The sequence below is a fragment of the Hymenobacter baengnokdamensis genome, assembly GCF_008728635.1.
In the GTDB taxonomy this organism is placed as follows: Bacteria; Bacteroidota; Bacteroidia; order Cytophagales; family Hymenobacteraceae; genus Hymenobacter; species Hymenobacter baengnokdamensis.
Genome location: NZ_CP044285.1, coordinates 4,126,842 through 4,242,184, shown reverse-complemented (window position 1 = coordinate 4,242,184; position 115,343 = coordinate 4,126,842). Strand labels below are relative to the sequence as shown.

Sequence of the window (115,343 nt, the reverse complement as noted above, 5' to 3'; positions counted from 1 at the left end):
GCACGAAGGCTAAAAAAAGAAAATCGTTATCCGGTAATTGTTAGCCATTAAGTTTCTGATGCTCAAGAAGAAGCCGGTCGGCTGCATCGCGCATGTGTAGCAGGCGAGTTCTCTCGCTACGCGGCCCTTTCATACACTAGCTGCAAGTCAGGTTCAATTTCTTGTTTAAAACGCGATGAACGCTTGCTGGGAGCAATGACATCGACTTTCTTGCGAAGCAGCTCGGCTAAGTCTTCGTGCCAGATGAAGAAGTCCCAGCCAATGGAGATAGAATTATCCACATTTACCAGCAAGTCCACGTCGCTTGTCTCATCTGCTTCTCCCCGCGCATACGAGCCAAACAGCCACGCTTTCAGCACCGGCTTGGTGCGGAAGTAAGCGCGAATGATGTTCAGCTCTTGCTCCGTGAGATACATAGCAGTCAAGGGATTAAGCGTCCAGCTCGCCGGCAATCACGTTCATCGACGACAAAATCACGATGGCATCCGAGAGGCTCGTGCCCACTACCATCTCCGAATAGGCCTGGTAGTAGATAAAGCACGGCCGGCGAAAGTGCAGGCGGTAGGGCGTGCGCCCGCCGTCCGAAATCAGGTAAAAGCCCAGCTCGCCGTTGCCGCCCTCTACCGAGTGGTACACTTCGCCCACGGGCGCGTCGATTTCGCCCATGATGATTTTGAAGTGGTAAATCAGGGCCTCCATGTTCTTGTACACGGCCTGCTTGGGGGGCAGGTAGTAGTGCGGCGCATCGGCGTGGAACGGGCCGTCGGGCAGCTTGTCGAGCGCCTGATTGATGATGCGCAGGCTCTGCCAGATTTCCTCGTTGCGTACCAGAAAGCGGTCGTAGGTGTCGCCGTTGGTACCCACCGGAATATCAAACTCGAAATCCTCATACGAAGAGTACGGATTCATTACCCGCACGTCGTAATCGACGCCGGCGGCCCGCAGGTTGGGGCCGGTGAAGCCGTAGTTCAACGCCTTCTCTGCCGTAATCGGGCCCACGTTCACCACGCGGTCCATGAAGATGCGGTTGCGGTTGAACATGGCCTCAAACTCCTTCATTACGGCCGGAAACTCCTTCAGCCACTTGCGCAGCTTGTCGAGGGCTACCGGGGAGAAGTCGCGCTCCATACCGCCCACGCGGCCCATGTTGGTGGTGAGGCGCGAGCCGCAGACTTCCTCGTAAATCTCGTAAATCTTCTCGCGCTCCTGGAACACGTAGAGGAAGCCGGTAAAAGCCCCCGTATCCACGCCCAGGATAGAGTTGCAGATAAGGTGGTCGGCAATGCGCGCCAGCTCCATCATAATCACGCGCATGTACTGGGCGCGCTTGGGGACCGTAACGCCGAGCAGCTTCTCTACCGTCATGTGCCAGCCCATGTTGTTGATGGGCGACGAGCAGTAGTTCATGCGGTCGGTGAGCGGCGTAATCTGGTAGAATGGCCGGCGCTCGGCAATCTTCTCAAACGCCCGGTGGATGTAGCCGATGGTCGGCACGCCCGAGATGATGCGCTCGCCATCCATTTGCAGGATGTTCTGGAAAATGCCGTGCGTAGCCGGGTGCGTCGGCCCCAGGTTGAGGGTCGTCAGCTCCTGCGAGAAGTCGTTTAGGGTGGGCACGAGCTGGCCGCCCTGCTGCTCCTTCGCTTCCTCAATAATCTTGTGGGTGCCTGCCAGGGCGTCGTTTACTGCCATTTCGATTTTATGTCATCCTGAGCGCAGCGAAGGACCTTATCACGTCCGCGCCGCTGGGGTTACTAACTCTGCCGAGGGAGAACGTGATAAGATGCTTCCTTCGTCAGCATGACAGATAGGAGAGTTTAGCGACCAAAGAAGAGGTCGGTTTTGTCTTCGCGCGTACCGTCTTCGAGCGGATACTGCCGGCGCATGGGGTGGTAGTCCATGTCTTCCACATTCAGGATGCGGCGCAGGTTGGGGTGGCCGGTGAAGATAATGCCGAAAAAATCGTAGGCCTCGCGCTCCATCCAGTTGGCGGTGGCGTAGAGGTCAGTCAGCGTGGGCACCACGGGGTCGGCCAGCGGAAAGAAAATCTTGATGCGCAGCCGGATGTTGTGCACCAGGCTGTGCAGGTGGTAAATCATCCCCAGCTCCTGGTTCAGGTTTTCCGGGTAGTTGATGCCGCACATCGTGGTGAGGAAGTGAAACTTGAGGGTTTCATCCTGCTGCAAGCCGGCCACAATGTGGTGAATATGCTCGCGCTTGGTCGTCACCGTGAGCAGGCCGTAGGGCTCGTGCACGTCGGTGAAGGTGGCCTCGCCAAACAGGCTGTGCAGCAGCGCCAGCACCTGCGCGTTTTGCTTTGCGGCAGGGTCCTGGGCGACGGCGGTATCCTGCGCGGCAGTAGATTCTTCTTTGGTCGGGTCAGCCATTTCTGGACCTTATATAAGAACGCCATGCTGAGGTTGCCGGAGCAGCTCTACTATGCCGTTTGTGAATCGTTCAGCAAGCAGGGGAGCCTGCTAAGCTTGTTGAAGCAGGCTCCCCTGCTTTGAATTATTTAATGTTATAAGAAGCGAGCAGGGCCTGGTATTCGGGCGAATTGCGGCGGCGCAGGCTTTCGTTCTTGGCCAGGTCCTGCACGCGCATCAGGCCATCGAGCACCTGCTCGGGGCGGGGCGGGCAGCCGGGGATATATACATCGACCGGGATGATGCGGTCGATGCCCTGCAGCACCGAGTAGCTGTCAAAAATGCCGCCCGAGCAGGCGCAGGCACCCATGGCCAGCACCCAGCGGGGCTCGGCCATCTGCTCGTACACCTGCTTCACGATGGGCGCCATCTTCTTGGCAATGGTGCCCATTACCATCAGCAGGTCGGCCTGCCGGGGCGAGAAGCTGGGGCGCTCGGAGCCAAAGCGCGAGATGTCGTAGTGCGCGCCCATGGTAGCCATAAACTCGATGCCGCAGCATGAAGTAGCAAAGGGTAGGGGCCACAGGGAGTTGGCACGGGCAATGCCCACCACTTTTTCGAGGGAAGTAGCAAAGAAACCAGCGCCTTCAATACCCTCGGGGGCCGGCACGGTTTTGATTTCAGGAACGCGGGTATCCATGATAGAAAGGTCGGGTTAGGCAGCCTGCGCGGCTTCGGCGGGCTGCTTTACCAACACCGGTTTTGCAACGAAAGTTTGGCTCGGAACAGCCTCGTTCCAGCGCAGAATCCCCTTTTTAATAACGTAGCCGAAGCCGGCCATGAGCAGCGTCATGAAGATAATCATCTCCACAAAGCCAGCCGTGCCGAGCTGACGGAAATTCACGGCCCAGGGGTACATGAAAATCACTTCGACGTCGAACAGGACGAACAATATAGCCGTAAGAAAATATTTGACTGAGATGGGCGTGCGGGCGTTGCCCACGCTCTCAATGCCGCACTCAAAGGCGGCATCCTTCACACGGCTGTGGCGATTGGGCCCCACGAGGTGCGACACCACCATGGCGAAGGTTACGAAAGCCACAGCCAGCCCAAACTGCACGAGTATGGGTAGGTAGTCGCTGGGCTGATAAGAAGAATTTAGGGCAAGAAGCATACAGGTCAGCTAGTTAGGTAGCGGGCGCACTGGTGCGGACAAGCAAAGGTACACTTGCGCCGGGTTGGGCGAAAGCGAAAAGTGGCCCGCTACTACTTAGCGTGGGGTTTCAGTGGGCTGCGCAGGCGCAGGAGCGGACCCCGACCCGTCGAATGACTGGCCGTTCATAGCCCCGTCGAGGTTGCCGCCGTTGAAGTAATTCTCGGTAAAAATGCGATACCGGTCGAAGATGGAGCGCACCGAGCGCACCAGCACGTACTCGCCCCGCAGACCCTCGGGCACGGTCACGCCCGAGGCGTAGCCATTCCAGATGGCGTTGTCCGTCTTGGTATCAATTAGGGTTACCATGAGCGTACCATCGAGCATGAGCAGGCGGGTGCGCTGGTAGCCGTGGCGCTGCTCTTCGGGAGTTTGCTCGTCTTCCGCATCGTTGTTTTTTACCCAGCGGGTGATGTCTTCCTGCACAAAGCCGGGAAAGTGCATATCGCCCTCAAATAATTTGTAGCTCACCATCAAATCGGGGTTGCGCTTCGAAAAGCGGTAGCCTTGCAGACGCATGCGCTGCCGAATGGCATCGCGCAATGACTCGCTGAGACGGGTGCTGTCGGCGGCGAGGCCATTGCCGCTCAAAAAACCATAGGTGCGGTAGTGGCGAAAGCGCCCCCGGTAGCTGTAGCTCGATTCGATGCGGGCATCACGGGAGGTAAGGCAGCTGGCAAGCAAGCCCAGGCTTAACAGGCAGATAAGCTGGAGAGTAGCAGTAAATCTCATGGCAATAGGGTAAGGAATTCGTTGAATTCTCTAAGCTACGTAGGGAAATTTACTTTCCGGCTAGTGTTCAGCTTATTAACGGCCAGGAGTTGTTGCGGCAGGCGCGAATTACTCGAAAATTCATTGTCCGGCTCCGCAGCAGCTTGCCGGAAGGTCAGCTTTAGCAGTAGCCCGCCGTTTGGAGCTGAAATAGCTCCGCGTACTGGCCGTTCTTGGCCCGCAGCTCTTCGTGCGAGCCAATTTCCTGAGCGCGGCCGTGCTCAGCTACCAGGATGCGGCTTGGGTCGGGCCTCGCGCATGTAGGCGCGGTTCAGGGTGATTTTCGCCACTCGCCGCCGTTAGTATCTTTGGCTATTATGGGACACGCCGAAACGCAGCGCCGCTATACAGCCGAGGAGTATTTTGCTTTAGAAGAAGCCAGCGACGTGCGTCACGAGTTTTTCGAGGGCGAAGTTTTTGCGATGGCGGGCGAAAGCAAAGTGCACAACCTTATCACTGGTAACCTTTACCTGGGTCTGCGCCTGGCGCTACGCGGGCGAGGCTGCCAGGTATTTATGGAAAACGTGCAGCTGACCGTCCGGCAGGAGCAGCAGTACGTGTACCCCGACGTGCAGGTAACGTGCAGCCCGCAGGATGCGCAACAAACGCGCCGGGTAGAATCGCCGGTGCTGCTAGCAGAGGTGCTGTCTCCCTCTACCGCGTACTATGACCGGGGACACAAATTCAAAAAATACAAAACCCTACCTTCTTTGCAGCACTATCTGCTCGTGGCCCAAAACCGCTGGCTGGTAGAGTGGTACCGGCGCACTGCCAGCAACGAATGGACGCATACCGTGCTCACCGAGCCCGCGGAGGAGATTGTAGTACCGGAGCTGAATTTTCGCCTGACTCTGGCGCAAGTGTACGAAGACACGGAGGTGGCCCCGTTGCGCCCCCATTTTCCCGACCCGGCCGACGATGTGGAGTAGCTATACGTGCTCGGCGCATGTGGCTTACGGGCTGGCCGAAGCCGACAATTGAGAGCAAGGGGGCAGCTATTAGAATAACGGTCTCGGGCTTTGCGTTCGGGCCAGTTTCGGAGCACAATGCTTCAAATTATTGCTAAAGTTTAATAGAAGCACAATGCTTAAAATTTGCACATCGGCCCGCCTGACGCAAAATCCGTGTTAGCAGCTGCCTTTATTGTCTTGTCCATTTAACGTTTCTGTCGTCCACAAATCCCGTGACACCAAGTCTTGTATTAAAAGTAAAATTCCTAATTCCTTTTTCAACATTCAGTCCTGAGTAGTCAGCCTTGTCACTATCAAAGTAATAAGGAAGCTGTTTAGGAAGTCTTAAAATTTAACATTGACCTTCATGCTGAGCTTGTCGAAGCATCTCCACCGCTTCAACCAAACTGCTCAACGAAGCGGTAGAGATGCTTCGACAAGCTCAGCAGGACGCTCTGACGACTTTCTAAACAGCTTCTTTGCTAATCCACCGCTACCGGTACCCTGCGGCCTGTAAGGCAAACAGTTCGGCGTAGCATCCATCCTTCGCCAGCAATTCTTCGTGTGAGCCGATTTCCTGCACGCGGCCGTGCTCGATAACCAGGATGCGGTCGGCCATGCGCACGGTGCTGAAGCGGTGGGAGATGAGCACGGCGGTTTTGCCCTTAGTCAACTCAGCAAAGCGCAGAAATACCTCGTGCTCGGCGCGGGCGTCGAGGGCGGCGGTGGGCTCGTCGAGGATGAGCAGCTGGGCGTCGCGCATGTAGGCGCGGCCCAGCGCGATTTTCTGCCACTCGCCGCCACTTAGGTCCACGCCGCCGTTGAAGCGGCGGCCAATCATCTGGTCGTAGCCCTGCGGCAGCTTGGCAATAACCGTGTCGGCCAGGCTCTGCTGGGCCGCCTGCTCAATGCGCGGCTGGTTCTGGCGCTCGTCGATGCGGCCCACGGCCAGGTTCTGGCCGGCGGGCAGCTGGAAGCGCACAAAATCCTGGAAGATGACGCCGATTTCCTGGCGCAGCTCGGCGGGGTCATACTCGCGCAGGTCGTGGCCGTCGAGCAGAATGCGCCCTTCGCTGGGGTCGTAGAGGCGGGCCAGCAGCTTGACGAGCGTGGTTTTGCCGGCCCCGTTTTCGCCCACGAGCGCCAGCTTTTCGCCGGCCCGCAGCTCGAAGCTAAGGTGGCGCAGGGCCCATTTTTCGGCGTTTTTATACCTAAAGCCGACATCCTCAAACGTAAATCCCTGCCGGATGGGGCGCGGGAAGGCCCGCACTGCCTGCCCCAGCCGGGGCCGCACGATGCGCGGCTCGATTTGAAAAAAGTCGAAGAAGTCCTGTAAGTATAGGGCGCCGTCGGCCACCTGGCTGAAGCGGCTCAGAATGCCTTCGAGCAGGCTGCGCAGCCGGGCAAACGAGCCCGCCAGAAACGTAAGCTGGCCGATGGAAATCGCGCCGCTCACGGTTTGCCTGATAATGTAGAGGTAAGCGCCATAATAGCCGGCTGCCCCGATAGCCGCGAACACCGTGCCCCAGCCGGCGCGGCGCAGGGCCAGGGTTTTGTTTTCGCGGTAAAACTGGTCGGAAAGGGTGGAGAAGCGGTTTATAAGGAAATCGGACAAGCCGAATATCTTCACTTCCTTGGCCGTTTCGTCGCTGGCGCCGGTCTGGCGCAGGTAGTCGAGCTCGCGGCGCTCGGGCGTCCAGGAGTGCGAAAGCGAGTAGCTGCGCTCGTTGAAGTGGCTTTCGCCCAAAAAGGCGGGCACCACGGCCAGCAGCAGCAGGCCCAGCAGCCAGGGCTGAAACGCCACGAGGCCACCGGCCAGCAGCACCAGGGTCACAGCATCCTGGCCCTGGGCCAGCACCTGGCTCATGAGCACCGAGCGCGAGAGCGTCTGGCGGCGGGCGCGCTCCAGCTTGTCGTAAAAATTGCTGTCTTCGAACTGGTCGAGGTCCAGCTCGGCGGCGTGGCGCATGAGGCGCACCGAGCTGGCATTGGCAAACAAGTCACCGAGCAGCGAGTCGAGCAGCGCCACGGCGCGGCCCAGCGCATCGGTGAGCAGCACCAGCCCGAATTCCAGGGCTACCAGGCCAAAGACCGGCGACACTACCCGGCTGGCCGCTGGAAGCTTGGTCAGCTGCACGATATCATCGAGAATAAGCCGGCCGATGTACAGCATGGCCAGCGGCAAGGCGGCTCTACATAGTCTTAACGCTATGTTTCCCAGGGTCAGGCCTGCCGAGGTTTGCCAGATGAGCTGAAGAAAAGCCGGCAGGTGGCGCAGCGCCGATACCCGCTCGCGCACGCTCACGGCCGGCTTCTCGGGGCCGCGCCCGGAGCCGGGGTTTTTAGCAGAAATAGTTTTGAAAAAGGACGTTAGCCAGCTCATAGACCGCTATCCTGACACATTTGGGGCCGCAGTGGGCGAGTGGCCGTTTTGGCAGGGGATAACAGGTAATGAGTAATGGGTAATCAGTAATGAGTAATGCTGGCCAAAGCCAGAACGATAGTAGCCACTACCCATTACCCATTATTCATTACCCAATCGCCCCGACCTTTGCTGCACTTATGCTTGGTTCGTATTCGCGGGGCTTCTGGCTGATGTGCCTGTCGTCGTTTCTGTTTTTTCTGTCTTTCAACCTGCTATTGCCCGAACTGCCCGAGCACCTCAGCCAGCTGGGCGGCGGCGAGTACAAAGGGTTTATCATTGCGCTGTTTACGCTGACGGCCGCTATTTCGCGGCCGTTTTCGGGCAAACTGGCTGATACCGTGGGGCGGATTCCGGTGATGGTATTCGGCTCGCTGGTGTGCTTTCTGTGCGGCTTTGCCTACCCGTGGGCGCTCACGGTGAGCAGCTTTTTGCTGCTGCGGCTGCTGCACGGCTTCAGCACCGGCTTCAAGCCCACGGGCACGGCCGCGTTTGTGGCCGACATTGTGCCCACCGAAAAGCGCGGCGAGGCCATGGGCCTGCTCGGCGTAACGGGCAGCCTGGGCATGGCCGCCGGGCCGGCCTTTGGCTCGTGGGTGGCCGAGACGTTCTCCCTCAACACCATGTTTTACTGCTCCAGCGCGGCGGCGCTGCTCTCCGTATTGGTGCAGGGCACCCTCACCGAAACGCTGCCGAAGGCCCAGCGGCAGCGTTTCAACTTTTCCTTATTAAAGCTGAAGCTCGATGAGATTCTGGAGCCCCGCGTGCTGGCCCCGGCGCTCACCACGCTGCTGTGCTTGTTTCCATATGGCGCGGTGCTCACCGTGATACCCGACCAGAGCCGGCTGCTGGGCTTGCAAGGACCAACAAAGGGTTTGTTCTATATATTCTATACCATTGCGTCGCTTGCCGTGCGCCTGGTGGCGGGCAAGGCCAGCGATACCCACGGGCGGGTACCGGTGCTGCGCTGGTCGGCCGCCATCCTGGCGTTGGGGCTGGCGGTACTGGTGTGGTCGCCGTCGGTACCGGTATTTTTGCTCGGAGCCGTCATATTTGGAGTGGGTACGGGGCTGAACTCGCCCACGCTCTACGCCTGGACGATAGACCTGAGCCACCCCGAGCGGCGCGGCCGGGGCGTGGCGACCATGTACATTGCCCTCGAAGTCGGCATTGGCCTCGGGGCCCTGGCCGCCGGCTGGATTTTCGACAACCAGCCCGGCCGCCTGCCCTGGGTGCATGGCCTGAGCCTGGCGTGCGTGCTCGTCGCTATTGCCTACCTGCTGCTGGGCGTGCAGGCCACGCAAGCCGGCCCGGCCGGCCACCAGGTACTCGCCGATGAAGCTATGGCCGTAGCCGGGCCCGAAGAGATTGTGTGATTTTTGTGAGGGAGAGTTGGTAAATAAGTAGTAAGTACTTACATTTATCCGGTAGAGGCAGGCTATATAATATTCTTGCCAACTAGCTGCATCTCTTCTTTCTATGATAAAAAGACTACTCGCCTCATTTCCACTAGCGGTCAGCGCTTTGGCACTCCTAACTGCTGCCAGCGCGCAGGCGCAAAAGGCGCCCGTGAAAGTGGTAGAAATAAAATTCGGCAAACCCGAGCCGGCCGATTTCGATGCCAAAAGCTTTGTGGCCGATAGCGCCGCGCCCGCCGTGGTGCTCTACGACTACGGGGCTACCCGGTTCCGGCTGAACGGCAGCAGCTTTCAGCTGGAGTCGGACCGGGTTACCCGCATCAAGATTTTGAAGAAGTCGGGCTACAACGTGGCCACGGTAGAGGTGCCCTTGTACCACCGCGACCGCTCCGAAGAAAAGCTAGTGGGCCTGCGCGGGTTTACGTACAACGAGGTCGGCGGCAAGGTGGAAAAGGTGAAGCTCGAAATTGCCAAAGCTTTTACCGAGGAGCGCACCAAAAACATCCGGGTACGCAAGTTTACGCTCCCCAACGTGCGCGAAGGGGCGATTATCGAATATGCTTATACTGTAACGTCGGACTTCCTGTTCAACTTTCAGGACTGGTCTTTTCAGCGCGAGATACCTACCCGCTGGAGCGAGTTTCAGGCGGTAATTCCGGAGTATTTCGACTATAAAATGCTCATGCAGGGCTACGAGCCGCTGGTGCTACAAACGCGGGAAGATTCGCAGATGCAGTATAACCTGCATACCGAGGCGAGCCTTGACCCAGGTGCGGCGGGCGGCCGCGTTGCCTCTGACAATGAGCTGATTGTTGCCAAAGGTACTTCGTACCATTGGGCCATGCAGAACGTGCCCGCCCTGCGCGATGAGCCTTACATGACTACCATGCGCGATTACGTGGCCCGCATCAACTTCGAGCTGGCCGGCGAGCGCATGCCTGGCCAGGGCTATCATAACGTGGCCGGCAACTGGGAGAAAATTAATATGGACCTGCTCAGCAACGACGAGTTTGGTGGGCAGCTCGGGCACGTGGGCTTCCTGGAAGCGGCGCTGAAACCCCTCGCAGCCCAGTACCCCGACCCGGCGGCCCGCGCTGCGGCCGTGCGTGAGCTGGTGCTCAAAAGCGTGAAGTATGATGGCACCAACGGCTACTCGGCCAGTGGCCCGCTCAAGCGCAGCTACGAGCTGCACCGGGGCACCGCCGCCGATGTAAATCTGCTGCTGATTGCCGCGCTGCGTCAGGCGGGGCTGGCCGTCGAGCCCGTCATCCTGAGTACCCGCGGGCATGGTCGGGTTAATCAAAACTTCCCCTTGCTCGAGCAATTCAACTACGTAGTGGGCCTGTTGCCGCTGGCTGATAACCAGGAGCTGCTGCTGGATGCTACTGAGCCGCTGCTGCCCTGCGGCGTGCTCCCCACGCGCTGCCTCAACCAGACCGGCCGGCTGGTGACCAAAGGGGTTGCTGGCCGCTGGGTAAACCTGGCTCCGGCGCAGCGCCATAGTCATTATCAGGATATTAAGCTTACCCTCGACGAGCAGGGCAACCTCACCGGCAAGGTGCATGAAGAGCACGGGGGCTACTCAGGAGCCGCCGCCCGCGAAAAGCTTCAGCAGCTGGGTGAGAAAAAATATGTGAGCGAGCTGGCCAGTCAGCATCCGAGCTGGGAATTTCCAACCTACGCTTTCGGTGAGGTAGGAGAAGTGACTAAGCCGCTGGCGCTCAACTACGAGCTGCGCCAGCCCGCCAGCTCCAGCGGTAAAGCCAGTGAGCTTTATATCAGTCCGCTGGCTTCGTTTGGGGAAGGCCGCAACCCATTCAGCCACGCGGAGCGCACCTACCCGGTTGATTTTGGTGCTTCCAGCCTCGACGTTATTACCCTGACCCTGACCTTACCGCCGGGCTACACGGCCGAGCTGCCCAAGCCCGCTACTATTGCCCTGCCCGCTCAGGGCGGCCGTTACGTGTACATGGCCAGCAGCCCCACACCGGGCACGGTGCAGCTTACCAGCCGGCTCACGCTCGATAAGCCTATTTATGGGGCCGAGGAGTACGCCTCGCTACGCGAGTTCTACCGGCTGGCGCTGGCCAAGCAGGCCGAAGCGCTGGTTATTAAAAAAGGCAGCTAGCATAATAGGCTGCCGCATGGTAGTTCTCAGCCAGTAGTAGAGCGGAGTGACATTCCGCTCTACTACTGATAGTGCTATGCACGGACTATGGGTTAATGTTGATTAGTTTTTATTTTCGATGTAACTATATATTCCTCAGAGCTAGCCAGCCGCCAGTACTTTCTCTCGGGGTAAACAACTACTGCCAAGCCTTCTTTAACATATGGTACTACCTGTTTTCGCCTCGTTGGTTCTGCTCAGCACCCCGGTACCTAAGTACCCGGTAGCGGCTATTGCGCCGGCCCTGCGCGCGAATGCGCACGCCGTAGTCCGGTCCTACGACAAAGTAGTGGTCGTAAAGTCGGCTAGTCAGCTCGTAGAAACGGTGCATAAAGTGGTGACGGTATTAACCGAGGCCGGTAGCGACGACTATGGCCGGCTGGTAGTAGGCTATGATGCGCTCAACCACATTGGCTATCTGCGCGGGGCAGTATATGATGCACAGGGAGTATTACTGCATCAGCTGCGTGCGTCCGAAGTACACGACCAGGGTGAGGGCAGTGCCGATGGCAGCTTCATGACCGATTTGCGCGTGCGCTACGCCGACCTGCGCCAGCCTGCCACGCCTTACACAGTAGAGTTTGAGTACGAAGTGGTTTCGGAAAACACGCTGTTTTATCCCAGCTGGCAGCCTCAGGACGATGAAAACGTGGCGCTGGAAGGAGCCACTTTGCAGGTAACCACGCCTACCGCGCTGCCATTGCGATTTGAGGAGCAGCTGCTGCCCGCCGGTGCCGCTACGGCCCCCGTAGTGACGGGCGCCCAGACTACCTACCACTGGCAGCTGCCTGCGGCCGCCGCAATGGAAGCCGAGCCGCTTTCGCCCCCCCTTGCCGAGCAGCTGCCCGCCGTACGCCTGGCCCCGGCCACCTTCGAGGTGCAGGGCCACGCCGGCTCGCTGGCCTCCTGGCAAAGCCTGGGGTTGTGGACCTATCAGCTGGGCCAGGGCCGCGATGTGCTGCCGCCGGCCCTTACTGCCAAAATGGCTCAGCTGCTAGTTACCCAGCCCGACCCGCGCGAGCGGGCCCGTAAAGTCTACGAGTTTTTGCAGGGCTCTACCCGCTATATCTCCGTGCAGCTGGGGCTGGGCGGCTGGCAGACTGCCCCGGCCAGCAGCGTAGCCTCGGGGGGCTACGGCGATTGTAAAGCGTTGAGTAACTATACCTGCGCCCTGCTAAAAGCGGCGGGCCTGCCTGCCTACGTGGCGCTGGTAGGCGCTGGTAGCGACCACGCCGATGTGCGGGCCAGCTTCCCGAGCAGCCAGTTCAACCACGTGATTTTGTGTATGCCGCTGCCGGCTCGCGGCAGCACGCCCGCCGATACGGTTTGGCTGGAGTGCACCAGCCAGACAAAGGAGTTTGGCTACATGGGCTCTTTTACGGGCAACCGGCACGCGCTCCTGCTCACGCCCGAAGGCGGCCGGCTGGTGGCTACGCCGCGCTACGGTGCCCAGGCGAATCGCCAGCAGCGCCGTACCGACCTCTGGCTTGATGCCAACGGTGATGCGAAGGCAACCGTGCATACTAGGCGGGTTGGGCTGGCGCAGGATATTTATGCGCAGCTGCTGCACGAGGCCGACCCCGATGAGCAAAAGAAGTACGTGTCAGGTAGGTTGAATTTAAGCCATTTTTCCATTACCAGTCTGCGGCTGGCCGCCGCCCCCCTGGCCACGCCCCAGGCCCTGCCCAGCGTGGTAGAAACGCTTGGTCTCGACCTGCCCGGTGCGGGCACCGCTGCCGGCCGCCGCCTGCTGCTGGCTCCCAATCTGCTGGGCCGGCTGGCCGCACTGCCCCCGCAGGTGGGGCCGCGGCAGTCGCCGCTGGCCTTGCCGCTCGCCAGCCTCCACCAGGATACCGTGCGGCTACACCTGCCGACAGGTTTCCGGGCCGAGAATCTGCCCGCGCCTACGCAGCTATCTTCTGCCTACGGCACCTATTCGAGCTCGTGCACGGCTCTGCCCGATGGCACTCTGCAATACGTGCGGCAGTTTGAAACCCGTCGGCCCAGCGGGGCCACGCTGCCGCCGGATAAGTATTCCGACTATCAGGATTTTCGCCGCAAAATCAGCCAGGCCGATAAGGCCCAGGTAGTTCTGGTTAAAACCGATGCCTGATAGCGTATAGCAAATTCGCAATGGGTCTTGTGCCGAGCCGCTTCCACTTAAAAGCGGTAACGTAGCTGGCCCGTTACCTCGGAGCGCACGGTCCCCTTTATTTCTTCCAGCCCCGAGCCGATGGTAGCTTGGTGGCGGTAGCGGGTTTCGGCATATCGCAGCCATAAGCTAACATGCTTGTTGAAGGCAACCTGGCCGAGTAGATAGGCGCGCGTACCCTGCCCGTAAAGCGCCGGTACCGATACGGCATACAGCACATCCTGCTCAAAGGCGTACTGCCGCGTATCGTAGTCATCGGTATCAAACACGGCGTAGCGGGCGGCCAGCGATACCCGGTGCGGCAGCTGCAGCGAGGCATCCTGGCTTAGTACGTAGCCACGCCGCCAGGGCAAGCCCGCATCGGCTTGCAGGTAGCTGGCTTGCAGGCGGGTGCGCAGGCCCAGCCGGGCCGTGGGCTGCACCTCGCAATACAGCAGCAGCGCGTGGCGCAGCTGCTCGCCGGGCAGCGGCACCGGCCGCCCCATGAGGCTGGCCGACAGGTCGAGCGGCTTTAGCCGACCGCGGTACTGGGCGTAAAGCAGGCTGGTTTTGGAAGGGGTGAAGGCTACCCGCAGCAGCGCATCCTGGCCCTGGCTGGGTGCAGCTACCCGGTAGCGCAGCCACGGAAACCGAAACTGGTCGAAATAAGCCGAGATTTCCCAGCGCGCCCAGGGCCGCAGCTTCAACCCCACATACAGGCCCGTTTCGTTGCTGTTGCGGGTGCTTTCGCTCAGGGCGTTGCCATAAAAAGTATGAAAATCGACCCCGTACTGCCGAACCAGCACCGCCGCATCCACCGCCGGACCAAGGCTGGCGAGCACGCCATTTACCGAGCCGAGCCCGCCCCCGGCGCTGCATCCGCTTTCGCCAAACAGCAGCAGGTTGCGCCAGCCATAGCTGTAATGTAGCCCAAATACTATATTCCGCTGGCCGCTGAACTCATAGCGATTGTAGGGCTGCGGGCGCTTTAGCAGCGCGGTACCGTAGTGGGTGCCAACGGCGGTAAAGCCCAGCGCCAGGTTACCATCGGTACTCAAGTAGCCGAGGTGCCCGCCGGCTATGGTTTCACGCTGCCGCTGGCGGTTGGCCAGCTCGGTAGCCGTGCGGTGCAGCCCCGTTAAGAGCAGACTACTGCTGAACTCGTCGAATTGCGCCAGCGAATCGGCGCTCTGCCCGGCCGTAGCGTCAATATTCTTGTGGGAGGCAAATGCCGTCGCTTCCCAGCGCGGAGCCAGCTGGTAAGTAGCCGCGGCGCCCCGAAAAAACGTGTTTTCGAGCAGCGCGGCGTAGGGCCGCACCCCCAGCGAGGGCCGGCGCAGCGAGGTTATCGTTTCGGCACCTTTGCCCGCCGCCAGCCCCGACGACAGCAGAAGCCCCTGGCCAAATTGCAGCTGATAATCGCCCAGCGCCAGCGTTTTGAGTCGGCCCTGGTCGTAGAGCACAAAGTGGGCCGATAGGAAATCGGGCCCGTACTGGCGCTGGGCTGGCTGCCAGGTCAGGCGCTCGCCCGCATCTTTCTTGGCGGCAAAGCCCAGGCTGAAATCATGGGCATGGCTCACGCGGTAGCGCAGCACCAGCGCATCGGGCGAGCCAAGGTAGCGCTGGGTCGGCCGCCCCTGAAAGCTGTCGGCCGGCGAGTAGCCTTTGCGCTGCTGCAGCACGCGCTCGTAGCGCAGCAGCGCAGCATTATTCTCTTCATTTTTAATGCGTTGCCACAATGGTCCGCGGGCCGAGTTGGCGCTGGAGCCCTGCACGGTTACGAAGGGTGCGACGCGCTCAATGCTAGCCAGGTTCCATTCCGGCACGGCCTGCAGCTCATACACGCTCAGCAGCGGGCCGGTAAGCTGGCGGTGTTTTAAGAGTGCCGCCACCTGCTTTTCGCTCAGCAATGGCAGTGCCCGCAGCTCTTCGGGGCTGGCGGTGTTGAGGTTGAGCGGCGACTGGTAGTAGAGCAGCAGCGTGCCGTACAGGTCTTCGTACGGAATCTGGTCCGATTGAATTTCCGCAAAAAGCTCCTGGGCAAGTCGGTCGAAGTCGGGGGACAGGCGCGGAAAATCCTGTGCAGCAGTCCGTTGGGGCAGCAGCCCGGCAAAAAGCAGGCTTGAGAAAGCATAAATCAGAAATCGGAAAACCGACGCTTCGCCCCGCCTCATCGCCTTATGGTTTTTCATTTCCGGGTTCACCCGGCCCCCAGTGCCAGCTCAGGCTGAAATAATGGCTCAGGCCCAGGGCTGCCTGCCAGCCCGCCGCGTAGTCAAACCAGAAGCTGCCGGCCCGGATGCCCACGCCGGCCATGGTTTGCTGGCTGCCGCTGGTGTAGCCCAGGCGCACGGCTACGGCTTCAGCGGGCAGGTATTCGAGGCCGGCCTTCATGCCGGCCGGGCGCTCCACATCTTTTTCGGCTTCGGCCAGTAGCAGCACCTGCTTGCTGGGGCGGTAGGCCAGGCCGGCCCGCAGCACGGTCGGCACGCGCTCGTCCTGGTAGTCGGCCAGCCGGGCCTGCGTCAGGTTATACAGATAAACACCCAGCGTGAGGCGCCGGGGCAGTAGCTCGGCCTGCCCGCCCAGCGAAGCAGCCAGCGTGCGGCGGCTGCCCAGGTCCTGAAAGCTCACTTGCAGCGCGTCGAGCCGCCCTCCCACGCTTACCGTGCCCAGCCGGTAGCCATACGCTATGCCTACTTTGATTTCATTATATAGAATTCCGCCAAAGCGTTGCGCTTCGAAGCCCAGCACGCCGCGCCCGGCGCGGGCGGGTAGGGCAGCGGTGGCCGGCTCAATTTCGCCCAGCGGCAGGGCCAGCGCTACGGCCGTGGCGTTAAGGCTCGGCAGGAGGTAGCGGTTTTCCAGGTATACGCCCACGACAGGCTTGGTAAGGCCAGCCAGACCAGCCGCGTTGTTGGCCGCCGCCCATACCTCGCCGCTAAGCGGGGAGGACGCATTGCCCAGCGCCTGCACACGGGCTCCGTGGCCGGCCGGGCCATTACCCTGGCCGAATAGCACAAAAGGAAGCAAAAAAAAGCTGAGCAGTAATGCGGGTAAAGCGTGTTTCAAAGGGTTAGCTGTAAGATATAAGCATATCCGTTAATTGGGAGTCAAATTTATGAAATATAAATGAATTTTCTTCTGCAGCCCGGTATTTTCCGGCTTGCTAACCGATAGCTGCTGAACTTTGCGCAGCTATCTGGGTTTCTATCGACTATGCTTCGCCGTGTGCTGCTGCTGCTTGTGCGCTTTTACCAGCTGTTTATCTCGCCGCTTACGCCACCGAGCTGCCGCTACACGCCTACCTGCTCGGCCTATGCAGTCGAGGCCATTGGCCGATACGGGGCCTGGCGGGGGGGCGGCTGGCGCTGCGTCGCATTGGCCGCTGCCATCCGTGGGGCGGAGCGGGCTATGACCCGGTGCCCTAGCATGAAGAGGTAATGCGGGCTCAGCCTTGCGGGCGGGTTTTCCGTACAAGCGGGCCATATGCTGTATATCCCACTACTTATTCGCCCGCTGCTGGCGGTTGTGCTGCTGACCTCAGCCTGCTCGGGGGCTACGACCGACCAGCCAGCCAGCGGCCAGCCGCAGCGCATTACTCAGGCTGCCCCGCAGGGTAAAAAAGGCAAAAAAGGCTCGCACAAAAAATACAAGCCCGACCAGCCGCTGCCGGCTGGCCTGCGCCACGTGGGCCGCCTCACCGACGATATTCTGGAAAGCTCGGGCCTGTGCCCGGCGCCGGAGGCCGGTACGTATTACACGTTCGGCGACGACGGGGAGCCGCCCGTTTTGTTTCGGGTCGATGCCCAGGGCCAGCAGCTGGATAAGCTCACTATTGCTGCCCCCAACAACGACTGGGAAAGCCTGAGCCGTGACCCCAGCGGCAACTACTACATCGGCGACTGTGGCAACAACAACTCCGACCGCCAGAACCTGGTTATTCTGCGCTTTCGGCCCAACAGCCCCAGCCAGGTCGGTAAAATCAACTTCAAGTACCCCGACCAGACGGCTTTTCCTCCCAGCAAGCCGGAGCGCAACTTCGACTGCGAAGCTAGCCTCTGGCACGACGGCCAGGTGTATTTATTTACCAAAGACCGGGGCCAGCAAAGCACCTGTAAAGTATATACCGTGCCCGAAACGCCCGGTACCTACACCGCCAAGCTCATCACCAAGCTCGCCATTCCGGGCGAAGTAACCGACGCCACGCTCAGCCCCAACGGCCACCGGCTGGTGCTGCTGGCCCGCCAGGAGCTGTTTATTCTGGATGGCAACTCGTGGGACGAAATCCTGAAAGCTACTCCCCGGCACATCAGCCTGCAAGGGGCCGGCCAAACCGAAGGAGCTGCCTTTAAGGATGCGAATACCCTGCTTATCACCACTGAGCAGGGCGACGTGTATGAGCTGAGCTTATAATATAGTTAATTATTAATATTCACTAAAGAAGGAATCCTTTAAGTTTTCGACTGTTAGGCGAGGAAGCGGGCACAACCGCCTAAAAAAGGCCGCCGCACAAGTGTGCAGCGGCCTTTTTTGCTAACTAGAAATACGGCTGCGCGCTTATAGCTTGGCGGCAGTGGCCTGGGCGGCAGCTTCTTCCGCGGCCAGGTCGCGGGGGGCGTAGCCGTAGGGATTTTTCGGGTCTTTGCCGGCGCGCAGCAGCACCCATAAGCCAATCAGGATAAACGGGATGCTCAGCAGCTGCCCGATGTTGAGGTGGTAGTGCGCGATAATGTCGCCTTCCTGTGCTACCTGGTTTTCCTTCAGGTATTCGACCAGCAGGCGGAACGTGAAGAGCAGCACCACAAACAGCCCAAAGAGCAGGCCACGCGGCGTGCGCTCTTTATACTTGTTCCACAGCCCATAAAGCAGCACCAGCAGCACGATGCAAAACAGCGACTCGTAAATTTGGGTGGGGTGGCGCGGCACGGCCATTTCCATCGTGGGGGTAGGCGTGGTGCCGGCCGGCAGCATCTCGGTGTGTTCCTCGCCATCGGGCTGGCGGCTGCGCTGCACCAGCACGGCCCCGGCGGGCAGCGGCGTTACGGGCGCCTGCAGGTGCTCGGTATCGCGTGGGAATACAAAGGCCCAGGGCGCATCGGTCGGCTTGCCCACAATCTCCGAGTTCATGAGGTTGCCCAGGCGGATGCACGCTCCGCCGATTGCTACCACAATCACGATGCGGTCGAGCACCCAGAGGTAATCAAATTTATTGCGAATACTGAATATAAAGACGGCCAGCAGAATGCCAATGGTGGCGCCGTGCGAAGCCAGCCCGCCGTGCCAGATTTTGAGAATCTCCCACGGATGCTCGCGGTACGAAGGCCAGTCGTAGAAGAAAACGTGGCCCAGTCGTGCGCCTAACACGGTGCCCACCACCATATAAAACGTGATGACATCGACCCAGTACGGCCGGACGCCCTCTTCTTTGTAGATGTGCGTAAGCACAAACGAGCCAATAATGAAGCCAGTGGCAAACAGCACCCCGTACCAGCGCAGCAGCAGCGGGCCTAAGTGGGCAATAATCGGGTCGGCGTTCCAGGTAATGTAGGCGAGCAAGCTAGTCATGCCGGCAAAGGTAGGGTGCGAAGTAGCGTGGACTCTGCGAGTCCGCGCGTGAGCATGTTAGTCAATGCTACCACGCACGGACTCGCAGAGTCCACGCTACAGCCCTGCCAGCTCTTCGCCAAAGCCGCCGCTCAAAATCGGGAAGCGCAGCCAGGAGCGCGGGTCTACGTTGTAGTCGTCGAGGTGAAAGCTGGGCGCGTAGCGCTCGCGCTTCCACTGGTTGCGGCTCCAGAGCTGGTAGAAGCGCTTCACGTAGGTGCGCAATTGCTCGGGCTCGTAGCTGGGCTCTTCGGCCACGAGCTGGGCCAGCACGGCGGCCGGCGACAGCCGGTCGTAGAAGGCCAGCCGCTCGATGCGGTTGAGCAGCACGTAGGGCATCAGGTCGCGCTCGTCGGTTTGCTTGTCGGCCAACGGGCGCAACTCGGCGGTGGGTTGCAGGGCGTTGACGTGGTGCAGGGCCTCGTAGCCGAGCGCGGTTTGGGCCCAGCGCAGCCATTTTTTTACAAAATCCTTATCGACGCCCGCGATGGGGGAGATGCTGCCGGCCGTGTCGCCGTCCATGGTGCAGTAGCCCACGCTGGCCTCCGAGCGGTTGGAGGTCGTGATAAGCAGGCAGTTCTGCACATTGGCCAGCAGCCAGATGCCGGGGGCCCGCACCCGCGCCTGAATATTTTGCAGGGCCAGGTCGTCGGTTTGCCAGGTCAGCTCGCGGCCCAGCGCGTGCTCAATCTTGCCCACGTAGCCGCTTACCTCATCGTCGATGGTCCAGTCGAAAAAGCGGGCCCCGATACTGTCAGCCAGCTCGCGGGCCGAGTTCAGGGTGTCGTCGGAGGAGTTAACCGTGCCCTGATACGCGCAGGTGAGCAAGTGGTTGACGAGCTGCTGGTTGGTCGTGGCTGGTTTTTGGTTTTGCGCGGCGGCTTCGTTGTCCACGTCGGTGGCCTGCTGCGTTGCCTTGCCGCCCGCGCCTGCCTGCGTCACCTCCTTTTTGGCGGCATCGAAAGCACCGCTACGCCGCTTAAACTCTTCCACGCCCAGCTCTTCCACGCCCAGGCGCACCATCTCGGCCACGCCCACGGCGCAAAAGCACGAGTCGGCCCCACCGCTGAGGCTCAGCACAAACCCCTTGCTGCGCGCCTTGCGCAGGTAGTCGAACAGCGCCAGGCTCATGGCCTGGTTGAGCTCGCGGTACTCGTCGGGCTCGGGCAGCGGCACAATGGTGTCGGCCACTGCGAGCGGCTCCGCGAAATCGACCTCTACCCATTCCAAATCCACTTCCTTAAAGCTCAGCAGCTGGTTGCGCCTGAGCAGGTGGCCGTTTTGGGCAATCAATATCTCGCCATCATAGATAGTTCTTCCGGCTTCGTTGCCCAGCAGGTTGGCATACAGATAGGTGCAGCGAAACTTGCGCGAGGCATTGAGCACCAGCTTGTAGCGCACATCGGTCTTGCTCATCGCAAAGTGGCTGGCCGAGGGGTTGATAATCAACTCAACCTTACCCATGAGCCGGCAGGCGGGCCGCACGTCGTCGGGCCGCCAGGCATCCTCGCATATCTCAAAGCCAAAGCGCACGCCTTGGTGCTCAAACGTAAGGTCGCCCAGCGGCCAGCTTTCGCCTTCATGCTCCACCGTTGTGGTTTCGCCAGCCAGCCACGGCACAAAAAAGCGCGTTTCGTAGTGCACGCCATCGTTGGCCAGAAACTGCTTGGCCGCGAAGCCCAGAATCTGGCCGTCGCGCAGCACGGCGGCCGTGTTGTAGGTGCGGTGGTGCAGCCGCACCGGCAAGCCCACCACCACGCAAATACCCTCCGTAAGCGGCCTGATTTTTTGCAAATGCGCCAGCGCCGCCGCCGGCAGCCAGTCGCTCAAAAACAGGTCTTCGCAGTTGTAGCCCGTCAGGCACAGCTCGGGCAGGCACAGTAGCTCTACGCCCTCAGCTTTGGCCTGGGCAATGGCGGCGCTGATATTCTGAATGTTATGAGCCCAGTTGAAGGGAATCTGGTTGAGGGCGGCTCCGGCAATGCGCATAGGTTAGTCCTGAAAGGTTTGACGCTGGATTATCCCTTCCGCATAAGTAACAGGCTTCAAATTCAGTGCTTTTAATTCGAAAACTATTTTTTCTATTTCATGTAGCATAACCTGACTATTCATATAAGTTCCAGTATATCCAGATGTGCCTTCATAATCTGCGTGTGTCAGAGTCAATGTTGCATTTCCCCACCGGAAGTAGCTACTAAGGCTTAGGTTATTTTTGCATCTTAATTGAAGTAGCTCTTTATTTAAACCATCAGCATTGAAATACACCCTTATCAAATAAAAAGGGAATACAAAAAGCCCCGTCTGAAAGTTGGTAGAAATTTCCACTGCAAACCCATCAACTTCACCAATTAAGCCTACAATAGTACCAGGCTTATCCATTGCAGGTAAGCCATCAGTTGCTATCGCCCGCGTCAATCCGCAGAATAAAAGCGGGCTAACATTTTGTTTAAGCCAAATCTTTTGCTGCTGGCGGGGGGCAATAATTTTGTTTTGGAGCCATACTAACGATTGAAAAAAAACTACTAGTACGCCAATAGCAAAAGCAAGTGATGGCCAGTTAATCATACTCCTGAGTCATTCAATTACACCCCCAATGCCGCCAACGCCCGCTCGGCGGCCAGCTGCTCGGCCTGCTTCTTATTGAGGCCCATGCCGGTGGCTATTACCTCGTCGCTCAGCAGCACAGTGGCCGTGAATTCCATCACGCCGCCCGGCCGGGGCTCACCGCTCAGCTCGTAGCGCACGTCTTTGCCATTACGTTGCGCCCATTCGATGAGCTTGCTCTTATAATTGGACGTAGTGGTGGTCAGCTTGTTAACATCGACAAACGGCTTTATTAAGCCTTTGAGCACAAACTTGCGGGCCGACTTGTAGCCCAAATCGAGGTACACCGCCCCGACCAGCGCTTCCAGGGCATTGCCGTTTACCGAGCGCGAGCGGGCTACCCGGCTCTGGGTCGAGTCGAGCTGCACCAGCTTGTCGAGGCCCATTTTGAGGGCAATGGCGTTGAGGCTTTCGCGGTTGACGATGCGCGAGCGGGTTTCGGTCAGGAAGCCTTCCTGCTCGTACGGAAACTTGCGAAATAGGTACTCGGCCACTACGGTGCCCAGCACCGCGTCGCCCAGAAACTCCAGCCGTTCGTTGCTTTGGTGGCGGCCCGCGCCGGGGTCCTGCTTCACCACCGACGAGTGGGTAAACGCCAGCCGGTAGAGCTGCGCATTATCCGGGTCCTGGCCGATAACGGTGGCGACGGCCTGCCGAAACTGCTTATCGCTGCCCAGCAGCCGCCGAAACAGACCAAAGAGAGGTAGAGGCATCGCAGATTAAACGGATTTAACGGATTTCGCAGATACGCCCACCTGCGGTGGGCTGGCTAAGCCCGGGTATGAAAGGAGGAGAACAGTGCTGAATTTCAAGCAGCACTCAGCGCAGTTTATAAGTCTGTGTACAGATTGCCTGGGGCGGGCTGCCGGGGTTGAGCCGGCTGTCCGCTCTTGGTTCGCGCCGCTGGTTCTTTCGACGAGCGGACAGCCGGCTCAATCCCGGCAGCCCGCCTTATACACCGATTTGAAAACTGCTCTAGCGGTGGGCTGACCAAGCCCGCGTACGGGCCGAGCAAGTCAGACAAGCATGCTACTAACACAGCATAAACACGCGCATAAGTTTTGACAGGTCGCAGCCAACCAAGCCAGCTAGCCCACCGCAGGTGGGCGTATCTGCGAAATCCGTTAAATCCGTTTAATCTGCGGTCAGCTTGCGGAAAACCACGCTGGTATTATGGCCGCCGAAGCCAAACGTGTTGCTGAGGGCCACGTTCACCTCGCGCTTCTGCGCCACGTTGGGCGTAAAATTCAGCGCCTGGTTGATTTCCGGGTCGGGCGTGTGCAGGTTAATGGTGGGCGGTATCATGCCGTGCTGGATTGCCAGGATGGAAGCCACTGCCTCAATGCCGCCCGCCCCGCCCAGCAGGTGGCCGGTCATGCTCTTGGTCGAAGAGATGTTGAGCTTGGCCGCGTGCTCGCCGAATACGGTTTCAATGGCCTTGATTTCGGCCCCGTCGCCGAGCGGCGTGCTCGTGCCGTGCGTGTTGATATAGTCAACCTCGCTGGCGTCGATGCCCGCATCGCGCAGGGCGTTGCGCATTACCAGCACCACGCCCGAGCCACTGGGGTCGGGAGCCGTAATGTGGTAGGCATCCGACGACATACCGCCGCCGATAATCTCGCAGTAGATTTTGGCCCCGCGCGCCCGGGCGTGCTCATACTCTTCGAGCACCAGCGCACCCGCGCCTTCACCCAGTACAAAGCCGTCGCGGTCTTTATCATAGGGCCGCGAAGCCGAAGCCGGGTCGTCGTTGCGCTCGCTCATGGCCTTGAGGGCATTGAATCCTCCCACGCCCGACTCGGTAATGGCGGCTTCAGAGCCGCCGGTCACTACGGCATCGGCCAGACCGAGGCGGATATTGTTGAAGGCTGCAATCAGCGCATCGTTCGACGAGGCGCAGGCCGAGGTCGTAACGAAGTTGGGGCCGCGAAAGCCATTCTTAATGGAAATATTGCCCGATGAGGAGTCCGCAATCATGCGCGGAATAAAGAACGGCGAATACCGGGGGGTGCCGTCGCCGCGCTCAAACTGAAAGCATTCCTCCTGCAGCGACTTGAGGCCGCCGATGCCCGAGCCCCAGATTACGCCCACGCGGTCCTTATCGACGCCACCCGTCAGCAGGCCGGCATCGGCAATGGCTTCGTCGGAGGCGATAACGGCAAACTGCGTGAACAAGTCCATCTTCCGACCTTCCTTGCGGTCGAAGTAAGCATCAGGATTGTAGTCTTTTACCTCGCAGGCAAAGCGGGTTTTAAATTTAGAGGCATCGAAGCGGGTAATGGCAGCGGCCCCGCTCACCCCATTCTTGAGCCCCTCCCAGTAAGCGGGAGCGGTGCTGCCCAGGGGTGTGATGGCCCCGATACCGGTTACGACAACGCGGCGAATTGACGACATAGAGCGGACGCCGGTCAGGCGGCGTGATTTTTTAGATGTGCTAATATGCTGAGTGCGTAACGTACTCCTGAATCGATAGGGTAGCAGCCGGCGAGACTAGCAGCCCAGCATCGATAAGAAAAGCTCATTAGGTAGAAACAGCAAAACCGGCCGGCGGCGAGCCGGCCGGTATAGGCAATTTTTGATTGTTGGGCCAGCTGTGCAATTAAGCTAGCTGGCTCTTCAATAACTACTTGGCGTGCTCTTCGAGGTAGCTTACTGCCTGGCCCACGGTCTGGATGTTCTCAGCCTGGTCATCGGGAATGCTCACGTTGAATTCTTTCTCGAATTCCATAATCAGCTCCACGGTGTCGAGCGAGTCGGCACCCAGGTCGTTGGTGAAGCTGGCTTCCGGAGTTACTTCCGAGGCTTCAACGCCCAGCTTGTCGATAATGATGGCTTTTACTTTTTCGGCGATTTCAGACATTGCAGTCGTGGTTAAGGGGGAAACTTGTCTGCAAAGTAACGCTACTTTTCGCAACTACCCCGCGCTACCCCCCGGAGAGTACGTACAATATTTTGGCTTACCCCCTAAAAAGGGCGTCCTATGGCCCCGCGAAAGCTGTAGCTTTGCACTTCGCCGCTGACCGATGAAAATGCTAACCCTGGAGGCTGAGTACGACTGTGACTTCGCGCTGTTTGGCCTGGTTTCCAGCACCCGTGACTACACGCTGGCCTGGAGCCTGAACCGGCAGCTGCGTCTGCGCCTGGTGCGGCAGCCCGATTTCATTCTCAACCTGGTACAGCAGGGCGCTCTGGCATTCAGCTACTATCTCTACGCTACGGAGGTGCTTACCTTGCGGCTGTTGCGCAACCGCGCCGCCCAGCCGTCCACGCTGCAAAAGCCCTTTCTGGCCCCCGATATCCGGGAGTACGACTATCTGCTGCAGGTGCAGGGCGGGGTGGATGAGTGGGCCGGCACTGAGCTGCTCGACCGGCTGACGGCCGTGCCCGCCGTGCAGTACGCCAGCGAGTTTGCGCCTGCTGAATTGAAGTACAAAGAAAATCTGATTTTTTAACTACTTGCCCTCTTCTTCGGAACAAAGCTCTTTGCCAGGGCGGCAGTCACTTACTCTCTACCTTTTTCTACCCGCTGTGGCGCGAACGTACAAAGGCGCTTTGCCGACGCAGCACGACCCGCAAAAAACACATGGAACCTTCCACCGTTTCCTTTAATAAAACCAAGATTGTGGCCACCGTGGGCCCGGCATCCAATACCTACGAGCGCCTGGGTATGCTTATCCGCGAGGGCGTTGATGTGTTTCGGCTCAACTTCTCGCACGGTGCCCACGAAGAGCACCTGTCGGTTATCAATACCGTGCGGCGCCTCAACAAAGACCTGCGTACCAACGTGGGCCTGCTGCAAGACCTGCAAGGGCCGAAAATCCGGCTGGGTGAGGTAGAAGGGGGCGGGGTAGAAATCAAGCGCGGCGATAAGATAAAGCTGGTGTGCGGCGAAAAAGAAATCAGCACGGCCACGCGCCTGAGCACCATTTACCTGGGCCTGGCCCGCGACGTGAAGCCGGGCGATATGATTCTTATCGATGATGGCAAGATTGAGCTGAAAGTGCTCGCCACCGACCGCGACCACGAGGTAGATGTGGAAGTGGTGTACGGCGGCCTGGTAAAGCCCCGCAAGGGTATCAACCTGCCCGACTCGGAGGTTTCGGCCCCGAGCATGACAGAGAAAGATATTGAGGACCTGAAATTTGGCCTTGATAACGACGTAGACTGGATTGCCCTGAGCTTTGCCCGCAAAGCTGATGATATTCGCTTTATCAAAAAGCTGATTGCTGAAGCCGGTAAAACTACCCGCGTAGTTGCCAAAATCGAGACGCCCGACGGCCTGCGCAATATTGATGAGATTATTGCCCTGACCGACGCCGTAATGGTAGCCCGCGGCGACCTCGGCGTGGAGGTGAAGATGGAGGAGGTGCCGATGGCTCAGAAGATGATTATCGAGAAGTGCAACCGGGCCGGCAAGCCCGTTATCGTCGCCACCCAGATGATGGAGAGCATGATAACTGCCCCGCGCCCCACCCGCGCCGAAACCAGCGACGTCGCCAACGCCGTGATGGACGGGGCCGATGCCGTAATGCTCTCGGCCGAAACGGCCGTGGGGGCATACCCCGCCGAGGTTATCCGCTCGATGGTAGCTACTATTCTGAGCGTGGAAACGCGTAGCCCCAAGCTTTTCCATAAGTGGTGGCCCGTCGATTCGGCCGCTTCCACCTTTATGGTCGATAGTATTCTGTCGGCTTCCTGCCACCTGGCGAAGAATACCAGTGCTAAAGCCATTACTGGTATGACGCACCAGGGCTACACCGCCTTCCAACTGGCCAAGTATCGCCCCAAAGCCGATATTTTCATCTTCACCGACAACCGGCCGCTGCTGACTGCGCTGAGCCTGGTGTGGGGCGTGCGCTGCTTCTATTACGACCGCTTTAACAGCACCGACAGCACTATCGCCGACATTCGCTACGTGCTTACTACTACCGGCCACCTGAAGGCCGGCGATGTATTCATCAATACCGGCACCATGCCCATCACCGAGCGGGGCCGCGCCAACATGGTAAAGGTGAGCGTCGCGTAGGCTGTCTGAACCAAGGATTTTGTGAATGCAAAAAAGGCTGCCTGGTTGGGCAGCCTTTTTATTTGCCAGGGCGGGGAAGGTGTCAACTGCTAATCGTCTACAAAATCCGATAAATCCGTGGTTCAGACCTGCTCCTTAACCAGCTTCCAGGTCATCAGCGTGCCAGCGGCCGGTGACTGCAGCTGTATTACATAGACGCCCGTAGGCTGGCAGGCTAGCGGTATAGCCAAGCTCCGCTGGCTGCTGCTAATGGCGTGCGCCACATGGTGCGTCCTAGTGCGTCGGCAAGCACCAGTATGGTGCCTGGTTGGCAAGGGGCCGCCAGCGCAAGGGTAGCCTGCGAGGTATAGCCGGGTTGGGCGACAGGGTAGCAGCCGCTAGTGCCTGGCAAGCCCGCGCCGTCAGCAGTTCTGTAAAATATAGCGGCTGTCCGTAGCCAAACCTGCCCTGGCGGTAGTAGGCCAGTTGGTTTTCGTAATAATCGGTAGAATGGCTAACTCCCACTCCCAGAGTAGGAACCAGCCTTTGGTTGAGCACCAGTCGATACCCGGCAGGTGCGGCTGGGTACTGCCCAACCCGTATATACAGTAGCGCGGGCTTTGTAGTCGGCGCGGGCTAACGCTTGGTAGCCGCGAAGATAGCCGGCAAAATTAATCGGCTCAGCCAACACAAAAAGCCCTGCCGGCAAAGGCAGGGCTTTTTGGTATGAAGCGCGGGACCGAACGGTGGGGCGGCAGAGTTCGGTCCCGCTAAACTCGTCTCGCGCTAAAGCGCGTTGACGAGCTTTGTCAGCTTGCTCTTGTTGTTAGCAGCTTTATTCTTGTGAATGATGTTCTTCTTGGCCAGGCGGTCCAGCATCGACGATACTTTCTTCAGCAGCTCCTGAGCGGCCGTTTTATCGGTGAGGTCGCGCAGCTTTTTGATAGCCGTACGAGTAGACTTGTGCTGGTAGCGGTTTAGTACACGCTTCGCCTCGTTGCTGCGGATGCGCTTAATAGCCGACTTGTGGTTTGCCATGACAAAAAAGGAATTCTATAAAAAACAGCCGGGGCTGCGGTTTTCGCGTTTGGGAGGGCAAAGGTAGAAATTAAAACCGATAAATCCCAGCGTCAGCGTAAGAAAATTAGCGGGCAGCAAACCGATAGCTGGGTGAGCCTCAACTACCATTTGTGCCCACATTTGCCCAAAAATACGCTGCCAACAGCCAAAAACCACCAAACTGGCGTTGCTTTTGCTGCGAAAGAAGCTGTTTCGCCGGCTACCGCCGGCCCGTTTTATGCCGTTGCTTACTACTTCTGACTATCGCCCGGCTATGTTTCTGGCCAATGGGCACCTGCAAACTATTGCGGCCAGCACCCTGCGCCGGGTGCCGGAGGTGCGCTACCAGCGCGAGCGACTGGAACTGCCCGACGGAGATTTTGTGGACCTCGACTGGTCGCTGGCGGGCTCCGTGCCGGCTGGCCGGCTGGGTATCATCTCGCACGGGCTGGAAGGCGATAGCAACCGGCCCTACGTGCGCGGCATGGCCCGCGCCCTCAACCAGGTGGGCTTTGATGCGCTGGCCTGGAACTACCGCGGCTGCGGCGGCGAAACCAACCGCCTGCTGCGGGCCTACCACCTGGGCGATACCGACGACCTGGCCGAGGTTATCCGGCATGCAAGTGAACAAAAGCATTACGCTGAAATATTTCTGACCGGGTTTTCGGCTGGTGGCAACGTTACTCTTAAGTACTTGGGCGAGAACGCCGCGCGGGTGCCGGCTCAGGTGCGTCGGGCGGCCGTATTCTCAGTGCCTACCGACCTGAAGGCCAGCTCGGTGCATATCAGCCGCTGGCAAAACCAGGTGTACCTGCGGCGATTTATGAACTCGCTGCGTGAGAAGATTCGGGCAAAGGATGCCCGGCTACCGGGCCAGCTCGACTTGTCGGAGCTAAATAAGCTGCGCGATTTTCCGCAGTTCGACGAGCGCTTTACAGCCCCGCTGCACGGGTTTGCCTCGGCCGATGACTATTACGAGCAAGCAGCCTCGGGGCGCTATTTGAGTGGCATTCGCGTGCCTACTCTTTTGGTTAACGCGCTGAATGACCCGTTTTTACCCTCCAGCTGCTTCCCGCGGGAGGCGGCCGCTGCCAGCCAGTTTCTCTACCTCGAAACGCCAACCGTGGGCGGACATGTAGGCTTTAACGAAGGCGGCCCGGCCGGCACTTATTATTCGGAGCGCCGGGCAGTAGATTTTTTTACCCGCGCTGAGCCCGGATAGTATAGTATTTATATAATATTTCTGAGCATTAAGCCAGCAACAGGCAGAGGCTACCTTCTCGAAAGCGGCCAGTCCTGGCTGCTGAATAAGCAAACCAAAAACAAGCGTAAGAGCAGCGGCGGGCCTGCCCGGTCCCTAGTACGCGCTGCTCGTTTGCCGCAAATCAGGCTCCGGGTGGGTGCTACGCTCCACCCGGAGCCCGCCGGCTTACCTGGCAGGAGGCGACGTAGCTTCCAGCGCCGAGAATGTTTCCAGAATTTTGTAGGTGTGCGACGCACCCTGGGGCACGAGGTAGGAGGAGCCGGCTTCCAGAGTAGTTACCTGGCCTTCGAGGTGCAGCTCGGCGCGGCCTTTCAGCACGTAGCCTACCGTTTCGTAGGGCTTGCTGCTAAGCGGCTTGGGCGCGCCGGGCTCTTCGTTTTCCCACAGGCGCAGGGCCACGTGCTGGCCGGCGGCCAGGTGCTGGGAGCCATCGGGAGCGGTTGTTGAGGAAGTGGGGTGGTTGGTAGTAGACATGAGGAAAAGCTGGAAAATGAGGAAGATACCCGTTGGTAGCTGCTAACGGCCGTTCCGGCCGGGTGGTTGTGCCGCTGCCAGCTTAAAACCTTCGGCGTGGGCGCCCGGTTAAGAAGCCCAGGCCCGGCCGATATTCTGGCTTGCTGGCTGTTAGTGGACTTTACTCATACTACTCCCGTGTCTGCCGCTGCCCTCGAAACGTTTGCTGAGCAATTGGCACGGGCACACGCGGCCGTGCCCACGGCCCTGCCAGGGCCGGCCTTTTGTGCATTAGCCGAGCAGGTGCTGGCGGTGCTTTTTCCGGAGCGGGCCGCCCGGCCCCTGGCCGGCCCCGATGCCGTTGCGGCTACGCTCTACCACTTGCGGGCCGCGCTGGCCGAGCTGCTGGCGCAGGTGCCCGGCCTGCCGGCTGCCCCCGGCACGCTTGCCAGTGCCTGCTTTGAGGGGCTGCCAGCCCTGCGGGAGGCCCTGTTGCGCGATGCCGAAGCTACCCTCGCCGCCGACCCCGCCGCCCAGAGTATTGCCGAGATTCTGACTACCTACCCTGGCTTTTATGCTACCGCCCTGCACCGGCTGGCGCACGCGCTGCACCAGCGCGGCGTGCCGCGCCTGCCGCGCCTGCTGAGCGAGTATGCGCACCAGCGCACGGGCATCGACATCCATCCGGGGGCGCGCATTGGGGGCGCATTCTGCATCGACCACGGTACGGGCATCGTAATTGGCGAAACAGCCGAGATTGGCGCGCACGTGCAGATTTATCAGGGCGTTACGCTAGGAGCACTCAGCGTAGCCAAGACTCTGCAGGGCCTCAAGCGGCACCCGACCATTGAAGACCATGTGGTGATATATGCGAACGCCACGATATTAGGGGGCAATACCGTTATTGGTCCGCACAGTATTATTGGCGGCAACGTGTGGCTGACCGAGAGTGTGCCCTCGCACTCGCGGGTGTACCACCGGGCGCAGCTCCACATGGCCCGGCAAGACGACCCGGCCGGCGAGCTGATATTTTCGATTTAAGCTTACTATCAGTTACTCGTTGCCAGTTGTCAGGCTGATTACGAGTTGGTTTCATCCAAAACTGTTCGCTAGCTTCTTAAAAAAACCTGACAATTGTCAACAAACAACTGACAACCAACTCAATCAAAAATGAAAGCTAATTCCATCCTCGACGTCATCGGCAACACGCCGCTGGTCAAACTCAACAAGCTATTCGCCGCCGAGCGCCCCGATGTGGAGGTGTGGGTGAAGCTGGAACGCCAGAACCCCGGCGGCTCCATCAAAGACCGCATCGCGCTGAGCATGATTGAGCAGGCCGAAAAAGACGGTATCCTCACCAAAGACAGCCTTATCGTGGAGCCCACCTCCGGCAATACGGGCGTGGGCCTGGCCATGGTTGCTGCCGTGAAAGGCTACAAGCTTACCCTGGTAATGCCCGAAAGCATGAGCATCGAGCGGCGCCGCCTGATGTCGGCCTACGGCGCGCAGCTGGAGCTGACCCCGCGCGAAGGCGGCATGAAGGCCGCCATTGCCAAGGCCCAGGAAATAGTAGCCGGCACGCCCGGCGCCTGGATGCCGATGCAGTTCTCGAACCCGGCCAACATCCGGATTCATGCCGAAACCACGGCCCAGGAAATTTTGCGCGACATGCCCGGCGGTTTCGACTTCCACATCACCGGCGTGGGTACCGGCGGCCACATCACGGGCGTAACCGAGGCGCTTAAGCCGCTGTTCCCCAACATGAAAACCTTTGCGGTTGAGCCCGAGCTGTCGGCCGTTATCAGCGGCGGCGCGCCGGGGCCGCACCCCATTCAGGGCCTGGCAGCGGGCTTTATTCCCGAAAACCTGCACACGGCCATTCTCGACGGTACCATTCAGATAAGCCGCGACGAAGCGTTTGAGATGACGCGCCGGGCCGCGAAGGAGGAGGGCATTCTGTGCGGCATCTCGTCGGGGGCGTCGCTGGCGGCGGTGGCCAAAAAGCTGAGCGAAGTGCCCCAGGGCGGCAAGGTGCTTACCTTCTGCTACGACACCGGCGAGCGGTACTTGTCGGTCGAAGGGTTGTTTGTGTAGTAAATATAGTAAAAAAACTATTTTGTAAAGAGCGTCGGGCCCGGTTTGCCGTGGCCCGGCGCTCTCGTTGTTTTTACCGTATTTCAGCCCATGAATAATGATGTTCCGCAAGTCGGGGCCGGCCGCCTGTGGCGCTGGCTGTTGCCGGCCGCCGTAGTGGCCTGCCTCTACGTCAACTACTTATATAATGCCCACCCGCCGGCCGGGGCGCTCAGCAATGGCGCCATGTCGGCGCGGCATCCTACGCTGCTGACACCGGCGGGCTATGCGTTTAGCATCTGGGGCATCATTTTCTCGGGGCTGGTAGGGTATACGGTCTGGCAGCTGCTACCCCGGCAGCGCGAGGCGCTGCTGCCGCTGGAAATCAATACGCTGCTGACGTGGGCGGTGCTGGCTACTACGGGCTGGACGCTGGTATTCAGCTATGAGCTTATCAGCGCCAGCCTTACCCTGATGCTGCTCATTCTGCTGCTGCTGGCGCAGGCGTATGGCCGCGCCCGGGCATCGGTGCTGGCCGGCCAGGCGCCAGGCTGGCCGGTGTGGTTCCTGAGCTTATATCTGGGCTGGATACTGCTGGCTACGGTGCTCAACGTCATCTTCGCCCTGCGCGACGGGTTTGGGTGGCAGTGGTCGGCCGAGGCGAGCCGGGTGGGTTGCTACGCGCTGCTGGCAGTAGCGGCCGGCCTGGGAGTCGGGCTGGCCTGGCGCCACCGTGATGCGCTGCTGCCGCTGCCCGTTGCCTGGGGCCTGGTAGGCACCTGGCAAGCCCAGCACACCGCTGAGGCGGGCCTGGCTATGGCAGCTTTGGCCGCGGCCGTCGCGCTGCTGGCAGGTGCCGCTGTGGTAGCCCGGCAATCGCGGTCGGCGTAGCGCTGGCCGGGCCGCCCCCACGCCGTTACTTTTGTGGCAGCCCAGCGTGGGCAGCCCTTATCTATTTAGCATCTACTTAGCTTTCTTCTAATGCGCCAGAACTTCGTTGCCGGCAACTGGAAAATGAACCTCACCCTGCCCGAAGCGCAGGCTCTGACTTCCGAAATCGTACAAATGCTGCACGATGAGCCGACCAGCGTGCCGGCCCCCCAGGTGGTGCTCTGCCCGCCGTTTCCGCTGCTACTGGCCGTGGGCCGCCTGCTGGGCGAAAGCGGCAACCCCGCGCTGGGGGCCCAGAACTTTCACGAGAAGGAGAGCGGTGCTTATACCGGAGAGGTGTCGGCCCGGCAGCTGCACTCGGTGGGCTGCCAGTACGTTATCCTGGGTCACTCAGAGCGCCGCCAGCATTTTCGCGAAGATGATGCCCTGCTGGCCCAGAAGCTGAAAACTGCCCTGGCGGCCGGCCTCAAGCCCATTTTTTGCGTGGGCGAAAGCCTCGAAACCCGGGAGGCCAACGAAACTTTCGACTTTATCGGCCAGCAGCTGGCGGCCGGCCTGTTTCATAGCAGCAAAGAGGAGCTGAGCCAGGTAGTAATTGCCTACGAGCCCATCTGGGCCATTGGCACGGGCCGCACGGCCAGCAGCCAGCAGGCCCAGGAGGTGCACGCTTTCATCCGGGGGCAGGTAGCGGCCGCCTACGATGCCCAGGTGGCAGCCGATACCACTATTTTATACGGCGGCTCGTGCAACGCTCAGAACGCCCGCGAGCTCTTCAGTCAGCCCGACGTCGATGGCGGCCTCATCGGCGGCGCCTCGCTCAAGTCGCGCGACTTCGTCGAGATTATCAAATCGTTCTAGCCAGCGGCACTGCGCCGGATAAATTGTATTTTAGGCCGAATCTTTGCCTGGTAGCCGGCCTCGGGCCGGGCCGGTGCTGGCCGCCTCATTTTTCTCTTACTCCCTGCCGCTGTGTTGTCGCTGCTCCTTTCTTTTCTGCTGTGGATACTGCCGGCCGGCCGGGTTGCGCCGCACCCGCTTGGCTCGGTTGACCCCTGTAAAATCTACGGCTCGGTGTACCTCGAAACCGACCCGAACCGCGCCAACAACTGCTTTGCCGTGGTGTACATCGAGCCCGAGCAGGCTTTTGCCGACCTGCTGGTTTTCAACGAGACCAACAAGCTTTTTGCTGACAAAGCCGGCCTGTGGTGCCCATCCGAAAACCGCGAGTTTGCCGATTACACCCTGTTTGTGACGGCCGACCGCAGCCGCGCCGACTTCGCCATTCACTACACCAAAGTACGCTCATTTGCAGGCTGTAAACAGTAAATATAGTAAATTTTTAATAGAACAAAGCCGCTGGCACCTGCCGGCGGCTTTTGCAGGTTGGGCCGGTGGGCCGAAAAGCTAGGTGAAGTCTAACCGCTGATTTTCTGCGAACTTTGCAGCCGGTACTATTTATACCGATTGCTAAAAATGGATTTTATTGAACTGACCGTGCAGGCTCCCCGCGAGCTGGCCGATATGCTGGTAGCCGAGCTGGGCGAAGTAGGCTTCGACACGTTTGAGGATAACGACGCCGGCTTTTGTGCCTACACTACCGAAGAAGCATTTGACCGCGACGCCGTAGCCGAGATTATGAGCCGCTACGAAGGCATTGGTGAGCTGGCTTATTCCGACCGCGTGATTACCCGCCAGAACTGGAATGCCGAATGGGAAAAGAATTTTCAGCCGCTCATCATTGCTGAGCGGGTATCGGTGCGGGCGCCGTTTCATGCCAAGCCCGAGGGGCTGGCCTACGATATTGAGATAATGCCGCGCATGTCGTTTGGCACCGGCCACCACGAAACCACGGCGCTGATGATTGAGAATCAGCTTGATATAGACCACCAGGGCAAGCGCGTGCTGGATATGGGCTGCGGCACCGGCATACTGGCCATTATGGCCGAGAAGCTGGGCGCGCGCCAGGTGCTGGCCGTAGATGTAGAGCCCTGGACCGTGGAAAACGCCCGCGACAATGCCGCCGAAAACCAGTGCCATACCATCGAGTGCCGCCTGGGCGGCGTCGAAACCCTGGCCGATGAAGCGCCTTTCGACCTCATTCTGGCCAATATCAACCGCAACGTATTGCTGGAGGATATGCACGAGTATGCGCGCTTACTGCCGGTTGGGAAACCAATTTTGTTCAGCGGGTTTTACGAGGAAGATTTACCTAAAATAACGGCCGAGGCTACCCGCCAGGGGCTGCGCTACGAGCGGCACCGCACGCTACGTAGCTGGGTATCGGCTATTTTCACCAAATTGTAAGCTGCTCCGGTACTTGCCGGGGACGACCTGCCGGCCGCCCGCGGCCTTTGCCCGACCTTATGAAGCGACTGCTCGCCGCCTTTTTCTGCCTCGCTTTCCCGCTGCTGCCCGCCCGGGCGCAGACTGCCAAGCCGGCCGCACCGCCCGCGGCCAAGACCGTTGCACCGCCGGCTGCGCCGCCCACCGATGGCCGCGTAGCCGGCGAAGTGCGCCCCGGCCAAGTGGCAGTGCAGCGGTACACGGGCCACCTTTCCGCCGACCCGGCCCAGTTTATCATCGATGTGCGCACGATGATGCTGGCTACCAACAATGCGGGAGCGCGGGCGCTGGGTGACCAGCTGCGCCAGCTTTGGGGCAGCAACACGCTTACGGCCAGCCAGCAGTCGGCCATCGCGGCCCTGTCGCAGAAGATACTCGATAAAAAGATGCGGCCTATCCCGCACCTGACGGCCTTTTACAGCGCTATCATCGGCGGCAAAGCCAAAGCCGGCCTCAACGATACGCAGCTCGACCAGTACCTGGATGCGGTAAGCCAGTCGGTAGAGAAAGACCCCGTTCCCGAAGCGGAAAAATACCTGATGATGACGGCCCGCGTGCTGAACGGCGGCTACCTGTATCGCTCGGGTTTTAACGCCCTGCGCGCCGTGGGCGGCCAGCTGTCGTTTGCCTACAAAGCGCCCGCCGCCGTTGACCCCAACGCCTCGTTTGGCAGCGCTCCGGCCCCGAAGCCTGCTGAGCTGCCCGCTGCCAAGCCGGCTGCCGTAGCCAAGCCTAAGGCGAAGCCCAAGCCCGCAGTAAAGAAAAAGCGGGCCAGCGATGGCTGGGACACTGCCGATATGTGGAATACCTCCGGCAGCAGCAAGGCCAGCAAGAATGACGGCTGGAGCAGCGCCAACGACGGCTGGGGGGCACCCATTGTCAGTTCTAAAAAGAAAGCAGCCAACGATGGCTGGGGCGCACCTGCTGACGACGGCTGGGGCACGCCCAGAAAAAAAGCGCCCGCCAAGGCGACGGCCAAGACTGCTGCCAAACCCGCTGCCAAGCCCGTAGCCAAAACCAGCACGCCTGCCCCCAGCGCGGCCGACTTCGAGCAGGCCAGCCAGCCGTTTGTGCCATCGGCCAGTGCGGCCTACGATGCGTATTACCCACCCGCCATCAGTGGGCCGGTACTGGAGCTGAAAGACGCTGACCTGGTAATGCGCACCTCCAGCGACTCTATCGTGATACACAAGGTGAGCGGCACGGCAGCCACGCTGGGCAGCCACTTTGTAGGCACCGGCGGGCAGGTAGCCTGGACGATAAAAGGCAACCCCGTAACGGCCGACCTGGCTGGCTTCGACTTCGACCTGAGCAAGCCCGAGTTTACGGCGCAGCCCGTTACGCTTACCTACGCCGCCCGGCTCGAAGCCCCAGTAAAAGGTGCCCTCAGCTACAAGAGCGTGCGCCGTAAGCCCGGCGCTACCGAGAGCAGCTACCCGCGCTTTATCTCGCTCACCAACGACGTTCGGGTAAAGGATATCGGGCCCGGCATTACCTACCAGGGCGGGCTGTCGCTGGCGGGCAGTAGCATGCTGTCGGCCTCGCTCGACGGCTCGGTTTCGCACTTGCTGGTGCGTCAGGACAATAAGCTGCGCTTCCGCTCCGACTCGCGCAACTTTGTGCTCGGCGACTCGGTCATCACGGCCGGTCAGGCCGCAGTTTCCCTTTACCAAAGCACCGGCGACTCCATCACCCATCCGGGAGTGGAGCTGAAATATCTGAAAAACAAGGAGCAGCTGAAGCTGCTCTACGGGCAGGGCCTCTACCGTAATGCGCCGTATTCCGACTCGTACCACCAGGTTGATATCCGGGCGCAGATGCTGACCTGGAACCTGCGCGAGCCGAAGATGGACTTTAGCATCGTGACTTCTCCCACCCAGGTTTCGGCCGATTTTGAGAGCAAGGACTTCTTTTCCAATACCCGCTACCAGCAGCTTAAGAGCATCAACCACCTGCACCCCCTGCAAATGCTGCTGGGCTACAGCATCGCCCACGGCCACGGCGACGTGCTTAATGTGCACGATGTAGCCGTGGCCACCAATACCTCCGAAGCCAACCTGCGCTCAGCCATCGGCGGCCTCGCCCGCGATGGCTACGTAGATGTGCGGCCCCAGACCGGCGAAGTAGTACTGCTGCGCAAAGCCCGGCACTACGTGGGGGCCGCCCGCGAAAAGAAGGATTATGACCATATCGATATAAAGTCATTGAGTGGCTCGGGGCGAAGCGCTACCCTCAACATGACGTCCAACCAGCTGGTGCTGCGGGGAGTAAAGCAGTTCAGCTTCTCCGACGACTCAGCGGCCGTGTTCGTGCAGCCCGATAGCGGCACGGTACGCATGGAGCGCAACCGCAACATGAAATTTGGCGGCCGGGTAAAAACCTCGGTTTATGGCTTTAAAGGACGCGATTATCAGTTCGACTACGACGGCTATTACATCGATATGCCCCGTATCGACTCGCTGACTATCCGCAACAAGCGCAAAAAGGCAACCGGCAAAAACACCGCAGCTGAAGAAGCGCCACCCGGCGACTTCGTACTCACTAATAAAGGCAACTACCAGAGTGGCCGGCTATACCTCAACGACCCCAAAAACCGCTCGGGGCGTAAGAAGCTGCCAAAGTACCCGTCGTTCAGCTCCACCTCGGGGGCCTACGTCTACTTCAATAAGCCCGACGTGCTGGGCGGGGCCTACGATACGACTACTTACTTTGACGTGCCTCCCTTCAGCTTCGACTCGATGGGCACCGGCAAATCGCGGGGCAACTTCGTGGGCGTGTTTCACAGCCGGGCGCTGCCGCCCATCAAAACGGCGCTCACGCCGCAGGAAGATGGCTCCATGGGCTTTGTGCATACCGTGCCGGCCGCCGGCTACCCTATGTACGGGGGTAAGGGCCACCTGGCGGGCGGGGCCAAAGTGAGGCTGAATACTCAAGGGCTGCAATCGAATGGCACGGTTACCTACCTGGGTGCCACCATGCAGAGCGACCGCTTCGTGATGTACGGCGACTCGCTGACCGGTGAGGGCAAAGCCGGCTCGATTGCGGCCGGCCCCAATACCCCCAAAGTGGTGCTTCCACCGGGCTACCTTATTAATTGGGGTGCCCGTACTGACAGCCTGCACCTGCAAACGCCACCGGGCGGGGCCGCCGCCAAGGTCTACGCCGACCATACCTTTAAAGGCTCCTTGCTGCTCACTCCCAAGACGGTGGGCGGGTCGGGCCGCCTGGATGGCCCGCAGAGCTACGTGCGCTCCGAAAACCTGGTGTTTAAAAACGATTCCTATTCAGGACAAAAAGCGCTGCTGAGTGTAAAGTCGGCCCAGGCGGGCAAAGCGGCCCTGGCCGCCAGCGATGTGAGCTTTACCTATGACCTTAAAAAGGGCTTCGCCGACTTTAAGCGGGAGGAGGGCAGCAAGGCATCTATCGACCTGCCCTACACGGGCTTCCGCACTTCGCTCAGCGGGGGGCACTGGGACTTTAAGAAAAAGCAGGTGTTGCTGCGGGCCGCCGGGGCTGACTCGGTGCGGTCGTATTTTACCTCAACAGTGCCCGAGCAAAATGGCCTGAAGTTCAGGGCTAGTGCGGCCAGCTATGACCTCACCAAGTATCAGCTTCAAACCAAGGGCGTGCCGTACATAGCCACGGCCGATGCCTGGGTAATTCCAGACTCGGGGCGGGTGGCCATTGCGGGGGGCGGCAAAATGCAGGTGCTGCACAATGCCAAGGTGCTCCTCGATTCGCTGGGCAGGTTTCATAAGCTGGTGGGCGGTAACATTCGGGTCGACTCGCGCGATGGCTTCAGCGGCGATGCCAAGTATATGTCGCGCACCGCCACCGGCGACTCCGTTGCGCTGAAGTTTGTGGATTTTAAGTCCGACTCGGCCTCATTGCTGACCTCGACCACCAGCCGTAAGCGGTTTGGCATACGTCGCAAAGCCACTGCTACTGAGGCTGCTACTGCCCCAACGCTGGCTACCACCGCCACGGCCAATGTAGAAACCAACCAGAAGTTTCAGGTGGCTCCGCGCGTGGGCTTCCGGGGTGGCATCAGCCTGAACTCGCGCAAGCGCGGCCTCCTGTTCGATGGCCAGGTGCAGCTGCAGTTTGGCAAGCTGCGCGACGCGGCTACGGCCGACTGGTTTGCCGTGAAAGACAGTATCGACCCCAAAAACCTGGACCTCAGCCTGCGCGACCTCAAATCGGAAGATGGCACTGCCCTCACCACCGGCCTCTTTGTGTCGGACACCGATAATCGTATCTATCCGCTCTATGCCGGTCCGCTGGGCAGCTCCAGCGATATCGCGCTCATTGAAGTGGCCGGGCGGCTGCACTACGACAATAAGCTAGGTACATATACCATCACCGACCATGACCTGAGCGACCCCAACCAGTACCAGGGCACGGTACTCAGCTTCCGCGACTCAACCAATCAAATGACGTTTCGGGGGCCGATGAATTTTATCGCCAACAACAAAAACTATAGCATTGCGGCCAGCGGCGTAGGGCAGGCCAACCCCGATAGTGCCCACTACCGGGTACGAGCCCTACTGGGTATCGATGCGGCCATGCCCCCCAAAGCCGTGGAACTGATGGCCAGCACCCTGGCGAAAGTAACTAAAAACGCGCCCGAGGCGCTCGATGGCTCTACCGATGAGCTATACAACATTGCGCAGTTTGCCGGCAACAAAGGCGCAGAGGCGTTTAGCAATCGCCGCCCCGGTGTGGTGCCGCCCGCGCTGGCAGCCATTTCGCCTAAGCTGCTCCATACGCTCACGCTGAGCAAGGTAAATCTGCGCTGGGACCCCAAGCAGCACGCCTGGCACTCGGTGGGCAAAATTGGCTTGGCTGGCGTAGGTAAGCAAGGACTTAACGCATTAGTAGATGGCTACATAGAGATAAAGCGTGAAAACTCGACCGACCTGGTAGAGGTATATCTCGAAGCCGAGCCCCAAACCTGGTACTATCTGCGCTACGCCAATAATGTGCTGCTCGTAAAGTCATCCAGCGAGGCATTTGATGGCGAAATATCCGCCAAGCAGAAAGGCAGTATCGAAACGGCCCCCGACTACGGTGCCTTCCTGGGCGACTTTGAGGATGTGGACCGCTTCCGCTCGCACTTCGAGCGCGACTACCTGGGTAAGTCGGGCCGCCTGGCTCCGCGTCCGGCCGCCGCCACCCCAACGGGCGATTTCGACGGCTTCGGGGCCGAAACCGGCAAAAAGTCTAAGAAAAAGCCCAAGGCTGACCCCAACAGCGAGGCCGACGCGGCCGCGCCGGTAGAGGAGCCGGTGAAGAAGAAAAAGAAAGCCAAGGACAACGACCCCTTCGGCGATGGGGTTATCTCGCCGGCTGCTGAGCCCGTCAAAAAGGAGAAGGTAAAGGAAAAGGCCGCCGACCCGGCCCCCGCGGCCGACCCCACTGCCTCACCAGAGCCCGCCCCCGAGCCAACCAAAAAAGCGAAAAAGGAAAAGGCCGCTGCGCCCGACCCGAGCGCCGACCCCGGCACGGAGCCTGCCCCCGAGCCGGATAAGAAGTCGAAAAAGAAAAAGAAGAAAGCGGAAGATGACCCCTTCGGCGACTCGTAGCCAACTGCCCCGGAGCCGAGCTTCGGGGCAGCTTACTTTTGCGGCATGCTCTACATTATTCTGGCGCTGCTAGCGGCCTACCTGCTTGGTTCCATCCCGACGGCCCTGTGGGTGGGGCGGGCGTTTTTTAACCTTGCCGATATCCGCGAGCACGGCTCCGGCAATGCCGGAGCCACCAATACCTTTCGGGTACTAGGCAAGAAAGCAGGCACGTTTGTGCTGCTGGTTGACGCGTTTAAGGGCTTTGCGGCCGCGTACTTCCTGCCCAATCTTCTGCTGGGCCAGGAGCTTATTGCGCCCGAGAACCTATTTTACTACCGACTGGCCTGCGGCGTGCTAGCAGTAGTAGGCCACATCTATCCAGTGCTGGCAGGCTTTCGGGGGGGCAAGGGCGTGGCCACTATCCTGGGGATGATGCTGGCTATTGCACCCGCCACGGTAGGGGTGGCGCTCCTCGTGTTTCTGGCGGTGCTGGGCGCTACGCGCTACGTATCGCTGAGCAGCATGACGGCCGGCGTGGCTTTCGCCTTGTTGCAGTTGCTGCCTGCCTTCCGGCCCGCCAATCCGCTGCAAGTGTGGTTCGGCTTTTTGCTAGCGGCTATGCTCATCTATACCCATCGAGCCAATATCGGCCGCCTGCGGGCTGGTACCGAAAGCCGGGTGCCGCTGTGGGGCAAAAAGTAGCAACGAAAGTGCCTACTCGTGAAGCTGAAGTGATAGTTTTGCCGTACCCGCACTAAACGAGCAGTATAGTTAAAATGACGCCCTTTCCCCAGCTCCATTCACCGCGCCTGTTGCTGCGGGCTTTTGCCCCGGCCGATGTGCCGCGTCTCGTAGCGCTGGCTGGTAATTACGAAGTAGCGAAAAATACCCTCAATATCCCGCATCCTTACCTGGCGGAAGACGGCCGCCGCTGGGTACAACTCACCCAGGAAAACTACGCGCAGCAAACCGGCTACGCCTTTGCCATCGAGCTGCGGGCTACCGGCGAGCTTATTGGCGGCATCGGCCTCACCGTCGAGCGGCGTTTCGACCGCGCTGAGGCGGGCTACTGGCTGGGCCAGCCCTATTGGGGCCAGGGGCTGGCCAGCGAGGCGCTGGCAGTGCTACTGCGCTTTAGCTTCGAAGAGTTGCAGCTAAATAAACTATACGCTACCCATATTAGCGGCAACCCCGCTTCGGGCCGGGTAATGCTGAAAAATGGAATGGTGAAGGAAGGCGAATTGGTGCAGCATACCAAGCGCGATGGTCAGTACCACGACCTCTGGCAGTACCGCATGACGAAGGCGGAGTATGCCAGGCAAACCCGCCCCCTGGCCGCGCTCATGAAGCTATAAAACTGCTGATGTTGAGAAAAAACGGGTCTTTTTTTGGCATTTAGCTAAAAAAAGCAGTCGGTTTGTTTGCATTTCCGAAAAAAACGGTAGCTTGCGCCCCCTAAACCTTCTGGTAATTCATGGAGACGCAAGCGTTGAAGTACCCCGCCATTCGCAACTACGTCGCGGGCCAGCCCATCGACACGCCGGCCGCCGCTTTGCTCGATGTATTCAGCCCGTTGAGCGGAGCCGTTATCTCGGCTATGCCGTTGAGCACGGCCGCCGACCTCGATGCGGCAGTCAAGGCCGCGCAGGCTGCCTTTCCGGCCTGGTCGGCCATGCCGATAAAGGAGCGGGTGCAGATATTTTATCGCTATAAAACGCTGCTGGAGCGCGACATGACGGCTCTGGCCGACCTCGTGCGCGAGGAAAACGGCAAGACCTTCGACGAGGCCCGCGCCGAAGTCGAAAAGGCGGTGGAGCTAACCGAGTTTGCCTGCTCGCTGCCGCAACTCGTGCAGGGCGAGTTTCTGGAAGTGAGCAAGGGCGTGGAAGCCCGCGCCGAGCGCAAGCCGCTGGGCGTGGTGGCCAGCATCGCCCCCTTCAACTTTCCCAACATGGTGCCGCACTGGACCATCCCGAACGCCTTGGTGCTCGGCAACTGCCTGGTGCTCAAACCCTCCGAGAAAGTGCCGCTGAGCGCCGTGAAAATCGCCGAGCTATTGAAAGAAGCCGGTCTGCCCGACGGCGTGCTGAACGTGGTGAACGGCGATAAAACCATCGTGGAAGCAATATGCGACCACCCCGATATTCAGGCGGTGTCGTTTGTGGGTTCCACCCCCATTGCCAAGGTCGTCTACATCCGCGCCACCTCCAACCTGAAGCGCTGCGTGGCGCTGGGCGGCGCCAAAAATCACCTGCTGGTATTGCCCGATGCCCACCCCGAAATGACGGCTTCCAACGTGGCGGCCAGTATGTCGGGCTGCGCGGGGCAGCGCTGCATGGCCGGCTCTACCATGGTGGGTGTGGGCAACGTGGACCACATTGTAAATAAACTAGTAGAAGAAGCCCGCAAGATTGTACCCGGCCAGAACCTCGGCTCGGTCATCAGCCGCGAGGCCAAGGAGCGCATTGAGCGCTACATCACGGAGGCCGAAGCGGCCGGCGCCAAGGTGCTGCTCGACGGCCGCGGTGCCGTGGTGCCCGGCCACGAAGACGGCTACTACGTGGGACCCACCGTCATCGATTACGTGACACCCGACATGGCCATTGCCCAGGAGGAAGTGTTCGGCCCGGTGCTGGCCATCCTGCGCACCAAGACGCTGGATGAGGCCCTGGCTATCGAAAATGCCAACCCCTACGGCAACGCCGCTGCCGTTTTCACCCAAAGCGGCAGCCTCGCCCGCTATGTAATGGACCACGCCAGCGCCGGCATGATTGGCGTGAACATCGGCGTGCCCGTGCCCCGCGAACCCTTCTCCTTCGGCGGCTGGAACGAGTCGAAATTCGGCGCCTGCGACATCACCGGCAAAAGCTCGATTGAGTTCTGGACGCAGCTGAAGAAGACGACCACCAAGTGGAATCCCGAGTCGCGGGTAAACTGGATGAGCTAAACAGCGGCCAGCTTTAAGTGCTTTTCTACGCCATACCTAAGTTAGTATCATGCACCCCACTCTCGACCTCGACCAGCAGCAAATTCTGCACGACAACCTCGACCACACGCTGTTTTCGTGGTCGAAGCAGGCGGGCCTCAGCCCCATCAGCGCCGAGCGGGCGGCGGGCGTGTACCTGTGGGACCGCGACGGCAAGCGCTACCTCGACTTCTCGTCGCAACTCATGAACGTGAACATCGGCCACGGCGACCAGCGCGTAACCGAGGCCGTGGCTGCCCAGATGCGCGAGCTGAGCTACGTGTATCCGGGCATGATAACCAAGGCGCGGGGCGACCTGGGCCGCAAGCTGGCCGAGATAACGCCGGCCAACCTCACCAAGGCTTTTTTTACGCTGGGCGGGGCCGAGGCCATCGAAAACGCGATTAAGCTGGCGCGCATCTACACCGGCCGGCACAAGATTGTGTCGCTCTACCAGTCGTTTCACGGCGCGAGCTACGGGGCCATGAGCGTGGGCGGCGACCCGCGCAAGTTTGCCGTCGATAGCCAGGCCATGCCGGGCACGGTACACGTCGAAAACCCGTATTTCTACCGCTGCCCCTGGTTCAGCACTACGCCCGAGCAGTGTGCCCAGCGCGCCGCCGACGCCCTGGAGCGCATTATTGGCTACGAAAACCCCGGCAGCGTGGCCGCCATTTTCCTGGAAGGGGAGTCGGGCACCTCAGGCTGCATCAAGTACCCGCCCGGCTACTGGACGCGGGTACGCGAAATATGCGATAAATACAATATTCTGCTCGTGGCTGATGAAGTGATGTCGGGCTTCGGCCGCACCGGCAAGTGGTTCGGCTCCGACCACCACGGCGTGAAGGTCGATATCATGTGCATGGCCAAGGGCATCACCGCCGGCTACGTGCCGCTGGGCGCGGTGATGGTCGATGAAGCCATTGCCAGGTCGTTTGATAACAAGCCCTTGCCGCTGGGACTCACGTACTCGGCGCACCCCGTATCGTGCGCCGCCGCCGTGGCCGTGCTCGACATTTACGAGGAAGACCACCTGCTCGAAAATACCGTGGAGATGGGCCACTACCTCGACGAGCGCGTGGCCGAGCTGATAAAGCAGCACCCCAGCATCGGCGACTGGCGCAACACCGGCCTCTTCGGCTGCCTCGAGCTGGTGAAAAACCGCCAGACCAAGGAGCCAATGGCTCCCTGGAATGCCACCCCCGACCAGATGACCATCATGAACGAGGTGGCCGCCAAAATCAAGGAGCTGGGCATGTACACCTTCGTGCGCTGGAATTATATTTTCATCGCCCCCCCGCTGTGCATCAATAAAGCGGAGTTGGATGAGGGGCTGGCTATCATTTCGGAAGCGCTGAAAATTGCGGATAAGTACGTGTACTAAGTAGCTGCTGGCGCGGGGCTCTGCCCCGTGCTAGTTAGTAGCAGGCCCCTGACCTGCGGCACTCGTGCCGTCCGAACGGGCTTACACATCATTCAACGATTCGGGCCAGAGGCCCTATTCATAGTTAGCACGGGGCAGGGCCCCGCGCCATCCGTTTTGCACCATGTCGATTCTGCTAAAAAACGGCCGTGTTATCACGGCCGACTCGGACAGTATTTGCGATATTCTGGTCGAAGGCGAAGCCATCGCGGCCATTGGCCGGGGCTTGCCCGCGCCTGAGGGTGTGGAGGTTATCGACTGCACCGGCAAAATGGTGATGCCCGGTGGCATCGACCCGCACGTGCACCTGGAGATGCCCTTCATGGGCACTTTCAGCAGCGATACCTACGAGACCGGCACCCGCGCCGCGCTGCACGGCGGCACCACTACGGTCATCGACTTCATTCTGCAAAAGCAGGGCCGCTCGTTGCGCGCGGCGCTGGAAGAGTGGCAGGGTAGGGCTACCGGTAATGCCGTGGGTGACTATTCCTTTCACCTGGCCGTGACGGATTTTAATCCGAATACCCAGCTGGAAATCAAAGAGATGATTACCGAAGGCATTACGTCCTTCAAAACCTTCATGGCCTACAAGGGCGCGCTCATGATTGACGACGCGCAGATGGTGGGCCTGATGCAGGAAGTCAAGAAACACGGCGGCCTCGTGACGGCCCACGCCACCAACGGCGACATGATTGACACGCTCATTGCCCAGCACCGGGCGTCGGGCAAGCTCTCGCCGCTCTACCACTACCTCTCGCAGCCCGAAGTGACGGAGGCCGAAGCCTCGGGCCGTTTCGCCGACATTGCCAACTACACGGGTGTGAATGCCTACATCGTGCACCTCACCTGCCAGGGCGCGCTCAACCAGGTGCGCCGCGCCACCGAGCGCAACCAGCGCGTGCTGGTCGAAACCTGCATCCAGTATTTGCTGCTCGATGCCTCGCTCTATGAGAATGAAGCCGAAGGCGCCAAGTGGGTGATGTCGCCGCCGCTGCGCCAGAAGAAGGACCAGGCTACACTGTGGGCCGGCCTCAATCAGGGCCTGGTAAACGTGGTGGGCACCGACCACTGCCCCTTTATGTGGGAGCAAAAGCTGCTGGGCAAGAACGACTTCTCGAAAATACCGAACGGCCACCCCGCCGTGGAGCACCGCATGGAGCTCCTGTTTTCGGAAGGCGTAAATAAGGGTAAAATCACGCCGCAAAAATTCGTGGAAGTGACCTCGACCAACGCGGCCAAAATCTTCGGCATGTTTCCGCGCAAAGGCACTATCAGTATCGGGGCCGATGCCGACCTGGTGATTTTCGACCCCGCTAAGAAACACACGATTTCGGCCGCCATGCACCACATGAACTGCGATTATTCGGCCTACGAAGGCTGGGAGCTGACTGGCAAAGTCGATGCGGTTTTGCTGCGCGGCAAAGTAGCCATCGACCGCGGCGAGACCAAAGTAGGGCGCGGCTACGGGCAGTTTATCCGGCGCGGCAAAACGGCTTTTTGAACGCAAGGTTTCGCGAGGTGAAAAGGAGGTCTCGCGATTTTACCCAAGTATCAACTTTGCGAAACTTCTTTTAACCTCGCGAAACCTTGCGCGAAATAAAACATCCACCAAACCAGTATGGCACGCATTATTAAATCCGGCCTCATCCAGATGAGCCTGCCAATGACCGAGGGCGAAGGCTCCATCGCAGAAATAAAAGAGGCGATGGTGCAGAAGCATATCCCGCTGATTGAGGAAGCCGGCCGCCAGGGCGTGCAGATTCTGTGCTTGCAGGAAATATTCAATACGCCCTATTTCTGCCCCGGCCAGGATAACAAGTGGTACGCCTCGGCCGAAGCGGTGCCCGGCCCGACTACCGAGCGCATGGCCGAATACGCCAGAAAATACAACATGGTGATGATTGTGCCGGTGTACGAGCGCGAGTCGGCCGGCTTTCTCTACAACACGGCCGCCGTAATTGACGCCGATGGGACGTACCTGGGAAAATATCGTAAAAACCATATACCCCACACATCGGGCTTCTGGGAGAAATTCTTCTTCAAGCCGGGCAACCTGGGCTACCCGGTGTTTCAGACCAAGTACGCCAAGGTGGGTGTGTACATCTGCTACGACCGGCACTTCCCCGACGGGGCGCGGGTGCTGGGCCTCAACGGCGCTGAAATCGTGTATAATCCCTCGGCCACGGTAGCGGGCCTTTCGCAATACCTCTGGAAGCTGGAGCAGCCCGCCCACGCGGCTGCCAACGGCTACTTCATGGGCTGCATCAACCGGGTAGGGGAGGAGAAGCCCTGGAACCTGGGCCGCTTCTACGGCACCAGCTACTTCGTAGACCCGCGCGGCCAGATTATCGCCCAGGCCGACGAGTACAAAGACGAACTGCTCATCGCCGAGTTCGACCTCGACATGATTGACGAGGTGCGCGCCACCTGGCAGTTTTTCCGCGACCGCCGCCCTGAAACCTACGAGAAGCTGGTGGAGCTGTAGGGAAGTTATGAGTTAAAAGTCAGGAGTTGAGAGTTGATTTAGTCGCTCAGGCTCAAGGCTTTGCGACGAAATCAACTCTCAACTCCTGACTTTTAACTCATAACTGAACCCCGTGGCCGAATTTTCTACCCCGACTACCGCCCAGGAATTTGCCGAAAACTTCGCGCAGCTCAAGCCGACTATGAGCCGCAACGAGGCGCTGTATGAAAGCTCGCGCTGCCTGTTTTGCTTCGATGCGCCGTGCATTCAGGCGTGCCCGTCGGGTATTGACATTCCGCAGTTTATCCGGCAGATAAACTCGGGCAACGTTACGGGCTCGGCCCGTACGATTTACGAGGCCAACTACTTCGGTAATGCCTGCGGCAAGGTGTGCCCCACGGAAGTGCTGTGCGAAGGCGCCTGCGTGTACAACTTGCAGGACGTGAAGCCGATAGAAATCGGCCGCCTCCAAAGCTACGCCACTACCCAGGCCATTACGGAGAATAAAAAGCTCTTCGGCCCCGGCCCGGCCAACGGCAAGCGAGTGGCCGTCATCGGGGCCGGCCCGGCGGGCATCTCGGCCGCCTGCGAGCTGCGGGCGCTGGGTTACGAAGTAGTGGTTTTTGAAGCCAAAGCCCAGCCTTCGGGCCTGACGGTTTACGGCGTGGCGCCTTATAAAATCACCAACGAGGAAGCGCTGGCCGAAATGGCGTACCTGCAAGGGCAGTTCGGCTACGAGGTGCGCTACCACGCGCCCATCACCGGCCGCGCCGACCTGGCCGCACTCGAAGCCGGGTACGACGCTATTTTCCTGGGTATCGGCCTGGGCAAAACCAGCGCGCTGGGCCTGCCCGGCGAGGAAAAAATCAACTGCGTGGGCGCGGTCGAATTTATTGAAGAGCTACGCCAGCGCCAGGAGGCTATGCAGGTGGGCCGCACGATTATCGTGCTCGGCGGCGGCAACACCGCCATGGATGCCGCCTCCGAAGCCGCCCGGCTGGGGGCCGAAACCGTGCTGCTGGCTTACCGCCGCGGCAAGGAAGAGATGGGCGCCTATGACTTTGAATACGAACTGGCTAAAAGCGTAGGGGTGAAGGGGTTGTTTAACGTAGCGCCGCTCGAAATAGTGGGCGATAACTATGTGGTAGGGGTGCGGTTCATTCGCACGGTAGTCGAAGAGGGCCGCGTGCGCGAAGTACCCGGCTCCGAGTTTGTGCAAGCCTGCGACATGGTGATTAAAGCCACCGGCCAGGCCAAGCAGACCCATTTTCTGCACCACATTCCGGGCCTGGAGCTGGACGGCCGGGGCCGCATCGTGGCCGACGCGGCGGGCCAGACCACCAACCCTCAGTATTTCACCTCCGGCGATGCCCGCAACGGCGGCGCCGAAGTAGTAAACGCTGCCGCCGAAGCCAAGGTAGCGGCGCGGGGTATCCACGCGTTTCTGAGTAAGTAGCGCGGTAGCGTGGACTCTGCGAGTCCGCGCGTAGGGGCCAAGCGCCCGCTAGGCAAGTCACCAACACTTTACTCGCGGACTCGCAGAGTCCGCGCTACCTTATGCCCGACCTTTCCATCAACTTCGCTGGCATTAAGTCGCCCAACCCGTTCTGGCTGGCCTCGGCGCCGCCCACCAACTCCGGCTACCAAGTGATGAAAGCCTTCGACGCGGGCTGGGGCGGCGCGGTGTGGAAAACGCTCGGCGTGCCCGTTATCAACGTGTCGAGCCGCTACGGCGGCGTCAGCTACCGCGACAAGCGGCTGGTGGGCTTCAACAACATCGAGCTGATATCGGACCGCCCGCTGGCCGACAACCTGCGCGAGATTTCGGAAGTCAAAAAGCGCTTTCCCGACCACGCCGTCATTGCCTCGCTCATGGTGCAGAGCCGGCAGGAGTGGCACGATATCGTGCGCCAGAGCCAGGATGCCGGCGCCGACGGCTTCGAGCTGAACTTCGGCTGCCCGCACGGCATGTGCGAGCGCGGCATGGGCTCGGCGGTAGGGCAGGAGCCCAAAGTTCTGCAAATGATAGTGGAATGGGTGATGGAAGTGGCCCGGAAGCCGGTCATCGTGAAGCTCACGCCCAATATCTCCGATATTACCGAGCCGGCCCAGGCGGCGCGGCGCGGTGGGGCCGATGCCATCTCCTTGATAAACACCATTCAAAGTATTGTGGGCGTGGACCTCGACCGCTTCGCACCCTACCCGATTGTGGATGGCCAGGGCACCAACGGCGGCTACTGCGGCCCGGCCGTGAAGCCCATTGCCCTGAACATGGTGAAGAACTGCGCCCAGCACCCCGACGTGCGCCTGCCCATCTCGGGCATCGGCGGCATCGAGAGCTGGCGCGACGCCGTGGAGCATATCCTGCTGGGCGCCAGCTCGGTGCAGGTGTGCACGGCGGCCATGCACTTTGGCTTTGGCATCATCCGCGAGCTGGTGAGCGGGCTGGAGCAGTACATGGTAGAGAAAAATTTTAACACCATCTACGACTTCGTGGGCAAGGCCCTGCCCAACGTGCGGCACTGGGAAGACCTCAACATGAAATACCAGGTGAAGGCCCACATTCACGAAGAAAAGTGCATCGGCTGCCAGCTCTGCTACACGGCCTGCGAAGACGGCGCGCACCAGGCCATCCGGCTGCAAGCCGGCACGCGCACACCGGCTATTATCGAAGAAAACTGCGTGGGCTGTAATCTCTGCTCGCTCGTGTGCCCCGTCGACGACTGCATTACGATGGACCGCCACGACGACGGCACGCAGCACCTGACCTGGAAAGAGCGCACCGCCGCCAATACCATTCCTACCGAATTCAACGACGAGAAAGCCGGCGGCCGTCACCATTGGGTGCCCGAGCCAGCCGCCGCACTCGGCAAGGAGCGCCACAAAACGCTGCCTGGCAAGGCACGGGCACTGGGCATACTATAAGGTTGCGATTAGTGACTGCCGCGAAAGCAAGCAGTAACGGACCAGACGGCACTTCTTTTCTTAGGTGGGTGCAACTGCTTATTGCCAGCGGCCTACTTTTGTGCTCCCCTTTATTCATTCCCGTCTATGCCCGCCCCTGCTTACCTAACCCAGCATCAAAATCGCTTTCTCGAAGAGCTAATGGACTGGCTGCGCATCCCGTCCGTCTCGGCCGACCCCAAGTTTCACGGCGATGTGCTTAAAGCCGCCGACTTCTTGAAAGCCAGGCTCGAAGAAGCCGGCGCACAAAACGTCGAGCTGTGCCCCACGGCCGGCAATCCTATCGTCTACGCCGAGTATTTTTCGGGCCCCGACAAGCCTACCGTGCTGGTATATGGCCACTACGATGTGCAGCCGGCCGACCCCTACGAGCTGTGGACTTCGCCGCCGTTTGAGCCGGTGATTAAGGACGAAAAAATTTACGCGCGCGGGGCCTGCGACGACAAAGGCCAGGTGTATATGCACGTGAAAGCCCTGGAAATGATGCTGCGCGACGGCGGAGTAGGGGCGCCCTGCAACATCAAATTCATGTTTGAAGGCGAAGAGGAAGTTGGCTCCAACAACCTGAGCATCTTCGTGAAAGCCAATAAGGAGAAGCTGCAGGCCGACGTCATTCTCATCTCCGATACCGGCATCCTGGCCAACGACGGGCCCAGCATCGAGGTGGGCCTGCGCGGCCTGAGCTACCACGAGGTAGAAGTAACCGGCCCCAACCGCGACCTGCACTCGGGCCTTTATGGCGGCGCGGTGATGAACCCCATCAACGCGCTCTGCGATATGATTAGCAGCCTGCACGATAAAAACCGGCACATCACTATTCCCGGCTTCTACGACAACGTGGACGAGCTGAGCGCCGAAGAGCGCGCCGAAATGGCCCAGGCCCCCTTCTCCGAAGACGAGTTTAAGCAGAGCATCGGGCTGCCCGCCGCCGTGGGCGAGGCTGGCTACAGTACGCCCGAGCGCACCAGCATCCGGCCCACGCTCGACGTGAACGGCATCTGGGGCGGCTACACCGGCGAGGGCGCCAAAACGGTAATCGCCAGCAAGGCCTACGCCAAAATTTCGATGCGCCTGGTGCCGCACCAAACCAGCGACGAGATTACCGCATTGTTTCAGAAGCACTTCGAAAGCATTGCCCCGGCCGGCATTACCGTGAAAGTGACGCCTCACCACGGCGGCGAGCCCGTTGTTACGCCTACCAACTCGGCCGCTTACCGCGCCGCCGCCAAGGCGCTCGAAACTACGTTTGGCAAAAAGCCGGTGCCCACGCGCGGCGGCGGCTCCATTCCCATCGTGGCCATGTTTAAGAGCGAGCTCGGCCTCGATTCGGTGCTGCTGGGCTTTGGGCTCGACTCGGACGCCATCCACTCTCCCAACGAGCATTTTGGCGTCTTCAATTTCCTGAAAGGCATCGAAACCATTCCCGAGTTTTACCGCGAGTACGCGGCGCTGCCGAAATAGGCGGCTACCATTCCACGCCCACAAAAAAGGTGCGTCGCCCGGCCGGGCAACGCACCTTTTTTGTGGGCGCCAAGGCAGTTATTTCCCGAATGAATAAGCCACATTCAGCCAGAATGTATTCGATTTCAGGCTGTTATTACCGATAATGGTGCCGGTATTGTTTTTGAAGACGTTGGTAGCACCACCGTCATAGCGGAGGCCAATGGAAAGGCCGGTGCCCAACTGATAACCCAGGCCCAGTACATAATCGAGCACTACGGGGTTAACGTCGCTTTTTACATCGTTGCCGGCTTCGTTTTTAGCGGTCAGCGCGAAGTTTACTTCCGGTCCGGCCTCAAAAAACAGCCCTTTGGCGTGCACACGGGCCAGCAGCGGCACGTTGATGTAAGAGATGTCGCGGCTTAGGTCAGTATTATTGGAGTCGAAGTACTGCAGCGTGTACAGGGCTTCGGGGTGAAAGGAGAACGACTCGCTAAAATAAACATCGGCGTTCAGGCCGGCCTGGTAAGCCGAGTGGTTTACCGAGGAGTAGGGGCCGCTGTCGCGCAGATTGGTACGGCCGTAGCCCAGAGTGATACCCACCGTATTAGCAGGCGTTTGAGCATAGGCCGCGCTGGCCGTAGCCACGAGCAGAGCCAATGTGAAGAATGATTTTTTCATTATATAGTAAAAAATAGGTAGCTGCCGGACAGCGTAGTAACGTTCAGCCCGGCTGGCGTTATACTCCGTTCATTATCACGAGGTTTCTTCATTATTAATTCATGTTTAATCAGCAAAGGCCCGGCCTCCTGGGTAGGAAGCCGGGCCTTTATAAAGGAATAGCAGGTTCAGACGCTGTTAATTGAAGGAGTACGTTGCGTACAGTTGAAACGCGCTGTTGCGTGCCCGCGGCTGCACCGTAACGTTGCCAGTGGTAGTCGAAACCGGAAAGTTTGTGAAGGCACCATTGTAGCGCAGGCCAATGCCCAAGCCGTGCTTGAGCTGGTAGCCGAGGCCAGCCAGGTAGCCAAAATCAACCTGCTTATAAGCGTCTTTCACATCGACCGACGTACTGCCCGACTCATTCTTGGCCGCTAGCAGGAAGCCAACCTGGGGGCCTGCTTCAAAAAAGAAGCCATCGGTATTGACATGGAAGGCCAGCGGCACGTCAAGGTAATTCAAACGGGTGCGCATATCAACAACGTCGCGTACACTCGCTCCCTTTTGTGAGTATAGCAGCTCGGGCTGGAAGGCAAACAGCTTGGAAAAGCCAATATTAGCGAATACACCTGCCTGAAAGCCAAGACGATAGTCATACCCACTGTTCCCGCCGGGGGTTTGGGTGTCTTTGCCCACAAAGCTGGTGAGCGCTGCGCCGGCCTTGATACCCAGCGATACGTTGCCGCCACGCCCGCGATACTGCGCCTGAGCAGCGGTGCTCAGGCCCAATACCAGCGCTAGCAGCGTGATAATGGATTTTTTCATTCGGAAAGTAAAGAGGAATGGTTCCGGGGCAAAGCTACGGCCGCTTTTACCCCGGCCACTTAAAAAGCCGGCTCTCCCAGGAGAGCCGGCTTTTTAGGTGGTGGTTGAACGTATTATTTGCCCCCAAACATATAGCCCAGATAGAGCTGAAACGCACTATTTTTAAGATTCGTCTGTTTGGTAGTGTTTGCAATAGTTATATCCTTAACTACATTGGTAAATCCACCATTATAGCGTAGCCCTACCATTGGGCCGCTGGCAACCTGAAAGCCCACGCCGGCAGCATAGCCAAAATCCGCCCCTTTAAATGAGTTTTTTACATCGGTTGAGCTGCTACTGGTCTTGTTGGTGGCGGAAGCCAGGAAGCCTACCTGGGGGCCAAGCTCGAAAAATAAGCCAGTTGCGCCGGTTGCCACCTTTGCTAATATCGGAACATCTATGTAATTTAGATTAACGCGATTGTTGCTGTTGGTATCGTCCTGGCCACCTTTCATGGAATACAGCAGCTCCGGCTGAATAGAAATCATCTCATTCAACCCAAAGTTGGCGACCAGGCCAGCATGAAAGCCCAGTTTGGTAGCTGTGGTACCGGCATCGCTGCCCGTCCAGCTGCTGAGTGAGGCCCCGGCCTTTATACCAAATCTGGCAGTCTGCGCTTGAGCGGCAACTGAAATTCCGGCCAGTAGGCCAAGGGAGAGAAAAGCTTTTTTCATCAGGCGGGAGGTGAAGAGGAAATTAAGATAGGCTGCAAAGGTAGCCCCGGCTTTTAAAGCAGCACAAAAAAAGCCGGTTCCCCTTAAGGAGCCGGCTTTTTTGCGCTGTAAGCAGTGCTGTACTGGCTAAAGCCTAGCTTTTGCCACCAAACAGGTAGTGTACCTGGAATTGGAATACTGAATTGCGGAAATTGTTGGTGGTGGTCACGCCCGGAAGCGGGTTGATACCATCCTTATAGACATTGGAGAAGTCACCGGTGTAGCGGATGCCAAGGCCAAGGCCGCTGGTAATCTGGTAGCCGACACCGCCAACGTAGCCAATGGCCACTTTGTTGAGGTGGTTTGTATCCGTGTTAATATCTACTTCCTGTGAGCTGCCCGCACCAGCATCTTTAGGGCGGGTAAAATCGCGGGTAGCTACTAGAAAGCTGGCTTGTGGGCCTACTTCAAAGAACAGGCCTTTGCCGTTTTCGCCCGTCGTGAATTTAGCCAGGACAGGTACGTCAATGTATTGAACAGTAGAGCGGAACTGGGTATTGTTGGTTGTGGCTGCGGTACTATAGTTCTGTACCAACGCCCCCTTTTGAGAATAAAGGGCTTCCACCTGAAGTGATATCAGGTCCGAAAACCCATAGTTAATGAGCGCACCGGCCGTGAATCCTGGCTTGAAGGTGACGTCACCTGCCTCGGAGCCAGAATAGGAGCTGAGGCTGAAGCCGCCTTTAACGCCATACTTGAGAACGCCGCTCTGCGCATTGGCGGTGCCAGCAAAGCCGGCTAGAAGTGCGAGGGAAAGAAGTACTTTTTTCATGTCTGAAAAATTGATTAATAGACCCTGGCCGGCTAAGAATAGAATAAATAGGAGTGAGATGGCCGGGAATGCGCCTTATACTTGGCTGGGCGGGGCAAGGGTTACATGTTGAGGAAATTTTGATTTTTTTTGGTGGAGGTCGGAGCGCACCCTGGGTCGGCGTAGCTTTGGCGCTGGTTAGTTTGCTTTCCTATGCGCCGGTTTCGTCGGGCTTTGCAGCTCATTAAATATTATGTAGTTAGTGGGGTATTGCTGTTCAGCAGTCTTACAGCGGCCCTGCCCGGCCTGGCGCAGAAGCTTCCGGTACCTGATTCGGTAAAGCAGCCTTTGCCCGAGAAATTTATTTTCGGCGCCTACGCGCAGGGGGCGATAATTATCAACCATACGCGGCCCGTTAGCCACCTGGTGGCCTCCCACCCAACCGGCTTTGAACTGAACGTGCAGCGCCAGACTACCGGGGCAGCACCCTGGCATAGCTGGTACAAGTACCCCAAAGTGGGGCTGGCGCTGGTGTACTACGACTACCATAACCCGATACTGGGGCAGAGCTACGCGGCCTCGGTTTACCTGAGCAAGGCTATCCGGCGCACGGCTCGCCACGACCTGAGCTTTCGGCTGGGGACCGGGCTGGCGTACTTTCCGCAGCACTACGACCTCTATACCAACCGCAAGAATACCTTCGTCAGCTCGGCCCTCAACGCCACGCTGCAAATGCGGCTGGAGTACGATGTAGCCCTGAGCCAGCACCTGGGGCTGCTTATGGGTCTGGGCCTCAATCATTACTCCAATGGGGGCTCGGCCAAGCCCAACTTTGGCATTAACCTGCCCACGCTGCTGCTGGGCCTCAATTACTACCAGCAGCGCTCCGTGCCTGTGCCCACCGCCATGGCACCCGACCCCGCCGACGTTGGGCACAATTTTTTTAATGTCAGCGCCAGTTTGGGCTATAAGCAGCGCACCGGGGGCGACCCCAAGCACTACCCTGTAAGCTCGGTAACGCTGGCCGTGGGCCGGCGCGTCAATCGTAAAAGCAATTTGCTGGTAGGTATTGAAGGATTCGACGACCGGTCGCTGGCCGCCGTGCTGCGCGATACGGCCCGCAGCCAGGACCACCTGCCCGACGTTAAAAAAGCCAGCGCTTTCGTGGGCCACGAGCTGTTGTTCGGGCGGCTGGCGATGGTGACGCACCTGGGCTTTTACGTGTACAATCCCTACAAATCAAACCCCTTCTACTACGAGCGCATCGGTCTTAAGTATCAGTTAACTAATTTGTTGTTTATTGATATCGACCTTAAAGCGCACCGCGCTACGGCCGATGTCATTGAGCTGAAACTAGGCGTGAAGCTCTAAGCCCGGCTGCCCTGGGCCTTGGAATTTTCGCAGGGCTCCTCGTGCTGATACTGTCGCTCCCGGCGTTATAAGCTCCGGTTTTGCCCACGGTCAGCGCCCTGCCGAAATAGTAGAGATTCGGACTGAGCCGGCACCGGCGACAACTGGCCGGGCTCGCATAATATATGTAAAATTCTATATTATGCGAGCCCGGCCAGCTGTCGGTTGATACGGCTTACCAGGGCGGGGCCTTCGTAAATAAAGCCGGTATAGAGCTGCACCAGCGTGGCGCCGGCGGCCAGCTTTTCGAGCGCATCGGCGGCCGAGTGAATGCCGCCCGCGCCGATAATGGGCAATGTGCCCTGGCTGCGGCGGTGCAGGTAGGCAATTACTTCGGTAGCGCGCTGGCGCAGGGGCCGGCCGCTGAGGCCGCCCGCCCCAAGAGTATCTACCTGCCTTGCGGGGGTAGACAGGCCGGTGCGGGAGATAGTGGTATTCGTTGCAACCAGGCCACTCAGCCTGGTCTCGCGAGCGATTTCCAGGATGTCGTCGAGCTGGGCATCGCTGAGGTCGGGCGCTATTTTGAGCAGCAGCGGGCGCGGCACAGCCCGGCGCAGGTTTTGCTCCTGCACCTGCTGCAACAGGCTAATAAGCGGCTTTTTATCCTGCAGCTCGCGCAAGCCCGGCGTGTTGGGCGAGCTCACGTTGACCACGAAGTAATCGACCACCTCAGCCAGCGCCTCAAACGCGGCTACGTAGTCGTCGCCCGCCCGCTCGTTGGGCGTGTCTTTATTCTTGCCAATGTTGCCCCCGATGATAAGCCGGTGGTTGGTGCGCAGCCGCAAGCGGGCTGCCACGGCAGCGGCCCCATCGTTGTTGAAGCCCATGCGGTTGATGAGCGCTTCGTCCTGGGGCAGCCGAAAAAGGCGCGGCTGCGGGTTGCCGGGCTGGGGCCGGGGCGTCACGGTGCCAATCTCTACAAAGCCAAAGCCCAGCGTCGCCAGCTCATCGGTCAGTACGGCATTCTTATCAAAGCCCGCCGCCAGCCCCACCGGGTTGGGAAAGCTCAGGCCGAACACCCTGCGCTCCAGAGAAGGGTGGTGGTAGTGGTAGAGGCTCCGCAGCAAGGCGGCTGTGCCAGGCAGGCGCGCCGCCCGCTTCAGGTTATCAAAAACGAGGTGATGCGCCCGCTCGGCATCGAGTTTAAAAAGCAGCGGCTTAACAAGAGATTTATACACGGGCATCGGGGCCAAACTGTTGGTCAAGGTCGGCAGGCAGGCTTACTAGCAGTGGAAGTATAGCCGGAACATTATACTGCGCAGTATAGGCAAAAGTCGGTTGGGGTCACATAACCTGTTTTTGCTGAGACATAAATCCTTAGCAAACTTTTGCGAAAACACCTGGTGGATGCGGAAGCTGAGCCATGCCACAAAGTACGCAGATAGCCGTCTTCCCCGCTACCCGGCCCAGCCTTCGCGGTCCAGGCTCCGGTATTGAATAGCCTCGGCCAGGTGCTGAATCTGAATCTCCTCAGTGCCGGCCAAATCGGCGATGGTGCGGGCTACTTTCAGGATGCGGTCGTAGGCGCGGGCACTCAGGCCGAGGCGCTCCATCGCAGTTTTGAGTAGCGTGCGCCCGGCCTGGCTTATCTGGCAAATGTCCTTTACCATCTGCGAAGGCATCATGGCATTGGAATGAATATCAGCTTGTTCGGCGAAGCGCTTGGTTTGTACGGCCCGCGCCTGCTCCACGCGCTGCTGAATGTCGTGGCTGGTTTCGGCCTTGCGCGTCTCGGTCATCTGGTCAAACGTGACGGGCGTCACCTCCACGTGCAGGTCAATGCGGTCGAGCAGCGGCCCCGATACCTTGTTGAGGTATTTCTGCACTACGCCGGGCCCGCACACGCATTCCTTCTCGGGGTGGTTGTAATAGCCACACGGGCAAGGGTTCATACTGGCAATGAGCATAAAATTGGCCGGAAAGTCGATACTGACCTTGGCCCGCGAAATCGTGACCCGGCGCTCTTCCAGCGGCTGGCGCATCACCTCCAGCACGGTGCGCTTAAACTCGGGCAGTTCGTCCAGAAATAGTACGCCGTTGTGCGAAAGCGAGATTTCGCCCGGCTGCGGGTTGCTGCCGCCGCCCACCAGCGCCACGTCCGAAATAGTGTGATGCGGAGCCCGGAACGGCCGCTGATTGAGCAGGCCCTGCCCGGTACCCAGCTTGCCGGCCACCGAATGAATCTTGGTGGTTTCGAGCGCTTCCTGCATATTCAGCGGCGGCAATATAGTGGGTAAGCGCTTGGCCAGCATGGTTTTGCCCGCGCCGGGTGGGCCTATCATAATCACGTTGTGGCCGCCGGCTGCCGCGATTTCCAGCGCCCGCTTGATGTTTTCCTGGCCCTGCACATCGGCAAAGTCGGCGGCGTATTGGTTGGCGCTGTGCTGGAAAATATCGCGGGTGTCAATCCGCACGGGCTCAATTACCTGGCGGCCTTCGAAGAAGTCGATGGCTTGCTGCATCGTCTCAACCGGAATCACATCGAGGTTATTGACGATGGCCGCTTCCTGCGCATTTTCTTTAGGCAGAATAATGCCTTTAAAGCCTTCCTTGCGGGCCTGAATGGCAATCGGCAGCACACCCTTGATGGGGCGCAGGGCGCCATCGAGCGACAGCTCGCCCATGATGATATAGTCGCCCAGGCTTTCGGTATTTAGCTGCTGCGAGGCGTGCAGAATACCCAGCGCGATGGGCAGGTCGTAGGCCGCCCCTTCCTTGCGGATATCGGCCGGGGCCATGTTCACCACTACTTTGGTGCGGGGCATGCGGTAGCCCCGCAGCTTCAGCGCCGACTCAATGCGCTGCTGGCTCTCCTTAATGGCATTATCGGGCAGGCCCACTACGTAGAATAACGTGCCGGCCGTGACAACTACTTCAATGGTAATGGTATAGGCATTGACACCCTGCACGGCCGAGCCGTAGGTTTTGGTTAGCATAGGTTGCAGTATAACAATTCTTGCCCGCAAAAGAACGGCATACCGAGCAAAGTGAACGCAGGATGAACCTGCTGCTTTGGCCTATAGTCAGGCTACCAGCTTCTCAATCAGCAGTATCATAATGTGAATAGCCTTGATATGCACTTCCTGAATACGGTCGGCGAAGCCAAAGTGCGGCACCCGGATTTCGACATCGCTGAGGCCGGCGAGCTGGCCGCCGTCTTTGCCGGTAAGCGAAACTATCGGCATGCCGGCAGCGCGGGCGGCCTCGGCGGCATTTATAATATTGGGCGAGTTGCCGCTGGTGCTGATGGCCAGCAGCACGTCGCCGGGCCGGCCCAGCGCCTGCACAAAGCGGCTAAACACGAAATCGAACCCGAAATCGTTGGCTACGCAGCTCATGTGCGAGGCTTCGGTGAGGGCGATGGCGGCCAGGGCGGGGCGGTCCTGGCGATAGCGGCCGGTCAGCTCTTCGGCAAAGTGCTGGGCATCGCAGAGGCTACCGCCGTTGCCGCAGGTGAGCACTTTACCGCCATTGCGGAGGCTGGCGGCAATTAGCTCGGCCGCCTCGGCGATGCGGGCCAGGTTGGCATCATCAGCCAGGAAGCGGTCGAGAACGCTGCGGGCTTCGGTTAGCTCGGCGCGGATGAGGTCGGGGAGGTGCAAGCGGGGAAACTAAGCTAGTAGGTGGGAGGAGTGGTGGGCGGCGCGTCGTAGGCCGTAGGGTAAGGAGCGGCCGGGCCGCTGGTGGGCGGCGCAAGCGGCTTCTTTACGTCGTAGAGCTGCGCTTTCAGCTCATTAATTTTATGGTCTTGCTGGGTCACGCTCCGGCGCAGCAGACTACTATCGATATTTTCAAAAATGAGCAGCAGCGTCACGACCACTACGCTGGCCCAGGCAAAGCCCAGCAGCAGGTTGATTTCCATCGTCTGGCTGTAGATGCTGAAAATATTAACCGTCGAGGTGCGCACGAAGGGGAAGAACAGAATCAGGAGTGCCAGCAGCAAATAAACCAGGGCCAGCACGGTGACGATGCGTTTGAGAAAAAGCATGGCGAAAGAGAGAAAGAAGGTGAGTGCCGAAAGATAGCGCCCCAAGCGGGTGCCGGGCGCGGGCCATTATACGAGCGCCGCGTTGGTTTGCAGCTGGCTCAGGCGCTGGTAGAGGCCGCCGGGGCGCAGCAGCAGCTCGTCGTGGGTGCCGCGCTCCACAATGCGGCCATGCTGGAGCACGATAATCTCATCGGCGTGGCGCACGGTGCTGAGGCGATGGGCAATCACGAGCGAGGTACGCGAGGCCATGAGGCGCGTGAGGGCTTCCTGCACCAGCTTCTCGCTCTCGGTGTCGAGGGCCGACGTGGCTTCATCGAGAATAAGAATGGGTGGGTTGCGCAGAATGGCCCGCGCAATGCTCAGGCGCTGGCGCTGCCCACCCGAAAGTCGCCCGCCCCGGTCGCCGATAGTAGTCTGGTAGCCATCGGGCGAAGCCATAATAAAATCGTGGGCATTGGCCGTTTTAGCAGCCGCAATTATCTCTTCCTCAGAAGCTTCGGTGTTAAATTTGATATTATTATAAATGGTGTCGTTAAACAGAATGCTTTCCTGCGTCACGATGCCCATCTGGGCGCGCACCGAGTACAGCGTGCAGTCGCGCACGTCGTGGCCATCGATGAGCACCTGCCCGGCGCTGGGGTCGTAAAAGCGCGGCAGCAGGTCGGCCAGCGTGCTTTTGCCACCGCCGCTGGGGCCGACGAGCGCGATGGTCTGGCCTTTTTTCACGGTCAGATTCAGGTCGTAGAGCACCGGCACGTCGCCGTAGTGAAAGCTCACGTTGCGCAACTCCACCTGCTCGTGAAAGGGGGGCAGTGCGATGGCATTGGGCCGGTCGCGGATGCTGGGCTCGGTATCAATAATGCTCAGCACCCGGCCGCCCGCCACCAGCCCGCGCTGAATGTTGCTGAATGCCCCCGACAGCGACTTGGCCGGCGTCAGAATCTGGGAGAATAATATAATATAGGTAATAAACGATGCTGCCGACAGCTCGGCCTGGCCGCTCAGCACCAGCGAGCCGCCGTAGTAAAGCAGGCCCGCCACGACGGTTACGCCCGCAAACTCGGAAAACGGCGAAGCCAGGTCGCGGGTGTTGTCGATGGCCTGCGTGGTGCGGGCATATAAGTCGTTCTGAAACTGGAACTTGCCGAACACATACGCGCGGGCATTGAAGGCTTTTACCACGCGCATGCCGCCCAGGGTTTCCTCAATCACCGAGAGCATGGCGCCCAGGGTGGTCTGGCTGATGGTGGCGTGGCGGCGCAGGCGCTTCGATACGCTGGCAATAATGCCCCCCGAAACAGGCAGCAGCACCAGCGAAAACAAGGTGAGCCGGGCCGACATCGAAAACAGCAGCACGAAAATGCCCACGATGTTGAGCGGCTCCTTAAACACCGCCGTGAGCGTGTTCACTACCGATATTTCCACCTCCTGCACGTCGTTGGTGAGGTGCGAGATAAGGTCACCTTTGCGCTCATTCGAGAAATAGCCCAGCTCCAGCTCGGTGATGCGGCCAAACAAGGCGCCGCGCACGTTGCGCACCACCCGCGCCCGCACCCGCGCCAGCAGCCGCCCGCCGAGGTAGCGAAATACGTTGCTCAGAAACACCGATACGATAATTAGGCCGCATACAAACGCCAGCGTGCCCTGCTTGCCGTGCAGCAGCAGCATCTGGTTGAAGTAGAAATTAAACAGCGCCTTGATGTAGTCGAGCGAGAACGCAAAGGCCGGTAGTACGGCCGGCGCAGCGGCCGTGTGCGTATCGGTAGTGCCAAACAGCACGTTTAGCAGCGGAATAACCAGCGTGAAGTTGGCAATGCCGAAGAAAATACCCAGCGTGGCATACAGCGCATACAGCGGCACGAAGTCGGCGTAGGGCCGCGAGAAGCTCAGCAGGCGGAGGTAGGTTTTCACAGAAAAATGGTAGGTAAAAGCTGCCTCGGTTAACTAGCAGACAATATATATTGTTAATATATATTGTCTGCTAGTTAAAATTCATTCAGGCGCTGGGCGATATTCCAGCGCAGCGCCACCGATGGATAGACCTCGGTGCCATTGCCGATGGCGCCACCGTTGGGGTAAGTAATTGGCTGATTGATGGATTGATGCCGCACAATGAGCGTGGCATCGATAAACAGGTTGAGGCGCGGCTGGTAGGTGGCCGTGAGGTCGGTGTGCAGCAGGTGGCTGGTGTTGCCGTCGCCCACCCGGTAGCCGTATTCGATGAGCTTGCCGGCCGCATCTAGCGGCCGGTTGTTGTAGGGTTGTAGAGGGTTGGAGCCGTAATCGCTGTGCGGCACGGGCTGACCCACCGGGCTGTAGGTGAAGTCAAGGCCTTGCTTGGTGTAAAAGGCTTTGGCCACCAAATTGAGCCGGGGCAGGGGCTGGTAGCTGAGCACGGCTAGTATTTCGGCCAGGTTGGCGCCCATGGGGTGAGCCAGCGGCTGCTGATACTGCTCGTAGGCCGTGTACACGCTCTCGTGCTGGTAGGTGTAGGGCCGGATATAGTTGAACTCCACCTGCAGGTCGAGGTTGCGGATGCCACCCAGGTCGAGCAGCTTGCCGCCCAGCTGCACGGCCTGCTTGTTGCTCCACCAGCCGTCGCCGGCGCGTATTTCGCTCAGCTTAAACTCATCGAGCACCAGCTGGCCGTAGAGCTGGGCTCGGTGCTTGATATTCCACTTAAAGTCGAGGCCCAGCAGCGCGTTGTCGGTTGAGCCGACCTGCTGCTCGATGGCCCGGTAAAATATAACCGGGTTCAGGTATTGCAGCTCCAGCCCGCGCCCCGCCCCGCCCGATACCTCCGACTCAAACAACCCAATGTTAAAGTTATTGGTCACGTCGAGGCTCAGGTGGTGCAGGGCCAGGTATTTCTTAGGATAGAGCGAGTCGGCCCCGCTGAGGCTGCGGCGGGCAGTCAGCTCCGCAAAAATATTCTGGTAGTTGAATTTCCAGATGCGTGTATTGAGCTTCAGGAAAAAATAGGGCGAGCTGTAATCGCTCAGAATGAGCGAGCGGTAGCCATTACCGATAAAATTGCGGTCGTGGGCCAGCTGCACGCTGATGTGCGGGGTAGCCGCGTAGGTGATGCCGCCCCGCGCCGTAAAGAAGTCATAAGCGTTGCCGCTCGTCTTGTAGTCTTTCCAATACCCCTCGTGGGGCACGATATTGTCGCGCCGAATCTGGGCCTGCACCCAGCCTGGCACGGCCTCCTGGTTGTCGGTCAGAAAGCCGTAGAAACCCAGCCGCTGGTCAATCAGCCCTTCAAAGGATGCGCCGCGCGTGTTCACGTAGCGCAGGCCGCTGAGGCTGTTTTCGCCGCCATCTTTACCGGCTTGCAGCAGCAGCACGGGATTGATGCGTAAGGCAAAATCCTTAGTCTGAACGTGGTAGAGGTCGGTTTGGTCGCGGTAGAAATACGTCAGAAAAGGCCGTTGGCTGTGGTTCAGGCTGTCGCCCGCAGCCGAAAACATCCAGTTGTCCTGAGTCAGGTACTGCGCATTAAATCGGTCGGCGGCCGAGAGTTCGGCCCCGTCGTTCATCATGCGCTCGCCCAGGTGCCCCGCCGCCCAGCGGGTATAGGGCCGCACGCTGGTGTGCGGGTCTTGCAGCGAGTCGGGCCCGTACTTAATAGCATAGCGGTCGAGCAGCCGGTAGGTATTCGGGTCGAGCGGCACGTAGAGCGCGCCCTGATAGGGCGTTTCTTCGCGGGTGCCCGCGGCGCGGCCCGCCCGCACCCGGCGGGCCGGAGCCGGGCGCGCCACCGGGGCCGGCCGCGCCTCGGGTACCGGGCGCTCAGCCTTCGGCACGTGTGTGACGGGCTTTTCGCCTTCTGGGCTTTCGGGTACAGGCTGATTGAAAATGTACCAGTTGGCCGAGCCTGGCTGGGGCGTGGTGGCCGGCTGAGTGGTCTGGGCCGCGAGCGGGCCAGCCAAAACAAGTAAAAGCGGAAACAGGTAGGAATTCATCAACCAGAAAACTACCCGAAAGGGGGCAGGCTGCACAAATTTACGTCGGCCGCGGCCGCCCCGGCTTTTGGCCCCGACCTTTGGCCGCGGCTTATACCCGGCCGCCCCGCTTACCGTGCTGCGTCTGCTCCAGTATTCTGACCTCGACCTTGCCCGCTGGGATGCCTGCGTGGCGGCCAGCGTCGGCGCGCCGGCCTATGTCCAGGCGTGGTGGCTGCGTGCCACGGCCGGCCGCTGGGCCGCCGTGGTAGAGCTGGGGCCGGCCGGCGACTACCGCTCGCTGCTGCCGCTGCCCACCAAGTGGCGGCCGTGGGGCCGGGTAGGGTACCAGCCGCTATTTACGCAGCAGCTGGGCCTGGTGCTGACGCCCGCCAGCCAGTACCGTGAGCTGGCCGATTATCTGCCTTTTATTCGGAAAACCTGTGTTGCCTTCTACCAGCAGCTGGCCCCTGGCTCGGGGCTGCCCGCCCTGCCACCGGGCTTTGCCGCCGCCGAGCGCCTCACGTATCACCTGAGCCTCGGCGCCAGCTACCCGGAGCTGCTGCAAGGCTACACGGCAGAGTATCGCCGCCGGCTGCGCAAAAATCAGCAGCTGCCCCAGCCGCTGGTCGTGACAGAAAGCTATAATATATATGAAATAATATATTTGTTCCTGTCGTATCGCGGCCCCGCCGACACGAGCCTGCACCAGCGGCACTATGCGCGCCTGCGCCGCTTGGTGCAGGCCGCGCAGGCGCGTGGGGTAGCCGAAGTGCGACAGGTGCGCGCCCCCGATACCAATGAGCTGCTTGCCGGGGCAGTGTTTATTCGGCACGCGGCGGGGGTTATTTACCTGTTTGCGGCGGTATCGCCGGCCGGGCGGGCCGCCAAGGCGCCGATGCTGCTGCTCGACGATGCGCTGCGCCGCCACGCCGGCCGGGCCGGGCAGGTCTTCGATTTTGAAGGCGGTACTTTGCCGGGCATCGCGCGTTTCTTTGCCAACTTCGGGGCGCGGCCCGTATCATATCCTACCCTGACTTTTACCCAAAAAACCTGGTTTCCAACATGGATGCGCTTCTGACCTCTTCCGATGCCGTGGCTCCGGCCGCTGCCACGGTCCCCGAACGCCTGCGGGTAGTATGCGCCGAGCCCAGCATTGCCAATCATTTTTTGGCCGAGCTGCGCGACGTAGATATTCAAAAAGACAGCTTGCGCTTTCGGCGCAACCTCCAGCGGCTGGGCGAAATTATCGCTACCCGCATCAGCGCCCAGCTCAGCTACACGCCGCAGGCCATAAAAACGCCGCTCGGCGAAGCGGCCAGCCAGCTGCTGCGCGATTTTCCCGTGCTGGCGACTGTGCTGCGGGCCGGCCTGCCCTTTCACCAGGGCTTCCTGAATTACTTTGACCAGTCGCCAAGCGCGTTTGCGGCGGCCTACCGCATCGAGGGCACGGCCCAGGTGCAGGTGCAGCTCGACTACCTCACCGCGCCCAGCCTCGACGAGCGCGTGCTCATCCTGGCCGACCCCATGCTGGCCACCGGCAAAAGCCTGGTGCAAACCTACCGGGCCATGCTGCGCTTCGGCACGCCGCGCCAGGTGCACATCGCGGCCGTTATTGCCTCGCCCGAAGGCGTCGCCTACGTCATGCGCGAAATACCCGAGGCTACGCTCTGGGTAGCCGCTGTCGATGAGAAGCTCAACGGGCAGGCCTACATTATTCCCGGCCTCGGCGATGCCGGCGACCTGGCCTTCGGCAGCAAGATTTAGCCCTGCTAAAAGCGGCCCGGAAGTTGCATTTTCGTTAGCAGCGAATGGGTCGGCTTTTAACGACATGGTAACCAGCTTGGACGAAACAAGGTATGTTTGCAAGTCTGCTCGCCGCATTTTTACTGTATTAGCCGTCGATTTTCATTATTCTGCGCCGGTGTTACACTTTGCTATGAAACTTGCCACCGTTTTCCTGCTTAGCACGATAAAGTTTCTGGGCGGCCCGCTGGCGGGCAGTAAGATGGGCCTGGGATTTTGGCCCACGCTGGGCCTCACGGTGGCCGGCATGATGACGAGCGTATTTATTATTTCGGGGGTGGGCCGCACCTGGGTGCTGCACCGGCAGCAGCAGCGCCGCCTGCGCCGGGTGCCCGTATTTTCCAGGCGCTCGCGCAATATTATAAAAGTATTTAAGCGCTTCGGCATGGGCGGTATCGCCTTTCTCACGCCTGTTTTGCTTTCGCCCATCGGCGGCACCGTCATTGCCACGCTGCTGGGCGTGCCGCGTCAGCGCATCCTGCTGCACATGCTCTGGAGCGCCGTGCTTTGGGGTGGCGTGCTCACGCTGGCCAGCGCCCGCATCGGGCACATGCTGCACCATTAGGGGTAAGAGTTATAGCTCTTACCTCCATTAGCTGCTGCGCCGCCGGGGCCGGGCGTTGATAGCCTTCATAGCCGGTGCCGAAGCGCCCTTCTTGCCGGGGTTCTTCTTGTTGCCTTTCTGGCTTTTCTTGTGGTGCTTGCCTTCCTCGAAGGGCTTGCCGGTGCGCTTGTCGATGGTCACGCCGGGCTTTATCCACTCCTTCTTTTCGTGAAATGACCCTTTGAACTCGGGGTCCTGGCGGCGGCGCTGCTCGTCGAGCACGCGGGCGTGCTGCTGGCCTTCGACAAAAGGCGTATTCGTAATCTCCACTTCCTCCGGAATGGGCAGCAGCGGAATCTCCTGCCGAATCATCTCCTCAATGCGCTCGATGTGCTGGCGCTCGGCCGGGTTGGCGAAGGTGATGGCCGCGCCCGTGTGCCGCGCCCGCCCCGTGCGCCCAATGCGGTGCACGTAGTCGTCATAAATCAGCGGCACGTCGAAATTGATGACGTGGCTTACCTGCGGCACGTCGATGCCGCGCGCCGCCACATCGGTAGCCACCAGGTAGCGAATACTACCCGCCTTAAAAGCATCCATGCTGTTGAGGCGGGCGTTCTGGCCCTTGTTGCCGTGAATCACGCGTACCTCGCCCACGGGCGCTTTGCGCTGCAAAAAGCGGGCTACCTCGTCGGCGTTTTCCTTGGTGCGGGCAAACAGCATCACCCGCGTCATCTCGGCCGCGTCGCGGTGCAGCAGGTATTCGAGCAGGTTTATCTTGGTAGCCAGGTTGGGCACTTCGTACAGGCTCTGGGTAATGGTCTGGGCCGTTTGGGCGGGCGGCGTCACTTCTACCCGCACCGGAAACTCCAGAAATTCCTCGCTCAGCACCGTCACCCGCTCGGGCATGGTGGCCGAAAACAGCACATTCTGCCGCTTGCGCGGAATAATCTCCAGGATGCGCCGAATCTGGGGCATAAAGCCCATGTCCATCATCTTATCGGCCTCATCGAGCACCAGCGTAGTCAGGTTCTTAAGCACGAGGTCGCCCTTCAGGTAAATCTCCATCAGGCGGCCAGGGGTGGCAATCAGGATATCAAGGCCCGCCTTTATCGTCTCAATCTGCGTTTTGGGCCCCAGCCCGCCGTAGATGGCAAATATTCGCAAATCTGTATATGTTGCCAGCGCCTTCAGGTGCTTTTCCAGTTGAATGGCCAGCTCGCGGGTAGGGGCGAGTATCAGGGCGCGGGGGTGCTCGCCCTGCGCATATTTCACTTTCATGAGCAGCGGCAGGCCAAAGGCGGCCGTTTTGCCAGTGCCGGTCTGGGCGATACCCAGCACGTCGTGCCCGGCCAGCAGCAGCGGAATAGTCTGGAGCTGCACCGGCGTAGGCTCGGTAAAGCCAGCCTCGGCTACGGCATTGAGTAATTGCTTATTGAGCTTAAAATCGGCGAACGCGGCGGGGGTATCCATTTGGCAAAGGTCGGGCTATTTTGCTGCGCGGGAGGCTAACCAACATTTGGTAAGGCGAGCTGGCCCGGCTGTTGCTCCCTCACCCCGACCGAATGACGGGCGCGGGTATCATTCGGGCGCGATTGCTTCGTTCTGGGGCGCTACGCGCACCAGAAGTGATGTTTTTTGGCTGAAAACCTTGCAAAAAACATTCCCAGCCGTATCTTTGCCCCACAAACCACCACACGGTAGATATAGCTCAGCTGGTTAGAGCGTCGGATTGTGATTCCGAAGGTCGTGGGTTCGAGCCCCATTATTTACCCTCGCAAAAGTCCCTGGATGCGAATCCGGGGACTTTTTTTGTTATTTGCATAGTTGCTTAGCCAAGCACCCATTTTCTACTCCTCTAATTACTCGCAATGAGTCTGCTCGTTATCGGCTCCGTGGCCTTCGACGCCCTGGAAACTCCCTTTGGCAAAACCGACAAAATCATCGGTGGCGCAGCTACTTACATCAGCCTCTCGGCTTCGTACTCGACCAAGCCGGTAAACCTGGTGGCGGTAGTGGGCGGCGACTTCCCGCAGGCTGATATTCTGACGCTGGAAGAGCACGGGGTGAATACCGAGGGCCTGCAAATCAAGGCCGATGAGAAGTCGTTTTTCTGGTCGGGTAAGTATAACAAAGACCTTAATTCGCGCGAAACGATTACTACTGAGCTGAACGTGCTCGGCTCGTTTGACCCGATTATTCCCGATGCTTACCAGGATTGCAAGTACCTGATGCTCGGCAACCTGGCCCCGCAGGTGCAGCGCCTGGTGGTGCAGCGCCTCGTAAACCGCCCCAAGCTCATTGTGCTCGACACCATGAACTTCTGGATGGATGTGGCCCCTGATGAGCTGCTGGCTACCATCGAGATGGTCGACGTGCTCAGCATCAACGACGAGGAAGCGCGGCAGCTCTCGGGCGAGTACTCGCTGGTGAAGGCGGCCCGTAAAATCCTGGCCTTTGGTCCTAAGTTTTTGATTATCAAGAAAGGCGAGCACGGGGCGCTGCTTTTCCACAAGAATAAGGTGTTCTACGCGCCGGCCCTGCCGCTGGAAGAGGTATTTGACCCCACCGGTGCCGGCGATACCTTTGCGGGCGGCTTTATCGGCCACATCGCGGCCACCGACGACTGCTCGTTTGAGAACGTGAAGCGTGCCGTTATTCACGGCTCGGCCATGGCCTCGTTCTGCGTGGAGAAGTTTGGTACCGAGCGGCTGCTGAACCTTACGCAGGAGGAAATCGAAGCCCGCGAGGCGCAGTTCGAGGAGTTGGTGAAAGTGCAGCCCGCCAGCGTAGTAGCCTAACAGCCACAGCCTAAGAAAAATATCCGGAACGTCATGCTTCGACTAGCTTAGCATGACGTTCTTTTTTTATTCGGAAATAATTTAACTGGTTTTTAGCTTATGCCAGCCTGGCTGCGCCAAAACCGAGGCGAAATTCTTTTCTTCGTAGCCTTTGCGGTAGTAATGACGACCGGCCTGCGCCAGCCGGTATTGAGCACGCTTCAGCGTGGGCTGCTGGCTACGGGGCTGTGGCGGGCCGCGCCGCCTACGCGCCCGGCAGCAGTGCCGGTGCAGTTTGCCAGCGAGCGCCGCGACTACCCGCACCCGCTGCCGCTCTACACGCTCGATGGCCGCCCTACCAACCTGCGCCGGTTTGCGGGCAAGGTCGTGCTCGTTAGTCTGTGGGCCAGCTGGTGCCCGCCCTGCCTGGCCGAAATGCCCGGCCTGCAAGCTCTCTACCAGAAAACGGACACGGCCAAAGTGGCCTTCGTGCTGATTTCGCTCGATGCCAACCCCAACAAGGCGCGGGCCTTGCTCAAGCGCAAAGGCTACAGCCTGCCTGTGTATTTCCCGGCCGCGCCGCTACCGGCGCCGTTCGACTCGCCCTCGATTCCGTCGACCATCGTCCTCACGCCCAGCGGCCAGCTGGCCGACCGCCACGACGGCATGGCCGACTACGACACCCCGGAGTTCAGGGCAGCGCTGGAGAAGCTGGCCGACTGAGCCGGACAAAGGAATATTCGGGCATTTGTGGCGCTAAAGCGGCATAACAGCAACCCCAGCGCGGGCATTGTGGTACAAGGAAGCGTAGTGTAGTCTCACCTTGTTCCAATTAGCCATGTCACTTGCGAAGAAAGAAACCGACCTCACGAACGCGAAAACGTCCGTCAACCCCGCCGCCAATACCAAGCGCAAAAGCACGCAGGTGCAGAGCCCGAACACCACCGATGTGTCGGCCCACGGCAACACCACCGATGGCAATAGCGCCGGCCACGGCGTAAATAATATCCGTAGCAACCCGCAGGGCAACCGCCCCATGTCGGTAAACAGCGGCAAAGTAGGCAAGGGCGGCGACGCCAAACATTAATCGCAGATTTAACGGATTTAACGGATTGCGCGGATACGCCGCTCCGCGGCTGACTAGCAATCACACCAAAAAAAGCCGCCTTTTCAGGCGGCTTTTTTTGGTATTTAAAATATAAAATATAATAAAAAATTATATTAAATATTTGAAGCATCAGCCAGTAGCCAGCCCACGCAGTGGGCGCATCCGCGCAATCCGTTAAATCTGCGGTTTAAAGTCCCAGCCCAACCATTTGCTAAAGCCGGCCTTCTGCGCTTCATCAGCTTCGGCCAGCTTTTCCACTGCGTAGCGGGGGCCGAACGAAAGGCCTGGCTGCGCGGCCAGCTCCACCAGCAATAAGCGGTTCTGACGGAATACCGCCACTTCGTAGTGCGGTGCGTCGGTGCTGAGCAGGCTTTGCAGATTCATATCGACGCGGCGGCCGTTGATGGCTACTAGCTCATCATCGACAGTAAGGGCGGCAGCGGCCGGCGAGCCGGGCCAGATGTACGTTACTTCGGTGCGCTCATTTTTTACCACTGTGCGGAAGCCAAATTTCCCTTCGGCGGCTGAGGTGCTTTCGTAAGCCACCAGTTGGCAGCCTACGGTGTGCAGAGCCTTGTCAAGTGGCTCTTGCAGGGGCGCAGTGCCATTGATAAACTTGTCGAAATACACCTGCATCTTGCGGCCGGCTACTTCGGTTACCACGCGCACGTAGTCCTCGTCGGTGTAGCCCTTGCCGGTTTGGCCGAATTCTTCATAGAGGCGGCGCATTACGTCGTCGAGGCTGCGGGCGTGGCCGTGCAGCTGCCGCAGGGTCAGGTCGAGCAGCAGCGCCGCCAGCGCGCCCTTATGGTATACCGACACTTTGCGGTCGGGCACGCCCGGCTTGTAGCCGTCGAGCCAGAGGTCCATGCTGGCATCGGCCAGGCTCAGGTTGTGGCCGCCCGCATCGGCGTAGTGCTTGTGCAGCACGGTGTTCAGCTCCTCAAAATATTGCTCCGGCGTACGCACGTGGCTGCGCGCCAGCAGGTATTCGCCATAGTAGGTCGTAATGCCTTCGGCTATATAGCAGGTGCGGAAATAATTCTCGCGGCTGTAATCGTAGGGCTGCATCTCGGCGGGCCGGATGGCCTTGATGTTCCAGGTATGAAACAACTCGTGGCAGCTCACGCCCAGCAGCTCCTTATATAGGGTTTCCTGCATAAGCTGCTCGGCCGGCCCCAGCACAATCACGGTCGAGTTGTGGTGCTCCACGCCGTGGTAGTGCTTGTAGGGCAAAAACTGGTTCAGGAAGTGGTATTCGGTAACCGGGAAGCCGCCGAACAGCGTCAGCTGCTCTTCCGAAAAGGCCTTAAAGTCGGCCAGCAGCCGGGGCCAGTTGACTACCGCCTCGTCGCCCTGCGCCCATACGTGGAAAGGCAGGCCGCCCGCCTCGTATTGCTCGTGCTGAATGGTAGGGCTGGCAATGAGCGGCGCATCGGCCAGCTGGTCGAAGCTGGCGGCTTGCAGGGTATTGGGCAGCGTTTGGGGCAGGCCGCAAGCCAGGCGCCAGTTGGCCGGCAGGTCAAGGGTAAGCTGGCAGGGTAGCTCCTGCTGGCCCTCGGCGTAAAGCAGTGCCTGCACCGGGTTGAGGTACAGCTGGGTAGCATCGAGCCACGAGCCGCCGGCGTCCATCTGGTGGGCATAAAAATTGTAGCGCGCCCGCACGCTGCGGCCGGCTGCGCCGCTCACTTCCCAGCGGTCCTTCGTTACCTTGCGGTAGGGCAGGAGCTCGTCGGTTTCGGCATCGCTAAACTCCATGTGCTGAATCTTTTGCCCGAAGTTCTGGATTTCGTAGCGGCCTGGCCGCCACGCCGGCAGCTGCAAGGCAAGCGGGCCGGTGGCCTCGGCCGGCACCTCTACCATGAGCTGAACCTGGAGGTAAAACGTGAGCGGATTCTCGAAGGAAACGTGGTAGTAAGTCATGGCCAGCGTTGAAACAGGAGGTAAAGCTAGAAGAGGGAAGGCGGAGTGATACGCCATTTGGCGCCAGGCAAGTTGTCCGCCCCTACATGAAAGGCTACCCTGTTGGAGCCAGCCCTTGCTATTGTAAACCTAAATTCGTACCTTTGCCGGCCCAACTCGCAATTTGACTTGTCATGAAACGTACCTATCAGCCCTCGCAGCGCAAGCGCCGCAACAAGCACGGTTTCCGCAACCGTATGGAAACCGCTAACGGCCGCAACGTGCTGGCCCGCCGTCGTGCCAAAGGCCGCAAGCGCCTCACCGTATCCGACGAAGGCCGTCACAAGCGCTAGGCTGTTAAGCTATTAGCCTAAAGCTGATGGCTGTTGGCTACTCAGTTTATGGAACAATCTCAATCGCTCGGCTCCCCTTCTGCACCAGAGAGGGAGCCGGGGGCTGAGGCAAGCGCCACGGCGCCGAAAAGGGTTTACACCTTTCCGAAAGAGGAACACCTGTGCCGCAAAAAGCTAATCGAGCAGCTTTTTAGCAAGCAGGGTTCCTCTTTTGGCGTTTATCCGCTCCGCCTCACCTGGTTTCCGGCCCCGGCATTTACCACGGCCCCGCCGCAGGTGCTGGTGAGTGTGCCCAAGCGCACGTTTAAGCGCGCCGTCGACCGCAACCGCCTGAAGCGCCTGCTGCGGGAGGTGTATCGCCTTAATAAGCACCGCCTCACGGAAGCTGAAGGCGGCCACCCGGTAGCGCTGCTGGGTATTCTGTACACCGGCAAGGAAAAAAGTGAGCTGCCGCTGCTAGAAAAAAAATTAATTTCCGGGCTTAAACGTTTGCTGGCAGAATCTTCGGTGCAACCCGCGCCGTAGGTTCGCTATCTTCACGCTAGTAAAAGAAGAAAAAAGCGCCATCCTCTTGTCGAGGCAGTATGCTGGCACGGCCTTTCCGGCGGTTTAGCGCCGCGAGCCCTTGCGGCCCGCAGCTAGCAGCCAGGGCAGAGATTTATTCTTGATTAGCTATTCTTTAGCCCGATGACTACCCGCAAAAAAGTTCTCACAATGCTGGCGCTCAGTACGCTGGGTCTCGCAGGCTTTCGGGCTGCTTCCGATAACGAGCGGTATTTCGAGATAGCCAAAAATCTGGATATTTTCGCGACGCTTTTCAAGGAAGTAAATACGTATTACGTGGACGAGATTACGCCCGGCAAGCTCGTGAAAACGGGCATCGACGGGATGCTCAAGTCGCTCGACCCGTACACGAACTACATTCCGGAGGACGACATTGAGGATTTTCGCACCCTCACCACCGGCCAGTACGGTGGCATTGGGGCGGTAGTGGTGAAGCGCAACGGTAAAACCGTGGTCCAGAGCGCCTACGAAGGCTACCCGGCCCAGAAAGCGGGCCTGCTGCCCGGCGATGAGATTCTGACTATCAACAACATCAACGTTGATAAGAAAACCAACGCCGATATCAGCAAGCTGCTTAAAGGTCAGGCCAATTCGCTGGTGAAGCTCATTGTAACCCGCTACGGCCAGGACAAGCCGGTGACGGTTGATATTACCCGCGATAAGATTCAGGTTGACAATGTGCCCTACTACGGCATGCTGACCAACGATATCGGCTATTTTCAGCTGGCGGGCTTTACTGTGGATGCGGGCCGCGAGGTGCGCAATGCCGTGGTGAAGCTGAAGGAAAAGGGCGCGAAGAAGATTGTATTTGATATCCGGGATAACCCCGGCGGCCTGCTGAATGAGGCGGTTAATATCTCTAACCTATTCGTTGATAAAGGGTTAGATGTAGTAAGTACCAAGGGGAAAGTAACGGAATGGAATAAAACGTATAAGGCGCTCGACGTGCCCCTCGATACGCAGATTCCGATTGCCATTATCACGAGCAACCGCTCGGCCTCGGCCTCGGAAATCGTGTCGGGGGTATTGCAGGACTACGACCGCGCCGTGCTGGTAGGCGAGCGCACTTTCGGGAAAGGACTGGTGCAGGCCACCCGGCCGCTGAGCTATAATTCGCAGCTGAAGGTAACAACTGCTAAGTACTATATACCGAGTGGCAGATGTATTCAGGAAATCGACTACTCGCACCGGGCCGACGACGGGGCGCTGAGCAAGTTTCCCGACTCGCTGCGCACCGCGTTTAAGACGGCGGCCGGCCGCACCGTGTACGACGGCGGCGGCGTGGCGCCCGATATTGATATTCAGGACCGGCAGATTGCGGATATTACGCGGGTGCTTATCCAGAAAAGCTACCTTTTTGACTTTGCAACCCGCTACCACGCCGAGCACGCGACTATTCCGCCGGCCCGCGATTTCAAGCTGTCAGATACCGACTACCAGAAGTTTGTGACGTATCTGCAAGGCAAGAATATGGCCTATAGCACCGATGCCGAGCGCTCGCTGACCGACCTTACCAAGAAGGTGAAGGAAGAAAAGCACTACGACGACGTGAAGCCGGAGCTGGACGCTATTAAGCGTAAAGTAGCCGCCAACAAAACCAACGACCTGCAGCGCTTCAAGCCCGAAATCCGGGAGCTTTTGGAAGAGGAAATTGCCTCGCGCTACTACTACGAGAAAGGCCGTACCGAAGCCGGCTTCGACGACGACCCTAACATTCAGGCGGCCATTGCGGTACTCAACGACCCCAACCGCTACGCCGCGCTGCTGAAGCCGGGCGGGCGGGCGGCCAGTGCTACCAAGTCGGCAGGCATGAAGTAAAAACGGCACGAGTGACGACTGCGTCTAAACTTGCGCCAGTAGTGGCCAGGTTGGCTAAACGACCAGAAAAAGCCTCCGCCTGTTCAGGCGGAGGCTTTTTCTGGTCGTTTGTTATATCAGGGGGCTATTGCACGAGTAGCCGTAGGGCCTGACTGCCGGTGCGCACGATGTACACCCCACTCGCCAGGCCGGCGGGGAGTGCAAGCGTGGCAGCACCAGTGGCATCAGCGGTAGTAGTGCTAACTACGCGGCCCAGGGCATCGAGTACTTGTATGGTAGTGCCCGCAGTAGCCCCGGTAAGGGTCGTTGTGGCTTTGGTAGGGTTGGGGAATAGTGCCAGGCCTGCGGAGGCAGGCGTCAGAGTAACGGTTTCAACGGGCGAGTACGTGCGGGAGCCATCGCGGTCAACACTCCGCAGGCGGTAGTAGAGCTGGGAAGCTCCGGCGGCAGTAGCCTGCGCATCGAGTGCTGAATAATGGCCCGGACCATTGCCGTTGCCCGTAGCAGGTACGGTCTGTAAAGCAGTAAACGTTTTGCCATCGGGGGCGCGCTCAACGACAAAGTGGTCAAGGTTAGACTCGGTGGCAGTCTGCCAGGCCAGCTGCACGGTGTGGCCCACGAACTGGGCAGTAAACTGCGTAAGGGTAACGGGCAGCGGCGTGGGTAAGGGAAACGCAGTGGCCACGGTCAGGCCATCAAGGGTAAGTAGCGGGGAGCTGGAACCCTGGCGCAGAGCGATAGTGCCGATATCGGTAGGCGACGTGCTGGCTGTCTCCACCACGCTGGCATCGGGGGCAGTGCTGATGCCGGTAGTAGCGGGGTTGATAAAGAGGTCCGACTCGTTGCCGGTTTCATCAAAGCTGTACTTGAGCAGCAGCAGGTAAGTGGTATTGAAGGCGTACTCGGTGGGCGCGTACACGGGCGTGCCGCTGCCGGCCACCCCAAACTCCAGCGTGCCCGTGGCCGACTTACGGGCGAAGACCCGGCCCCGGAAAGTGCTGCTTAGGATAGTGGGCCCCAGGTGCAGAAAGTAATCGCCGGTGGTAGATGCACTGCTCACCGATACCAGAAACGATGCATATACCGGAGTGCGCGCATACATGGTTGTAAACTGCCGGTCGTCGTCTTCCCCACTCCCCGTAAAGGCGGTAGAGTTGCCAGTGCCGGCGCTGTAGCCAGCGTAGGAGAGGCTATTGCTGGTAACGGTAAAGGGCTTGGTGCCAGCGCCGCTGTGCGCCGCCCAGCTGTCGGCGGTGAGCAGCGTGCCCGCAGGGTAGCTAAAGTCTTCCTGAAACAGCCGCGTGGGCGGCAGCGCTGGCGTAGTGAGCGCGAAAGTGCCGGGGTTGCTGGTCAGGTAGTTTTCGGCGTAGGGCGTATTGTTATCGTTGTATTCGTAGACTGCAAACGTATAGGGTGTGTTGGGGTGCAGCCCAAAAACGGTCACCGTATCGCTGGCCGCAGCAAGTATTACATAGTTATCGGCATCGGAGCCGAGCACAGAGCCTTTGCCAAACGTAGCGCTGGCCGTATAAGTAGTTGCATCGCTGGGGTCCTGGTTGACTGCCCCGTTGAGGTGGGCCAGCAGCAGGTGCTTAGCTCCGTTGCCTCCGCTAAAAGTCAGCAATATCCGGCTCGGATAAACCGCGCTGGCCGTGATGGTAGAGGACGTAGTCGGCTCATCGGCCAGCGGAACTGCCACGGTGGTGAAGCTAAGCTGCTCGCCATATAGAGTGCCTTGGGCATTAGTAGCGTAGGCGCGCACATAGTAGAGCACGCCGGGCTGCAGGCCGGTCAGGGAGCTGGTAAAGGTGGCCAGGCCGGCGCCGTCGGTGGTGTGCAGGCCGGCCACGGTTGGCTCGGTATCGGTGCCGTAGGCCACGCCGTAAGCCGTAATAGGGCTGCCGCCGTCGTCGGAGGTAGTGCCGCCGGCAGTAGCCGAGGTAGTCATGATAGCCGAGGGAGCGGTGGTATTCACGGTGGCCGGGTAAGTAGGCGCAATGCCGGTGCCGGTCACAGCCACGTCCTGCTCGCTAAAGCCGGGGCTGCTCACGGCAATATTGCCGGCGTAGGCCTGGGCCAGCTGAGGCGCAAAGCGCACGTCAATCTGGGTGCTGCCCAGGGTGCCGCTGGCGGGCGACAGCACAATAGCGCAGCAGGCAAAAGCCGTAGCGCCGGTCCGGATTTCGAAGCCCGGCGCGGGCGTGATGGTTACAGCGCCGGTGAGGCCGTTGCCACTCACAGAAAACGATTTCACTGCCGACGTGCTGCCGATTGCCACCGAGCCAAAGTCGGGCAGGGAAGCCACTGACGCAGTCAGCGCCGACGGCGCCTGGCCTACGGTAATGGTAACCGGCGAGCTGGTGCCGACCACGCTGCCGCACGAGGTGGTGGCCTGAGCCACCACGTAATAGGTACCCATGCCGGGAAAGTCGCCTCCATTGGGCTGGTAAGTAGCCGTGGTGGCGCTGGCAATGGCCGTAGAAAAAGGTCCGCCAGCCGTAATGCCATAAAACCAGGCATAAGCCGAAGGCACGGCCGCGCTGGCCGTGAGGGTATTGCCGCTGCCAGTGGGCGTAAGCGTCTGGGCCGTAGCCGGCGCAACGCTAACGGGATTGCTGGCCGGAGCCAGGGTGATAGTCAGGTTGCTACCGTTATCGGAGCCCAGGGTGCTGGGACCGTCGTTGACGACCCGGATGCGGTAGCCGGTGCCGCTGGGCGTGCCCGCCGGAATGGTGGCCGATATAGGCGAGGTGCCCGTGCCGGTACCAATAATATTGCTGGTGGCATCGGCCGGAAAGGTGCCGGCTGCGTTGGAAAGCTGCGCCTTGAAAGTGCCGGTGAAGGTGCTCGTGCCAGTAGTGCTGGCCGTATAGGCTACGTTAAAAGCGGCGCTCCCGGTGCTGCTGCTAACGCAATAGGGGCTGCTATAGTTGGAGCTGGTAGTCGTGATGGAGGTGGTGCCGGTAGGCGCGGTGGCCGAAAGGCTAGGCGTCAGTACCAGATTATCAAGCCCAAGCCCCTGACCGTTTGTGCTACCGCCTATGCCCACATACGACCACCTAAGGTAGGTAATAGCCCCAGCCGCCAGGTTGAGGCCGGTTAGAACGGTGTTTTTAGAAACTGTAGTAGTCGGATTAACAACGGCGTTTGCTCCATCGGCGGTGTATGACTGCGTCAGAGAGGTTTGCTGTACCCAGGTGCTCCCATCAGTACTTGTCCAGAACTGCCATTCGTAGGCTCGGGTGCCCGCACGATATTTCTCGATATCATAGGCTATGCTCAGGTCGGTAATGGTTTGCCCGGTATTGTTCTGGATGGCCAGCAGCAGATGCCGTGGGGCCACATAGGTGCCCGTACTAAGAAAGCCAAGTGCCCGGTCGGTAGCGGTCGCCGTTACTCCATTCGCGAAATTATAAGTGCCGCCGGATGACGTACTACTGAGGGCTCCCGTGCCACTCGTGCCAGCGGCGAGTGTTGTGGCGCTCGTGTTAGTACCGCTGGAATAGGTAATACCGCTGGAAACGTTGGAAACTACGAACCCAGCGGGTAACGCAGCTGTGGCGCTTGAGCCCAATGCATTGAAATCAGTAGTAACAGCACTGCCGGATGTTAGTACTAGCTGGGCCTGCGCCACAACGGGCAAGGCCAGCAGTAGCGCCAGCTGACGCAGCAAAGGGCGTACGCGGGTAAGGAGTAAACGCATAAGGGTAGGAGGCGGCAGGCCGCCGATAAGACACTGAAAAAACGTTGACTGAAGGGCCGGGTGGCCCGGCTACTTATTGCGTAGGGCCGTTATCGACCTTCGCCTCTACCACCGCCTGTACCGACGTGGGCAGGGCTGATAGCAAATCCAGTGTCAGGCCGGTAGCTGTTACGGCGCTCTCAATGGCATCAACGCTGGTGCGGTACACTCCCCAGTCGAGGCTCAGACTATTATCGTTGGGCATGTCGACCGCGATGATGCGCGTGTTGGCGTTGACTCGCAGCACATCATTGTCGCCGACTGGCAATAGCACGATAACTTTCCAGGTATGCGAGGGTACGGTGACCTTTCCGCTGGGTACTACCGTCATGTAGCCTGCGCTGCCCGTGCCGCCCACCCCGTAGCTGCCATCAATGATATACACCTCGTAGTTCGGCAAGAACGAGCGAGTGTAGTTCTCCAGGTCGGCCCAGGTATGCTGGTTGTTGTTGGGGGCCTGGGGCATCATGTTGCTCATCAGAAAGGTGAGCGAGTTGGCCCGCACCGAGTTGGTGTGGTCGGCCGAAGGGCAATTGTGGCCCCGGTCGAAGCCCGAGCCAGCATAGTCGGTAGCCAGCACATGGTACCAGTCGGCGGGCAGGGTCGAGTCGGGACGAAAGTCGTTCTGCCGGTCGCTGCTGCCCCGGTCCGAGATGTCCAGGTGCCAGCTCACCCAGTTGGGTTTGCCCTGAGAGTGGTTGTAAGACACCGCGTACTGGTTTTTGCGCAGCAGGTAGTTGTCCGGGTAGTTGGTCTCATCGGTTACGGCCAGGGTAGGGTTGCCCATCGCCAGGTTATCGTTGTCGGGATACTGCGAGCTGGGAGCCGCGCCGTAGGGCGCAACCGTAAAATCGTCGAAGTTGAGACGGGCGGCCCCCCCCGAAACTTTGCGAATTTCAAACCGAACACTGCCCGGCAGGCTCACCGAGAAAGCGGCGGTTTGCAAAGTGCTACTGGTAGTGAGCACGGTATGGCTCACTTTTGTCCAGTTGTTGCAGCTGCACGACTGCGATTGTGCCCACAGCTCCCAGCCGCTGCCGGCGTCGGCACCGTAGGCAGCGTACTGCACGGTTACGAGCGAGGCGCCCCCTGGCAGGTAAAAATCCATGGTCAGGCGGCCCGTCTGCTCAATGCGCACGGCCTGGGAGCCATTTTTATGGTCGTTGGCATCGGTGCCCAGCAGTGCATCGGTAAAGTCCCAGTTGCCTGTCGCCAGCGCAACGGTAGCCGCCGGGTAATCGGTTTTAGTGCCGGTTTCGAACGATTCCTGGGTCGACTGAGCGGCCAGGCGGCCGGGATGCAGCGCCCCCGAAAGCAGCAGGAGCAACAGGTAATAACGGCGGAGTAGAAAATCCTTCATGAAACGTCGAAGAAGTAAAAAAACCTAGCGAATTTTATTACCACAAACTAGGGCAGTTCTACAAATTACATTGAAGCTTCATGAAGTTTTAATGTGCAGATAAACAATAGGTTAATTGCTATTTTCAGGCTTTCATGCACAGCCGACGCACGACAGCTAACCTGCTTTTGGAGAAAAAAATCTGATTGTCAAATGTTTATAGCAAATTTTTTTTATAATAGATTGAACATTAGCAGTTTGAGATTTACCAGATTAAGATTTTATTAATTAGCTCTGATTACGCTGGACGAAAGCATCAAAAACAAGAAAGCAGCCCTCAGCAGGCTGCTTTCTGAAAAAAATTAGTAAAATTATATATATTTATTATTTAATATTACATTATTTACAAAACCTATTAGTTTTGAATTAGTACAGGCGTTTAATAATAAGCTCCCGTTGCCAGGTACCTCTGCACGTAGTCACGAATACCTTCTTCCAGTGTGGCAAAAGGCCGGTCGTAGCCGATGCTGCGCAGCTTGCGCATGTCGGCTTCGGTAAAGTACTGGTACGTGTCGCGGATATCTTCGGGTGTATCGCGGAAGCGAATATCAGCGGGCACCCCCATTGCCGAAAAAGTATTGAGGGCCAGGTCCATAAACGTGCGCGCCTGGCCGGTGCCGAGGTTGTAGAGACCCGAGTGGGTGCGGTGGTGCAGCAGGAAGTAGCATACTTCCACCACGTCCTTCACGTACACAAAGTCGCGCATCTGGCCGCCGTCCACGTACGCGGGGTTATGTGAGCGGAAAAGCTGCATGCTGCCGTTTTCCCTTATCTGGCGGAAGGCGTGCAGGATAACCGAGGCCATGCGGCCCTTGTGGTACTCGTTGGGGCCGTACACGTTGAAGAACTTCAGCCCCGCCCAGAAGTAAGGTTTCTGCTCCTGGGCCAGGGCCCACTTATCGAAGTCGTTTTTGGAGTCGCCGTAGGGGTTGAGCGGGCGCAGCAGCTGGGGCAGGGCATCGTCCTGGTCGGAGTAGCCGAGGCGGCCGTCGCCGTAGGTGGCCCCGCTGCTGGCATACACCAGCGGCAGGTTGTAGCGCACGCAGGCCTCCCACATCTGCTTGCTGTAGTTGAGATTAAGCAGGTCGAAGATGGCGGGGTCCTGCTCGGTGGTGTCGGTGCGGGCACCAAGGTGAAAGACAAACTCCACCTGCTCGTGGTGGGCGTCGAGCCACGGGAAAAACGCTTCGCGGTCGACGTATTCGCGCAGCTTTTTGCCCCGGATATTGGGGAGCTTTTTTTCGACGGCGAAGTTATCGACCACCACGATATCATTGAAATTGGCGGCGTTGAGGCGGGAGACAAGGCAGCTGGCGATGAAGCCGGCGGCTCCGGTTACGACTATCATAAGGGTTGTGGCTGATGGCTGACGGCGGTTGGCTATCAGCTGCAATGCAAACGAAATCTGGCCTTAAAGGTAGGGCCTTGCAACCGCTGGCTACCTTTGCCGCCATGCGCGTTTCGCTTCTTCTTAGTGGACTACTGGTCGGGCTGCTGGCCTGCCAGCCCGAAAATAAGCCCCTGAGTGCGGCCGCTGGCACCATAGCCGTGCATGATGACCTGGGCCGGCCCCTGACGCTGCCCGTGCGCCCGCGCCGCGTGCTGGCCCTGGTGCCCAGCCTTACGGAAATGCTGTATGCCGTGGCCGATACGACCACCATCATCGCCCGCACGCAGGCCGATGACTACCCGGCCGCGGTGCGCCACAAGCCGCTGGTGAGCTCTTATCCGCTCGACCTGGAGCGGCTGGTAGCCCTGCGCCCCGACGTAGTGTTTACGCTGGAAGGCATGACGCCGCCCGATGCCGCCGCTCGCCTGCAGCAGCTGGGCATTGCGGTTTACTATCAGAAATACCGCACCGTAGCCGACGTGCTGCGCGGACTCAACGACCTGGGCCGGCTGCTGGGCCGCCCCGCCCAGGCCCGCCGCCTCACCGATTCGCTGCAGGCGCAGCTCAGCCAGCTGGCCACCGCCCCCGCGCCGGCCCACCGCCCCACGGTGCTGGCGCTGGTTTCGGGCGACCCGATTTACGTATATGGGCAAAATACGCTATTTACGGATATGGTGCGGCTGGCCGGCGGGCAAAATGCGGTGCGCGACACCTTTGCCCAGCCGTTTCCGGCCCTTACGCGGGAGTATATCCTGCGGCTGAACCCCGAGGTAATGCTGGGCGGCAGCCTGGGCAAAATGGACAGCACCTTTTTCAAAAACTACCCCGAGCTGCGCCAAATCCGGGCCTGCCAGACCCGGCGCGTGTACGCTACTACTCCCAACCTGCTCCAACGCCCCAGCCCCCGCATAGTAGAAGCGGTGCGCGAGCTACAAACCCTCCTAAGCCGCTAGCCATGCCGCGCGCTCACCCTGGTCGCTGGCTGCTGGCGGGTAGCCTGCTTACGCTGCTGCTGCTGCTGCTGGGGCTGCGCGTCGGCTCTTATGCCACCAGCTACGCTTTTATCATCAAGGCCCTGCGCCAGTACGACCCCACCGACCCGGCCCAGCTGGTGCTGGTGCAGCTGCGGCTGCCGCGGCTGTTACTGGCCTGGCTGGCGGGGGCCAGCCTGGCGCTCAGCGGGTACCTGCTGCAAACCCTGGTCACCAACCCGCTGGCCGACCCCTACCTGCTGGGTACGGCCTCCGGGGCCTCGCTGGGGGCCATTGTGACCTACCTGTTTTTTCCGGCGCTCACGCTGGGCGGGCTGTATCTGCCGCCGCTGGCCGCGCTGGCGGGCGGCCTGCTGGCCACCCTACTGGTAGTGGCCATTGGCTCGCGGCGCGGGCGGGTGCTGCCCGCGCCACTGCTGCTGGGCGGCGTGGCCGTGGGCGCGCTGGCCGCTGCGGTGGGCTCGCTCATCACGTTTCTGAAAGCCGACCAGGGCAACCTGCAGGCCGTGGTTTTTTGGGCGTTTGGGTCGTTTGAGCGGGCGGGCTGGCCAGTGCTGGGCTACCCGGCGGCCGTGCTGGCGGGCAGCCTGGGCTTGCTTGTTTTTTTGCAAAAAGACCTCAACCTGCTTTTGCTGGGAGAGGAGCGCGCCCAGGCGCTGGGTCTGCCGGTGGCGCGCCTGCGCTGGATAGTGCTAACGCTCGTAGCGGCCCTCACGGGCGGCGTAGTAGCGCTGTGCGGCCCGGTGGGCTTCGTGGGGCTGGTGGTGCCGCACCTCACGCGCGGCCTGCTGGGTACCACGGGGCGGCTCAATCTGGCATTTTGCGCGGTGCTGGGCGGGGGCTTCCTGCTGGCCTGCGACCTGCTGGCCCGGCTGCTTTACCCACCCGCCGGCCTGCCCGTAGGCCTAGTAACGGCCCTGCTGGGGGTGCCGTTTTTTGTATCTTTGTTGCGAAAAAAGAGTTTTTAGTTGTCAGTGGTTGGTTGTCAGGCGGCAGGCTGCGCAAAACAATACGGGCAACTGACAGCCACCTACTGACCCCAAGACTATGGTATACGTTAGCCGCCGCGAGCACTTTAATGCCGCCCACAAGCTCTACAACCCCGCCTGGAGCCCGGAGCGCAATGCGGAGGTATTTGGCCCCTGCGCCAACGAAAACTGGCACGGCCACAACTACGAGATGATTGTGACCGTGAAAGGCCAGCCCGACCCCGACACTGGTTTTGTGGTAGACCTTAAGGCCCTCAGTGACCTTATCCGCCAGCATATTACCGAGCAGGTAGACCACAAAAACCTCAACCTCGACGTGCCTTTTCTGCACGGCCAGCTTGCCAGCACCGAAAACCTGGCCGTCGCCTTCTGGCAGATTCTGGCGCGCGAGCTGCCCGCCATTACGCCGGCGCAGCTGCACTGCATCAAAATCTACGAAACGCCCCGCAATTCGGTGGAATACTTCGGCTAATGCCGAAATGACGCGTAAGAGAAGTACGAATTGAGCCCACCAATGGCGCCGGAGCGTATGCAGCAGTTCGTGGTTCTCTCTTCTTAGCTCATAACTTACCTGATGAAATACTACCTTATTGCGGGCGAGCGCTCCGGCGATACCCATGCTGCCCACTTGCTGCATGAGCTAAAGGGCCAGGACCCGGCAGCCGATTTTCGGTACTGGGGCGGCGACCTCATGCAGGCCGAAGGCGGGCAGCTGGTGCGCCACTACCGCGACCTGGCCGTGATGGGCTTTGTGGAAGCCGCGACAAGCCTGCTCAAATTCAGGAAGTATCTTAAAGATTGTCAGCGCGATATCCTGGCCTACCAGCCCGATGTGCTTATTCTGGTAGACTACGGCGGCTTTAACCTACGCATGGCGCAATTTGCCAAAGGACAAGGAATAAATGTTTTTTACTATATATCGCCTAAAATATGGGCCTGGAATCAGAGCCGGGGCGAAAAGATAAAAGCCTACGTTGACCGCATGTTTGTCATCCTGCCTTTCGAGGAGGAGTTTTATCAGCGCTTCGAGTATAAGGTAGACTATATCGGCAACCCGACGGCCGACCAGGTAGCCGCCTTTCGGCCCGACCCCGGCTTCATGGCGCAGCATGGCCTCGACCCCGGGCGCAGGATTATTGCCGTGCTGCCCGGCTCGCGCAAGCAGGAAATAGAGGAGATGCTGCACGAGATGCTGGCCGTGCTGCCCGCCTTTCAGGAATATCAGTTTGTAGTTGCCGGCGTAAGTAACCTCGACCGTGCTTATTACCAGCACTTTGAGCGCAATGGTATTAAGCTGGTATTCGACCAGGCCTTCGACTTGTTGAGCCGCGCCAGCGCCGCCCTTGTTACCAGCGGCACGGCCACCCTCGAAACGGCGCTGTTTGGCGTGCCGCAGGTAGTGTGCTATCGCACCAGTAGCCTCACGTACCTGGTCAGCAAGGCGCTTATCAAGGTGCCTTACATCTCGCTGGTTAATCTTATTGTGGGCCGCGCAGTGGTGGCGGAGTTTATCCAAGGCAATTTTACGGCCCGTAACCTGCTCGATGAGCTGAAGCGCCTGCTGACGGATGAGGCGTACATTGCCCAGCAACGAAGTGGCTATGCCGAGCTGCGCCAGAAGCTGGGCCAGCACAGCGCGGCCACGCAAGCCGCAGCGCTGATGGTGAAGTATTTGCAGGAAAAATAAACAACTCGTAAGAAGTCCGGCGCGGTATTTCGGGGCCGGCAGCTGAACAATCGGGCCGGTTGCATGGTCAAGCAGTTGCTTGTCCCATCTGTTTAACCATGTTACGTAGTCAGCCGCCTTCAGCCACCAGCGCCGAGCGCACTACCGTGCAGCGCGTGGTCGGTGCTGTTGTTTCGGCCGCTACTGACCTGCTGGCGGTAGAGGCGCCGCTCGAAATAAGCCTGGCTTACGGCCCACTGGCGCAGCGCCGGCAGCATACGCTGGCCGTGACTATGCGCACCCCCGGCCACGATGCGGAGCTGGTGGCCGGCTTCCTGCTGAGTGAGGGTATGGTGCAGCAGGCCGCCGACCTGACGGGCATCGCGCATCAGGCTGACCCGCGCCGCCCCAAAGAGCGCGGCAACGTCATACGGGCCGAGCTGGCACCGGGCGTGGTAGTGGAGCTAAACCGCCTGGAGCGGCACTTTTATACTACTTCCAGCTGCGGCGTGTGCGGCAAAACGAGCATCGAAGCCGTGCGGGCCGAAAGCTGCCCGGTGCCGGCCCCGGCCGCTAGTCCCCGCGTGCCGGCGGCCATTATTCATGCGCTGCCCGAGCGCCAGCGGGCGGCCCAGCGGGTATTTGAGCAAACCGGCGGCCTGCACGCTACCGCGCTTTTTTCGGCGGCCGGCGAGCTGCTGCTGGTACGCGAGGACGTGGGCCGCCACAATGCCTTTGATAAAGTGGTAGGAGCTGCGCTGCTGGCTGGGCAAGTTCCTTTGCACCAAAGTATAGTATTGGTAAGTGGGCGCGCCAGCTTCGAGCTGGTGCAGAAAGCCGCCGTGGCGGGCGTGGCCATTCTGGCGGCGGTGGGGGCGCCCAGCAGCCTGGCCGTGGAGGCCGCCGAAGAGTTTGGCTTGACGTTGCTGGGCTTTGTGCGCAACGAGCGGTTTAATATTTATACCCACGCCCAGCGAATTGTGAGTTAACCAGGTGCTTAACCCATTTAGCTGGGCTTCGTTTAGCGTGAGCCGAGCCACCTTGATTGGCAACGCAAACCGGCTTAAGTATAGTGAAAAAACACTATTTGACGCGGAAGGCAGGTGCTGACCAGACCATAGTATCCATTAAAATGAGCGTACCGGGTAATGAAGCTAAGACTTGAAGAAAATTCGCTACGCCTGCGTCTGTCCGATGCCGAGGTGCAGCAGTTTGCCCAGGCCGGGCGCGTGGCGTATACCATCGTATTTGGGGCCGGCCCTGGCCAGACGCTGGTATACGCCCTGGAAGCACTGCCTGCCTCGGCCGAGGCCAACGCAGTGGGGGTGCGCTATGAAGCTGGAAACCTGGTGGTAGAAGTGCCCGCCGCTGAAGCACTGGCTTGGACAAGCACCGAAAAAAATGGTTTTTCGGCCCAGGTAAGGGTAGCTGAAAACCGTGAGCTACGTATCATGGTTGAAAAAGACCTTGATTGCCGCCACTAACTTGTAAGTATGGGCTAAGAGGTAGAAGTCATCAGGGGTGAGTATTGAGCGAAAACGCTGCTTGGCGGGCTAGCCGGTTAACTCGCCTTCTCGGAATGGCTTATACTGCATTAGTCCTGTTGCCTCATACCTTCTACCGTCTACTTCACACCTCCCCAATGGAAGATTCGCCCACTAACGACCCTGGCAAAGCCGGCAAAGCACATCAGCAGGGTGCTGAGGACAATGCCCCCAAAAGCGGGGAGCGCCCCGAGCAAGGCGTAGCTCCTACCAACGACCACTACCGGCCCGACCCGCAGGGTGAGCGCGACCAGGAGCACATTCCGGCGCCGCCCACGGCCGAGGCCAAGTACCTGTTTCCGGTGCTGGCCCAGCCACCCGAGGCGCTCACCGGCCTCAAGCTGGAGCCCCGCATGAAAATTGCGGCCGGCCTGACGGCAGTTATTAAGTCGATGGAATTTAACTGGGGCGAAGCGGGACTGACGCGGGGCACCCACGGGCTGCTGAAAATGAACCAGAAAGACGGCTTCGACTGCTCGAGCTGCGCCTGGCCCGACCCCGATGACCATCGCTCAATTGCGGAGTTCTGCGAAAATGGCGCCAAAGCCACGGCTTCGGATGCCGATGACCGGGCTGCCGGCCCTGAAGTGTTTGCCAAAAACAGCCTGGCCGACCTCTCGCGCCTGAGCGACCGTGACCTCAATAACCTGGGCCGCCTGACGCATCCGCTGGTGAAGCGACCCGGCGACACGCATTACTCGCCCATTGAGTGGCCCGATGCTTTTAAGCTGGTAGCCAAAGAGCTGAATGCGCTGGCTTCGCCCCACGAAGCGGTATTCTATACTTCGGGCAAGGTGCCCAATGAGCCGGCTTTCCTGTTTCAGCTCTTTGCCAAGCAGTTTGGCACCAATAACCTGCCCGACTGCTCAAATATGTGCCACGAGAGCAGCGGCGCGGCCCTGAGCCCCACGCTGGGCCTGGGCAAGGGCTCGGTTACGCTCAATGATATTCATGACGCGGAGGTAATTCTCATTATTGGCCAGAACCCGGGCACCAACCACCCGCGCATGCTCTCGGCGCTGCAAAAGGCCAAGCGCAACGGGGCCAAGATTATCAGCGTTAACCCGCTGATTGAGGCAGGGTTGAACCACTTCCGGAACCCGCAGGATTTTATGAACCCGCTGCGGGCGCTGGGAGCGCTGCTCGGCGATGGCACCCCCATCACCGATGTGTTTCTGCAAGTGCGGGTGGATGGCGACATGGCCCTGCTGCGCGGCATCATGAAGCACTTGTTTGAGGCCGAAGACCTGAACCCCGGGCAGGTGGTAGACCGGCCGTTTATTGCCGAGTACACCACGGGCTTCGAGTCGTTTGAGCAAAATATCCGCAACACGAGCTGGGAAGACATTGAGGAGCTGAGCGGTATCAGCCGCGCCCGCTTGCTCGAAGCTGCCAATCTTATTGCCCATAAGCAAAAAATAGTTACCTGCTGGGCAATGGGCGTAACGCAGCAGCGGCAGGGCGTGCAAACCATCCAGGAAATCGTGAACCTGCACCTGATGAAGGGCGCTATTGGCAAGCCCGGCGCGGGCACCTGCCCGGTGCGGGGCCACTCCAACGTGCAGGGCGACCGCACCATGGGCGTGTGGGAGCAGCCGACCAAAGAGTTTCAGGATGCGCTGGCGAAGGAATTTAACTTCACGCCGCCCTACGAGCATGGCTTCGATACGGTGGAGAGCATCAAGAAGATGCACAAGGGTGAAACCAAAGTTTATTTTAGCCTGGGCGGTAACCTGCTGGCCGCTGGCCCCGATACGGAGCTGATTGCCGACGGCATGCGCAAGCAGAAGCTGACGGTATTTGTGGGTACCAAGCTCAACCGCGGGCACCTCGTAACCGGCGAAACCAGCCTGCTGCTGCCCTGCTTCACGCACGCCGATATCGATATGCAGAAGTCGGGCCACCAGATGACGAGCTGCGAAAACTCAATGGGCGTAGTAAGCCAGAACAAGGGCGTGCTGGTGCCGTTGCCGGGCCAGATGATGAGCGAAGTAGCCATTCTGGCCGGCGTAGCCATTGCGACCCTGGGCCCCGACCGCACCAATGTAGCCGATTGGGTAGCCATGACGGAGAACTACGACGTTATCCGCGACCACATTTCACGGGTTATTCCGGGCTTTGAGAAGTTTAATGAAAACCTGCGCAAGCCGGGGGGCTTTTACCTGCCCAACGGCCCGCGTGAGCGCAAGTTCACAACCAAGAACGGCATGGCTAACTTCACCACCACCCAGCTGGAGAAGTATAGCCTGGAGCCCGACCAGCTCATTCTGATGACGATACGGAGTCATGACCAGTTTAATACTACAATTTATGAATATAACGACCGCTACCGGGGCATCCACGGCGAGCGCCGCGTGCTGTTCATGAATGAAAGCGATATGGCGGCCCGGGGCATCAAGGCCAAAGACTTGCTTGACATCACCAGCCATTTTGAGGGTGAGCAGCGCACAGTCGAAAAATTTATTGCCGTGCCCTACGAAATCCCGAAAGGCAACGTGGCCGCTTATTTCCCGGAGGCCAACCCGCTGGTGCCCATTAGTAGCGTGGCTAAAGTCAGCAATACACCTACTTCTAAGTATGTAGTTGTAACGGTAGTTCCCGCTAAGGTGGGCCAGGCCCCGCAGGCCCAGAAGCAGCGCCAGCAGGCGGTGCCGGCCTAGCCGCTTGTAATCGTAAAAAGCCTCTGGAAAGATACCAGAGGCTTTTTCTTATTCTCGCTCGTTGGTGGCAAATGCTGAAACGTCAGCGCCGGCTGGCTCGCCGGGCTTTCTTCGTCAGGCGAAAGAAATTCTCTACTTTGCAAAAGGCTAAGACGTTATACCTGTTTTTCTTCTCTTTTCTTTCACCCTTTACTTCCCACCATGGCTGATAGTTCCTCTGCCTCGCTGCTTGACCGTAGCCGTACCATTGCGCCGCCTGGCTATAATCGCTGGCTGGTGCCGCCCGCCGCGCTGGCTATTCACCTCGCTATTGGGCAGGCCTACGCATTTAGCGTGTTTAACAAGCCGCTGGGCTCGCTCTTCAGCGGCGACCCCGCCAACCCGGCCCCGACCGACTGGACACCTACCCAGATTGGCATCACCTTCTCCATTGCCATTGTGCTGCTGGGCTTGTCGGCCGCACTGTTTGGCAAGTGGCTGGAGCGCGTAGGGCCGCGCAAAGCCATGTTGGCTGCCGCACTGTGCTTCGGAGGTGGCTTTCTGATTGGCTCGCTCGGTATCAGTATGCACAATATCTGGCTGCTGTATTTCGGCTACGGCTTCATCGGCGGCATTGGATTAGGCATTGGCTATATATCGCCGGTCAGCACGCTCATCAAGTGGTTTCCCGACCGCAAGGGCGTGGCCACTGGCATGGCCATCATGGGCTTTGGGGGCGGTGCCATGATTGCCTCGCCGCTGTCGGTAGCCCTGATGAACCACTTCAAAGGGTCGGCTCCTCAGGGCGTAGCCCCGACGTTTATCGTGTTGGGTATCATCTACTTCTTGTTTATGCAGTTTGGGGTGTGGACCATCCGGGTGCCCGCCGACAACTGGGCTCCCGCCGGCTACGTGCCCAATGCAGAGCACAGTGCCCTGATTACGGCCGGCAACGTATCGGCCGACAATGCCATTAAAACGCCGCAGTTCTGGTTGCTGTGGGTGGTGTTGGTTACCAACGTAACGGCCGGCATTGGGGTGCTCGAAACGGCTTCGCCGCTCATTCAGGACACGTTCTCCGACAAGGCAATGGGGGCGGGCAATGGCGTAACGGCCGCTGCCGCCGCCGGCTTCGTGGGTCTGCTCAGCTTGTTCAACCTGCTGGGGCGCTTCTTTTGGTCGTCGGCTTCGGATAAGCTGGGCCGCAAAACTACGTACGCTATTTACTTTGGCCTGGGCATTCTGCTTTACGCCAGTATCCCGACGCTGGGCCATAACTTGCAGCTAACTCTTTATGTAGTAGCTGCCTGCGTAATTGTGAGCATGTACGGCGGTGGCTTTGCCACGGCCCCGGCTTTTCTGTCTGACTTATTTGGCAAATACCAAGTAGGTGCCATTCACGGCCGCCTGCTCACTGCCTGGAGCACCGCCGGCGTGCTGGGGCCGCTGATTGTGCACCAGTTGCATGACCACGCCAAGGCAAAAGGCCTAACCGGGGCCGCCGCCTACCAAAATGTATTTTATACCATGGCTGGCTTGCTCGCAGTAGGCTTGCTGGCCGACCTGGCCGTGACGGCCGTAAACGAGAAATACCAGGAAAAAGGCCCGGTAACCATTGAAGCGGGCGGCCACTAGGTGCCCATTCCTCACCCTTTAACTTTCTAGTATATGAACCCGAAACCCAATGCTGCCCCCCCGGTCGTAACGGAAGAGTCCGCAGGCGGCTCGGTCATCCTGGCCTGGCTCTTCGTTGGCGTGCCGCTGGTGTGGGGCGTCTCACAAACGTTTATCAAAGCCCTGACCCTGTTTAAGTAAGGTAAGCTATATTGCTGAAAAAGCCGCTCAATTCCCCGAGAGTTGAGCGGCTTTTAGCGTTTTTTAGCCTCGAAATCGCCACAGTGGCCAGGCGGTGCCTGCCGCAAAATGAGTTTGGTCGGTGGCGGCCAGTTCCAGCAGGCCGTCGGCCGCCAGCAGGCCGGCCAGGTCGCCCGAGCCAGCGGTGGGAGCGGGGTGAGCCAGCAAGCGGCCATCGGGCGCATTTTCGAGGCGCACGGCCAGGAAATACGTAAGAGCCGGCTTGAAGTCAACCGGAGCCGTTAGCTGCGCGAAGGCCGGCTGCTCGGTTGCCCGGCCCTGGCACTGGCGTAGCCAGCCGCGCACGTAGCGGTAGTAGCCCGCAAACGTAGCCACCGGATTGCCGGGCAGCGCAAATACGGTGGCTCCGCCCGGCTGCTGCCCAAACCAGAGCGGCTGGCCCGGCCGTTGGGCTACCCGATGAAATACCTCCTGCACGCCCAGCTCGCGCAGCGCCTGGGGCAAAAAATCAGCTTTGCCCTTCGATACGCCACCACTCAGCAGCACGGCGTCGAACCCGGCCAGCAACGGCGGCAGCCCGGCCTTGAGGGTTTTCAAATCGTCGTCAAAATGAAAAGCCTCGCTGGTGCAGCCTTCCGCCCCCAGCGCCGCTTGCAGCATAGGGGCATTAGAGCGCCGAATCTGGTGGGGGAGGGGCGTTTGGCCGAGGGCCACCAGCTCATCGCCGGTGCTCACTACCGCCAGGCGGGGGCGGCGCGTTACGGTCAGCCTACCTGCGCCCACGGTGGCCGCTACTGCCAACTCGGCCGGGCTTAGTACTGTGCCGGGGGCCAGCAGAAGCGTGCCGGCTACCTGGTCGCTGCCCTGCCGATGCACGTTGTGGCCCTGGCTGGGCAGTGCCGCCCGCAGCGTGGCCTGGCGGGCAGGCTCATCGCTAAAGTCCAGGTCTTCGTAGCGGATAACGGTATCGGTGCCGGGCGGCAGCGCGGCGCCGGTCATAATTTCTACGGCCGCCCGCGGGTTGAGAAGCGGCTCCGGCACGGCCCCGGCCAGCTGGATACGCTCGATGGGAAATACCCGCTGGCCCGCCGCCAGGGCCGCGTGGCTTACCGCAATTCCATCCATTGTCACGCGGTGGTAGGGCGGAAAGTCACGGTCGGCCGTGATATCCTGCCGCAGCACGCGGCCAATAGCCTCAGCTAGCGGCACAGTTTCGGTAGGCAGCAGGCTAGCGGTCGCCAGCACCTGGCGATAAGCGTTTTCGACGGAGAGCACGAAGCAGGGAAGGATAAAGAAGAAGAAGGTAAGATAAATTCAAGCTATTTTCCGGCTGAATTGTTGTGAAAGCTATGACTGAAAAACTTGTTCCCCGTACCAAGCACGCCGACCTGGCTCGCCCGGCCATCGGCGAATTTGCCCGTCACGAGCTGGCCTTGCTGGGGGCACCCTGTGGCGATATCCAGCGGCTGGCGGCTGGCATAACGGCCGCGCTGACCCCGGCGCACCGCATCGGCTACGTCGATGCCGACCACACCAGCGGCGACGCTGACCCTGCCCAAAGCCTGAGCCCGCTGCTGCAAGCCGGCGCTTATGTGGAGGTTACGGATAAGATTCATTTCCGCCGTGGCGATGAGCGGCGCGCGCTCGACCGCTTCTCGCAGCCCGAGCTGCTGGCCGGGGCCGACCTGGTGCTGGTAAACGGCAATCATTTTACCGCCCGTCAGCAGCTTGTTCTCATCGACCCCCGTAAGTCGCTGGCTCACAAACTCGACAAGCTCACCGACGTGCAGGCGTTTGTATTGGCCGAAGGCGTAGCGGAAATTCCTGATTACCTGCGGGCGCACCTGCCGCATTATGCGTGGCTGCCGCGGTTTGCCTGGACCGATACGGCGGGCCTGGCTGCCTGGGTAGCGCAGTGGCGGGCCGCTCGCCAGGCCCCGCTGCGCGGCCTGGTGCTGGCCGGTGGCCTCAGCCAGCGCATGCAAACCGATAAAGGCCGCCTGCGCTACGGCCCCACCGGCCTTGAGCAGCGCGAAGTGGCCGCGGGCTTATTGGCCGCAGTCTGCCACGACGTTTTGGTGTCGTGCCGGGCCGAGCAGGTGGCCGAGCTGCCCCAGGGCTTACAGGCGCTGCCCGACCGGTTTCTGGGGTTGGGGCCCCTGGGCGGCATTCTGTCGGCGCTGCAATTCGACCCCAACGCCGCCTGGCTGGTGCTGGCCTGCGACCTGCCTTTCCTGACGGCCGCTACCCTGCGCCAGCTAGTGGCTGGCCGAGAGCCCGGCCGCCTGGCCACGGCATTCCAAAGCCCCGGCAGCGAGTTTCCCGAGCCGCTCCTCACCATTTTTGAGCCGCGTGCCTACCCCGAGCTGCTGCGGTTTTTGAGCCTGGGCTACTCATGCCCGCGCAAAATGCTCATCAACAGCGATGTGGCAGTGTTGCCTACGCCCGGCGCCGAAGTATTGCAAAATGTGAATACGCCGGCCGAGCGCGAGGCGGCCCAGCGGGCCCTGGCTGGCTAAATCAATAGCTATTCGGCTAAACCAAAGCGCCGTGAGTGGCTAACTTGCGGCGCTTTATTTTGGCTGCTGATGGAGAAATTTACCAACAAAGAGCTGCTGCTGGCCATCGGGGTGGTGATGACGCTGGTGTTCATTATGCGTCGGCTGCTGGATACGCCCCGCCGCCTGCCCCGCTGGCACAGACTGCTAGGCAAGCTCTGGGCGCCGGCTATGGCGGCCTTTGTGCTAAGCGCGGCGCTGCACTACCGCAACCAGTATCTGGGCGATATTTACCTGTTCTTCGCGGTAGGTGCGCTAGTGCTGCTGCTGGTACAGCTGCGCAGCTACCGCCCGGCCCGCACGCTGCTGCTGGGCCTGGCACCCTCGGTGCTGCACCGCCTTATTGCCACGGGCCTGGCCATCGGCAGCTGGCAGCTGCTGTCGCCGTACAGCCTGGGGTTCAAGCTGTGGGGCGAGTTAGATGCGTTTTGGTTTTTTGCGATGGTTTTCCTGGCCAACAGCCAGAAGAAAGGGCTGCTGAAGCAGGAGCAGGAGCGGGCCGAAGAAGAAAAAGCCCGGCAGTTTATCGCTGCCAAAAACCTGGAGCTGGAACGGCTGGTGGCCGAGCGGACGGCCCTGCTCACCCGGCAGGCCGAGGAGCTGCAAACGGCGCTTACCGACCTGCGTGCTACGCAGGCGCAGCTAATCCAGCGCGAAAAGATGGCCAGCCTGGGAGAGCTCACCGCGGGGATAGCGCACGAGATTCAAAACCCGCTCAATTTCGTCAACAACTTCGCCGATGTATCGGCCGAGCTTATTACCGAGCTCGAAGAAGAGCGCAGCCGGCCTACCCGCGACCCGGCTCTCGAAGCCGAGCTGCTGGCCGACCTGAAGCAGAATCTCCAGCGCATTACCCAGCACGGTGGCCGGGCGGCGGGCATCGTGCGGGGGATGCTGGAGCACAGCCGCGCCAGCAGCGGCGAGCGCCAGCCCACCGACCTTAATATGCTGGCCGATGAATATTTGCGCTTGGCCTACCACGGCCTGCGGGCCAAAGACAAGTCCTTCAATGCCACCTTACAGCCCGAGCTGGCTGCCGGCCTCCCCCTGGTTGAGCTGGTTGCCGGTGATGTGGGCCGGGTGCTGCTCAACCTGTTTACCAATGCGTTCTACGCGGTGCAGCAGCGCCAGCAACTCGGCGAGCCGGGCTACAAGCCTACCGTGGGGGTGCGCACCCGGCTCGTAGCCAACGAGGTTGAAGTGCAGGTGCATGACAACGGCACGGGCATTCCGGAGGCGGTGAAAGCCAGGATATTTCAGCCTTTTTTCACCACCAAGCCCGCCGGCGAGGGCACGGGCCTGGGCTTGTCGCTGAGCCACGACATCATTGTGCAGGGCCACGGCGGCACCCTCACCGTGGAGAGCGAGGAAGGCCAGGGTACTACGTTTACGGTGCGGCTGCCTACGACGTGAGGCCTGCCGCTGTTCCTATCTTTACAAGGCATGAAAATACTGGTAGTTGACGACGAAACCGACGTGCGGGTGCTATTTGAGCAGCGCTTCCGACGCGAAATCCGCAGTGGCGAGTTTGCGTTCTCTTTTGCCTACTCGGGCGAGGAGGCGCTGGGCTTCCTGCGCGACCACCCGTCGGAGGTGGTGCTCATTCTCTCCGATATCAACATGCCCGGCATGAGCGGGCTGGAGCTGCTGCGCCACGTCAAGCAAGACCCGCTGCCGCCCCCGCCGCCCCTGGTGATGATGCTCACTGCCTACGGCGATACCGAAACGCACGACCAGGCCATGCGCCTCGGTGCCAATGATTTCCTGACCAAGCCCGTCGATTTTGCCGCGCTGAAGGAAAAGCTTCACGCTATCCAAAGCATATGAAAACTAAGATATTGGTGGTCGATGACGAAGCGGATTTAGAGCTACTCATCAAGCAAAAGTTTCGGCGCAAAATCCGGGAAAACGCCTACGAGTTTCTCTTTGCCGGCAATGGGCAGGAGGCCCTCGACCGCCTGCACGACCACCCCGATACCGACATCGTACTCTCCGATATCAACATGCCCGTGATGGATGGCCTGACCCTGCTCGGCCGTCTGCCCGAAGCCAGCCCCATGACCAAAACCGTGATGGTGTCGGCCTACGGCGACATGGAAAATATCCGGGCCGCCATGAACCACGGGGCGTTCGACTTTGTGTGCAAGCCCGTGGATTTCAATGACCTGGAGCTGACAATCGAAAAAACTGCCGTGCACGTGCAGCAGCTGCGCGATACGCTCAAAGCCATTCAGGAAAATAATATCCTGCGGATGTACGTCGATGAGACGGTTATCAAGTTCATGGCCCGGCCCGGCTTCGAGAACAAGCTGCTGGCCAGCGAAGTAGTAGAGGCCACCGTTATGTTTGTGGACATCTGCGGCTTCACTTCGCTCTCCGAAACCCAGCCGGCCGCCACGGTCGTGTCGCTGCTCAACACCTACTTTGACCAGATTGTGAAGGAAGTAATCGCGCACGGGGGCTACATTGACAAGTTTATGGGCGATGCTGTAATGGCCGTTTTTCGGGGTGAGTATCACCTCGACCGCGCCATCGACGCGGCCCTGCTGGTACGTACGCAGCTACAGGCCACCCATAACCCGCTGCCCGACGGTACCGACCACCAGCCGGCCGTAAGCATAGGCATCAACACCGGCGAGATGGTGTCGGGCAATATTGGCTCGGCGTCGCTCAAGCGCCTGGACTACACCGTAATAGGCGATACCGTAAACGTAAGCCAGCGCCTGCAGTCAGCTGCCCAGCCCAACCAGATTGTTATCACGGAGGCCATCTACGAGCGCATCAGGGAAAGCTTTCAGTGCCAGCCCATCGGCGAGCTGAAGCTGAAAAACAAGGCTCAGCCAATCATGACCTACGAAGTAGTGGCTTAAGTCGCCTAGCAGCGCCGCGCGCCATAGTAGCCATAGTAAGCGAAGGGTTACCGGGCCTGCGCCACCTCATTCTGCCGGCGCAGGCGCTGACATAGCACTTTCATGATGTTGCGCAGTACCTCGGGGCGCTCTTCCATTACATCATAAAAATCTTCCTGGTCGAGCCGGAAGGCTGTAACTGCGCCTTCTGCCACGGCCGCTGCCGAGCGGGGCTCCGCATCGAGCAGGGCCAGCTCGCCAAAAAAGTCGCCCTTACCGAAGGTTGCCAGTAAGCGCGGGCCGTTGAGAATGCCGACCTGGCCTTCGTAAATAATAAAGAGCGAGGCTCCCAGGTCGCCCTTGGCAAAAATCTGCTGGCCAGCAGCGAAGCTCACTTCCTTCATGATGGGCACGATGCTGCTGAGCACGTTTTCGGGCGTTTCGGCAAACAGGGCGGTTTGTTGCAGCACCTGCACCCGCTCGGCAGCGGCGATGTGCGAGGTCGTGGCGGCATGGCTCATAAGCAGGCTGTTGAGGGTTTGGTGGGCAGCGTTTACCAACTGATAGAGGAAGGGATGGGCCACTGCCAGCTGCGCCAGCAGGCGGAACGCGCTCTCGCGCACCAGCGGACTGCTGCTGCGCAGGTGCGGCCCAATGGCCTGTACAGTGGCCGCCGTGGGCTGCCATTGGTCGAGTGCCGCCCGCACCGTCCAGTCAGAGAAGGCCGTTTCGCCCCGCTCTACAATGGTTTCGACGATGGGCGCGGGTGCCAGCAGCGGCCCCAGCAGGCGGTCGAACGTGCGCTCCTTCTCGGCAGGCGGCGCAATGGCCAGCAGCGCCTGCAGGCCCTGGTAGGTAGGCCGGGCAATACTATTATCCAGTATTTCGAGGGCATTAGCCTGGCGCTCACGGGCAGCGTGGACCACGCCGCGCTGGGCATCGGCAATAAGCTGGGGAGCATAAATATGACCCAGCAGGGCAAAAACGCGTTGCTGAGTGCGTAGCAGCTCATAGTCGAGGCAGCTTGCCAGCTCGGGGCTGGCCGTGGTCTGGCCGTGTACTAGTTGTTGGGCCAGCTGCAGCTCGTCGTGCACCAGCGCCTGAAACAGCGGTACTTCGGATGGTACTACGCCAAAATGGCGCAACCCCCGCAGCGCAGCTTCCCGCCGAAACAGGTTTGGCTGCCGCGCCAGCCCTACCAGCAGCTGCCGGCTGGCTGGCGTGCGCAGGCGGGCACACACCTGGGCCACGCGCCGCACCAGGGTCTGGTCAAGGTCGGTGCTGAGTATTTCGGCCAGGATAGGCAGTACGGCTTCGCCCAGGCGCAGCAGGTGTTGCGTGGCAGCTGCCCGGTCGGCTTTGGTCCCCAGAGAGTGAATAAGGCGGCGGATTTCGGCCGGGTCGGCCAGTGTGGGCGAGGAGGCACCGGCGGGCTGAGTAGCCGCAGCTACTACTTCGCCTGCCGCCTCGTCGGTAAAGCGGCGACTGAGCGCGTGCTGCAACTCGGCCACGTATTGGTGGTAAGTACGGGCCAGCAGCAGCAAAACGGCCAGCATCAGTAGGCCCATCCACACAAACGGGCCCCAGGTTTGACCACCCGGTAGCGCGTGCAGCGCAAACAGCAGCCCGCCACCCAGGGCTATGCCCAGCGGCTCATAAATTCCTTTCGCCAGTGTGTGGGCCTGCAGCCGCTCGGGTGGCGACAGCGGCTGAAACAGCAGCAGAAATACGGGGTCAAATACTGCCCGCCGCAATACTTCCAGCCCCAGATACAACCCGCAGAAATAAAGCAGCGACTCGCCCGCGTCGCTCCGGTTTACGCCGCTGTAGGCCAGCAGGCCCGCCAGCAGCAGCACCGGCAGCGCCAGCAGCACTCGCCGCACGCCCAGCCTATCTACGGTATGCTGCGAAAGCAGCAGCTTAAACAGCATCGCTATCAGGTAGGTGCTCACCAGCACCGTGCCCACGTAGCGCATAATGGCTGCCTCGTCGTGAAAGCGATGCTTGACATTTACAAAAAACAGGTACTCGATACCCGTCGTCACGGCGGCCAGGCCCAGCAGACTCAGGCACATGGTGAGCACCAGGCGGCTATCGCCAAACCAGCGGCGCAGCCCCGGCGCTACGGCTTGCCCGCGCGCCCGGCGCGAGGCCGGCGCGGCCTCTACCACGTGCGAGCGCAACGTAGCCCGCAAAGTCAGCAGGGCCAGCAAATAGGCCCCGAAGGCAGTACCCAGTAGCCACGGCAATTCGGCATTGGTATGAATAAAAATGGCCAGCACGGCCCCCAGGGCCTTGGCCGGCATATCGCCGGCGCTGATAATGCCAAACAGCCGCTTGCTCTGCCGCACATCAAATACCACGGCCGAAACGCCCCAGAATTCCAGGTTGGTCAGCAGGTAGATAACCCGGTAGCCCGCCATAAGGGCCACGGCGGCCGCCACCGAATGGCCGGTAACTACCAGCGCCCCCAGCATACCCGTGAGGACTACTGCGGCCAGCAGCACCCGCACCGCCAGCTTTTGCAGCAGCCAGTGGTGCTCAAAATGCCCGTACACTTTGCCGGCGGCCAGCATTGCCAGCGCGGCTATGCCGTAGGCAAGCGGCAGGTTGCGTTCGGGGTTGTTTTCGAGCAGCAGCACGTTGGCCGCCACATACACCAGGATGGTGCCGATACCCAGCAGGAAGTTATGCAGGAAAAATAGCCGCACCGTGGGCCCTTCCTCGGGGCGCACGCCCAGCAGCTGCCGCCCACGTTCGATTACCGTCATGGAGCGCAAGTTAGCCCGCCCGCGGTTTTTGAAGAAGTGCTACTAAAAACGTCATGCCGGGCACTGCCCGGCATGACGTTCTCTCTCAAGCTATTGCCGCGCTTAGGCTGCGCGCATCAGCTGCAGCGGCGACTTCTCAAACTTGCTGCGGGCGTAGCTCTCGGTAATGGTAAACTCGCCGACTTCCGTCTGCGAAGGCATCTCAAACATGGCGTCCGTCATGATGCTCTCGCAGATGGAGCGCAAACCGCGCGCGCCCAGGCGGTACTCATCGGCCTTCTCCACAATGTATTCGAGCGCCTCCTCGGTAAAGTCGAGCTGAATATTCTCCATGTTGAATAAGCGCTTGTACTGGCGCACGAGCGAGTTCTTGGGCTCGGTCAGAATCAGGCGCAGCGTAGTCTTGTCCAGCGGGTTGAGGTGCGTGAGCACCGGCAGGCGGCCAATCAATTCAGGAATGAGACCAAAGCTCTTGATATCCTGGGCCGACACGTAGCGCAGAAAGTTCTGGGTATCTACTTTCTCGTCGAGGTTGGTCTTCGAGAAGCCCATCGGCTTGGTATTCAGGCGGCTCTTGATAATGCGGTCGATGCCCGAAAAGGCGCCGCCGCACATAAACAGAATATTTTCGGTATTCACCGAAATCATCTTCTGGTCGGGATGCTTGCGCCCGCCCTGCGGCGGCACGTTGATGTGCGTGCCTTCCAGCAGCTTCAGCAAAGCCTGCTGCACGCCCTCGCCGCTCACATCGCGCGTGATGCTGGGGTTGTCGCTCTTGCGGGCAATCTTATCAATCTCATCAATGTACACGATGCCGCGCTCGGCGGCTTCGAGGTTGTAGTCGGCCGCTTGCAGCAGGCGCGTCAGAATACTTTCCACATCTTCGCCCACGTAGCCGGCCTCGGTCAGCACCGTGGCATCGGCAATACAGAAAGGCACCTGCAGAATCTTAGCCAGCATGCGGGCCAGAAAAGTCTTGCCCGTGCCAGTCTCGCCCACCATGATAATATTCGATTTCTCAATTACCACTTCGTCGTGCTGCGGCTTCTGCATCAGGCGCTTGTAGTGGTTGTACACTGCCACGCTCATCACGCGCTTGGCCTCGTCCTGGCCCACCACGTACTGGTCGAGGTGGGTTTTAATCTCGCGGGGCTTGATGAGATTAAACTTCGGCTGGCGGGCTTCGGCCTGCAGCTTGGTTTCTTCGCTCAGAATGTGCTGGGCCTGCGCCACGCACTTCTCGCAGATGTGGGCATTAATACCCGAAATCATCACCGCGACATCGCGCTTGGGCTTGTTACAAAAGGAGCAGGCTATTTCCGGCATCGGGAGCGTTCAGATAAAAAAATGTTTTCAGCAGAAAACGGCTACAAAGATAAGTTGGCCGCTCAGCATTGGGCCCGGCCGGCCCAAGGAAACCAGCCGGGCGCAGCAGTTGCAAAGCGCTAAGCCCAGGCGAAAGTTTCGCGGCAGTATCAGCGCTTTGCCCAGTCTCTATAAAAATCAAAAAGCTCCGGCTGGCCAGCCGGAGCTTTTCGTTGAGACCTGAATGCCCTCCACAAAATCGGCGAAACCCGTTAAAGTTCGCGCTAATCAGTGGGCTAGGCGGGCTTTTTTTCCAGCACCTCGTCAATCAGGCCGTACTCCTTGGCTTCATCGGCGCGCATCCAGTAGTCACGGTCCGAGTTGTCGTGAATCTCCTGGTAGGTTTTGCCGGTGTGCTTTGCCAGAATGTCATACAGCTCCTTCTTGAGCTTCAGAATCTCGCGGGCCGTAATCTCAATGTCCGACGACTGGCCTTGCGCGCCGCCGCTGGGCTGGTGAATCATCACCCGCGAGTGGGGCAGGGCCGAACGCTTATCCTTGGCGCCACCAGCCAGCAGCACCGCGCCCATCGAAGCGGCGAGGCCCGTGCAAATAGTAGCTACGTCAGGATTTACATACTGCATGGTATCATATATACCTAATCCTGCATATACCGAGCCGCCGGGCGAGTTGATATACAACAGAATGTCCTTCTTCGAGTCGGCCGACTCCAGAAACAGCATCTGTGCGGTCAGAATATTGGCGATATAATCATCTACGGCCGTGCCCAAAAACACGATGCGGTCCATGATGAGGCGCGAAAACACGTCGATTTCCCGGAAGTTCTGGGGGCGCTCCTCAATGACCGAGCGGGTCATGTTGCTGGGCAGTACCAGCCCGCCGCGCACCTGGCCTTCTACGTTGTTAATGTACTGGTCTACGGTCAGGCCGTTGAGCCCCTGGCCCTTCACGGCAAATTTGCGAAACTCTTGTTTGTTCAGCATGAGTGGTTAAGTAGGGGGTAAGCTGCCGCTTGCCCGTATGCAAAATCAAAAGACGAGCAGGGGCTCAAAATGTTGTAAGCGTACAGAATACGCCACAAAAAAGCCCTTACGCGGGGCGTAAAGGCTTTTTTATCTGCAAGCAGTCCGACGGGCTAGCCCTCGTTCTGGTTGCGGAATTCTTCGGCCGTTACGGGCTCATCCGTAACAACAACTTTGCCACGCAGGGCTTCTACCACTTTCTCTGCCAGAATGGCCTCGTACTCCTGCACGTAGTTTTTGCCGTTCTCCTGCTTGAGGTAGTTATCAGCAAAGCCTGCCATGCCCTGACGCATCTCGTCGGTCAGCGGCATGCCGCCGCCAAACTGCCCCAGAATCTTGTCGAGCACGCGGTTGCGAATCTCGTCGGTGCCTACTTTCAGGCCCATATCCTCCACTACTTTATTGCGGATGAGGCTCCATTTCAGCTCGCGCTCGTAGTCGCTGAAGTGCTGCTCCACGGTGGCCGCATCTAGCTTGCCTTCGTTGGCCCGCACCAGCCACTTCTTGAAGAACTCGGTAGGAATCTGAATAGTAGTATTGTCAATCATCGCGTCGATAAGGCGACGATTTACCAGGTTGTCCGACTCGCGGTTGTAGTTCTCCTGGATGGTTTCGCGGATTTTCGCCTCGTACTCTTCCTGCGAAGAAACGGCCTCCGGGCCAAACACTTTGTCAAACAGCTCCTGATTTACCTCGGGCGTTGCCGTGCGGTTGATTTTCTCCACGGCCAGCTCGTACTCGCCGGTTGCGCCGGCTGCTTCCTCGCGGCTCAGGCCCGAAAAGCTGCGGATAGCCCCCGCGTCGCCGCCAAAAGCCTCGCTCAGGTCAAAGGTGAGCGTATCACCAGCCTTCACGCCGATAAAGCGCTCCTGCCCGTTTTTTACCTTGTTGATAGGCAGCAGTACCGACTGGCCTTCGCCCTCCGCGCCGGCTTTCTTCAGCTTGCCAAACAGGTAGTCATCCGCCTCCGACGTCTCGGGGTTGGTGGTTTCGCCAAACTGGCGGCTAATCTGCTCGTGGGTCTCGGCCAGCGTCGCGTCGTCGAGGCTGATGGCCGGGCGCTTCAGCGCTACCTGGTTTTCGGCGGGCAGCTCAAAGTCGGGCAGCAAGCCCAGCTCAAACTGGAAGTCGAACGAGGTAGCAGTGTCAAAATCAACATCGCTCGGCAGCGGCAGCGGCTCGCCCAGAATTTTTACGTTGTGCTCCTTGAGGTAGTTATCAACGCTACGGCCCAGCAGGCGGTTGATTTCATCGGCCAGAATGCCTTTGCCGTACATCTTGCGCACCAGGCCAGCGGGCACCTTGCCGGGGCGGAAGCCCTTGAACTGTGCCTTTTTGGTGGTTTCCTTAATCTGCTTTTCGACGGCGTCGCTGTAGTCAGCCTCGTCGAGATGCACGTTCAGCAGCCCGGTTAGCTGCTCCTCATTGCGGTCAAGCGTAATATTCAAAACAGTAGGAGCAAGCTGGTGCTTGCCAGTCGGAAAGGTTAAAAAATAAATGTGATAAATATGATGAATGGGCTGAATGTGAAAATGTTAACAATTCATTTTCGCATTTTCCACTTTCAGCATACCTACCACATTTTCGTCGTGCGGATGGAGGGACTCGAACCCACACACCTTACGGAACCAGAGCCTAAATCTGGCGCGTCTACCAATTTCGCCACATCCGCAGTTGGGCTTCCCGCTGCCGTTCGTAGCGGGGCCGCAAAGGTACTACTTATTCGGTAGCTTCGCAAAAGTCCGGCTAGAATAAGTATGCCGCTGTCACCTTTCCTTTCCTACGCTTGTTATTTGTGGTACCATGCCACCCGTAATCGACCTCGAAGCCGAACGCCAGGAAATCCTGCGCCACTATCGCCGCCTGCTGCGCACGGCCAAGCCGTATCTGCACGATGGTGATACTAAGCTGATTAAGAAGGCGTTCAATCAAAGCCTGGAGGCGCATAAGGATATGCGCCGTAAATCGGGCGAGCCCTATATTCTGCACCCGCTGGCCGTGGCCCAGATTGCCGTGGAAGAAATCGGCCTTGGCACTACCAGCATCGTGGCGGCGCTGCTGCACGATGTAGTGGAGGATACGCCTACCGAAATTTCGGATATTGAGCGCGACTTCGGCCACAAAACGGCGCGTATTATCGATGGCCTGACCAAAATTTCGGGTGTCTTCGAGTACGGCACCAGCGAGCAGGCCGAAAATTTTCGCAAGATGCTGCTCACGCTCAGCGAAGATGTGCGCGTGATTCTCATTAAGCTCGCCGACCGCCTGCACAACATGCGCACGCTCGACTCGATGCCGCGCCACAAGCAGCTCAAAATCGCCAGCGAAACCATTTACCTCTACGCGCCGCTGGCGCACCGGCTGGGCCTCTACGCCATTAAAACGGAGTTGGAAGACCTGCACCTCAAATACACCGATACGGAGGTGTACAACGAGCTGAAGGGCAAAGTAAAGCAAAGCCAAAGCGCCCGTAATCGCTTTATCAAGGAGTTTGTGCAGCCCATTGATGATGAGCTTAAGGCGCAGGGCTTTCACTACGAGATAAAGGGCCGCCCCAAGAGTATCTATTCCATTCTCAAGAAGATGCGCAAGCAAAACGTCACCTTTGAAGAGGTGTACGACCTGTTTGCCATCCGCGTCATCCTCGACGTGCCGCCCGAGCAGGAAAAGGCCGCCTGCTGGCAGGTGTACTCTATCGTGACGGACTTTTACCAGCCCAACCCCGACCGCCTGCGCGACTGGGTGAGCACGCCCAAGGCCAACGGCTACGAGAGCCTGCACACCACCGTCATGTCGCACCCCGGCCAGTGGGTAGAGGTACAAATCCGCTCGCGGCGCATGGACGACATCGCCGAAAAAGGCTACGCCGCCCACTGGAAGTACAAAGACACCGGCAGCCTGCAACCCGAATCGACGCTCGAAGCGTGGGTAAACCGCGTGCGCGAAATGCTGGAAACCAATAACTCCAGCGCCCTGGAGTTCATGGACGAGTTTCGCCAAAACCTGTTTGTGAAAGAAGTCTATACCTTCACGCCCAAAGGCAAGCTGGTTATTTTGCCCGATAAGGCTACGGCCCTCGACTTTGCGTTCGATATTCATACGCACATCGGGCTGCATTGCCTCGGCGCCAAAGTCAACCAGAAGCTGGAGCCTTTCAGCTACCAGCTGCGCAACGGCGACCAGGTCGAAATCCTGACCTCGCACAAGCAGCGCCCCACGCCCGAATGGCTCAACTACGTTATTACCAGTAAGGCAAAGTCGAAAATAAAGGAGTTCCTGCGCGACGATAAGCGTGCCAAAGCCGACGATGGGAAGTTTATTCTGGAAAAGCGGCTGGAGCTGATTGGCATTGAAAACACCCCCGAAAACTTTCAGCGCCTGCTGGTGTACTTCAACGTCGCCAATGCGCAGGACTTTTATTATCGCCTGGCCGTAGGGCAGCTCGATGGCCGCGAAATCCGCGACTCTTTATTCAAGACCACTACTGCCGCCCGGGTCGGGTCGGTGCTGGAGCGCAAGACCTTCGACCACGAGGTGCAGAAAATCAGGGGAGTGCGCGCCGATATGCTGGTCGTGGGCGAGCGTACCGACAAGTTTAACCACAGCCTGGCGCGCTGCTGCAATCCTATCCCCGGCGATGATGTATTTGGCTTCGAAACTGAAACCGGCCTTATCATTCATCGCACTACCTGCCCCCGCGCCGTCGATTTGATGTCGAACTACGGCAACCGTATCGTGCGCGCCAAGTGGACCGACCAGCTGGAGCTGGCCTTTCTGGCCGGCATCCGCATCAAGGGCTCCGACCGCGTGGGCCTCGTCAACGATGTCACGCGCATCATCTCCACCAGCCTCAAGGTAAATATGCGCTCTATCACCGTCGATTCTGACGACGGATTTTTTGAAGGCCAGATTATGGTATTCGTCAATGATACCGACCACCTCAACAAGCTCATACAACGGCTTTCCAAGGTAAACGGCGTGTTGCAGGTCGAGCGATTCGAGTCGTGATGGAACATAGTAAAAAATATATATCATGCCTGGGTGTGGGGGTCAACGAGCGCACCCAATGCGCGCATTATCACTCGGAGCGCGATATCATCGCCATAAAGCATAAGTGCTGCGATACCTTCTACGCCTGCATCAGCTGCCATAATGAGCTGGCCGGCCACGCGCCGGCGGTGTGGGGCAAAGACGAGCGCCAGACACCCGCCGTTTTGTGTGGCAACTGCCGCACTACGCTATCCATCGCCGATTATCTGGCCTGCAACAACACCTGCCCGGCCTGCTGGGCGGCCTTCAACCCAGGCTGCGCCAACCATTACCCGCTTTATTTCGAAGTCTGAAAAACCAGACGCTACCTTATTTAGGTTTGTAGCTTACAATCCAGCTGTTTTTATCCCGTGAATTCTTCTAAAGGTTCTTCTTTTGCCAGCCACTCTGCGGCCAGCAGCCCGGCCAGTGCCGCGCTGGGGCCGGAGGTCGGCGGCTCGTCTGATGCGGGGTACGCGGCCCGCCACACGCCCAGCGCCGCCAGCGAGGCAGTCCTCAATACCAGCCGCCTGGAGGAAGTGAAAAAAATATTTACCGCGCACCTCGAAAATAAAGGCCTGCGCAAAACGGCGGAGCGCTATGCTATATTAGAAGAAATATATGTTCGCTCAGGGCACTTCGATGTCGAGGAGCTTTACGCCGGTATGAAGGAGCGCAACCTGCAAGTAAGCCGCGCTACGGTGTATAATACCCTCGATTTGCTCGTAGAGCAGGGCCTGGTGAGCAAGCACCAGTTTGGCCGCAACCTGGCGCAGTACGAAAAAAGCTATGGCTACCGGCAGCACGACCACGTTATTTGCACCGAGTGCCACAAGGTGGTAGAGTTCTGCGACCCGCGTATTCATGGCATTCAAACGATGGTTGGCGACTTGCTCAACTTTCATATCCTGCATCACTCCCTAAATTTGTACGGCATCTGCGGCGATTGCCGCGCCAAAGCCGCCGCCACACCACCAAGTTAAGCTACTTACCTGCCTTTACCAGCTGTTTTTCCTGTCTGAAGTAGGAAAGAAGCCGACGCAGCGCCCCCCGAATGACCACCACCAGCACCCTAACCGACGGTATTCTGTACATTACGCTTGCCGGCGACCTCATCGGCAGCCCCGATACCCAGCAGCTCCTGCAAAGTGTAAATGAGCACCTCGGCGACGCCGTCACCAATTGCGCCGTTGATTTATCGGCTATTCGCTATATTAATAGTACGGGCATCGGAGTCCTCGTTTCGCTACTTACCAAGTTCCGGAGTCGCGGCGGCGAGTTGGTTCTTATTAATCCCGCCGACCATCCTAAGAAGATGCTGGCGCTTACCAAGCTCAACAACATCTTCACCGTGACTGCCGACCAGGCCGCCGCCCGCCAACAGCTAGCCCCAGCCGCCTCTTAGGCGGCTGTTTTTTTGCCATAAATTTCAAAATACTATACCAGGCGCTGCAAACAGCCCGGCTCTTCTCTCGCTTACAGAATACGGAGCCGCAGTAGAGTTGTGTCAGGAGCGCGATAAACCAAAATCAAGATGCCAGTAGACGTGTTAGTAGGCCTCCAGTGGGGCGACGAAGGAAAAGGAAAAATAGTGGACGTGCTAGCGCCTACTTACGACGCCGTAGCCCGTTTCCAGGGCGGCCCCAACGCCGGCCATACCCTCACCTTCGACGGTATCAAGCACGTCTTGCACCAGGTGCCGAGCGGAATTTTTCACCCCCACATCCTCAATATCGTCGGCAACGGCGTCGTACTCGACCCTGTCGTGTTTCGGGCCGAGCTGCAAAAGCTGACGGATAGGGGAGTAGACTATAGCCAAAACCTCTACATCTCCAAAAAAGCGCAGCTCATCCTGCCCTCGCACCGCGCCCTCGACCGCATCAGCGAAGAAGCCCGCGGCAACACCAAAATCGGCAGCACCCTCAAAGGCATCGGCCCCACGTACTCCGATAAAATCGGCCGCGTGGGCCTGCGCGTCAGCCACATTCTGCTCCCCGATTTTCAGGAGCGCTACCACGAAGCCGTCGCCCACCACGCCAGCATCGCCGCTCATTATCATAAGGAGTTGGAAATCGGTGCGTTTGAAGCCGAATTCTTCTCGGCCGTTGAGTTCCTGCGCACCCTCCAGCTCATCGATACCGAGTTTCTGCTCAACGACCTCCTCAGCCAGGGTAAGCGTATTCTCGCCGAAGGTGCCCAGGGCTCTTTGCTGGATATCGACTTCGGCACGTATCCCTACGTTACGTCCTCCAGCACCATTGCGGCTGGCGCTTGCACCGGCCTCGGCATTGCCCCCCGCCATATAGATAAGGTATATGGCATCACCAAAGCCTACTGCACCCGCGTCGGCAGCGGTCCTTTCCCCACCGAACTCACCGACGAAGTCGGCGAGCAAATCCGCCAGGCCGGCCGCGAGTTCGGCTCTACCACCGGCCGCCCCCGCCGCACCGGCTGGATAGACCTGCCCGCCCTGCGCTACGCCATCATGCTCAACGGCGTCACCGAGCTGCACCTCATGAAAGCCGACGTGCTCGATGGCTTCACCGAAATCCGGGCCTGCACCCACTACCGTACTCCCACCGGCGATAGCACGCCTAACCTGCCCGACCCCGGCCAACTCGAACAAATTACCCCCGAGTACGTCACCATTCCCGGCTGGCACACCGACCTCACCCAGGTCACCGACGCCGCCCAATTTCCTCAGCCCCTCCAGGATTACCTGGCCTTCCTCGAAAAGGAGTTGCAAGTGCCCATCCGCATCGTCAGCGTCGGGCCGGATAGAGTCAGTACGCTATTTCGGTAACGCTGCCTGAGCTTCTGCCGCCTGTATCGTCAGCAGATTCTTTTTCTCAATAGGAGTGAGTATCAAGTCAAGAGAAACCTTCTCTGCTTGGTACCACTCCTGTTTTCTGAAATACAGTCGCAGCTTTTCATTCTTCGAAAATGCGTACCCATATCGGGCAAACACCTCATTCCGCATCAGCGCAAGCTGCGCCTTACTATACTGAGTAAGTTCTGCTGGCTTTAGCACCTGATAAGAAGCCTGTGGGTATTTACCAGCGTAATAATCAGTAAGTGGTTCAATGCGTGCACCAACTTCCAGTTGCCCCTTCTCCAGCGAAACGCTCCAAGGTTTCCTCACCCGCAAGCCATAAACCTTTTTACCCTCATTAAGAAACGTCACAAAATCTCCCTCAGTCTCTTTTGAATAAAACTTGTTCCCAATGATTCTGACGCTGGTAAGGGTTTGATATTCCGTCTGCCATCGCTCCGGCTTCGTCGTCCACTCGCCAGAGCGGATTTGAGCCGTCATAATCCCATCACTCACCACCAGCGCAAAGTCTGACTCTGCTTCCGATACCCCAAAATGATAAACGCCTTCATAAGTATTGGACGTTGCAGCAGTCCATTTTGTAAAAATAGATGCCGGAATAGCATCAGTTACAAATATTGTTTGGCTGTAAGATGTTAAAACAGAAAGATATAAGATGAGGTAAAGGAAAGTAATACGCATCGAATGAAATTGAGTAGCGAAAGATGCTGGTAATAGGAAGACAAATATCAATCAAATTTTTCTGCCCCAAGCCCAGCCACTTACAACCCTCACCCACCTTATTCCGTACCCCATCGCTTGTCAACCCAAAAAATTATCCTACCTTTGCAGTCCCAAACGGCAAAAGGCCCACTGGAAACTCTGGAAAACGCAAGTCCCCAGAAAAAAGCAGAGCCCACGGAACCCCCCGGCCGGCGTGTCTTACCGCAAGACTTAGAAAAAGAAATTTTTCAAACCTCTTGCAAAGCCGGAAAAGCTCACCGTACCTTTGCACCCCGCTTCAACCGGAAGCGACTTAGACGAAAAAAGAAGAAGCGAAAAACTTAAAAATTTTCGCTTCGAATTTGGAAAGTCGAAAAATTTAGCTATCTTTGCACTCCCAATCACAAACAGGGCGCTGCAAACAGCGAAAACGGGCTGGTAACTAGCCCACCATGTTGCTTCAAATGGAAGCAACAATCGTTCTTTGAATGTTGGAAATAGACAAAACGTGAGGAGTCACGGTAGTAAGCTCTAAGCCTACTAACATGACGAAACCAAACGACACGAATTAAAAACGTCAAACAAAAAGAGCGAGGCAAGCATCTCGACAACGTCCCTATTTAGGTAGTGGATTAGGAATATTTTACAATGGAGAGTTTGATCCTGGCTCAGGATGAACGCTAGCGGCAGGCCTAATACATGCAAGTCGAACGGGGTGTAGCAATACATCTAGTGGCGCACGGGTGCGTAACACGTAACTAACCTACCCACATTTGGGGGATAGCCCGCCGAAAGGCGGATTAATACCGCATGATACATGTACCCGGCATCGGGTGTCTGTTAAAGATTTATTGAATGTGGATGGGGTTGCGGGTCATTAGCTAGTTGGGTGGGTAACGGCTGCCCAAGGCGACGATGACTAGGGGAGCTGAGAGGCTGGTCCCCCACACGGGCACTGAGATACGGGCCCGACTCCTACGGGAGGCAGCAGTAGGGAATATTGGGCAATGGGCGAGAGCCTGACCCAGCCATGCCGCGTGCAGGACGAAGGCTTTCTGAGTCGTAAACTGCTTTTGACAGGGAAGAATAAGCACTACGTGTAGTGTGATGACGGTACCTGCAGAATAAGCACCGGCTAACTCCGTGCCAGCAGCCGCGGTAATACGGAGGGTGCGAGCGTTGTCCGGATTTATTGGGTTTAAAGGGTGCGTAGGCGGCTCTTTAAGTCCGGGGTGAAAGCCCGCTGCTCAACAGCGGAACTGCCCTGGATACTGGAGAGCTTGAGTACAGACGAGGTTGGCGGAATGGACCGAGTAGCGGTGAAATGCATAGATACGGTCCAGAACCCCGATTGCGAAGGCAGCTGACTAGGCTGTTACTGACGCTGAGGCACGACAGCGTGGGGAGCGAACAGGATTAGATACCCTGGTAGTCCACGCCGTAAACGATGGATACTCGCTGCGGGCTAAAGATTGTCCGTGGCTTAGGGAAACCGATAAGTATCCCACCTGGGGAGTACGCTCGCAAGAGTGAAACTCAAAGGAATTGACGGGGGCCCGCACAAGTGGTGGAGCATGTGGTTTAATTCGATGATACGCGAGGAACCTTACCTAGGCTAGAATGCGCGTGACCGGCTCAGAGATGAGCCTTTCCTTCGGGACACAAAGCAAGGTGCTGCATGGCCGTCGTCAGCTCGTGCCGTGAGGTGTTGGGTTAAGTCCCGCAACGAGCGCAACCCCTATGGTTAGTTGCCAGCACGTAATGGTGGGGACTCTAGCCAGACTGCCTGCGCAAGCAGTGAGGAAGGCGGGGACGACGTCAGGTCATCATGGCCCTTACGCCTAGGGCGACACACGTGCTACAATGGACGGTACAGCGGGTAGCTACTGGGCGACCAGATGCCAATCTCGAAAAGCCGTTCTCAGTTCGGATCGGAGTCTGCAACTCGACTCCGTGAAGCTGGAATCACTAGTAATCGCGCATCAGCCATGGCGCGGTGAATACGTTCCCGGGCCTTGTACACACCGCCCGTCAAGCCATGAAAGTCTGGTAGACCTGAAGCTGGTGCTCCGCAACGAAGCCAGTTAGGGTAGAACAGGTAATTAGGGCTAAGTCGTAACAAGGTAGCCGTACCGGAAGGTGCGGCTGGATCACCTCCTTTCTGGAGCTGCCTTGCTCTTTGGCTTAGTATATTTCGGGTCGATTGGCCCCACATTTTGTTTATTTCCTTCATTCAACGATTTTATCGGATTCTGCATTGCCCTCGCAAGTGGGCAGAGCGAACCCGGGCTTGTAGCTCAGGTGGTTAGAGCGCTACACTGATAATGTAGAGGTCCCTGGTTCGAGTCCAGGCAGGCCCACTGGCAGCAGCGGGATTCTGCTTGCAGGCCAACTTCCGGGGGATTAGCTCAGCTGGCTAGAGCACCTGCCTTGCACGCAGGGGGTCAACGGTTCGACTCCGTTATCCTCCACTGACTACACTTTCTAATTGAGAAAGTGCTTTAATAGTATTGGTTTAGCCTGAAGCAGTTCAGCTATTCCGCATTTATCATCAAGTGGATGATAAACGTTCTTTGACGTAAGGGAAAACAAGAGAGAGAAGTACAAAGCGGGCTGTTAGTCACAGACTAGCAGCAGTTCTTCTACACGTCGAGTGTAGAGAATCGCAAGCGAGAAGTAAGTAAGAGCACACGGGGGATGCCTAGGGTCTCAGAGGCGAAGAAGGACGCGATAAGCTGCGATAAGCTCGGGGGAGGGGCACATACCCGTTATATCCCGAGATGTCCGAATGGGGCAACCCCACTGGTTGAAGACCAGTGACTCTTCTTTTCGGAGAAGAGGGCAAACGTTGGGAACTGAAACATCTCAGTACCGACAGGAACAGAAAATAACAATGATTCCCCAAGTAGTGGCGAGCGAACGGGGAGGAGCCCAAACCAGGGCGGTTACGGCCGCTCTGGGGTTGTAGGACCACGCCATGTGATTAAATCGAGTTAGCTGAAGTGTGTGGGAAAACACGCCAGAGACGGTGAGAGCCCGGTAAGCGACAATTCTGATTTACGCTAGTGGTATCCTGAGTAGGGCGGGGCCGGAGAAACCCCGTCTGAATCCAGCGGCACCATCCGCTAAGGCTACATACTCCTGAGACACCGATAGTGAACCAGTACCGTGAGGGAAAGGTGAAAAGAACCGCGGATAGCGGAGTGAAAAGAACCTGAAACCGTGTGCTTACAAGCAGTTAGAGGACTTTTGTAGTCTGATAGCGTGCCTTTTGCATAATGAGCCTACGAGTTACTCCTCCCTGGCAAGGTTAAGCGCTTGAAGGCGCGCAGCCGCAGCGAAAGCGAGTCTGAACAGGGCGCGTAGTCAGGGGGGGTAGACGCGAAACCTAGTGAGCTACCCTTGAGCAGGATGAAGGAGCGGTAACACGCTGTGGAGGTCCGAACCAGTTTCCGTTGAAAAGGATTTGGATGACTTGAGGGTAGGGGTGAAAGGCCAATCAAACTAGGAAATAGCTCGTACTCCCCGAAATGTATTGAGGTACAGCGTCGTGGTTAGGTTTGTTGGAGGTAGAGCTACCAATAGGACTAGGGGGTGTCAGAGCCTACCGAATCCTGATGAACTCCGAATGCCAGCAAATTCATACACGGCAGTGAGGCCTGGGGTGCTAAGGTCCCCGGCCGAGAGGGAAAGAACCCAGACCCGCCGCTAAGGTCCCTAAGTTCTAGCTAAGTTGAACAAAGGAGGTCCAGTTGCTTTGACAGCCAGGAGGTTGGCTTGGAAGCAGCCATTCCTTTAAAGAGTGCGTAACAGCTCACTGGTCGAGCGACCGGGCATCGATAATACGCGGGCATCAAGCTAGGCACCGAAGCGCGGGATTTACACTTTGTGTAAGTGGTAGGGGAGCATTCTGGTTGCGGAGAAGCCGTCCTGTCAGGGCATGGTGGAGCGTCCAGAAAAGCACATGTAGGCATGAGTAACGATAAAATAGGTGCGAAACCTATTCGCCGATAGACTAAGGTTTCCAATTCAACGCTAATCGGAATTGGGTTAGGCGGGACCTAAGGGAGAGCCGAGAGGTGTACCCGATGGCAAGCCAGTTGATATTCTGGCCCCCGGACTAGGAAGTGATGCAGGGACGCAGGAATGAAAGCAGCGCGAGCGGACGGAAGTGCTCGTTAAAGCCCGTACCTAATGACAGAGTAGTGAAGTACGCTCAGTTAGGGGAAAGGTGATAGTACCACACGGCCTTCGGGCCACGTGGATAGTCTGCCTAAGGACTGCCAAGAAAAGCTGCTAAACGTTGTATCCTAGCTCGGCCCGTACCGCAAACCGACACAGGTAGTCAAGGAGAGTATCCTGAGGCGCTCGAGTGAATCACGGCCAAGGAACTCGGCAAAATGGTCCTGTAACTTCGGGAGAAGGGACGCTTCCTCTAGTAATAGAGAAGCCGCAGTGAAAAGACCCAAGCGACTGTTTAACAAAAACACATGGCTTTGCTAACGCGTAAGCGGACGTATAAGGCCTGACACCTGCCCGGTGCTGGAAGGTTAAGAGGGGAGCTTAGTCGCAAGGCGAAGGCTTGAATCGAAGCCCCAGTAAACGGCGGCCGTAACTATAACGGTCCTAAGGTAGCGAAATTCCTTGTCGGGTAAGTTCCGACCTGCACGAATGGTGTAACGATTTGGGTGCTGTCTCAGCCGTGAGCTCGGTGAAATTGTAGTCTCGGTGAAGATGCCGAGTACCCGCCACGGGACGGAAAGACCCCGTGCACCTTTACTATAGGTTGCCATTGGTGATGGGTTCAGTATGTGTAGCATAGGCGGGAGGCGTCGAAGCGGGGGCGCTAGCTCTCGTGGAGCCAACGTTGAAATACCGCCCTTACTGTGCCTGTTGCCTAACTCTAGGTTTCTTAGAGAACAGTGGCTGCTGGGTAGTTTGACTGGGGTGGTCGCCTCCAAAAGAGTATCGGAGGCTTTCAAAGGTCCGCTCAGTACGCTTGGTAACCGTACGTAGAGCGCAATAGTAGAAGCGGGCTTGACTGTGAGACTGACTAGTCGAGCAGGGTCGAAAGACGGATATAGTGATCCGGTGGTTCCGCATGGAAGGGCCATCGCTCAAAGGATAAAAGGTACGCCGGGGATAACAGGCTGATCTCCCCCAAGAGCTCATATCGACGGGGAGGTTTGGCACCTCGATGTCGGCTCGTCACGTCCTGGGGCTGGAGAAGGTCCCAAGGGTTCGGCTGTTCGCCGATTAAAGTGGCACGCGAGCTGGGTTCAGAACGTCGTGAGACAGTTCGGTCCCTATCTGTGGTGGGCGTTGGATGATTGAGAGGACCTGACTTTAGTACGAGAGGACCGAGTTGGACCAGCCGCTGGTGCGCCGGTTGTCCCGCCAGGGGCAGCGCCGGGTAGCTACGCTGGGAGCAGATAAGCGCTGAAAGCATCTAAGTGCGAAACTCACCTCCAGATGAGTCATCCCAATGAAAGGTTCGTGGTAGACGACCACGTCAATAGGCCGCAGGTGTAAAGCTGGAAACAGCACAGCTGAGCGGTACTAAGGAACCGAGAACTTACGCTTGGCCCACTCAGTCTTTCTACTTCTTTCTCTTTTCCCTTATGTCAACGGTATTGCTGCCTGTCCCTGAACCCGACAGGCAACGCCAGCAATGGTGGCTTTAGCCCGGGTGTTCACCTCTTCCCATTCCGAACAGAGTCGTTAAGCCCCGGTGCGCCTATGGTACTGCCTTCACCGGTGGGAGAGTCGGTCGCCGCCAACTTTATAACCCAAGCCCTGCTTACCCCGCTTTCCCCAGCGCGTAAGCAGGGCTTTTGCGTGTGTACCCTTTACTACAGCCCGCCCTTGACCTATAATTTCAGCCTAAATAAGACGCCTATCTTCTGTTATCAGGCACTTACGAAAGTGATAAGCATACGCAATAGAGTAAAAAGCATTTTCATTATATGAAGATGTTTGAATTTTTAATAGTTATTAAGACAAAAGGCATACTATTTAAGTATGCCTTTTGTCTTAATAACTATTTTTATAATGCTCCCTACTACTGCATAACGATTTTACCTAACGTCCAGAGGCTCCAAAAAATAACCATTAGGCCCACGCCGACAAACATGAAGCGGGTAGGAATACGTCCGGCGAGGCGCGCGGCGATGGGAGCAGCTGCCACACCACCTACGATAAGGCCAAGAATGATTTGCCAGTGAGAGAGGCCCAACAAGGAGAAAAAGGTTAGGGCACTGGCAAAAGTCACAAAGAATTCGACGAGGCTTACTGTCCCAATAACGTATTGTGGGG

Annotated in this window: 91 protein-coding genes, 4 tRNA genes, 3 rRNA genes and 2 pseudogenes (2 of these 100 cut by a window edge); 59 read left to right on the top strand and 41 right to left on the bottom strand. The window is 59.0% G+C overall.

All coding sequences use genetic code 11. From position 1 onward, the window contains the following. The 7 genes and pseudogenes from F6X24_RS18050 to F6X24_RS18020 form a co-directional block, all read right to left on the bottom strand. On the bottom strand, positions 1-4 hold the 5' end (the start) of the coding sequence (locus F6X24_RS18050) for a HepT-like ribonuclease domain-containing protein (protein ID WP_151089319.1). 218 nt of this gene lie to the left of the window's left edge; the window shows 4 of its 222 coding nt (coding positions 1-4); its start codon is at positions 2-4; its stop codon lies beyond the left edge, outside the window. A 112-nt stretch (positions 5-116) separates the two neighbouring features. Continuing rightward, positions 117-416 carry a nucleotidyltransferase family protein gene (locus F6X24_RS18045; RefSeq protein WP_229725530.1) on the bottom strand — a complete coding sequence of 100 codons (300 nt, stop codon included), beginning with the start codon at positions 414-416 and terminating at the stop codon, positions 117-119. Between the two features lie 13 nt (positions 417-429). Then, the gene (nuoD, locus tag F6X24_RS18040) at positions 430-1,692 is read right to left on the bottom strand and encodes an NADH dehydrogenase (quinone) subunit D (protein ID WP_151089317.1); all 1,263 of its coding nucleotides are present in this window, start codon (positions 1,690-1,692) and stop codon (positions 430-432) included. A 125-nt stretch (positions 1,693-1,817) separates the two neighbouring features. Further along, complete coding sequence (locus F6X24_RS18035; RefSeq protein WP_151089316.1) at positions 1,818-2,387, bottom strand: NADH-quinone oxidoreductase subunit C; 570 nt, start codon at positions 2,385-2,387, stop codon at positions 1,818-1,820. 124 nt (positions 2,388-2,511) lie between these two features. Beyond that, a complete protein-coding gene (locus F6X24_RS18030) occupies positions 2,512-3,066 on the bottom strand; it encodes an NADH-quinone oxidoreductase subunit B (RefSeq protein ID WP_151089315.1) in 555 nt (184 codons plus the stop codon). 96 nt (positions 3,067-3,162) lie between these two features. Next, positions 3,163-3,540 (bottom strand): annotated as a pseudogene (locus F6X24_RS18025) (NADH-quinone oxidoreductase subunit A); the annotation flags it as partial. A gap of 96 nt (positions 3,541-3,636) precedes the next feature. Next, positions 3,637-4,311 (bottom strand): DUF4136 domain-containing protein, encoded by a 675-nt coding sequence (locus F6X24_RS18020; protein WP_151089313.1) that lies wholly within the window; start codon positions 4,309-4,311, stop codon positions 3,637-3,639. Positions 4,312-4,667: 356 nt separating this feature from the next. Here F6X24_RS18020 and F6X24_RS18010 point away from each other — a divergent pair, with 356 nt between their 5' ends. Next, positions 4,668-5,279: a Uma2 family endonuclease gene (locus F6X24_RS18010; protein WP_151089312.1), complete on the top strand. Its 612-nt coding sequence runs from the start codon at positions 4,668-4,670 to the stop codon at positions 5,277-5,279. Positions 5,280-5,793: 514 nt separating this feature from the next. On the opposite strand, the gene F6X24_RS18005 is transcribed toward F6X24_RS18010, so the two are convergent. Next, a complete protein-coding gene (locus F6X24_RS18005) occupies positions 5,794-7,683 on the bottom strand; it encodes an ABC transporter ATP-binding protein (RefSeq protein ID WP_151089311.1) in 1,890 nt (629 codons plus the stop codon). A 179-nt stretch (positions 7,684-7,862) separates the two neighbouring features. Here F6X24_RS18005 and F6X24_RS18000 point away from each other — a divergent pair, with 179 nt between their 5' ends. The 3 genes from F6X24_RS18000 (at position 7,863) to F6X24_RS17990 (ending at position 13,420) form a co-directional block, all read left to right on the top strand. Beyond that, positions 7,863-9,098, top strand: a complete 1,236-nt coding sequence (locus F6X24_RS18000; protein ID WP_151089310.1) for an MFS transporter — start codon at positions 7,863-7,865, stop codon at positions 9,096-9,098. A 148-nt stretch (positions 9,099-9,246) separates the two neighbouring features. Next, complete coding sequence (locus F6X24_RS17995; protein ID WP_191906383.1) at positions 9,247-11,268, top strand: DUF3857 domain-containing protein; 2,022 nt, start codon at positions 9,247-9,249, stop codon at positions 11,266-11,268. A gap of 202 nt (positions 11,269-11,470) precedes the next feature. Further along, the gene (locus F6X24_RS17990; protein ID WP_151089308.1) at positions 11,471-13,420 is read left to right on the top strand and encodes a DUF3857 domain-containing transglutaminase family protein; all 1,950 of its coding nucleotides are present in this window, start codon (positions 11,471-11,473) and stop codon (positions 13,418-13,420) included. Positions 13,421-13,467: 47 nt separating this feature from the next. Here the strand turns inward: F6X24_RS17990 and F6X24_RS17985 are convergent, their stop codons facing one another. Together F6X24_RS17985 and F6X24_RS17980 are read right to left on the bottom strand one after the other, a co-directional pair. Further along, positions 13,468-15,630: a ComEA family DNA-binding protein gene (locus F6X24_RS17985; RefSeq protein WP_229725220.1), complete on the bottom strand. Its 2,163-nt coding sequence runs from the start codon at positions 15,628-15,630 to the stop codon at positions 13,468-13,470. Continuing rightward, positions 15,617-16,471 (bottom strand): PorV/PorQ family protein, encoded by an 855-nt coding sequence (locus F6X24_RS17980; protein ID WP_191906382.1) that lies wholly within the window; start codon positions 16,469-16,471, stop codon positions 15,617-15,619. The genes F6X24_RS17985 and F6X24_RS17980 overlap by 14 nt, the downstream gene beginning before the upstream one ends. 186 nt (positions 16,472-16,657) lie before the next feature. On the opposite strand from F6X24_RS17980, the pseudogene yidD reads away from it, so the two are divergent. Next, a pseudogene (yidD, locus tag F6X24_RS17975) lies at positions 16,658-16,869 on the top strand (membrane protein insertion efficiency factor YidD). Positions 16,870-16,927: 58 nt separating this feature from the next. Continuing rightward, positions 16,928-17,854, top strand: a complete 927-nt coding sequence (locus tag F6X24_RS17970) for a hypothetical protein (protein ID WP_151089306.1) — start codon at positions 16,928-16,930, stop codon at positions 17,852-17,854. A gap of 144 nt (positions 17,855-17,998) precedes the next feature. Here the strand turns inward: F6X24_RS17970 and lgt are convergent, their stop codons facing one another. From lgt to F6X24_RS17940, 6 genes are all read right to left on the bottom strand, one after another. Further along, on the bottom strand, positions 17,999-19,006 hold the full coding sequence (gene lgt, locus F6X24_RS17965; protein ID WP_151089305.1) for a prolipoprotein diacylglyceryl transferase: 1,008 nt from the start codon (positions 19,004-19,006) through the stop codon (positions 17,999-18,001). A 96-nt stretch (positions 19,007-19,102) separates the two neighbouring features. Then, the gene (nadE, locus tag F6X24_RS17960) at positions 19,103-21,034 is read right to left on the bottom strand and encodes an NAD(+) synthase (protein ID WP_151089304.1); all 1,932 of its coding nucleotides are present in this window, start codon (positions 21,032-21,034) and stop codon (positions 19,103-19,105) included. A gap of 3 nt (positions 21,035-21,037) precedes the next feature. Continuing rightward, on the bottom strand, positions 21,038-21,610 hold the full coding sequence (locus F6X24_RS17955) for a hypothetical protein (protein ID WP_151089303.1): 573 nt from the start codon (positions 21,608-21,610) through the stop codon (positions 21,038-21,040). Positions 21,611-21,627: 17 nt separating this feature from the next. After that, a complete protein-coding gene (gene rnc, locus F6X24_RS17950; RefSeq protein ID WP_151089302.1) occupies positions 21,628-22,362 on the bottom strand; it encodes a ribonuclease III in 735 nt (244 codons plus the stop codon). Between the two features lie 421 nt (positions 22,363-22,783). After that, the gene (gene fabF, locus F6X24_RS17945; RefSeq protein WP_151089301.1) at positions 22,784-24,043 is read right to left on the bottom strand and encodes a beta-ketoacyl-ACP synthase II; all 1,260 of its coding nucleotides are present in this window, start codon (positions 24,041-24,043) and stop codon (positions 22,784-22,786) included. Positions 24,044-24,272: 229 nt separating this feature from the next. Then, on the bottom strand, positions 24,273-24,509 hold the full coding sequence (locus F6X24_RS17940) for an acyl carrier protein (RefSeq protein WP_068229068.1): 237 nt from the start codon (positions 24,507-24,509) through the stop codon (positions 24,273-24,275). Positions 24,510-24,672: 163 nt separating this feature from the next. Here F6X24_RS17940 and F6X24_RS17935 point away from each other — a divergent pair, with 163 nt between their 5' ends. Both F6X24_RS17935 and pyk read left to right on the top strand, forming a co-directional pair. Beyond that, complete coding sequence (locus tag F6X24_RS17935; RefSeq protein ID WP_151089300.1) at positions 24,673-25,101, top strand: IPExxxVDY family protein; 429 nt, start codon at positions 24,673-24,675, stop codon at positions 25,099-25,101. Positions 25,102-25,232: 131 nt separating this feature from the next. After that, positions 25,233-26,675 (top strand): pyruvate kinase, encoded by a 1,443-nt coding sequence (gene pyk, locus F6X24_RS17930; RefSeq protein WP_151089299.1) that lies wholly within the window; start codon positions 25,233-25,235, stop codon positions 26,673-26,675. 765 nt (positions 26,676-27,440) lie between these two features. Here the strand turns inward: pyk and rpsT are convergent. Then, positions 27,441-27,692, bottom strand: a complete 252-nt coding sequence (rpsT, locus tag F6X24_RS17925) for a 30S ribosomal protein S20 (protein WP_151089298.1) — start codon at positions 27,690-27,692, stop codon at positions 27,441-27,443. A 259-nt stretch (positions 27,693-27,951) separates the two neighbouring features. Here rpsT and F6X24_RS17920 point away from each other — a divergent pair, with 259 nt between their 5' ends. Then, complete coding sequence (locus F6X24_RS17920) at positions 27,952-28,935, top strand: YheT family hydrolase (RefSeq protein WP_151089297.1); 984 nt, start codon at positions 27,952-27,954, stop codon at positions 28,933-28,935. 207 nt (positions 28,936-29,142) lie between these two features. On the opposite strand, the gene F6X24_RS17915 is transcribed toward F6X24_RS17920, so the two are convergent. After that, the gene (locus tag F6X24_RS17915) at positions 29,143-29,451 is read right to left on the bottom strand and encodes a cupin domain-containing protein (RefSeq protein ID WP_151089296.1); all 309 of its coding nucleotides are present in this window, start codon (positions 29,449-29,451) and stop codon (positions 29,143-29,145) included. Positions 29,452-29,628: 177 nt separating this feature from the next. Here F6X24_RS17915 and F6X24_RS17910 point away from each other — a divergent pair, with 177 nt between their 5' ends. The 16 genes from F6X24_RS17910 (at position 29,629) to F6X24_RS17835 (ending at position 51,581) form a co-directional block, all read left to right on the top strand. Continuing rightward, positions 29,629-30,471, top strand: coding sequence for a serine O-acetyltransferase (locus F6X24_RS17910; RefSeq protein WP_229725218.1), 843 nt, complete (start codon positions 29,629-29,631; stop codon positions 30,469-30,471). A gap of 129 nt (positions 30,472-30,600) precedes the next feature. Beyond that, a complete protein-coding gene (cysK, locus tag F6X24_RS17905; protein ID WP_151089295.1) occupies positions 30,601-31,524 on the top strand; it encodes a cysteine synthase A in 924 nt (307 codons plus the stop codon). Positions 31,525-31,614: 90 nt separating this feature from the next. After that, complete coding sequence (locus F6X24_RS17900; RefSeq protein ID WP_151089294.1) at positions 31,615-32,394, top strand: hypothetical protein; 780 nt, start codon at positions 31,615-31,617, stop codon at positions 32,392-32,394. Between the two features lie 90 nt (positions 32,395-32,484). Beyond that, complete coding sequence (tpiA, locus tag F6X24_RS17895) at positions 32,485-33,252, top strand: triose-phosphate isomerase (protein ID WP_151089293.1); 768 nt, start codon at positions 32,485-32,487, stop codon at positions 33,250-33,252. Positions 33,253-33,363: 111 nt separating this feature from the next. After that, complete coding sequence (locus F6X24_RS17890) at positions 33,364-33,720, top strand: hypothetical protein (RefSeq protein ID WP_229725216.1); 357 nt, start codon at positions 33,364-33,366, stop codon at positions 33,718-33,720. A gap of 147 nt (positions 33,721-33,867) precedes the next feature. Next, a complete protein-coding gene (gene prmA / locus F6X24_RS17885; protein ID WP_151089292.1) occupies positions 33,868-34,698 on the top strand; it encodes a 50S ribosomal protein L11 methyltransferase in 831 nt (276 codons plus the stop codon). Between the two features lie 59 nt (positions 34,699-34,757). After that, positions 34,758-40,322 (top strand): hypothetical protein, encoded by a 5,565-nt coding sequence (locus tag F6X24_RS17880; RefSeq protein WP_151089291.1) that lies wholly within the window; start codon positions 34,758-34,760, stop codon positions 40,320-40,322. A gap of 45 nt (positions 40,323-40,367) precedes the next feature. Then, on the top strand, positions 40,368-41,006 hold the full coding sequence (gene plsY / locus F6X24_RS17875; RefSeq protein WP_151089290.1) for a glycerol-3-phosphate 1-O-acyltransferase PlsY: 639 nt from the start codon (positions 40,368-40,370) through the stop codon (positions 41,004-41,006). Positions 41,007-41,080: 74 nt separating this feature from the next. Then, the gene (locus F6X24_RS17870; protein ID WP_151089289.1) at positions 41,081-41,659 is read left to right on the top strand and encodes a GNAT family N-acetyltransferase; all 579 of its coding nucleotides are present in this window, start codon (positions 41,081-41,083) and stop codon (positions 41,657-41,659) included. Positions 41,660-41,778: 119 nt separating this feature from the next. After that, positions 41,779-43,251, top strand: a complete 1,473-nt coding sequence (locus F6X24_RS17865) for a CoA-acylating methylmalonate-semialdehyde dehydrogenase (protein ID WP_229725214.1) — start codon at positions 41,779-41,781, stop codon at positions 43,249-43,251. Positions 43,252-43,300: 49 nt separating this feature from the next. Continuing rightward, on the top strand, positions 43,301-44,653 hold the full coding sequence (locus tag F6X24_RS17860) for an aminotransferase class III-fold pyridoxal phosphate-dependent enzyme (protein WP_151089288.1): 1,353 nt from the start codon (positions 43,301-43,303) through the stop codon (positions 44,651-44,653). Positions 44,654-44,816: 163 nt separating this feature from the next. After that, a complete protein-coding gene (gene hydA, locus F6X24_RS17855; protein ID WP_151089287.1) occupies positions 44,817-46,193 on the top strand; it encodes a dihydropyrimidinase in 1,377 nt (458 codons plus the stop codon). 117 nt (positions 46,194-46,310) lie between these two features. Then, positions 46,311-47,177, top strand: a complete 867-nt coding sequence (locus F6X24_RS17850) for a nitrilase-related carbon-nitrogen hydrolase (protein WP_191906381.1) — start codon at positions 46,311-46,313, stop codon at positions 47,175-47,177. A 112-nt stretch (positions 47,178-47,289) separates the two neighbouring features. Continuing rightward, complete coding sequence (locus tag F6X24_RS17845) at positions 47,290-48,612, top strand: FAD-dependent oxidoreductase (RefSeq protein WP_151089286.1); 1,323 nt, start codon at positions 47,290-47,292, stop codon at positions 48,610-48,612. A gap of 101 nt (positions 48,613-48,713) precedes the next feature. Next, positions 48,714-50,081 (top strand): NAD-dependent dihydropyrimidine dehydrogenase subunit PreA, encoded by a 1,368-nt coding sequence (gene preA / locus F6X24_RS17840; protein ID WP_151089285.1) that lies wholly within the window; start codon positions 48,714-48,716, stop codon positions 50,079-50,081. Positions 50,082-50,207: 126 nt separating this feature from the next. Then, positions 50,208-51,581 (top strand): dipeptidase, encoded by a 1,374-nt coding sequence (locus F6X24_RS17835; RefSeq protein ID WP_151089284.1) that lies wholly within the window; start codon positions 50,208-50,210, stop codon positions 51,579-51,581. A 78-nt stretch (positions 51,582-51,659) separates the two neighbouring features. On the opposite strand, the gene F6X24_RS17830 is transcribed toward F6X24_RS17835, so the two are convergent. The 4 genes from F6X24_RS17830 to F6X24_RS17815 all read right to left on the bottom strand — a co-directional run bounded on the left by F6X24_RS17830 (position 51,660) and on the right by F6X24_RS17815 (position 54,569). Continuing rightward, positions 51,660-52,241, bottom strand: coding sequence for a porin family protein (locus tag F6X24_RS17830; protein ID WP_151089283.1), 582 nt, complete (start codon positions 52,239-52,241; stop codon positions 51,660-51,662). A 177-nt stretch (positions 52,242-52,418) separates the two neighbouring features. Then, positions 52,419-53,045, bottom strand: a complete 627-nt coding sequence (locus F6X24_RS17825; protein ID WP_151089282.1) for a porin family protein — start codon at positions 53,043-53,045, stop codon at positions 52,419-52,421. Positions 53,046-53,158: 113 nt separating this feature from the next. Further along, the gene (locus F6X24_RS17820; protein ID WP_151089281.1) at positions 53,159-53,758 is read right to left on the bottom strand and encodes a porin family protein; all 600 of its coding nucleotides are present in this window, start codon (positions 53,756-53,758) and stop codon (positions 53,159-53,161) included. A gap of 133 nt (positions 53,759-53,891) precedes the next feature. Next, on the bottom strand, positions 53,892-54,569 hold the full coding sequence (locus F6X24_RS17815; protein WP_151089280.1) for a porin family protein: 678 nt from the start codon (positions 54,567-54,569) through the stop codon (positions 53,892-53,894). A gap of 192 nt (positions 54,570-54,761) precedes the next feature. Here F6X24_RS17815 and F6X24_RS17810 point away from each other — a divergent pair, with 192 nt between their 5' ends. Further along, positions 54,762-55,919, top strand: a complete 1,158-nt coding sequence (locus F6X24_RS17810) for an acyloxyacyl hydrolase (protein ID WP_151089279.1) — start codon at positions 54,762-54,764, stop codon at positions 55,917-55,919. Between the two features lie 179 nt (positions 55,920-56,098). On the opposite strand, the gene F6X24_RS17805 is transcribed toward F6X24_RS17810, so the two are convergent. The 6 genes from F6X24_RS17805 to F6X24_RS17780 form a co-directional block, all read right to left on the bottom strand. Then, positions 56,099-57,136 carry a quinone-dependent dihydroorotate dehydrogenase gene (locus F6X24_RS17805; protein ID WP_151089278.1) on the bottom strand — a complete coding sequence of 346 codons (1,038 nt, stop codon included), beginning with the start codon at positions 57,134-57,136 and terminating at the stop codon, positions 56,099-56,101. A gap of 219 nt (positions 57,137-57,355) precedes the next feature. Continuing rightward, on the bottom strand, positions 57,356-58,894 hold the full coding sequence (locus F6X24_RS17800) for a YifB family Mg chelatase-like AAA ATPase (RefSeq protein ID WP_151089277.1): 1,539 nt from the start codon (positions 58,892-58,894) through the stop codon (positions 57,356-57,358). Between the two features lie 87 nt (positions 58,895-58,981). After that, entirely contained in the window at positions 58,982-59,560 is a 579-nt protein-coding gene (gene lpcA, locus F6X24_RS17795) for a D-sedoheptulose 7-phosphate isomerase (RefSeq protein WP_151089276.1), read from the bottom strand. Positions 59,561-59,574: 14 nt separating this feature from the next. Then, on the bottom strand, positions 59,575-59,946 hold the full coding sequence (locus tag F6X24_RS17790) for a hypothetical protein (RefSeq protein WP_151089275.1): 372 nt from the start codon (positions 59,944-59,946) through the stop codon (positions 59,575-59,577). A gap of 66 nt (positions 59,947-60,012) precedes the next feature. Then, positions 60,013-61,857 (bottom strand): ABC transporter ATP-binding protein, encoded by a 1,845-nt coding sequence (locus F6X24_RS17785; protein WP_151089274.1) that lies wholly within the window; start codon positions 61,855-61,857, stop codon positions 60,013-60,015. 74 nt (positions 61,858-61,931) lie between these two features. Then, a complete protein-coding gene (locus tag F6X24_RS17780) occupies positions 61,932-63,911 on the bottom strand; it encodes a capsule assembly Wzi family protein (protein ID WP_151089273.1) in 1,980 nt (659 codons plus the stop codon). Between the two features lie 67 nt (positions 63,912-63,978). Between F6X24_RS17780 and F6X24_RS17775 the strand changes: the two genes are divergently transcribed. From F6X24_RS17775 to F6X24_RS17765, 3 genes are all read left to right on the top strand, one after another. Then, positions 63,979-64,971, top strand: coding sequence for a GNAT family N-acetyltransferase (locus tag F6X24_RS17775; protein ID WP_191906380.1), 993 nt, complete (start codon positions 63,979-63,981; stop codon positions 64,969-64,971). Next, positions 64,956-65,657 carry a uracil phosphoribosyltransferase gene (upp, locus tag F6X24_RS17770; protein WP_151089271.1) on the top strand — a complete coding sequence of 234 codons (702 nt, stop codon included), beginning with the start codon at positions 64,956-64,958 and terminating at the stop codon, positions 65,655-65,657. The genes F6X24_RS17775 and upp overlap by 16 nt, the downstream gene beginning before the upstream one ends. Before the next feature lie 172 nt (positions 65,658-65,829). Then, on the top strand, positions 65,830-66,261 hold the full coding sequence (locus F6X24_RS17765; protein ID WP_151089270.1) for a hypothetical protein: 432 nt from the start codon (positions 65,830-65,832) through the stop codon (positions 66,259-66,261). 27 nt (positions 66,262-66,288) lie between these two features. On the opposite strand, the gene F6X24_RS17760 is transcribed toward F6X24_RS17765, so the two are convergent. After that, on the bottom strand, positions 66,289-67,710 hold the full coding sequence (locus F6X24_RS17760; RefSeq protein ID WP_151089269.1) for a DEAD/DEAH box helicase: 1,422 nt from the start codon (positions 67,708-67,710) through the stop codon (positions 66,289-66,291). A gap of 227 nt (positions 67,711-67,937) precedes the next feature. Between F6X24_RS17760 and F6X24_RS17755 the strand changes: the two genes are divergently transcribed. The 4 genes from F6X24_RS17755 to F6X24_RS17740 all read left to right on the top strand — a co-directional run bounded on the left by F6X24_RS17755 (position 67,938) and on the right by F6X24_RS17740 (position 70,104). Next, positions 67,938-68,011 (top strand) — tRNA-His (locus F6X24_RS17755). Between the two features lie 97 nt (positions 68,012-68,108). Further along, positions 68,109-69,038: a PfkB family carbohydrate kinase gene (locus tag F6X24_RS17750; protein WP_151089268.1), complete on the top strand. Its 930-nt coding sequence runs from the start codon at positions 68,109-68,111 to the stop codon at positions 69,036-69,038. 99 nt (positions 69,039-69,137) lie between these two features. Beyond that, positions 69,138-69,740 carry a TlpA family protein disulfide reductase gene (locus F6X24_RS17745; protein WP_229725212.1) on the top strand — a complete coding sequence of 201 codons (603 nt, stop codon included), beginning with the start codon at positions 69,138-69,140 and terminating at the stop codon, positions 69,738-69,740. Between the two features lie 115 nt (positions 69,741-69,855). After that, positions 69,856-70,104: a hypothetical protein gene (locus F6X24_RS17740; protein WP_151089267.1), complete on the top strand. Its 249-nt coding sequence runs from the start codon at positions 69,856-69,858 to the stop codon at positions 70,102-70,104. A gap of 195 nt (positions 70,105-70,299) precedes the next feature. Here the strand turns inward: F6X24_RS17740 and F6X24_RS17735 are convergent, their stop codons facing one another. Next, entirely contained in the window at positions 70,300-72,048 is a 1,749-nt protein-coding gene (locus F6X24_RS17735) for a M61 family metallopeptidase (RefSeq protein WP_151089266.1), read from the bottom strand. A gap of 173 nt (positions 72,049-72,221) precedes the next feature. On the opposite strand from F6X24_RS17735, the gene rpmH reads away from it, so the two are divergent. The 3 genes from rpmH to F6X24_RS17720 all read left to right on the top strand — a co-directional run bounded on the left by rpmH (position 72,222) and on the right by F6X24_RS17720 (position 74,762). Continuing rightward, the gene (gene rpmH / locus F6X24_RS17730) at positions 72,222-72,380 is read left to right on the top strand and encodes a 50S ribosomal protein L34 (RefSeq protein WP_068337113.1); all 159 of its coding nucleotides are present in this window, start codon (positions 72,222-72,224) and stop codon (positions 72,378-72,380) included. 48 nt (positions 72,381-72,428) lie between these two features. After that, positions 72,429-72,905: a ribonuclease P protein component gene (locus F6X24_RS17725; RefSeq protein WP_151089265.1), complete on the top strand. Its 477-nt coding sequence runs from the start codon at positions 72,429-72,431 to the stop codon at positions 72,903-72,905. A 162-nt stretch (positions 72,906-73,067) separates the two neighbouring features. Next, positions 73,068-74,762, top strand: a complete 1,695-nt coding sequence (locus tag F6X24_RS17720) for a S41 family peptidase (protein WP_151089264.1) — start codon at positions 73,068-73,070, stop codon at positions 74,760-74,762. Positions 74,763-74,886: 124 nt separating this feature from the next. Here the strand turns inward: F6X24_RS17720 and F6X24_RS17715 are convergent, their stop codons facing one another. The 3 genes from F6X24_RS17715 to rfaD all read right to left on the bottom strand — a co-directional run bounded on the left by F6X24_RS17715 (position 74,887) and on the right by rfaD (position 81,251). After that, positions 74,887-78,465, bottom strand: a complete 3,579-nt coding sequence (locus F6X24_RS17715) for a T9SS type A sorting domain-containing protein (RefSeq protein ID WP_151089263.1) — start codon at positions 78,463-78,465, stop codon at positions 74,887-74,889. A 73-nt stretch (positions 78,466-78,538) separates the two neighbouring features. Then, on the bottom strand, positions 78,539-79,864 hold the full coding sequence (locus F6X24_RS17710) for a DNA/RNA non-specific endonuclease (RefSeq protein WP_151089262.1): 1,326 nt from the start codon (positions 79,862-79,864) through the stop codon (positions 78,539-78,541). A 418-nt stretch (positions 79,865-80,282) separates the two neighbouring features. Further along, complete coding sequence (gene rfaD, locus F6X24_RS17705) at positions 80,283-81,251, bottom strand: ADP-glyceromanno-heptose 6-epimerase (RefSeq protein WP_151089261.1); 969 nt, start codon at positions 81,249-81,251, stop codon at positions 80,283-80,285. A gap of 104 nt (positions 81,252-81,355) precedes the next feature. On the opposite strand from rfaD, the gene F6X24_RS17700 reads away from it, so the two are divergent. From F6X24_RS17700 to F6X24_RS19035, 9 genes are all read left to right on the top strand, one after another. Next, positions 81,356-82,246 carry an ABC transporter substrate-binding protein gene (locus tag F6X24_RS17700; protein ID WP_151089260.1) on the top strand — a complete coding sequence of 297 codons (891 nt, stop codon included), beginning with the start codon at positions 81,356-81,358 and terminating at the stop codon, positions 82,244-82,246. Between the two features lie 2 nt (positions 82,247-82,248). Further along, entirely contained in the window at positions 82,249-83,253 is a 1,005-nt protein-coding gene (locus F6X24_RS17695) for a FecCD family ABC transporter permease (protein ID WP_151089259.1), read from the top strand. 79 nt (positions 83,254-83,332) lie between these two features. After that, positions 83,333-83,746, top strand: a complete 414-nt coding sequence (locus tag F6X24_RS17690; protein ID WP_151089258.1) for a 6-pyruvoyl trahydropterin synthase family protein — start codon at positions 83,333-83,335, stop codon at positions 83,744-83,746. 102 nt (positions 83,747-83,848) lie between these two features. After that, positions 83,849-84,961 (top strand): lipid-A-disaccharide synthase, encoded by a 1,113-nt coding sequence (gene lpxB / locus F6X24_RS17685; RefSeq protein ID WP_151089257.1) that lies wholly within the window; start codon positions 83,849-83,851, stop codon positions 84,959-84,961. 98 nt (positions 84,962-85,059) lie between these two features. Further along, entirely contained in the window at positions 85,060-85,929 is an 870-nt protein-coding gene (gene fdhD / locus F6X24_RS17680) for a formate dehydrogenase accessory sulfurtransferase FdhD (RefSeq protein ID WP_151089256.1), read from the top strand. 159 nt (positions 85,930-86,088) lie between these two features. Continuing rightward, positions 86,089-86,424: a DUF7009 family protein gene (locus tag F6X24_RS17675; protein ID WP_151089255.1), complete on the top strand. Its 336-nt coding sequence runs from the start codon at positions 86,089-86,091 to the stop codon at positions 86,422-86,424. Between the two features lie 158 nt (positions 86,425-86,582). Beyond that, positions 86,583-89,144 (top strand): FdhF/YdeP family oxidoreductase, encoded by a 2,562-nt coding sequence (locus tag F6X24_RS17670; protein ID WP_151089254.1) that lies wholly within the window; start codon positions 86,583-86,585, stop codon positions 89,142-89,144. A 201-nt stretch (positions 89,145-89,345) separates the two neighbouring features. After that, the gene (locus F6X24_RS17665) at positions 89,346-90,758 is read left to right on the top strand and encodes an L-lactate MFS transporter (protein ID WP_191906379.1); all 1,413 of its coding nucleotides are present in this window, start codon (positions 89,346-89,348) and stop codon (positions 90,756-90,758) included. Positions 90,759-90,791: 33 nt separating this feature from the next. Continuing rightward, entirely contained in the window at positions 90,792-90,938 is a 147-nt protein-coding gene (locus tag F6X24_RS19035; RefSeq protein WP_191906378.1) for an MFS transporter small subunit, read from the top strand. A 63-nt stretch (positions 90,939-91,001) separates the two neighbouring features. Here the strand turns inward: F6X24_RS19035 and F6X24_RS17660 are convergent, their stop codons facing one another. Then, positions 91,002-92,213, bottom strand: coding sequence for a molybdopterin molybdotransferase MoeA (locus F6X24_RS17660; RefSeq protein ID WP_151089253.1), 1,212 nt, complete (start codon positions 92,211-92,213; stop codon positions 91,002-91,004). A 74-nt stretch (positions 92,214-92,287) separates the two neighbouring features. Here F6X24_RS17660 and F6X24_RS17655 point away from each other — a divergent pair, with 74 nt between their 5' ends. The 4 genes from F6X24_RS17655 to F6X24_RS17640 all read left to right on the top strand — a co-directional run bounded on the left by F6X24_RS17655 (position 92,288) and on the right by F6X24_RS17640 (position 96,366). After that, a complete protein-coding gene (locus F6X24_RS17655) occupies positions 92,288-93,457 on the top strand; it encodes an NTP transferase domain-containing protein (protein ID WP_151089252.1) in 1,170 nt (389 codons plus the stop codon). A 69-nt stretch (positions 93,458-93,526) separates the two neighbouring features. Beyond that, positions 93,527-94,909, top strand: a complete 1,383-nt coding sequence (locus F6X24_RS17650; protein WP_229725210.1) for a sensor histidine kinase — start codon at positions 93,527-93,529, stop codon at positions 94,907-94,909. Between the two features lie 30 nt (positions 94,910-94,939). Further along, positions 94,940-95,323, top strand: a complete 384-nt coding sequence (locus F6X24_RS17645) for a response regulator (RefSeq protein WP_151089251.1) — start codon at positions 94,940-94,942, stop codon at positions 95,321-95,323. Further along, positions 95,320-96,366, top strand: coding sequence for an adenylate/guanylate cyclase domain-containing protein (locus F6X24_RS17640; protein ID WP_151089250.1), 1,047 nt, complete (start codon positions 95,320-95,322; stop codon positions 96,364-96,366). Before F6X24_RS17645 ends, F6X24_RS17640 begins: the two co-directional genes overlap by 4 nt. A 47-nt stretch (positions 96,367-96,413) precedes the next feature. Here the strand turns inward: F6X24_RS17640 and F6X24_RS17635 are convergent, their stop codons facing one another. The 5 genes from F6X24_RS17635 to F6X24_RS17615 form a co-directional block, all read right to left on the bottom strand. Next, on the bottom strand, positions 96,414-99,116 hold the full coding sequence (locus F6X24_RS17635) for a cyclic nucleotide-binding domain-containing protein (RefSeq protein ID WP_151089249.1): 2,703 nt from the start codon (positions 99,114-99,116) through the stop codon (positions 96,414-96,416). 102 nt (positions 99,117-99,218) lie between these two features. After that, positions 99,219-100,442, bottom strand: coding sequence for an ATP-dependent Clp protease ATP-binding subunit ClpX (gene clpX, locus F6X24_RS17630; RefSeq protein ID WP_151089248.1), 1,224 nt, complete (start codon positions 100,440-100,442; stop codon positions 99,219-99,221). A 275-nt stretch (positions 100,443-100,717) separates the two neighbouring features. Continuing rightward, positions 100,718-101,425, bottom strand: a complete 708-nt coding sequence (locus F6X24_RS17625; protein ID WP_151089247.1) for a ClpP family protease — start codon at positions 101,423-101,425, stop codon at positions 100,718-100,720. 152 nt (positions 101,426-101,577) lie between these two features. Next, positions 101,578-102,912: a trigger factor gene (tig, locus tag F6X24_RS17620; RefSeq protein ID WP_151089246.1), complete on the bottom strand. Its 1,335-nt coding sequence runs from the start codon at positions 102,910-102,912 to the stop codon at positions 101,578-101,580. Positions 102,913-103,054: 142 nt separating this feature from the next. Continuing rightward, a tRNA-Leu gene (locus F6X24_RS17615) sits at positions 103,055-103,136 on the bottom strand. Between the two features lie 131 nt (positions 103,137-103,267). Between F6X24_RS17615 and F6X24_RS17610 the strand changes: the two genes are divergently transcribed. From F6X24_RS17610 to F6X24_RS17590, 5 genes are all read left to right on the top strand, one after another. Continuing rightward, complete coding sequence (locus F6X24_RS17610) at positions 103,268-105,472, top strand: RelA/SpoT family protein (protein WP_151089245.1); 2,205 nt, start codon at positions 103,268-103,270, stop codon at positions 105,470-105,472. Between the two features lie 35 nt (positions 105,473-105,507). Further along, a complete protein-coding gene (locus tag F6X24_RS17605; RefSeq protein WP_229725208.1) occupies positions 105,508-105,807 on the top strand; it encodes a CHY zinc finger protein in 300 nt (99 codons plus the stop codon). A 216-nt stretch (positions 105,808-106,023) separates the two neighbouring features. Continuing rightward, positions 106,024-106,476 carry a Fur family transcriptional regulator gene (locus F6X24_RS17600; RefSeq protein WP_151089672.1) on the top strand — a complete coding sequence of 151 codons (453 nt, stop codon included), beginning with the start codon at positions 106,024-106,026 and terminating at the stop codon, positions 106,474-106,476. A gap of 71 nt (positions 106,477-106,547) precedes the next feature. Then, a complete protein-coding gene (locus F6X24_RS17595) occupies positions 106,548-106,898 on the top strand; it encodes an STAS domain-containing protein (protein ID WP_151089244.1) in 351 nt (116 codons plus the stop codon). 129 nt (positions 106,899-107,027) lie between these two features. Further along, a complete protein-coding gene (locus F6X24_RS17590) occupies positions 107,028-108,296 on the top strand; it encodes an adenylosuccinate synthase (protein WP_151089243.1) in 1,269 nt (422 codons plus the stop codon). Here the strand turns inward: F6X24_RS17590 and F6X24_RS17585 are convergent. Then, positions 108,285-109,007: a YARHG domain-containing protein gene (locus F6X24_RS17585; protein ID WP_151089242.1), complete on the bottom strand. Its 723-nt coding sequence runs from the start codon at positions 109,005-109,007 to the stop codon at positions 108,285-108,287. The two genes, F6X24_RS17590 and F6X24_RS17585, sit on opposite strands and share 12 nt — an antisense overlap. Before the next feature lie 666 nt (positions 109,008-109,673). Between F6X24_RS17585 and F6X24_RS17580 the strand changes: the two genes are divergently transcribed. The 5 genes from F6X24_RS17580 to rrf all read left to right on the top strand — a co-directional run bounded on the left by F6X24_RS17580 (position 109,674) and on the right by rrf (position 114,810). Continuing rightward, positions 109,674-111,189: ribosomal RNA gene (locus tag F6X24_RS17580) — 16S ribosomal RNA — on the top strand. Between the two features lie 125 nt (positions 111,190-111,314). Further along, positions 111,315-111,388, top strand: a tRNA-Ile gene (locus F6X24_RS17575). A gap of 37 nt (positions 111,389-111,425) precedes the next feature. Continuing rightward, a tRNA-Ala gene (locus F6X24_RS17570) sits at positions 111,426-111,499 on the top strand. Between the two features lie 198 nt (positions 111,500-111,697). Beyond that, positions 111,698-114,611: ribosomal RNA gene (locus F6X24_RS17565) — 23S ribosomal RNA — on the top strand. Positions 114,612-114,698: 87 nt separating this feature from the next. Further along, a 5S ribosomal RNA gene (gene rrf, locus F6X24_RS17560) occupies positions 114,699-114,810 on the top strand. Together the 16S, 23S and 5S rRNA genes with 2 tRNA genes alongside form the textbook arrangement of a ribosomal RNA operon. 279 nt (positions 114,811-115,089) lie before the next feature. On the opposite strand, the gene F6X24_RS17555 is transcribed toward rrf, so the two are convergent. Next, a protein-coding gene (locus tag F6X24_RS17555; RefSeq protein WP_191906377.1) for a TSUP family transporter crosses the window boundary here: on the bottom strand, positions 115,090-115,343 show its final stretch. Its footprint extends 1,273 nt past the window's final position; only the last 254 of its 1,527 coding nucleotides appear in the window; its start codon lies off the right edge, out of view; its stop codon occupies positions 115,090-115,092.

Coding starts and splice junctions, on each gene's coding strand:
- F6X24_RS17985 (WP_229725220.1), bottom strand. CDS start 15,630: ATGAAAAACCATAAGGCGATGAGGCGGGGCGAAGCGTCGGTTTTCCGA.
- F6X24_RS17735 (WP_151089266.1), bottom strand. CDS start 72,048: ATGACTTACTACCACGTTTCCTTCGAGAATCCGCTCACGTTTTACCTC.
- F6X24_RS17815 (WP_151089280.1), bottom strand. CDS start 54,569: ATGAAAAAAGTACTTCTTTCCCTCGCACTTCTAGCCGGCTTTGCTGGC.
- F6X24_RS17825 (WP_151089282.1), bottom strand. CDS start 53,045: ATGAAAAAATCCATTATCACGCTGCTAGCGCTGGTATTGGGCCTGAGC.
- F6X24_RS18035 (WP_151089316.1), bottom strand. CDS start 2,387: ATGGCTGACCCGACCAAAGAAGAATCTACTGCCGCGCAGGATACCGCC.
- F6X24_RS17700 (WP_151089260.1), top strand. CDS start 81,356: ATGCGCGTTTCGCTTCTTCTTAGTGGACTACTGGTCGGGCTGCTGGCC.
- F6X24_RS17835 (WP_151089284.1), top strand. CDS start 50,208: ATGCCCGCCCCTGCTTACCTAACCCAGCATCAAAATCGCTTTCTCGAA.
- F6X24_RS18030 (WP_151089315.1), bottom strand. CDS start 3,066: ATGGATACCCGCGTTCCTGAAATCAAAACCGTGCCGGCCCCCGAGGGT.
- F6X24_RS19035 (WP_191906378.1), top strand. CDS start 90,792: ATGAACCCGAAACCCAATGCTGCCCCCCCGGTCGTAACGGAAGAGTCC.
- F6X24_RS17670 (WP_151089254.1), top strand. CDS start 86,583: ATGGAAGATTCGCCCACTAACGACCCTGGCAAAGCCGGCAAAGCACAT.
- F6X24_RS17810 (WP_151089279.1), top strand. CDS start 54,762: ATGCGCCGGTTTCGTCGGGCTTTGCAGCTCATTAAATATTATGTAGTT.
- F6X24_RS17595 (WP_151089244.1), top strand. CDS start 106,548: ATGACCACCACCAGCACCCTAACCGACGGTATTCTGTACATTACGCTT.
- F6X24_RS17920 (WP_151089297.1), top strand. CDS start 27,952: ATGCCGTTGCTTACTACTTCTGACTATCGCCCGGCTATGTTTCTGGCC.
- F6X24_RS17655 (WP_151089252.1), top strand. CDS start 92,288: ATGACTGAAAAACTTGTTCCCCGTACCAAGCACGCCGACCTGGCTCGC.
- F6X24_RS17765 (WP_151089270.1), top strand. CDS start 65,830: ATGAAACTTGCCACCGTTTTCCTGCTTAGCACGATAAAGTTTCTGGGC.
- F6X24_RS17695 (WP_151089259.1), top strand. CDS start 82,249: ATGCCGCGCGCTCACCCTGGTCGCTGGCTGCTGGCGGGTAGCCTGCTT.
- F6X24_RS17625 (WP_151089247.1), bottom strand. CDS start 101,425: ATGCTGAACAAACAAGAGTTTCGCAAATTTGCCGTGAAGGGCCAGGGG.
- rnc (WP_151089302.1), bottom strand. CDS start 22,362: ATGCCTCTACCTCTCTTTGGTCTGTTTCGGCGGCTGCTGGGCAGCGAT.
- fdhD (WP_151089256.1), top strand. CDS start 85,060: ATGTTACGTAGTCAGCCGCCTTCAGCCACCAGCGCCGAGCGCACTACC.
- F6X24_RS17900 (WP_151089294.1), top strand. CDS start 31,615: ATGAATAATGATGTTCCGCAAGTCGGGGCCGGCCGCCTGTGGCGCTGG.
- rpsT (WP_151089298.1), bottom strand. CDS start 27,692: ATGGCAAACCACAAGTCGGCTATTAAGCGCATCCGCAGCAACGAGGCG.
- F6X24_RS17990 (WP_151089308.1), top strand. CDS start 11,471: ATGGTACTACCTGTTTTCGCCTCGTTGGTTCTGCTCAGCACCCCGGTA.
- fabF (WP_151089301.1), bottom strand. CDS start 24,043: ATGTCGTCAATTCGCCGCGTTGTCGTAACCGGTATCGGGGCCATCACA.
- F6X24_RS17635 (WP_151089249.1), bottom strand. CDS start 99,116: ATGACGGTAATCGAACGTGGGCGGCAGCTGCTGGGCGTGCGCCCCGAG.
- F6X24_RS17780 (WP_151089273.1), bottom strand. CDS start 63,911: ATGAATTCCTACCTGTTTCCGCTTTTACTTGTTTTGGCTGGCCCGCTC.
- F6X24_RS17915 (WP_151089296.1), bottom strand. CDS start 29,451: ATGTCTACTACCAACCACCCCACTTCCTCAACAACCGCTCCCGATGGC.
- F6X24_RS17860 (WP_151089288.1), top strand. CDS start 43,301: ATGCACCCCACTCTCGACCTCGACCAGCAGCAAATTCTGCACGACAAC.
- F6X24_RS17725 (WP_151089265.1), top strand. CDS start 72,429: ATGGAACAATCTCAATCGCTCGGCTCCCCTTCTGCACCAGAGAGGGAG.
- rpmH (WP_068337113.1), top strand. CDS start 72,222: ATGAAACGTACCTATCAGCCCTCGCAGCGCAAGCGCCGCAACAAGCAC.
- F6X24_RS17720 (WP_151089264.1), top strand. CDS start 73,068: ATGACTACCCGCAAAAAAGTTCTCACAATGCTGGCGCTCAGTACGCTG.
- F6X24_RS17740 (WP_151089267.1), top strand. CDS start 69,856: ATGTCACTTGCGAAGAAAGAAACCGACCTCACGAACGCGAAAACGTCC.
- F6X24_RS18005 (WP_151089311.1), bottom strand. CDS start 7,683: ATGAGCTGGCTAACGTCCTTTTTCAAAACTATTTCTGCTAAAAACCCC.
- F6X24_RS17935 (WP_151089300.1), top strand. CDS start 24,673: ATGAAAATGCTAACCCTGGAGGCTGAGTACGACTGTGACTTCGCGCTG.
- F6X24_RS17610 (WP_151089245.1), top strand. CDS start 103,268: ATGCCACCCGTAATCGACCTCGAAGCCGAACGCCAGGAAATCCTGCGC.
- lpxB (WP_151089257.1), top strand. CDS start 83,849: ATGAAATACTACCTTATTGCGGGCGAGCGCTCCGGCGATACCCATGCT.
- F6X24_RS18020 (WP_151089313.1), bottom strand. CDS start 4,311: ATGAGATTTACTGCTACTCTCCAGCTTATCTGCCTGTTAAGCCTGGGC.
- plsY (WP_151089290.1), top strand. CDS start 40,368: ATGCTCTACATTATTCTGGCGCTGCTAGCGGCCTACCTGCTTGGTTCC.
- F6X24_RS17750 (WP_151089268.1), top strand. CDS start 68,109: ATGAGTCTGCTCGTTATCGGCTCCGTGGCCTTCGACGCCCTGGAAACT.
- F6X24_RS17640 (WP_151089250.1), top strand. CDS start 95,320: ATGAAAACTAAGATATTGGTGGTCGATGACGAAGCGGATTTAGAGCTA.
- F6X24_RS17790 (WP_151089275.1), bottom strand. CDS start 59,946: ATGCTTTTTCTCAAACGCATCGTCACCGTGCTGGCCCTGGTTTATTTG.
- F6X24_RS17690 (WP_151089258.1), top strand. CDS start 83,333: ATGGTATACGTTAGCCGCCGCGAGCACTTTAATGCCGCCCACAAGCTC.
- preA (WP_151089285.1), top strand. CDS start 48,714: ATGCCCGACCTTTCCATCAACTTCGCTGGCATTAAGTCGCCCAACCCG.
- F6X24_RS17585 (WP_151089242.1), bottom strand. CDS start 109,007: ATGCGTATTACTTTCCTTTACCTCATCTTATATCTTTCTGTTTTAACA.
- F6X24_RS17675 (WP_151089255.1), top strand. CDS start 86,089: ATGAAGCTAAGACTTGAAGAAAATTCGCTACGCCTGCGTCTGTCCGAT.
- pyk (WP_151089299.1), top strand. CDS start 25,233: ATGGAACCTTCCACCGTTTCCTTTAATAAAACCAAGATTGTGGCCACC.
- F6X24_RS17745 (WP_229725212.1), top strand. CDS start 69,138: ATGCCAGCCTGGCTGCGCCAAAACCGAGGCGAAATTCTTTTCTTCGTA.
- lgt (WP_151089305.1), bottom strand. CDS start 19,006: ATGACTAGCTTGCTCGCCTACATTACCTGGAACGCCGACCCGATTATT.
- F6X24_RS17590 (WP_151089243.1), top strand. CDS start 107,028: ATGCCAGTAGACGTGTTAGTAGGCCTCCAGTGGGGCGACGAAGGAAAA.
- F6X24_RS17940 (WP_068229068.1), bottom strand. CDS start 24,509: ATGTCTGAAATCGCCGAAAAAGTAAAAGCCATCATTATCGACAAGCTG.
- F6X24_RS17645 (WP_151089251.1), top strand. CDS start 94,940: ATGAAAATACTGGTAGTTGACGACGAAACCGACGTGCGGGTGCTATTT.
- F6X24_RS17820 (WP_151089281.1), bottom strand. CDS start 53,758: ATGAAAAAAGCTTTTCTCTCCCTTGGCCTACTGGCCGGAATTTCAGTT.
- tpiA (WP_151089293.1), top strand. CDS start 32,485: ATGCGCCAGAACTTCGTTGCCGGCAACTGGAAAATGAACCTCACCCTG.
- hydA (WP_151089287.1), top strand. CDS start 44,817: ATGTCGATTCTGCTAAAAAACGGCCGTGTTATCACGGCCGACTCGGAC.
- F6X24_RS17665 (WP_191906379.1), top strand. CDS start 89,346: ATGGCTGATAGTTCCTCTGCCTCGCTGCTTGACCGTAGCCGTACCATT.
- F6X24_RS17650 (WP_229725210.1), top strand. CDS start 93,527: ATGGAGAAATTTACCAACAAAGAGCTGCTGCTGGCCATCGGGGTGGTG.
- F6X24_RS17760 (WP_151089269.1), bottom strand. CDS start 67,710: ATGGATACCCCCGCCGCGTTCGCCGATTTTAAGCTCAATAAGCAATTA.
- prmA (WP_151089292.1), top strand. CDS start 33,868: ATGGATTTTATTGAACTGACCGTGCAGGCTCCCCGCGAGCTGGCCGAT.
- F6X24_RS17800 (WP_151089277.1), bottom strand. CDS start 58,894: ATGCTAACCAAAACCTACGGCTCGGCCGTGCAGGGTGTCAATGCCTAT.
- cysK (WP_151089295.1), top strand. CDS start 30,601: ATGAAAGCTAATTCCATCCTCGACGTCATCGGCAACACGCCGCTGGTC.
- nadE (WP_151089304.1), bottom strand. CDS start 21,034: ATGCGCATTGCCGGAGCCGCCCTCAACCAGATTCCCTTCAACTGGGCT.
- F6X24_RS17870 (WP_151089289.1), top strand. CDS start 41,081: ATGACGCCCTTTCCCCAGCTCCATTCACCGCGCCTGTTGCTGCGGGCT.
- rfaD (WP_151089261.1), bottom strand. CDS start 81,251: ATGATAGTCGTAACCGGAGCCGCCGGCTTCATCGCCAGCTGCCTTGTC.
- F6X24_RS17865 (WP_229725214.1), top strand. CDS start 41,779: ATGGAGACGCAAGCGTTGAAGTACCCCGCCATTCGCAACTACGTCGCG.
- F6X24_RS17715 (WP_151089263.1), bottom strand. CDS start 78,465: ATGCGTTTACTCCTTACCCGCGTACGCCCTTTGCTGCGTCAGCTGGCG.
- F6X24_RS17710 (WP_151089262.1), bottom strand. CDS start 79,864: ATGAAGGATTTTCTACTCCGCCGTTATTACCTGTTGCTCCTGCTGCTT.
- F6X24_RS18000 (WP_151089310.1), top strand. CDS start 7,863: ATGCTTGGTTCGTATTCGCGGGGCTTCTGGCTGATGTGCCTGTCGTCG.
- F6X24_RS17970 (WP_151089306.1), top strand. CDS start 16,928: ATGCTGTATATCCCACTACTTATTCGCCCGCTGCTGGCGGTTGTGCTG.
- F6X24_RS17880 (WP_151089291.1), top strand. CDS start 34,758: ATGAAGCGACTGCTCGCCGCCTTTTTCTGCCTCGCTTTCCCGCTGCTG.
- F6X24_RS17955 (WP_151089303.1), bottom strand. CDS start 21,610: ATGATTAACTGGCCATCACTTGCTTTTGCTATTGGCGTACTAGTAGTT.
- F6X24_RS17850 (WP_191906381.1), top strand. CDS start 46,311: ATGGCACGCATTATTAAATCCGGCCTCATCCAGATGAGCCTGCCAATG.
- F6X24_RS18010 (WP_151089312.1), top strand. CDS start 4,668: ATGGGACACGCCGAAACGCAGCGCCGCTATACAGCCGAGGAGTATTTT.
- F6X24_RS17830 (WP_151089283.1), bottom strand. CDS start 52,241: ATGAAAAAATCATTCTTCACATTGGCTCTGCTCGTGGCTACGGCCAGC.
- upp (WP_151089271.1), top strand. CDS start 64,956: ATGGATGCGCTTCTGACCTCTTCCGATGCCGTGGCTCCGGCCGCTGCC.
- clpX (WP_151089248.1), bottom strand. CDS start 100,442: ATGCCGGAAATAGCCTGCTCCTTTTGTAACAAGCCCAAGCGCGATGTC.
- nuoD (WP_151089317.1), bottom strand. CDS start 1,692: ATGGCAGTAAACGACGCCCTGGCAGGCACCCACAAGATTATTGAGGAA.
- F6X24_RS18045 (WP_229725530.1), bottom strand. CDS start 416: ATGTATCTCACGGAGCAAGAGCTGAACATCATTCGCGCTTACTTCCGC.